Below are 87,794 nucleotides of genomic sequence, written 5' to 3' on the forward strand. Positions count from 1 at the left end.
CGCGCGGGACGCGGCCGGCGACGGATTCCGGATCGGGTCGCAGCTTTGAGTATTCGCCCCTGGTGTACGATCTGAAATCGTATCCGAAATAGCTGACTGGAGAAGTAGGATGCGCCTGCGGCAGCCCCTCGCCGTCACCACCTACCCGAGCGCCGAGCGCTCCGAGCAGCCTCCGGTGCTGCTCGTGCACGGGTTCTGCTCCAGCGCGCGCCGCGCGTGGCTGGAGACGGGCATGGTCCGGGCCCTGCTCGATGCCGGCCGCACCGTACTCGCGCCGGACCTGCGCGGCCACGGCGCCAGCCCCGCACCGACGAGCGCCGAGGAGGTCGACGCGATCGCCTCGGCACAGGACCTGTTGGCCGTGGTCGACGCGTACGACGCGGACCGGTTCGACGTCGTCGCGTACTCGCTCGGCGCCCGCCTGGTCTGGGAACTGGCCGAACTGGCCCCGGAGCGGATCGGCCGGGTGCTGCTCGGCGGGCTGAGCCCGACCGAGCCGTTCGCCGCCGTGGACGTCGCGGAGCTGCGCCGGGCGGTGCACGACGAGGCCACCCCGTCCGCCGATCCGCTCATCGGGATGATCGCGGGCATGATCCGCGCCGAGGGTGCGCGCGCGGACGGTCTGGTGACCTGTGTCGAGGGCCTGCGCAGCACTCCGTTCGCGCCGAAGCCGTGGGCGGGCGGCACACCGCCGTGGTTCGTGGTCGGCGTCGACGACGCGATGACGCACGGCACCGGGGAACTGCTCCCGCTGGCCCCGGGATCCCAACGGGTCGCCATGGCCGGCGACCACCACGGCGTTCTGGTCCACCCGTTCTTCCGCGAATTGGCCGTTCGGGTCCTCGACCACTGACCCGCCGCGGCGCACCACGCCCACCGGACCACGCCGGACCCCGCCGGGCCGGGACACCTCGTCCCGGCCCGCGACCGTGTCCGGCCCAGACTGAGGAGACCGTAGTTGAGTCCCGCAAAGGCAACCACCGCCGCGAGCAAGGCCGCCAAGGCGTCCAAGTCGGAGATGTGTTACGAGCTGCTGCGCAGCCGCATTCTCGACGGCACCTACGGGCCCGGATACCGGCTGGTGTTCGACCAGCTCGCCCGCGAGGCGGGGGTCAGCACCATCCCGCTGCGCGAGGCGGTGCGCCGGCTCCAGTCCGACGGCCTGGTGGAGATCGTGCGCAACGTCGGCGCCCGGGTGGCGGTCTTCGACCGTTCGCAGGTCGAGCACTCGCTGAACGTGCTGGCCCGCCTGGAGGGTTACGCGACCGCGATCTCGGCCCCGCTGATGAGCGCCGCGAACATCGCCGAGGCCCGGGCGATCAACGACCGCATGGTGGAGGCGCTGGCGGACTTCGATCCCACCGCGTTCACCGCGCTCAACCGCAAGTTTCATTTCTCGCTCTACGCGCATTGCCCCGACAAGCACCTGAACGCGCTGCTCGAATCGGAGTGGGCGCGGCTGGACCACATGCGCCGGTCGACCTTCACCTACGTGCCCGGCCGGGCCCGCACCTCGGTGCGCGAGCACGAGAACCTGCTCGACCTGATCGGCGCGGGCGCCGACCCGCGGGTGATCGAACAGGCGGCGTGCGCGCACAAGATCGCCACCGCGGCCGCACTGCACCAGGCCAAGGCGGGGACGCCGTAGCGGCGCGGCGGTACCCGGGCATCGCGCGGGGCCACCCGAGGCCACTCGCCGCACGGGGAAGGGCGGGCTCTGTCGAGCCCGCCCTTCCCCGTGTCGTCCGGCCACTCCGGGGCCGTGCGTCGCCCACCCCCGCTGCGTCGGCGCCGGTCAGACCAGCAGCTGACCGCCGTCCACCGGCACGATGGTGCCGGTGATGTGCGCCGCGGCCGGCGAGGCCAGGAACACCGCGAGCGGCGCGACGTCCGCGGGCACCGCGATCCGACCGAGCGGGATCCGCGCCTCCCAGGCCTGCCGGGCCTGCGGGTCGGACATCAGCCCGGCGGTCATCGGGGTGTGCACCGGTCCGGGTGCGACGCCGTTGACCCGGATGCGGTGCGGGGCCAGTTCGATCGCGCCGGTGCGGGTGAGCGCGTCCACCGCCGCCTTGGTGGCCTCGTAGTGCCCCAGGCCCGCGGTGGGTTGGCGGGCCCCGATCGAGCTGATGTTGACGATGGCACCGCCGGCGCCCTCGACGATCATCCGTCGGGCGGCGGCGGCCGTGACGGTGAAGGTGCCGCGCAGGTTAACCGCGACCACGGTGTCGAAGACCTCGATCGGCAGTTCGACGAGCAGCCCGGCGCCGGCGACCAGCCCGGCGTTGTTGACCAGCACCGCGAGCGGGCCGACCTCGGCGACGACCCGGTCCAGGGCCGAGGCCACCGACGCGGGGTCGGTGATGTCCATGCCGATCGGGACGCCGTCGAGTTCGCGGGCGACCTGCTCGGCCGCCTCGGTGTCCCGGTCGGCGATCACGACCCGGTCGCCGTGCTCGGCGAAGGCGCGGGCGACGGCCGCACCGATGCCGCTCGCGCCACCGGTGACCACCACGACCCGGCTCGCGCTCATCGGGCCTCCGCCACGATCACCCGCGGGCTGCCCGGCAGTTCGAGCAGGTCCACCGGTTGCCAACCGGCCTCGACGAGCCAGTCCTCGACCTCGCCGCGCGGGTAGACGATGGTGCCGTCGATGACCAGGTACTCCCCCGCGTGCAGGGTGTCGATCAGCCGCGGGACGCCGTCCGGCTCCAGGAAGAAGTCGAGCAGCAGCAGCCGGGCCCCGGGCTCGGCCGCCTTGCGCGCCGCCGCCACGATCCGCCGGTTCTGCTCGGCGTCGAAGCGGTGCACGACATGCTCCAGGAGCACCAGGTCGAAGCCGGTGGGCACCTCGTCGGTCAGCGGGTCGGCGGTGACCACCTCGACCCGCTCCTCGACGCCGGCCGCGGCCAGGGTCTGCTCCGCGTGGCCGACCAGGTCGCCGCCGGACACGAAGGTCGCCCGCAACCGGGGATGCGCCCGCAGCGCCTCGGCCAGGAAGGATCCGGACAGGCCGGCCAGGTCCAGTACACGCCGGTGCGCGCCGAAGTCGTAGGCTCGCGCCAGCATCCGCGCGTGCAACGCGTTGTAGGTCATCACGCCGCCGAGGAAGACGCCGAGCCGGTCGCCGCCCAGGTCGAGCGGGGCCGGCCGCGCGGTGCGCGAGGTCTCGGCGAAGCCGAGCCAGTGCGGGTAGCTGACGGTGTCCAGGAAGCTCAGGAACGGGCGCAGGTCCACGTCCTGCCCGGACCCGCTGAGATGGCGCAGCGTGGCGGGCGAGTTGGCGTAGCCGTCCGCGTCGCGCTCCAGCAGCCCCAGGCCGACCATCGCGTCGGCCAGGATGAGCGCGGTCCGGGTCGGCAGTCCGGTGCGGGTCGCGAGTTCTTCCAGTGGCGCGCGGCCGTCGGCCAGGGCCGCGAACAGGCCCGCCTCGTTGGCCGCGAACAGCTGCTTGGCGGCCATGTATCCGATCGCGACATCGACGATGGAAGCGGGGCCGACCTCGGCCTGGACGTCCGAGGGAACTGACATCGGATCTCCTCGCGGGACAGGAAGTTGGTATCTGGAATGCTATATGATTACCGATGCCGTCAACAATGGCGATCGATGGCGATCCGCCGATTCGGGTCGATCGCCGCTTCCCAGGAGGATCAGTGCCGCACTCCCCCGCCGACAGTCCCGTGCCCCGTCGTCGACTCGGCGCGCACGGTCCCGAGGTGCCCGTGCTGGGCCTCGGCTCGTGGAACACCTGGGACAGGATGAGCATGTCGGACGCCGTCGCGCTGATCCGCGACGCACTCGCACACGGGGTCGAACTCTTCGACGTGGCGCACTACGACATGGGTCCGCACGCGGAGAACGCGCGCACCGACCTGATCTTCGGGCAGGCGATCCGCGAGGCGGGCGTGGCCCGCGAGGACTACCTGCTGTGCGGCAAGTTGTGGTTGTGGGAGTACCCGAAGAAGGGCTTCGCCGAGCAACTGGCCGTCTCACTCGACCGGATCGGCACCGACCGGGCCGACCTGGTCGTGGTCGGCGACTTCTTCGGCGAGCTGGACGTCCCGGCCGTGGTCGGCGACGTCGCCGAGGAGATCGCGGCCGGCCGGTTCACCGCGTGGGGCGTCAACAACTGGTCCGCCGGGGACGTGTGGCGGGCCCGGCGCTTCGCCGCCGAACAGGGCCTGACGCCACCGACCTTCGCCCAGCTCAAGTACAGCCCGGCCCGACGCACGGTGCCCGAGGGCGAGCCCTTCGCCGAACTGTTCGCCGACGGCCTGGCCATGCAGGCGTCCGACGTGCTGGAGGGCGGCATCCTGGCCGGCAACCTGCACCCGCAACGCAAGATCGGCGCCGACCCCGGCAACATCCGCGACCGCATCCGCGCCGCCCACCCGCTGGTCGCCCGCGTCGCCACCGAGTTCGACGCCACCCCCGCCCAGGTGTGCATCGCCTTCTGCCTGGCCAACCCCACGGTCGCCACGGTCCTCTTCGGTGCCAGCCGCCTCGGCCAATGGCACGACAACCTCGAGGCCCTGAACCTGCTCACCCGGCACGGTTCGGCCCTCCGCACCGCCCTGTCCGCCGCATGGTCCGACCACGACACGGCGAACCCGGCCGGCTCGGGAGCCTGAAAGCCGGCCCGACCGGCGCTCGCGGCCGACCCACCCCGGCCGGAGCTCGTATGCCGAGGGGGCGGCCACTCGACCGAGTGCCCGCCCCCACCCAACCGAATCCCGTCAAGGACCCGAAGGGTCCACCGAACCACCGTCCGCGAAGAACGGCACCAACCGCGCCCGCAACGCGCTGGCCCCGACCCGATCGAGCAGCCGCAACCCGCCGATGTTGTCCATCAGTTGCTCCCGCCGCGTCGCGCCGAACAACACACTCGCGGTGGCCGGATGCGACAGCGCGAACGCGATGCACACCTGCGCGGCACTCGCGTCGAGTTCGGCCGCCACCGCCGCGAGCCCGGGCGCCGACGCGATGATGCGCTCCCGCACCCCACCCGGGTCCCGCCCGATCTCCCGGGTCGGCGCGACCTTGCCGGCCAGGATGCCGCCCTCCAACACGTCCGACGCCTGCATCGACAACCCGGCCGAGAACAACTCGGCGAACGGGGCACCGTCCGCGATCGCCCGCCGACACGGGCTGTACTTCAGCTGGGCGACCTGCGGTCCGGGCGACCCCGCCACCAACGCATGCGCACGAATCGTGGTGATCGCCTGCGCCGACCAGTTGTTCACCCCCCAGTGCCCGATCAACCCACCCTTCTCCAACTCCGCGATGTCGCCCGCGAGTTGCTCCAGGTCCACATCCTCGCTCCGGATGTCGCCCAGGATCGCCAGATCCGCGTACTCGGTCCCGGCCCGGAACATCGCCCGCTCCACCTGCTCGCGCAACGACTGCGCCGGATAGCCCTCCAGCCACACCTTGGTCGACAACAGGTACTCCTCCCGCGCCAACCCCGCCGCCCGCACGATCGCCGAGAACAGCACGTCGGTGAACACCGGCTTCTGTCCCGGAATCCCGTACACCGCGACATCGAAGAGGTTGATCCCGGCCTCGACCGCGCACGTGACCAGGTCGACCGCGTCGTGGAAGTCCATGCGATCGTAGGTGTGCCACGAGCCCAGGGAGAGAGCGGACACGGACGGACCCTCGACCCCCAACCGGCGTCGCGGAACGGCGTTGCTGTCGATGTCACCCATCGAAGGTCCTCTCGGCATTGGCTACTTCGGCATCGGCTACTTCGGCGTTGCCTACCTCGACATCGCCTACCTCGGCATCGGCCACCGCACCCGACCCCGGCGCGGGCGAAACGATGTGCGAGCTCACGGAAGCCACGGGTGTACGACGGCCTTGACCTGCTCCTGTCGACCCATCGCCGCCAGCGCCTCGCTCGCCCCGGACAGCCCGACCGGCTCGGCGAACAGCCGGTCCCAGTCGAAGCGTTGCCGGAAGTCGCGGAGGAACTCGACGGCCCGGTGGTAGTCGCCCACATCGCCGTTGAGCGAGCCGACGACATTGAGTTCCTTACCCATCACGGTCCCCAGCGGCAACCGCTCCGGAGTGGGTCCGGTACTGCCGACGATCACGAACGTGCCGCCGAACGCCGCGAGTTCGACCGCCTCCGCGCCGACCGCGGGTGCCCCGGCCAGATCCAGGACCAGGTCCGCGCCGCGCCCGCGGGTGGCGGCCAGTACCTCCTCGCGCCGGCCGTCCGGGTCGCCGTCCAGGCCGATGACGACGTCCGCGCCGAACTCCCGGGCCAGTTCCAACCGGCCCGCCGGCCCGCCGATGGTGATCACCGTCCGCGCGCCGCTCGCCTTGGCCATCGCACCGGCCACCAGGCCCAGTGCCCCGGCACCCTGCACCACCACCTCGGCGCCGGGCCGTACCCCGCCCGCCCGGTCGAAGGCGTGCAGCACGGTCTTGACCGCACACCCCGCACACGCGGCCCACGTGTCGGGCACGTCGTCGGGCACGAGCACCTTCTCCGCGCGCGGCCCGACGTAGGCGAACTCGGCCAACCCGGCTGTGGCATAGGGCCATCGGTCCGAGCGTTGGCGGAAGCCGTAGCCCCGATCCACGCACCCCACCGGCCGCCGCAGCACCGTGCAGGCGTAACAGCTGCCGCACGTCGACTCGGACCAGCCGATGCGATCGCCGACTCGCAGCGTGCGGCCCAGCGCGTCGATGGCGCCCACACCCACCGCCTCGACCGTACCGGTCATCTCGTGGCCGAGCACCATCGGCAACATGCCGGGAAAACTCATCGCGCCGCGCCACAGGTGCACATCGGTGGCGCACAGCGTGGCGCAGCCGATCCGGACCAACACGGCGCCCGGCTCGCACCGTTCGGGCAGTGCGATGTCCTCCAGGGTGAGTGGCTGTTCGTGCGCGCGCAGCACGGCGGCGCGGGTGGAGCCGTCCGGGGCGGGGCGGGTTCCCATGATCATCTGCGAACTCCGGTTCGTTGTCATCGACTGTGCGCGGTGTCCCACACCTCGTGCCGGCTGCGCCACCACAGCAGCACCAGGATCACCAGGAACGGGACCACGCCGCGGTACTCGCGCACCGACTCCATCGCGGCGGACATGCCTTCGAGGCAGCCGAGCAGCAACCCGCCGGCCAGGGTCAGCGGCAGGTTGCGGAACCCGCCGACCATGGCCACGGCGAGCGCGGTGACGATCAGCTTGCCCAGGGTGGAGAAGTCGCCGCCCAGGCGCGGCGCGACCAGGATGATCACCAGCGCGGTGAGCGCGCCGATCGCCACCCACACCGCGGTGGCCAGGCGCGGCGCGGAGATGCCCACCACCTGTGCGGTGCCCGGTCGTTCCGACAGTGCCTGGAGCCGCAGTCCCACCAGGGTCTTGCGCAACATCAGTTCGACGCCGACGGTGATCACCACCGCGAAGGCGATGGAGACCAGCACGGCCTGCGAGACCACCACGTCGCCGATCCGGAACAGCGCCCCGTCGAAGGGCGCCGGGAAGCGGCGCGCGCCGGTCGAGGTCGCGCCGAACAGGCGCAGCCCCACCGCCATCACCGCGACGTAGACGGCCACCGTGACGGCGGCCTTGGTGCGTTCGTTGTGCTCCCCGAACCAGCGGATCAGCACCGCGCCCAGGATGCCGGACAGGGCCGCGCTGACCGCGACTCCGAGCAGCAGCGCGGGCCATACGTTCAGGCCGTCGTCGGTCAGGGACACCATGGTGAAGGCGCCCATCGCGCCGACCGCCGCCATCGCGAAGTTCACCACGGCCACCAGCCGGTAGGTCAACACCACGCACAGGCCCAGCAGCGCGTAGCCCCCACCGCTGCTCAGGCCCGCGATCACCGAGTTCAACATGCTTTTCGAGCACCTCCTGCTCCGGGGCGCCGGCCGCGCCGACCGCGTGGGCGGTCGGCGGCGGTCGGGCCGGGGTGGATCGGTCGCACCCTGCCGGGCTATTTCCTGCCGGGCACGATGAAGCCCTCGGGCAACACCTGCCACTTGCCGTCGACGGCCTTGACGAAGCGGCTGCCCTGGACCGGGTTGTGCTTGTCGTCGGGACCGAACACCCAGGGCGAGCCCACCATCGGGTAGTCGATCGGGGTCATCTTCTTGAACGCCTCGGTGACCGTCTTGCGGGTGATGTCGCCCTTGATGCCCTTGAGCACCTGGACGAACACGTCGGCGGACATCACCGCGCCCTGGCTGAACGCGGTGCGCTGGATGCCGTGCTTGTCCATCAGCTGCGCCCAGCGCTCGTTGCCGGGCAGCGTCACGTCGGTGTACGGCTGCCATTCGGTGCCGACGTACGCCTTCATGCCCGCGGGCACCAGCTTGGCGTTCGCGTCGGTGTAGCTGTTGGCGCCCATGATGAAGTCGACGTTCTGCATGCCCTGGGTCTGCGCCTGGGCGAACCACGGGCCGACCTGCGCGTTGTAGAGCACGGCCTGGCAGCCCGCCTGTTTGGCGGCGATCAGGTGTGGCGTGGGGTCGCCCTCGCCGACCGCGGTGTCCTTGGCGGCGAGTTGTTTGCCGGTGAGGTCGCTCCACTCCTTGATCGCGTCGCTGATCCCGCCGCCGCTGCCGGGCAGGGTGGTGTAGTAGAGGCAGACCTTGTCGTGGTGCAGCGTCTCCGAGGCGTAGTAGAGCATCGCGGTGAGCAGCTTGAACGGACCGGGGTTGACCGGCGCGATGTCGGGGCTGTTGAAGCACGCGGGGTCGACGCCGACGGCGGGGATGGAGACGATCTTCGCGGTCTTGTACGCGGCGCGGTTGACGCCGCAGTCGACCGCGCTGGAGGAGCCGACCAGGGCCACCACGCCCTTGGACTGCACCAGTTCCACCTCGTTCTCGGTGGAACGTTGCGGGTTCATCGCGTCGTCCTTGCTGATCAACTCGATCTTGCGGCCGTTGATCCCGCCGGCCGCGTTGACTTCGTCGAAGACGGCCTTGACCGCCTGCGGAACCTCCGGGGTCTGGAACAGTCCGGTGATTCCGTTGATCGAGCCGACCTTGATGGCGCCGCTGGTGGAGCCGCCGTCGCTGCCGTCGCCGGCACACGAGGTCGCGGCCAGGGCGAGCGCGGCCAGGGCGATGGCCGGCCGGCTCACGAGGGAACGCTTCATGGGGAACGTCCTTGTCATGGTGGATCGGTACGCAGTCGATCCGATCGAAGGCATGCCGGGGGAACCCGAGTCGGCGCGGAGGCACGCGCGACGCGGGGGCGGTGCGGATGGGTCGGGCCCGGTCGGGCGCTCAGCCGGTGGGGGTGACGATCGCGGTCGGGGGGACCGCGCCGTCGGGGGTGTCGGCGCCGCCGAGGTAGGCGGCGGACACCGCGGGGTCGCGCAGGACGTCCTCGGTGCGGCCGGAGGCGATCACCTTGCCGAAGTCCAGGACGGTGACCTCGCGGCAGGCCACGCGCACCAGTTCCATGTCGTGTTCGACCAACAGGACGGCCACTCCGTAGCGTTCGGGCACCTGGGCGAGTCGAGCCCCCAGGCGCAGCGATTCGGCGGCGGATTGGCCGGCGGCGGGTTCGTCGAGCAGGGCGACCGCCGGCCGGGCGGCGATCGCGGCGGCCACGTCGAGCAGTCGGCGGGTGCCGGCGTCGATGATCGAGATGGGCAGGTCCCCCACCGGGCAGCCGAAGAACTCCAGGAGTTCGTCGGCCTCGGCTCGCGCCAGGCGCCGGCCCGCACCGATGTCGAGGTACTCGTACTGGGTCAACTCGGGGGCGATCAGGGTGGTTTGGAAGGTGCGGCGCAGTCCCCTGGCCGCGCGGACCTGCGGGGCCAGGCGGTCGATGGGGGTGCCGTCCAGGCGGACCGAGCCGGGGGTGCGGCCGAGGAAGCCGCCGACGGCGGAGATGAAGGTGGACTTGCCCGCGCCGTTGGGGCCGATCAGGCCGACCACGGTGCCGGCGGGCACGGTCAGGTCGACCGCGTCCAGGGCGGTGACCGGGCCGTACCGTACGGTCAGTCCGGAGACGGCCAGGGCCGGTTCGGTGCCCGCGGGTCGGGCGGGGGCGCCGACGGTGCGCTCGGCCGGCGGGCCGGCGTCGGCGCGTTCGCGGTCGTCGCCGGCGGTGCCGTCGGCGACCTTGCGGGCCTTGGCCACGCGTTTGCGGTTGCGGGTGAAGTCGGTCTGGCTCATGCCGCTGCGCAGCGCGAAGATCGGCACGATGCCGAAGATGATCCCGCCCAGGTCCTGCGGCAGTTTCACCTTCTCCAGGAGGGTGGCCATGGCGGCCCCGAACACCCCGCTCATCAGCGCGCCTTCGGGGTGGTGCGGGCCGATCAGGATGGCGATCGCGAACAGGGTGACGGACTGGCCCATGGCGAAGTTGCCGGAGACCACCAGGCCGAGTTGGCCGGCCATCAGGCCACCGCCGATGCCGGCGATGAACGCGCTGATCGCGAAGGCGGCGAGTTTGCTGCGGGCCGGCGAGATGCCGTGCGAGGCGGCGAGCCGTTCGGAGTGCCGCAGTTCGAGCCAGGAGCGGCCGAGCCGGGTCCGGTCCAGTGCGGCCAGGCCGAGGGCGATCACGGTGAAGACGATGACGACCAGGACGAAGTAGTCGGCGTTGCTCGTGAACGCGGCCGGTCGGGCCACCGTCTTCAGTTCCTCGGTGCCGGGGAACTGTTTGGCGCCCAGCACGATGTCCGTGGACACCGCCGCGCCGAAGGTGATCACGGCCAGGTTGACGCCGCGAACGCGCAGTGCGGGCAGGCCGATCAGCATTCCCACGGGGGCGGCGGCCAGGCCGCCGAGGATCAGCCAGACGAGCAGGCCGCCGGGGGCGTCGGCGAGGTTGAGCCGCATCACCACCCAGGCGCCGATGGCGGCGAAGGAGAGCTGACACAGCGACATCACGCCGGCGCGGCCGACGATCACGCCGTAGCTCTGCATGATCACGGCGCCGATCACGCTGGTGATGGCGAGGTAGAGCCAGTAGGGCGAGAGGATGTTGGGGATCGCCACGCAGGCCACGATCGCGAAGGCGATCATGCCGGCCGCGGAGCGCTTGTCGATCAGGTCCATGACGGTGGATTTCCTGCCGGCGGGTGAGTCGGTGGCGGGCTTCATCGGCTGCCACCGCCGATCCGGGCGGGCTCGGCCGCGGAACCGGGCGGGTCGGTGGGGTGCGCTGTGCCGCCGAAGTAGTAGGAGTGCAGGAGTTCGGGTTTGCCGCGCAGTTCCGCGCAGGGTCCGTCGTGCACGATGCGGCCCTTGCGCAGCACGTAGGCGTGGGTGCCGACGCCGAGCGCGAGATTGGCGAACTGTTCGATGAGCAGGACGGCCAGTCCGTCGTCGGCGAGTTCGCGGACCACGCGCATCAGCCGGTGGACCACCATGGGGGCCAGGCCGAGCGACATCTCGTCGACGAGCACCACCTTGGGATCGGTGACCAGGGCGCGGCCGAGCACGAGCATCTGCTGTTCGCCGCCGGAGAGGTGGCCGGCCTGGAGCGTGCGGCGGCGGGCCAGTTCGGGGAACAGCCGGTAGACGGCGTCCGGGTCGCCGGCGCCGGCGCGGGCCACGAGCAGGTTCTGTTCGACGGTGAGGGTGCGGAAGATGGTGCGGGCCTGTTCGACGTAGCCGACGCCGGCCCGGGCACGCTTGTGGACGGGCAGCTTCCGAATCGGGCGGTCGCCGAGTTCGATGCTGCCGGCCGTGGTGCGCACCAGGCCCGCGATGCCGTCCATCAGGGTGGTCTTGCCCGCTCCGTTGGCGCCCAGGAGCACGGTGACCGCGCCGGCGGCCACATCCAGCGAGACGTCATGCACGACCGGGATCTCGTCCCGGGCGATGGCGACGCCGCGCAGCCGCAGCACGGCCGCGGCGCCCGCCTCGCGCACCGGGCCCGCCGGGCTCGCGGCGCTCGTGGCGCTCACCCCGCTCTCCCGGCGAATGCGTCCCGCAGGGCCTCCACGACCAGTTCGTGGGCGCGTGCGGCGTCGGTGAGGTCGGTGGCGAGCAGCCCGAAGAAGCCGTGGATGAGCCCGTCGAAGCGCACCGTCCGGGCCGGGGTGCCGGCCGCGTTCAACGCCTTCGCGTAATCCTCGCCTTCGTCGCGGAGCACGTCGTATTCGGCGCCCAGGACCAGCGCCGGCGCCAACCCGGACAGGTCGTCCGCGCGGCTGGGCAGCAGGTACGGGTCGGCCAGATCGGCGGCGTCGCGCGGGTATTGGGTGAAGAACCAGTCCATGCTCGCCTTGGACAGGAAGTAGCCGTCGGCGAAGTCCCGGTAGGAGGGGCGCCCGTCGTCGGGATGAGCGACCACGGGCGAGACGAGCACCTGGAGTGCGATCGGCGGGCCGCCCAGGTCGCGGCTCTTGAGCGCGACCACCGCGGCCAGGTTGCCGCCCGCGCTCTCCCCGCCGACCGCGATCCGCCCGCCGTCCACCGCCCACGTGTCGCCGTGTTCGTGCAGCCACCCGACCACCGCGTAGCAGTCGTCGGCGGCGGCCGGGTACGGGTTCTCCGGCGCGAGGCGATAGTCGACCGAGACCACCGCGGTCTCGGCGCCGGCACACACGACGCGGCAGGCGTACTCGTTCTCGTCGAGACAGCCGATGGTCCAGCCGCCGCCGTGGAACCAGACCAGGACCGGGAACGGCCCGGGCCCCTCGGGGGTGTACAGGCGGACCGGGATGTCGCCCGCGGGTCCGGGGATCGTGGTGTCGCGTACCGATCCCACGCCGGGCAGTCGGTCCGGCATCGACCAGGCGAGCGCGAAGCCGTCCCGCATGGCCTGGGCGTCCATCGCGAGGGGGGCGGGTTCACCGTCGCTCCCGACGGTGTCGGCGCCGATCCGAGTGCGCTCGATGATCTTTTGGGCTTCCGGATGCAGGGGCACCGTTGCCTCCCAATCGACTCGCAAATCGTATCTGATTGCGTGTACGGTATGGGCTCCCGGAGGGCCTGTCCAGATCCCAGGAGGAAATAAAGTGCGCGACCACGAATCGCCGAACCCCACCCGCCCGGCGGACCTGGTCCTCACCGGAGGCCGCATCCACACCTTCGACGCCCGGGGCCGGATCGCGCGCACGATCGCCGTCACCGACGGCCGGATCACCCACCTCGGCGACGACGCCGACCCGGCCCCGCCGATCGGCCCCGACACGCGGGTGATCCCCCTGCACGGCGGCGCGGTCCTGCCCGGGATCAACGATTCCCACCTGCACGGCGTCTGGCTCGGCGCGATGTGGCCGCACCTGCTGATGGACCAATTGAGCGGCGGCGGACAGGCGGGGCCGCCGGACACGCCCGCCGGGGCGCCCGCCCTGCGCACGACCGCCGACCGTCGCGCCGCGATCCTGCGCACCCACGACCTGTTGGCCTCGCTGGGCGTGACCAGCTACACCGAACCGGGCCTGGGCCCGGGCGAGGATGCCGGCGAGACCGGCTGCTTCGGCTCCGCCGCGCTCACCGACTACGCCGCGTTGGCCGCACAGGGTCGGCTCACCGCACGGGTGACCGCGCTCCTGCTCTTCGGCGAACTGGACGGCCCCGGCTCGGCGGACGCGTTCGCCGCCGGGCTGCGCGAGTTCGCCCCGCCGGCCGACGTGCCGGGCTGGTTCCGGGTCGCCGGGGTGAAGATCTTCGCGGACGGCATCCCGCCCATGCGCAGCGCCTGGGTGTGCGAGCCCTACCCGGACGGGTCACACGGTTCGCTGCTGATCGACGGCGACTCGGCCGGGCAACGCCGGGACCGGTTGGCCGGGATGATCCACGCCGCACACGCCGCCGGGCACCAGATCGGCGTGCACTCCACCGGCGACCGCACCTCGGCCGCGGTGGTCGCCGCACTGCGCGCCGCGCTCGACGGCGACCCGCGCCCGGCCGCCCGGCACTACCTCATCCACGGCGACCTGCTGCATCCGAACACGCTGACCGCGATGGCCGCGGCCGGCATCGGCCTGAACACCCAACCCGGCATCGCGGTGGCCACCCGACACATGCTCCACGACACGCTGAGCCCCGACGTCCTCGCCCGGATGTGTCCCACCCGCGAGGCCCTCGACGCCGGCATCGAGGTGTGCCTGAGCTCGGACTCCCCCGTCCTCACCCCCGATTGGCGCCGCGGCGTGGTCGCCGCCGTGACCCGCACGGGCCTCGACGGCACCGTGTGCGGTCCCGAGCAGCGGCTGGCCCTGCGCGAGGCCCTGCGCGCCTACACCACCACACCCGCCCGCCAGGACGGCGCCGAATCCTGGAAGGGCTCCCTCGAACCCGGCAAGGCAGCCGACCTGTGCGTACTGGCGGCCGACCCCTTCGACACCGAGGTCACCGCGCTCCCCGACATCCCGATCACGCACACCGTCGTCGACGGCCGGGTGGTGTACGAGAAGCCCTGACGCACCGGACCGCAAACGAGCGTACGCACCGGCGTCCCGTCGGCACCCCGGCCACCCCGGGCACGCTCGCGGCGGCTGCGCGCTCAGGGCAGCCGCGAGGACCGCGAGGCCGAACCCGCCTGCCAGGTCGCATCCGTGCGGCCTCGGCCCAGGCCGATCGCCACCACGGCCCCGATCAGGCCCAGCACGACCAGGACGATGCCGGCGAGCACGGCCAGCACCTTGGTGCTCGACACCGGGGCCGCGATCAGCACGATGCCGGCGACGATGTCCACGATTCCGAAGAACACCACCCAGCCCCGGCCGGGCAGCCCGCCGGTGGCCGCCGCGCCCGCCAGTTCGGCGATGCCGCGGACGAGCCAGCCGATACCGATCAGGACGGCCAGCACGGTGACCGAGCGCGAGCCGCCGCCCAGGCACAGGATGCCCAGCACGACCGACAGCAGACCACTGACGATCAGCACCGCCCGCATGCCACCCGAGAACAGCGCCCCCGCACTCAGCGCGAGTTGCATCAAGCCGCTGACCAGCAGGTACAACCCGAACAGCACGGCAACCACACGCACCGTCTGGGTCGGCCAGGCCAGCACCACCGCGCCGAGGACCACCGAGGCGAGCGCGAGCACGAGCAGTACGCGCGACGCCCCCGCTGATCCCGCCGACCGGTTCCCGAGGTCACGAGAGATCGGAGACATGGTTCCTCCCGGTGATCGACGCCCGCGCCCACCCGGATTCGGCGAGCCACCCGCATCCACTCCCGTCCACCGTCGCACGCGGGCCACGAGTACGCCTCCGCGTCGGGCCCGCTCCGGCGGTCCGCAGGCCGTGCCCATCGGGCGCGAGGATCGGCGAACCCGAGTGCACCCCGACCCTCGACTCGACCTTCACCGTCGGGGTCGAGCCCTGGATTCCGGGACCGGGCTCCCCGATCCTCCCGAACCCCGGGGCCCCGGGGCCCTGGCCTCCCGGGCCTCCCGGGCCTCGGAGTCGAGCCGGCGCCGACCCCCGTCCGCGGGTGCGGGCAGCGCGCCATCATGGCGCCGGCGGATGCGATAAATGGCAGGAGGCGCAGCTGTATTTGGGTGCCGCCTGGGGCAGCCGGCGCGCGGTCCGGGCCCATTCGCGCACCAGCGAATCGAACACCGGCGTCGCACCCACACCGACCGGCCACATCCGCCGCGGCGCCCCGGGGGCACACCCGTACGATCCCGCACCCGGTCCGCGCGGGCGCGGCACCGTCGAACTCGGCTCGTCGTTCATGCCTCCTTGATAGGGCCGGAACGCGGACCGTTCGGGCCGTCGGCGTGCGTTCCACCCGATCGGATGACACCCGCGCCCCGATCGGGTGGATCCGCCGACCCGGCCCCGCGAACACCGGCCGGGTCCCCCCTCCCACCGGTCTGCGCGCTCAACTCCAGGTCGCGCCCGCGGGCTCCCGAATCGTGGTGTTGATGCGGTTGAAGAAGTTCGTGACCGAGATCATCAGGATGATCGCGGCAAGCTGCCGCTCGTCGAAGTGGTCGGCCGCCTCGTCCCACAGGGCGTCCGACACCGCCTGACCGGAATGGTCCGCCAGCCGCGTCGACGCCTCGGTCAGCGCCAACGCGGCCCGCTCGGCGTCCGTGAAGAACGGCGCCTCCCGCCAGGCGGCCACCGCGTGCAGCCGCTCGTCGCTCTCGCCGGCCTTCTTCGCACTGGTCACACCGGCGAACACGCAGGCGCCGCAGCCGTTGATCTGGCTGGCACGCAGGTGCACCAGCTCCAGGATCCGCGGCTCGACGCCGCCCGCGTACATCGCCTTGTAGATGTTCTGGATCCCCTTCATCGCGTCGGGCAGCACCATCGCGGGGTTCTTCATCCGAGCGGTCATGACGTCTCCTCCAGTGCGTGGGCGAACCGGTCGGCGATGCCGTTCCGGCCCTGCGGCGTCCTACACAGCACTGACGGAGCAACCCGCGAACATGTGACGGGGAGCGGAAGGAAATTTCGACCGTGGTCGTCAGCCGAGGACTTTGACCGCCTGGTAGTACGTCCAGGCCGTGCCGTTGCACGTGGCGCGGGTCACCGCCCCGTACCGGGCACACACGCGCTTGAGGTCCTCGTACAGGGCGCTGTCCAGCCGCGACTTGTTGGCCGGGAACGCCCCTGCCGCCTTGTAGTTGCGGTATCCGAAGTCGTGCCGGGCGCAGGAGGTCTGGAACGGGAACCCGAACGGGTTGTCGGGCGAGCCTGAGCAGTAGTCGGTGGACCAGTCGAAGCCGTAGGCGGACCACGAACCCTGGTTCTGCCGCGCCGAATACCAGGCGTTGTAGCTGTCGGCGCTCGTCTGGGTCCAACCGGACAACACTTGGGGCTTGTTCGCGGGTGCGGCCTGGGCCGGCGCGGTCGCGCCGACTCCGGCGGCGACCGCCATCGCGGTGGTGGCAAGGATTGTGGTCAGCCGACGCATCGAATACCTCCAGGATGCCGGCGCTCCCTGTACGGGATGCCGGGAGCAGGGGTGAGCAGCCGAACTCCGCCCGTCGAACTCCCGTGCCGCGGACCGGTGAAGCGGGTCCGCGTCGCGGGACGACGAAAGGCGGAACCCATCCCACCGGATGCAACGGCCGCCCGTCCATGCCTCGCCGCCATCATGTACAGGAATTCAGCCGCCGAGCCCCTCCCGTTCGCCACGACCCCCATCGGCGACACGTCGGGGATACGCACGCGCCTTCGCAACGATCGGCGGCCCGGCATGCACGGGCGGCGGCCCGCACGACCTCGCGAGGCTCGGCGCATGTGCGGGCACACCCCACCGCCGCCTGCGAAGTCGCGGGCACGGGACTCGGTTTGGGGGTGACCACCGAGAGAGCGGAGCCTTGCGGTGTCGAACACGCGATTGCTCGCCCCGACGTGCGCGCCGAGCACGACGGGGGCGAGTCTCCCCCACACCGGCTTCGTTTGATAGGTTCCGTCGACACGCGATCATGCGTGCTCGCCACCGCGACCAGGGAGGTTGATGAATATGGCCCGCGCCGGGCTTCATCGCCATGCCCTTGTCCGGGTCGCGCGCACGTAGCACAACGTCGCAGCCGGCCCGGTCGTCTCGAACGACCTGGAGTCTTGCGTGTCTTCCTCTACCTTTCCCACCGCCACGGACCTGACCACCGAGCACCTCGTGCTGCGGCCGTGGTCCGCCGACGACATCGCCGCCGTACTCGCCGACGTGCGGTCGACGCACTGGGCGGCCGACTTCCCCGCCGAAGGCGATCGTGTCATCGCCGGTGTCATCGCCGAACAGTCCGACGAGCCGGCGGCGTCCGGACACCGTCTGATCATCGAGCGGGAGACCGGCCTCGTGATCGGCAGCATCGGCATGATGTGGCCGCCGAGCGAGGGTGCCCTGGAAATCGGCTACGGCGTCGTCGCCTCGCGGCGCGGCCGAGGCTACGCCACCGAGGCCACCCGCGCCTTGGTCGCACACGCCCTGACCCTCCCGGAGGTGCGGGTCGTCTACGCCGACGTGGAGTTGGCGAACCCGGCCTCGATCCGAGTCCTGGAGAAGGCCGGACTGCGACGCCGGAGCATCGACGCAACCACGGCGCGCTTCGACGCCGAGGCGGCGAACCCGAGCCCGCACCGGCCGTAACCCGGCAGGGCCGGCGGGGGCTTGCCCTCCGCCGGCCCATGCGGGCGGCTTCCCACCGGACACGGCCTAGCGCTGTTCCGCCAGCCACTGGTCGAAGGTGGTCGGGGCGAGGTGCGCGCCCTCGGCCGGCAGCATGACCTCGCCGGCCATGCTCGGGCCGAACAGGGACGACCACGTCGGTACCAGCTTCACCGCGTGGCCGCGCGCCTCGTTCGTGCGCCGGGCCATGTCCACCAGGTCCTGGGTCTCGGGGCCGGCAACGTCGACGTGCCGGCCCCGCGGCTCACCCGTCGCGATGTCGGCGAGCACGTCGGCCACGTCCGCGGGGGCGATCGGCTGGACCAGCAGCGGTGCGATCGGGGCGACGCCGTCCTGCTCGGTCCAACTCGCCACCATCGCGGCGAAGTCGTGGAACTGCGTCACCGGGACGATCGTCCACGGCACCGCGCCCTCGGCAACCAGGCGCTCCTGCTCGCGCTTGCCGGCGTAGTGCGCGTTGCCCTCGACCCGGTCGATCCCCACGATCGACAGCAGCACGTGGTGCCGGACCCCGGCGCGCTTCTCGGCGGCCAGCAGGTTCCGCGTGGTGGTGCCGAAGTACGCCACCGTCTCCTCCCGGCCGGTCGCCGGTCCGTTGGTCGCGTCCACCACGGCGTCGACGCCGGCCAGCGCTTCGTCGAGGCCGTCGCCGTCGACCAGGTCCACGCCGAGCGAACGGCTGATCCGCACCACGTCGTGGCCGGCCCGCTCCAGCGCCGCGGCGGTGAGCGCGCCGATGTTTCCGGTCGCGCCGGCGATTGCGATCCGCATGATGATCTCTCTCTTTCTCTCGCTGCACCGCAGACGCTATCATGGACTAAACAGGTCCACAATCTCTACGATAGACTGAGGCTCATGAAGCTGCCCGGGAGCACCGAATGGGTCTTGCACTGCGCCGCGTCCCTCGGCCAACTCGACCCCGGATCCAGTGCGTCGACGACCCAACTCGCCGAGTACTACGACCTTCCGGCGCCCTATCTGGCCAAGCAGTTGAAGACCCTGGTCCGGGCCGGCGTGCTCACGGCGACCACCGGTCCCAGGGGCGGATTCCGGCTCGCCCGACCCGCCGCCGAGATCACGCTTCTCCAGGTCGTCGAGGCCGTCGACGGCACGGCCTCGCCGTACGAGTGCCGCGAGATCCGGCAACAGGGACGCGGCGCACTGCCGGCCGAAGACTGCCGCGAGACGTGCATCCTGGCGGCGAAGATGGCCGAGGCGTACGAGGCGTGGCGCAGCAGCCTCGCGGGGGTCACGCTCGCCGACATCGTCGATTCGCTGCCGCCGACGGCACCGGCCCGCACCCGGGCCCGCCTGATCGGCACCGCCTGACCCGCGGGGCACGATCGACCCCGATCCGGCGGCGGGTTCCCGATTCCCGATCGGTCACCGCCTCGGAGCACGCGCGGTCGCGCCGGCCGCCTCGGCCCATCGGGATTCGGGACGACCGGGTGCGCGAGCGCGTCATGGCCGCCTCCGAGTCGCCCCCCGACCCGGGCCGGACCCGCTGCGCCCGGCCCGACCGCGGCCGGCACCGGACGGAGTGTCCCGCCCGGTGCCGGCCGCCCGTTCAGCCGCCGGTCCCCGTGCCCGCCCTCCGCTCGCCCGTGCTCGCGGACGGGATCGGCGTACCGGCGTCCCGAACCAGGGTGATCGTGTCGATCTGCGCGCCCGTCGCACTGAGCGTGCGGATCGTCATCGTGGTCTCCCGCCCGGCCGCGGCCGGGCGCACGTCGACGGCGACGAAGGCGTTGCCGCGGAACCGCACGCGCGACCACTCGACGGTCTCGTCCACCTTGCCGGCCCCGGAGTGGAAGCCGCCCTCGACCGCGTCGGTGACGTCGGCGGGCCCGCCCGCGTACGTCTCCGGCGCGGAGAACTCGTAGCCGCTCTTCCCGCCGCTGCCCACGGTCAGGTACGTGGTGCCGTCGGTCGCCGGCCGGATCCGGTCGCCGATGTCCGCCCGCCGGGTGCGCACGCCGCCGCGCATCGGATCGGCCCGCTCGTAGACGTGGTTGTGTCCGTTGATCACCAGATCGACCTGGTAGCGGTCGAACAGCGGGATCCACTCCTCCCGGATCGCGCCGTCCGAGACGTGGTCGGTCGCCGTGCAGTAGGCGCAGTGGTGGAAGAAGGCCACCACGAAGTCGATCCCGGGCGTGCGCCGCACCTGGGCCAGATGCCCGGCCAGCCAGGTCGTCTGGGCACCGGCGCTGTAGCCGCGGTTGTGCGGGATCTCGTGCGAGACGTCGTTGGCGTCCAGGCTGACCACCGCGACGTTGCCGTAGCGGAAGCCGTACGTGGCATGCGCGTTGCGCGGTCCGTTGCCGGGCAGGTGCCAGCGGGCGAGGTGGCCGCCGTACCCGTCCGGCGAATACAGCGCCTCCATGTCGTGGTTGCCCATCGCCACCATCCACGGCACCGACGCCGCGACGGGGTCGATCATCCGCAGGTACTCGTCCCACACCTCGGGCTGGAGCTTGTCCGCGCCCTCGGCGCTGTGATGGCTGGAGGGCAGTCCCGCGCCCGAGGCGGCGTAGGCGATGTCGCCCGCGAGCAGGTGGAACACCGGGTTCTGCCGGAGCATCAGGGTCTGGTTGGCGGCGGCGCCGAACTCCACGCCCTCGTCGCCGAACGCGGTGAACGTGAAGGGCTCCGGGACGCCGCTCGTCGCCGGTGCGGTGCGGAACGAACCGACGGTCGCGGCCACCGAGCCGGCGTCCAGGCCCTCGTGGCCGAGCGCGTAGTAGTAGCGCGTGCCCGGGTCGAGCCCGTCCAGGGCGGCGTGCAGGTGGTACTGGTCGTAGTCGAAGTAGGCCGACGCGGGGTTGTCGGCGTACTCGATCAGGTGCGAGTGCAGGTGCCGGATCTCGGCCGGCACCACCTGGTCCAGTTGCCCGGGCGAGGTGCCCAGGCGCAGGTACGGCCGGCGCACCGGCTGCGGTACCTGCCAGCTCATCGCGGCCTGGCTGCGCGGGTCCGCGCCCAGGGCGAGGTGCCGGCCGGAGGGCTTGAGCGCGTTCCCGTCGACGTAGTCCGTGCCGGAGAGCAGCGACGGCGCTCGGCGGACGCCGGCCGACGAGGACGTGCCGAACAGCGGAACGGCCGCGCCGCCGAGGCCGATTGCCGTGAGCACGCCGCGGCGCGAGACGGTACGGCGCCTGCTGCGCAGGTATTCGTGTTGTTCGGCGATGCTCATCGTCGCGGCGAGCCGGTCGGGTACGCCCGAGCGGGGCAGGTGCGGGTTCCGGTCGGGCGCGGGGCTCATCGGGTGCTCCTGGAACGTGCGGCGAACAGCAGGACGAGGCCGGCGCCGAGCGCGGCGGTGCCGAGGAGGACGGGCAGGACCACGTCGGCTCCGGTGCGCGAGAGGCTGCCGCCGCCACCGGTCGCGGTCTCCGGGACCGTGCCGGACCCGGAACCGGAGCCGGCCGTACCCGAGGTGCCGGAGCCGCCGCCGTCCGAACCCGACGTCGAGGTGGTGGTGGCGCCGGGGCCGGTCGGCGTGGAGGTGTGGGTCGGCCCGCCCGAGGGTTCACCGGTCGGCGGCAGCGTCGGCGGTCCGGTGGACGGCCGCGTGGTGGGCGGCGTCGAGGTCGGCGGCTCGCTGGTGGGCGGGGTCGTCGTCGGTGGCGTCGAGGTCGGCGGCGTGGTCGGCCGCTCGCCACCCAGCGCCCAACAGCCGCCGGCGGGCTGGAGCGCCGTCTGCTTCGCGCCGTCGCCGCCGTGGTGGTCGGCGCTCAGCGCGACCAGCGTCCACGCGTTCGGCACGATCGCCGCGGCCTGCGCGGGCCGGGTGCCGACCACATGCGCGGCGGGCCCCTGGGGCCACGGCTGCCCCCAGATCGGCCCGGCGGCGGTGGCCACCTCGTGTCGGGTGCCGGCCTCGTCGGCGAACGTGAACACCGCCGAGGTGATCGCCGGTGCGCGCACCCCGCCGTCGCCCAGCGCGGCCGTGAACACGGCGCGGTCGGCGGGCACTCGCCACTGGGCGGCGGTGACGCACGACTCGGGCAGGTCGCCCACCTTGACCGCCGGTCCCTGCCAGGAGGCGTGCCGTACCGGGCCCTGGTCGGTCGGGCTCGGCGGCACCCCGGTCGTGGGGATGGTGGGTCCGGAACTGCCGCCGCCGGGGGCGGGGAAGCTCCCGGCCCGGCCCTCGCCGTGGTCGCCGACCACGAGTACACCCTTGACGGGCGTCGCGCCCGACGGCACGGCGAAGGTGAGCGAGGCGCCGTCGGCGGCCACGTGCAACGCATCACCGGTGACCCGCTCGGGCGAGCCGTCGACGTACACGCCGAGCCCGCCCGCGTCGAGGCCGGTCCCGGTCACCGTGACCGTGGCGCCCGGGCCGGCACCGGGCGGGCCGAACCCGGTGACCGTGGTCGTGGGCAGCGCCGGGCGCCGGAACACCGCGGCCGGGTCGCCCGCGGTCACCTCGGCGATCCGCGTGTCCAGGTAGCGTTCGTTGCCGTCGATGCGCAGTCGCAGCGTGTCCCGGGCGTCGATGCCCACCCGCCACCGCATGTCGATGGTCACGCCCAGACCCGCCCGCGCGGAGTCGGAGGTGGTCGAGGCGAGGTCGGCGACCAGCACGGTCCAGGTCGCGTCCAGGAAGCCGGTGCCGTCGCCGAGCATGGCCCGGTACATCGCCGGATCGCCCTTGTACAGGCTCTTCATGACCAGGCCGTCGTCGTCGGTGCGAAAGTGCAGGGTGCGAGTGAGCAGCCCGCCCGGGATGCGCCCGTCGGGCAGCTCGACGCGCTCCTCGCGCGGCGAGCCGGGGAAGAAGGTCAGGCCGGTGACCGCGGTCGTGGCGCGCGGGACGTCGGCGGCGGCCTCCCCCGGGGTGCTCGGGGTGCTCGCCGTGGCCGGGGTGCTCGGGGCGCCCACCTCGGTGTGCACCCTGTCGATGTGCACCAGGGACGACACGCCGACCACCTGGTCGAGTTCGCGGAACTGGTTGAGGGGGTGGTCGAATCCGGCCACGTCGGACCGGGCGTTCAGGGTCTGCCCGGTGCGCGAGACGTTCATCGTCGCCGACGCGATGGTGGCGGTGCGCTTGCCCAGCGGCGTACCGGCAGGCACGGATCGATCGGCCGAGGCGGTGCCGTCCGCCCCGGCGGCGGGCACGGTCAGCCAGTCCGCCGCACGCGAGCGGGTGTCGCCGAAGCTTTCGTCGGGCCCGGAGGCCAGTTCGCTGTAGCTCCCGGATCGGGTGACCAATCCGGGGGTCATGGCGCGTTGTTCACCGGTGAGGTAATCGGCTCGCGCGGTGCGCGTGGGCGGCGATTCCGCCGCCGAGGAGATCATCGGAAACAGCAGGACCAGCAGTCCCAGCACGATCAGGCCGGCGGCGGCCCGTCGTAGCCGGAGGGTGCCGAGCAAAGGACGACTACGCGTTGTGCCCATGTGGAGGTGATGACCCGTCACTCATCCCGGAGCCGGCGGCTGCCCGTGGTGGAGACCGTCGGGAGCGTGCCTGGGATCGGGAAGCCGAAGGAACCGAAGTCGACGAATTCCGGCCGGCGATCGTCGACAACGATCGTGAGTATGCAAGACGGACGAGTCACGAATCCGGCCCGGCACAAACCTTCGACGGGAATTGAGCCGGCGTTCCCGCCACATCGCTCCGGGGTTCACCGACCTCCGGAGATACTCGCCTGCCGCCGCCCGGGCGATTACACGGCGTAGCGATCGGCGGATCGGGTCGGCATGAACCGCCCGAGCCCGGCCCCGACGGCCGGCCCCGCCCTGCCCTGCCTTGCCCCACCTCCAGGTGTGACCCACGTCATACAACGCGGGGAAATGGTCGCCGTGTCACAGGGTTGTGAAGCGAACTCCTGCCGGGACCGAGCTGTCGGTCGTGATACCCGTGTTCAACGAGTCGCGGCGGCTGCCGGCGACCCTGACCGCCGTACTCGACCACCTCCGCGGCGCCGGGATCGACTGGGAACTGATCGTCTCCGACGACGGGTCCACCGACGATACGTACGCCGTCGCCACGGCCGCGGCCGGGCACGACCCGCGGGTGCGCGTGGTGCGGCATCCGGTCAATCGGGGCAAGGGGCACGCCGTCCGCCTGGGTGTGGCCGGCTCGCGGGGCCGGCGCGTGCTGGTGTGCGACGCCGATCTGGCCACCCCCATCGCCGAGTTGGACCGGCTCCAGGCGGCCCTGGACGACGGCTTCGATGCCGCGATCGGCTCGCGCGGCGGGCCCTTCACGGTGGATCGGCCGCCCGTGCGGCGGATGTTGTCGGACGTGGGGGGCCGACTGATCCGGGCCGTCGCGCTGCCCGGCACGGTGGACACCCAGTGCGGGTTCAAGCTGTTCGACGGCGCCAAGGCACGCGCCGCGTTCGCGCGCGCGTGCGTGGACGGCTGGGCCTTCGACATCGAGGTGCTCCGGCTCTTCCTCGCCTCCGGCTGGAGCTTCGTCGAGGTACCGGTGGCCTGGACCCACCAGAGCGGCTCCAAGCTGCGCCCCGGCCACTGCCTGGAGGTGCTCACCGACCTGGCCCGGGTACGGCTGCGGCACGGTCGCCCGCAGCGACCCGGGACGAGGTCGGCGCGCCCGGACGGGGGTTCGGACACCTCCCGGGACCCTTTCGCGATCCCGCTGCCGCCGGGCCGGGCCGCGTGAGCGCCGTACGCGAGGTCGTCGCCGCGCCGCGCACGATGGTTCTCCCGCGCACCGCACGGGCCGCCGACGCACTGGCCTGCGCCGCCTACCTGGTGGCCGCGCTGCTGCTGTACCGCGGACTGTGGGCCGGCGGCCCGGCCGGGCGATACCTCGTGGACAGCGGTCAGGACCAGCGCCAGTGGGAGTGGTTCTTCGCGGTGACCGCGCGCGCGGTGTCGCACGGCGAGAATCCGCTGACCACGACGCTGCAGAACCATCCCGCCGGGGTGAACCTGATGGCGAACACCTCGATGCCGGGGTTGTCCATCCCGCTCGCGCCGATCACCTGGCTGTTCGGCCCGGCCGCGACCTGGGCGATCGTGCTCACCGGCGGGCTCGCCGCGACCGCCGCCGCCTGGTACTACCTGATCTCCCGGCACCTGGTCGCCTCACGGCCCGCCGCCGCCCTCGGCGGCGGCTTCTGCGCGTTCGCCCCGCCGATGGTCTCGCACGCCAACGCACACCCCAACCTGGCCGTGCTGTTCGTGCTGCCGCTGATCATCGACCGGCTGATCCGGCTCGCCGCCGGCCGCCGGCCGATCCGCGACGGCATCCTGCTCGGCCTGTTGACGACCTATCAGATCTTCCTCGGCGAGGAGGCGCTGCTGCTCGCCTCGACCGGCATCGCGCTGTTCGCCCTCACCTACGCGTGCGTCGCGCCAGCCGCGGCCCGCGCCGCACTGCGCCCGCTGGCCCGCGGCCTCCCGATCGGCGTGGCGCTGTGCGGTGTCCTGATCGCCTATCCGCTGTGGTGGCAGTTCACCGGACCGCAGAGCTACACCAACCTGCTGCACGGCCCGGCCGGCAACGACCTCGCGGCGCTGACCGCCTACGCCGACCGCTCGCTCGCCGGCGACATCGACGTCTCCGCGCGTCTGTCGATGAACCGCACCGAGGAGAACGCGTTCTTCGGCTGGCCGCTGCCGATCCTGGCCGTCGCGATCACCGCGGCGCTGTGGCGCTCGGCCCTGACCAGGGCCCTGGCCGGCGTGCTGGTCGGCGCCGCGCTGTTCTCCCTCGGCCCGGAGATCATCCTCGACGGCGAGCCCACCGGAATCTCCGGACCATGGCGGTGGTTCGGCCAACTCCCGCTGTACGAATCGGTGTTGGAGAGCCGCTTCACCATGGTGTGCGTGCCCGTGCTGGGCATCCTGCTCGCGCTGGGCGCCCAGGCGGTGCGCGACGCGGGCGATCGGCGGTTGTGGCTGCTGTGGTGCGTCGCGCTGCTCCAGGCGCTGGTGCCGCTGTTGCCGCAGCCGCTGGCCACCGCGCCGCGCGAGCCGACCCCCGCGTTCTTCGCCGACGGCACGTGGCGCCGCTTCACCGGGCCCGGCCGGGCCATCGTGACCGTGCCGCTGCCCGACCCCTCCGACGCCCGCGCGCTGGGCTGGCAGGTCGACGCGGGGCTGGGCTTCCCGCTCGCCGAGGGCTACTTCGTCGGCCCCTTCGGGCCGGACCGGCTCGGCGGCTACGGCGCGGTGACCCGACCCACCTCGCAACTCCTGCGCGAGGTGCGCGACAGCGGGACCGTGCCGGAGGTCACCGACACCGAACGCGCACAGGCCCGCGCCGACCTGGACTACTGGCGGGCGGACGCGGTGGTGCTGGGCCCGCACGACCGGCGGGAGGCACTGCGCGCGACACTCGACCGGTTGCTCGGCCCCGGTGTGCCGATCGGCGGGGTGTGGCTGTGGGAAGTACGGGCGGGGGGTGCGGCCCGTGCCGGCTGAGCAGGCGGCCCCGTACCGTACCGGGGAGTTCGCAACCGGTACGGACACGGGGCGGGAAGGCACTCCGGCCGGCGCCGGAGTACCCGGGGAGGGTGGTCGGGTGCGGCGCGGCGACGAGCACGCGTACACCGAGTACGTGAGCGCCCGCCTGCCCGCCCTGCGCCGGGTCGCCCGGCTGCTGTGCGGTGATCCGCACCACGCCGACGACATCGTGCAGAACACCATCACCCGGCTGTACGTGCACTGGCGGCGCGCGGCCGCGGCGAACGACCTCGACCGGTACGTACACCGGATGCTGGTGCGCGCCTTCCTCAACGAGCGCCGGCTCGCCTGGGCCCGGGTGCGGCTGATCGGCGCGCCGCAGGACACCCCGGTGCCGCCGGCGCCGCCCGGGCCCGACGTGGAGACTCGGGACGCGGTCCGGATCGCGTTGTCGCGGGTACCGCCCAGACAGCGGGTGGTTCTGGTCCTGCGCTTTTTGTGCGACCTGCCGGTCGCCGAGGTGGCCGAGATCCTCGGCTGCTCGCAGGGCACGGTCAAGAGCCAGACCGCGCAGGGACTCGCGCGACTGCGCACACTGCTGGACGGGCCGGTCGTGGCCCGCTGGGAAGGGGAGTAGACCGGCCATGGACACCGACGAGCACGAGGGCGCCCGACTACTGGCCGCGCTGCGCGAGACGCCGCGGATCGCGCCCGACGAACCCGGCGTCGACATGGCCCGCGCGATCCGGGAGGGCCGGCGCGCGGTCCGGGTCCGGCGCGCGCTCGCGGTGACGGGCGGCGCCCTGGCCGTGGCACTGGTGGTGCTGGTGACGGTGCTGATCGCCGCGCCGTTGCACAACGGTGCGACCGGTCCCGCGGCGGGCGGCACGTTCGACGTGCGGCAGCGCGCTTTCCAGGTGGGTTCGGCCGGCGGCTTCACACCGGTGCTCTACGAGACCGGGAAGTACCGCCAGCGGGTGATCCTGGGCCCGGAGAAGCGCAGCGGCGCGCCGGACGACGTGGCGGCCACGCGGGCGACGGTGACGATGTACGCGCCGGACCGGCTGCCCGGCGGGGAGGCCGGCCTGGGCGCGCCCGCTCCGCTCGTGAACGGGCATCCGGCCGCGTGGTTGACCGGGCCGGACCCGGTCGACGGTCGGATCCAGCTGGCCTGGCAGTGGACGTCCGGCGCCTGGGCGGTCGCCTCGTTGGCCGGCCCCGCCGCCGACTCCGCCCGGGTGCATCGGGTGGCCGAGAGCGTGGCCCCGGGCAGCCGCCGGCCGACCGGCGTGCCGGTCGGGCTGGATCGGGATCTGCTGGCCGCCGGCGAACACCTGACCTCGCTGGTGTCCTCGATCGGCAAGACGACCGACCCTCCGGTGTACGCACTGCGCTTCGGCACCGACGACCCGCCGAACCTGGACGGCACCGACCCGCCCTGGTTCGCGGTCGGCTTCGGCAAGCCGCCGCTCGGTTTCGACGACCGCCGGCCCGACCGGGTCTTCCGCACCGACGGCGCCTACGTCGAATCCGACCCTCCCCTGGACCGGAACCGGCGGTCCGCGATCCTGGCCGCCATCCGCATGGACGCGTACCCGTCGGTCGGCCCCACCGCGCCGACGGACCTGCCGAGTGCGGACGACTCGCAGTCGCCGCCGCCCGCCTCCGCCCCGGAGACCGGCGAGCCGTCCACGGAGCCGGCGACCACGAGCACGGACACCGGCCCGAACGGCACCCCGAGCACGAGCGGCAGCACGAGTGCGGCTTCGACGTCGCCGCCGACGTCGACGTCGAGTGCGACACCCGCCGGCGGTTGACGACGCGTCCGTGAGCGCGGACCGGCAGCCGGGAGGGCGCTCCGGACCCGTCACCCGGCGGCGGTCGGGGACTCCGGTTCCCGGAAGCCGCCTCTTCCCGGAAGCCTTGCGCGCCGACGACGAAGCCTGCCGGTACCGTTCGCCACCGCCCGCAGGACACCCTCCCGAACTGTCTCGGATGCACGCCATCACCATCAAGCGGGCGGGTGCCGGGGATGCGGAGCGCCTCACCGCGCTGGTCCGCTCGTCCGGCGCCTACACGGGCATGTACGCCTCGATCGTCTCCGACTACGTCGTGACCGTCGAGTACATCGCCCGACATCACGTGTTCGTGGCCGTCGATGCCACCGACCGGCTGCTGGGCTGCTACGCGCTGGTTTCGGAACCGCCGGAGCTGGACCTGGCGTTCGTGGCGGACGACGCGCAGGGCCTGGGCGTCGGGCGGCTGCTCGTCGAGCACATGCTCCATCGGGCCCGGGCCACCGGACTCGCCGAGGTGCGCGTGGTCTCGCATCCGCCCGCCGAGGAGTTCTACCGCCGCATGGGCGCGGAACGGATCGGCACGGTGGCCCCCACACCGCCGAAGGTCACCTGGCAACGTCCCGAACTGCGCTTCACCCTGGACCCGGCCGAGCACTGACCCGACCGGCCGGGTGCCGGTACGGGCCCGGGCCGGGTGCGGGGCGCGGCCCGTCGTGCGCCCGCGGTCGTGGCGTCGAGTGCCGATGCGGGTCACCCCGGCGCCGTCGCGGCGTCACCCCCGGACGAGGTCGGGCCGGGTGGTCACCGGCGTTCCCGGTCGCCGGGTTCGCCGTCGGCGGAGGTCGATGCGCCCAGGTCGTGGAAGTCCTCCTCCCAGCGGTTGCGCGCGTAGCGGTGACCGACCGGGGTCTCCCACCACAGCAGGTCCTTGGCCAGTCGCACGTGGTCGAGCGCGATGCGCCTCGCCCGGAGTTCGGGCATCAGGCCGCGCAGTCGAGCGGCGAGTTCCTCCATCGTGGCCGCGTCGACCGCGGCATCGAAGCGTGTGCGTTGTCGCCGCTGCACCAGGGTGCCCTCGGGCACGAGTCGCAGCGACAGGTCACGGCAGGCGGCGCCGATCGAGGTGCCGTCCGGGCGATGCAGCGACGCGGCGGTGCGTCCCTGGTGGATCACGTACAGCGTGACCACCTGCGCAACGGCCCGGGTCGCGCGCCGGCGGTCGAGCGTGTGCGGCAGGTGCGCGGTGATCGCCTCCAGGGCCGACGCACAGGGCCCCGCGTCGACGCCGGCCGGAAAGCGCGCCGCCAGGGTCCGATCGCCGTGCACGCGGACGAGGAACGTGTGCAACGCGTGCTCCCAGGGCGCCCAGTAGGCGGAGACGCGAGGGATCGACGGCGCCGTCATCGTGCGCACTCGGTCGGGAACGGCATGACGTGGTCCTTACTGCCGGCGTTCAACGGACGGATCCGTGTCGGCATCGCCCCGGGCCGGTTCCCCGCCGGCCCGGGCCGATGCCGCTACGTCATGCATATGACGACGGACGCCCGCCTTTTGTGACGACGGGCGCTTGCGTCGCCGTCGCTGCCCCGGCGGGTGATCCGCCGGGGGGCCGCGCCGCTCCCGACTCCGCGCAGCGCTTCGTGCCCGTTGTCGCCCCGCCTCGGCTCGGGGCACCACACCGCGCACGCCAGGGGCCACCCTGCACCGCAGTAGCCTGCAAACACATGGTTGGCAACCTAAAATGCAAAATATGACCGATTACGGGCGCCCGTTGGAGTTCGGTGTCTTTCCTACGCCCGAAAGCTCACGGGTCGACGAGATCCTCGCGCTGGCGGGCATGGCCGAGCGGGAGGGTCTGGATCTCATCGGGGTGCAGGACCATCCCTACCAGAGCCGCTTCCTGGACACCTGGGCGCTGATGGCGGTGATCCTGGCGAACACGCGGCGGGTGCGCGTCTTCCCGGATGTGGCGAACCTGCCGCTGCGTCCCCCGGCAATGCTGGCCAAGACGGCGGCCAGCCTGGACGTGCTCTCCGGCGGGCGATTCGAACTCGGCCTGGGAGCGGGTGCGTTCTGGGAGGCCATCGGGGCGATGGGCGGTCCGGCGCGTACCCCCGGCGAGGCGGCGGGCGCGCTGGAGGAGGCGGTCGACATCGTGCGCCTGATGTGGTCCGCGGAGCGCTCGGTGCGCTACACCGGCCGGCACTACCAACTCGCGGGCGTGCACCCCGGCCCCCGGCCCGTGCACCCGATGGGCATCTGGTTGGGCGTGCTGGGTCCGCGCATGCTGAACATGCTCGGCCGCAAGGCGGACGGTTGGTGCCCCTCGAACAGTTACGCGACACCCGAGAAGCTGCCCGACATGCAACGCCGCATCGACGACGGCGCGGCCGAGGCCGGACGCGATCCCGCCACCATCCGACGCGTCTACAACGTCTTCGGGGCCATCACGCACGGCCCCTCCAACGGCTACCTGGTCGGCCCGCCCCGCCAGTGGGTCGAGGAACTCACCGCGCTGGTGGTCCAGTTCGGCATGGACACCTTCATCTTCGGCGCCGAGTCCGACGACCCGACCCAACACCAGCGCTGGGCCACCGAAATCGCCCCCGCCGTCCGGGAGTCCGTCACCCGCCACCGCGGCCACCCCGGACGCACTCCCACCGGCTGACCGCAAACGACACGGAGACGCCTCACATGTGCGCCCGGACCGGGCGCACGGGACAGTCAAGGCCGCTCGACTCGTGGCGATGGGCGGGGTGGGCCGCGTCAGGTCGTCGGCGGGGAAGGAGGCGCGACGTGCGGGTCGCGGAGCCAGGTGGCGACGGTGGTGAAGTCGGCTTCGGTGAGACCTCGGCGGGGATCGACGTGGTGGAGCAGGGCGGAACCCCTGTGGTGTGCGGCGACCCAGGCTCGGTCGGTGTCGGTGAACTCGTCGTCGACCCAGACGAACGGGCGGCCGGCCGCCCGGACCACCAGGGTGCGGGTCTTCCAATGCAGCCCGGCCCGCTCGTCCCGATCGTCGACCTCGGTCTGTTCCGGCCAGATCACCACGGCGAGTTCCGGCAGACCGAGACGAGGGGCGATGTACGTGTTCGCCTCCTCCATCCAGGCCGTGGCCCAGACCAGATCGCACGGCAGCCGCAACAACCGGGGCCCGTACCCGGGATCGAGCCTGGCCAACAGCGGGTTCGCATCGACGTCGCACGCTTGGGGATCCGTGCCGTGGTTCGGATACTCGGCCGCCCCGAACGGGAGAAGCGGTCCGTCGACATCGAGGAAGAGCAGCGCGCGCTGCGGCGGACGGGTCACGCCCGCACGATAGCGGCCAGGCCGGACAGGGGATATGGGTACGGGTCGGCCGGGGCGACCGGCGCGACCGGGTCATGCTCGCGCGATCGCGTTCCCGCGCGGCCGCGTCCCGCGTGGCCGCGCCATCGCGCCGCGCTGCCTCCGCAGCCGGTGCCGGTGCCGGTGCCCGGTGGGGCGCGCCGTCGCATGGGAGTGCTGCCGCGCGATCGCGCCCTGTGCCGAACGTCCCGCGCCCCGGGACCCTGCGTACCTCGATCCTCGTTCCTCGTTCCCCACTCCCACTCTCGCTCCCCGCCTCAGCGGTCCAAATAGGCCAAGACCGCCAACACCCGCCGGTTGTCGTTGTCCGACGGTTGCAGGCCGAGCTTGGTGAAGATGCTGCCGATGTGCTTCGCCACCGCCTTCTCGGAGATGAACAGGCCCTCGGCGATACCCGCGTTGGAGCGCCCCTGGGCGAGCCATTCCAATACCTCGCGTTCGCGCGGGGTCAGGCTGCCCAGGTGGGTGTCGCGGTCCTTGCCGGTCAGCAGTTGCGAGACCACCTGCGGGTCCATCGCCGTTCCGCCCCGGGCCACCTGTCGAATGGTGTCGACGAACTGCCCGCCGTCGAAGACCCGGTCCTTGAGGACGTAGCCGACCGCGCCCGCTCCGTCGGCCAGCAACTCGCGGGCGTACAACGGCTCGACGTACTGGGACAGCAGCAGCACGGGCAGGCCCGGCACCCGACGCCGGGCCTCCAGGGCCGCACGCAGGCCGTCGTCGGTGAAGGTCGGCGGCAGGCGGATGTCCACGATCGCGACGTCGGGCCGCAGTTCGGTGAGCGCGGCGAGCAGGTCGGGCCCGCTCTCCACCGCGGCCACGACCTCGTTGCCGTACGCCTCCAGCAGTCGGATCACCCCGTCCCGGAGGAGGAAGTGGTCTTCGGCGAGGACAATGCGCACGGAATCTCCATCGTCACCCGGGTCGGGCCGTTCGGCGGGCTGGTCACGGCCAGGACACCGTCGAACGTGGCGAGCCGGCGCTCGATGCCGCGCAGGCCGCTCCCCCGGCGGGGATCCGCCCCGCCCAGGCCGTCGTCGGTGATCCCGATGCGCAGCCGCCCGAGAGCGTAGCCGATGTCGATCCGGACCCGGTCGGCGCCCGAGTGCTTGGCGGCGTTGGTGAGAACCTCCGAGACGGCGAAGTACGCGGCTGATTCCACCGGCGCGTCCGGACGCCCCGGCAGGTCGATGTCGACCTGCACGTCGAGGGGGCAGATCATGGCAAGCGAGCGTACGGCGTCGCCCAGGCCCCGGTCGGCCAGGATCGGCGGATGGATACCGCGGACCAAATCGCGCAGTTCCTCCAGCGCCATGGACGAGGATTCGCGGACCTGGACCAACAGCGCGCGCACGGCGGCGGGATCGCTGTCCAGGAGGTGCTCGGCCGCGCCGAGCGTCATGCCCATCGCGACCAGCCGTGCCTGCGCGCCGTCGTGCAGGTCGCGTTCGATCCGCCGGATCTCGGCCGACTGCGTGTCGGCCGCCTCGGCGCGGGTCGCGGTGAGCTGTTCGATCCGGTACGCCATCTGCGCCTTCTCGCTCGGCGCGAGCACGGCCCGGGTGTACCGGGCGTGCAGGCGTACCGCACGCGGCGCCAGCCACAACGCGAGGGGCAGCTGGAGCAGACCGAGCACGCCCGCGAGGGTCGCGGTGGTCTGATCCCGGACCGGGACGAACAGGTACCAGAGGCCGTCCCATTCGTGCGACAACGGGACTCCGTAGAACGCCAGCCCGATCGCCCAGAAACCACCGAGGAACAGCACACTCGGCCCGGCCGCGAGTGTGGCGCCGACGATCGGGTCGAGCACCAACCAGAGCCAGTCGCGCCAGGTCTGCGGATCCCGGGCGATCCACCGCAGCCGAGCAAAGAAGCCGCGCCCACCGGGAATCGGCTCGGGCGCGGGCAGGTAGCAGGCCGGGATCCGCACGTTCGACCACCGATCCGCCAGCGCACGCTGCCGATTGACAAGCCGCCGCACCGCGCATACGACCGGCGCCAACAAGAGCAGACCCAGACCGGTACCGAGCAACGACACGACCACCGAGACCGCCAACGACAACAGCGCCGCCCGGAACGACAGCCACCACAACACCAGCGATCGGCGCAGTGCGACGAACCCCTCCGAAAGGGAGAAACCCCTGCCCGCCCCAGGCAACCGCGCTTCGGCTCCCGAATCCGCATGAATCATCCGCCCTGCGCCCTTCTCCACGGCTTCGGTACATCGGCCGCATGGCCGCGTCGCCAGTATGCGGGGAGGCGGCGGGCATGTCGGTGGAGGTAAGTCCCCTCTTCACACACGAATCGAGCCAGGTCTTGACGGGCTGTCAGGGCGCGGCAATACCCGGCGTGATCGCCGGCCGAGGACCACGGTCGGTGGAAGGGGTGAACGGGTGAAGGTGAACGGGGAGCGGGTGAAGGTGAACGGGCCGCCGGGCGGGGCCGCCACTCGTTCCCGGACGCCCGTTACGCCGAAGACGCCTGTGTCGCCGCGTCGATGACGGCCTCGATCGCCTGCTCGTAGACGTACCCGTGTCCGTTCACGAACACCTCCGCCCGCGAACCCGGGCCCACCTCCCGGTCCGGGACGTGGAGCCGGACCACCCCGGCGGGCGTACACAGCTTGAACGCCTCGTAGCCGCCACCGCAGGCGTCCACGTCGACGTTCACCTCTTCGTCCCGCAATACCAGGCCGCGCCGCGCGAGTTCGGATCGGAACAGCGCGAGGTTCCGGGCGAAGGCGAGCACCCCGACCGCCTCGTCGGCGAGTTCCTCCACCAGGTCGGCCCACGCGTAGGAGTCGGTGTCGCATTCGATCGACCAGGGGCCGTTCGGCTCGGCGGCACGGACCACCGCGAGTTCCACGCCGGGCATGGCGATCCAGTGCTCCATGTCCGCATGCGGCCGAACGGCGAACAGGCGGTATTCGGCCCGCCCTTCGTCGTCCTCCTCGGCCGCGTCCGGATCGACCAGCCCCTCGGCCGCGCAGCCACGCGCAACGAGCTCGGCCGCGAACGCGACCATGTTCGCGCGCGCCAACGCGTCGATGCGGGCAGGCTCCGGCTCGGGGCTCGGCACGACCGAATCGCACTCCTCGGGCATCGACTCGCCCCTCCTCGCAACGTCGCCGTGGTCGTGGTCCGCGTCCTGCGCGTCGTGCGCATGCGCGTCGTCCTCGTACACGATGCCATCCTCGCCGGCCCCAAGCGCGAGTGGCGACGGGGACATCCATCACCATGAGCACGGGGCCCGGATGGTGCTTCGGGCGCACGATCACTTCGGCGGCTTCGCGCCGAGTTGCCGGCCAGTCCGACCCTCGACGCAGCGGCACCCGCCCCACACCCGGCCCGCTCGCCCGGGCCAGGTTGCCGGGCCGGGCTTCCGAGCTTCCGAGCCGGGCTTCCGGGCCGGGGTTCGGCAAATGCCCCGCATCACCGGGACTTCGACGGCACCCGGGCTCGAGGTTGGCGAGACGGGACATCGCGCACCGGGCGACGAGTTCGAGCCACAGGGCCTATTCTCGAACACATGTCCGAACGATTGCCCGACAGCCCGCCCGATCGCCCGTCCGACAGCCCGTCCGACAGCCCGGCCGGTCGCCTGCCCGCGCGTCTGCTGCCGTTGCTCGATGTCCAGCTCGGGTTCGAGCGTGCCCACCTTGCCTGCCTGCGGGCGGCCGAAGTCGGCGACGAGGACGCGCTGCACCGCGGTCGGGCCGCTCGCCTGTCCGCCATGCGGGCGTTGATCACCGCGCGTGCCGCCGCGGGCGCGGACAGTGCACCCGACCGGGACCTGCTCAGGCTGGCCGCGCTGGCCGCCCTCGAACAGGAGTCGGCCGACCCCGCCTGACGGCCCGCCACGCCGACGGCCCACCCCGTGGCAGCGCGTTCAGCCCGTCTTCCTGCCCGGCCGCGTGGTCGTGCTCTTCTTCGCCGAGGCGCGGCCGCTCGCGGTCTTCGCCGTCGTCCGGCCCTTCGTCGTCGCGCGTGTCTTGGTGTCCGTCTGCTTCGCCGGCTTGGGGTGGTCCTTCTCGGCGGCCTTGACGCTCGCCGTGAGCACGGACATCAGGTCGACCACATTGCTCTCACTCGCCTCCTTGACGACCGCCTCGTCGGGGTGCGTGCCGGTGGCCTTGGCCTCGACCAGGGCGTCCATGGCCCGCTGGTAGTCGTCGTGCACCTCGCCCAGGTCGAAGTCCTCGCTGAGGGTGTCCATCAACGAGGCGGCCATCTTCATCTCCTGCGGGCGGATGGTGACGTTCTCGGTGGGCGCGATGCCCTCGGGCGCGCGGAGTTCGTCGGGCCACAACATGGTCTGCAGGGTCAGGATCTCGCCCTGGGCGCGAACCAGCGCCAGGCTCTCGCGCGTGGAGAGGGTGATCTTCGTGACCGCCGCCCTGGACTGCCCGGCGAGCGCCTCGCGGATCAGCACGTACGGCTTGGCCGCCGCCGGCGTCGCGGGCCCCAGGTAGTAGGGCTTGGACAACATCAGCGGGTCGATCTCGGCCTCGTCCACGAAGGCGAGCACGTCGACGACCTTCTTGCTCGGCAGCGGCAGCTCGGACAGGTCCTCGTCGCTCAGGACGACCTGCCGACCGTCCGCGGCCTCGTACGCCTTGGCGATGTCCGCGTAGACGACCTCCTCGCCGTCCAGCTCGCACACCCGCTTGTAGCGGATCCGGCCGCCGTCCTCGCGATGCACCTGATGCCCCGGCGAGCGGTGCTCGGACGTCGCCGGATACAGCTGGACCGGGATGCTCACCAGTCCGAACGAGATTGCGCCCTTCCACGTCGCCCGCATACCAACCCCTGACCGATTTGATATGAAATGACCACCTTCAACGGTAGGTCACCACGGCACGGCCCGCCTCGGCCGCAGGGGGTCCGCGGCTTCGGTGCGGGCAACGGACGCGGCACGGAGGGGGCCAAGGGGCCGCGAACGACGGACCGGCTCATTCGACCTTCCTCCGCCGGCCGGACCGAAGGTCGGGGTTGGCGGCGGCAAGCTGCTCGGCGACCCGACCGGCCGCGCAGGCCGGCGCGACCCGCCGCGTGGGGGGCGAGCGGTGGGCGCGGTCGTGCTCCGGACGCGGGTCGACGCGCTCGGCCGAAGATCGGTCGGGTGTGCCGCGATGAGTTTCGGGGCGGCGGAGGGTCCAATCATGTGAACGCGGTCCCACACCTTCCGAGGAGAGCACGATGACGTCCAGCGCCCCCACCGTCGGATACGCCCCGGTGAACGGCATCGAGCTGTACTACGAGCTGCACGGCACCGACGGGCCGCCGCTGGTCCTGCTGCACGGCGGCGCGCTGACCATCGACCTGAGCTTCGCCGCGCTGCTGCCCGTACTCGCCGCGAACCACCGCGTGATCGCGGTCGAACTCCAGGGCCACGGCCACACCGCGGACAGCGACCGCACGATGTCGCTGGAGGTCTTCTCCGACGACATCGTCGCGCTGCTGGACCACCTGGGCATCGAACGCGCCGACTTCCTCGGCTTCAGCCTCGGCGGTCTGGTCGCACTGCGCACCGCGGTACGCCACCCGCAGCGAATCGACCACCTCGTCCTGCTCGCGACGCACTACCGGCACGACGGCTACCACGCGGAGATCACCGCGCCCGAGCAGACCTCCCCGCGCCTGCCGACCGTCGCCGACTTCGCCGCGATGGTCGACGCCTACGCCCGGGTCGCCCCCGACCCCGCCCACTTCGAGACCACCCTGACCAAGCTCCAGCCGCTGGCCCACGGCTTCGTCGAGTGGACGGAGGACGAACTGCGTTCGATCGCCGCCCCCACCCTCCTGGTCGTCGGCGACACCGACTTCATCCGGATCGAGCACGCCGCGCGCATGCACGACCTCATCCCCGACGCCCACCTGGCGATCCTCCCGAACACGACCCACATGCAGGTGCCGAGCCGCACGGACCTCCTCGTCCCGATGCTGGCTTCGTTCCTGCCCACGAAGGTGTGAGGAAGCACCGGGGGCCGGGCGGGTGGGGCGGAGGCCGCGCTCGCGGAGGTCACCGGCCCGCCCGAGCCCGGCGACGGCAGGCACCGAAGCCTGTTCGGCCCCATCCCGCAGTCGTGGGCGCCCGGGAACGAGCAGGCGGATCCGGCGACGGCGCAAGCGCGCACGGCCGTGCGTACCGGCCCCGCCTTCGCTCACACGCGGCAGGAGCGCCCCGCCCTCGCTCACATGCGGCGGGAACCGGGCGTCACGCCGGTGGCCGGGCGAGTTTGGCGGCCACGGCGTCGAGGACCCAGTCCAGGCCGGTCGCGAAGGACACCTCGGCGTCCACGTCCGTGCCGTCGTACACCGCCTTGGCCAGTGCCGGGAAGCGGCCCGTGGCCAGCATCCTCGTCAGATACGGGCCGGAGGCGCGCTGCCAGTCGCGCTTGGACAGACCTGTGGCGCGCTCGGCTCGCAGGTTCGCGATCTCGCGCCTGATCGCGCCGGTGAAGTAGGCGCCGACGGTCTCCACGGCGCGCATGACGGTGTCGACGTCGGCGAGGCCGTCGAGGGCGCCCAGCGTGGTCTCGGTCACGGCGAGGGCGTTCGGACCCAGGGCCGGGCGGCCGCCGAGCAGGTCGGCCAGCCATTCGTGACGGAGGGCGGCCAGTCTGGTGCGGTGGGCGAGAATGCGCAACGCCTCCCGCCAGTCGCCGGGCTGCCGCTCGGGGAGGATCTCGGCGTAGACCTCGTCCACCATGAGGTCGAGCAACTCCTCTTTGGTGGAGATGTATCCGTACAGCCGCATCGGGCCGGCGTCCAGTCGGGCGGCCACCTTGCGCAACGACACCGCCTCGAGCCCGCCCTCGTCGGCCAGCGCGATGGCGGCGGCGACGATCCGCTCCCGGTCGAGCGGCGCGGGGCGGGTCGGCGGCTCCGGTCGGTCCCACACAGTCATGGTCACACCGTACTGTTGCGATACAGCGTAGTGGCACAATACAGTGTATCGACATGAGACATCGTATCGCCGTGGTCGGGAGCGGCCCTGCCGGCCTTACCTTCGCCCGCGTCCTGCATCGCCACGATTACCCCGTCACCATCCTCGAACGCGATCCCACCCCCGACGCCCGCCCCCCGGGCGGCACGCTGGACCTGCACGAAGGTCTGGGCCAGCTCGCGCTGGACAAGGCGGGGCTGCTGGCGGAGTTCCAGGCGCTGTCTCGTCCCGAGGGGCAGGCCATGCGCATCCTGGACACGGACGGGACCGTCCTGCGCGACTGGCAACCGCACCCGGACGACCGGGCCAATCCCGAGATCGACCGCGGGCAACTCCGTGACCTGCTGCTCGGCCCTCTCGACGTCCGGTGGGGGCGGGGCGTGACGCAGGTGGTACCGGGTACCCGGGACGGCGTGGCGGTCCATTTCGCGGACGGGCACCAGGAGACGTTCGACCTCGTGGTCGGCGCCGACGGCGCCTGGTCCCGGGTCCGCCCGGCAGTCTCGTCGGTGACGCCGCACTACACCGGCATCACCGCGGTCGAGACGTCCCTGGACGACGTCGACACCCGCCACCCCGACCTCGCCCGGATGATCGGCGACGGTTCCTTGGCCGTGTACAGCGTGAACCGAGCTCTCGTCGCCCAGCGCAACAGCGGCGGCCACGTCAAGGTGTACGCCCAGTTCCGCGCCCCGCTGGACTGGCACACGGACCTGGATCCGGCCGACGTCGAGGCCCTGCGATCGAGCCTGTTGGCTCTGTTCGACGGCTGGGCCGCTCCCGTGCTCGACCTCCTCCGCCGGGGCACCACTTTCGCCCACCGCCCCCTCCACGTCCTGCCCGTCTCCCACACCTGGACGCACGTCCTCGGGGTGACGCTCCTGGGCGACGCCGCCCATCTGATGCCCCCCTTGGGCGTGGGCGCGAACCTCGCGATGCTGGAAGGCGCCGAACTCGCCGAGGCCCTCGCCGCCGGCCCCGCGGATCCGGACGAGGCCGTCCGCGCCTTCGAGGAACGGATGTGGGCACGGGCCGGCAGGTGGGCGGAGTTCACCATGGCCGGTCTGGAACGCCTCGTCAGCCCGGACCCCACCCAGGCCCTCGCCCTCTTCGACGGGCTCCAGCCGTCCTGACCGCCGGGACGAACCGTGCGATGTGGGCGAGCGGCCGGCAACCGGCGTGATTCGGGCCTGCGTTCGCCGGTGTGGCGTGAACGACAATGTGCGAGGCCGGAATCGGGGTAGCAGGCAATACTCGGGGCGACGGGTCGAGTTCGACCTTGCCCGGCTCGGATCGTGTCCGCCCGGGTCGGGTTGTGTCGGCCCGGGTCGGGTTGTGTCGGCCCGGGGCGACCCGGCCCGGGTCGGCCCGAGCCGTGACACGTCACGTCGCCTCGTGTCGACGTTCGGAAAGGATGGGTGCGGGTGTCACACGGACAGGTCGGAATCCGGAGTTCGCCGGATCCCGCTGTCTCGGGGGCGAGTGGACCCGCCGACGAAGCCCCTCGACGGGGCAGGTTGCGGGTCTATCTCGGTGCGGCGCCCGGGGTGGGCAAGACGTACGCGATGCTCGACGAGGCGCATCGCAGACTCGCGCGCGGGACCGATGTGGTGGTCGGGGTGGTGGAGTGCCACGGCCGGCCCCGCACCGAGGAGATGCTCGACGGGTTGGAGGTCGTGCCGAGGAGGCAACTGTGCCATCAGGGTGCTTCGTTCGCCGAGATGGACGTGGACGCGGTGATCACCCGTCGGCCCCGGGTGGCGCTGGTGGACGAGCTCGCGCACACCAATGTGCCGGGTTCGCGCAACGCGAAGCGGTGGCGTGACGTCGAGGAGATCCTCGACGCAGGTATCGACGTGATCTCGACGGTGAACGTGCAACACCTCGAATCGCTCGACGACATGATCGAGACGATCACCGGCGTGGCGCAGCACGAAACGGTGCCCGATGGCGTGGTACGGCGTGCCGACCAGGTCGAGTTCGTGGATCTGACGCCGGAGGCGTTACAGCGGCGACTCGCGCACGGGAACGTGTACCCGCCCGAGACCGTGGGCGCCGCACCGACGGACTACTTCCGGCCCGGAAACCTGACGGCGTTGCGGAAGTTGGCGCTGTTGTGGGTCGCGGACCGGGTGGGCGAGCAACTACACGATCACCGCAACGAGCACCTGGACGACCAGCTACACGATCCCCGGCCCGACCACCCCCGCGCCCCCGGAGCGGACCACCCCCACTCCCCCGGGCCCGACCACCGCCGCGGCCGCGGAATCGACCCCCGCCACGAGCACGGGACCGACGCGACGTGGCCGGCCCGGGAGCGGGTCGTGGTGGCGCTGACCGGCGGCCCCGAGGGCGACACGCTGATCCGCCGTGCGGCGCGGATCGCCCGGCGGGCGGCCCCGGTTGGGGAACTGCTCGCGATACACGTCGCCCGCAGCAACTCCCCGTCCGGGGGCTCGCCGGCCAACCTGGCCCGTCAGCGCCGATTGGTGGACTCGCTGGGCGGCACGTTCCACTCCGTGGTCGGCGACGATGTCCCCGGCGCCCTGCTCGACTTCGCCCGCGGGATGGACGCCACGCACATCGTCCTGGGCGGCAGCCGGCGCAAATCCTGGCAGTCCCTCCTTGGCCCAGGCATCGGCGCCACCGTCGCCGCCCACTCCGGCGACATCGACACCCACATCGTCGCCCACGAACACATCGGCCGCGGCCGGGACACCACGCCCAAACGCTCGACCACCGCCCCGTGGCGAGCCATCGCAAGCTGGGCGGTCGCCCTTCTCGGCCCACTGATACCGGCCGCCGTGCTCGTGCCGATGCGGGGCGGTGTGGCGCTGCCCGGAGACATGCTCCTGTTCCTGGCACTCACCGTCGGGGTCGCCCTGTTCGGCGGCCTGTGGCAGGCGGTGGTCACGGCCGTGGTCGGATCCCTGCTGCTGGACTACTACTTGACCGCGCCGACGCACACCCTGAAGATCGCCGCGCCGGGCAACATCCTGTCCCTCGTGATCTTCGTCGTCATCGCCCTGGCGGTGGCGTCGGTCGTCGACCTGGCCGCGCGGTGCGCCCAACAGGCCGCGCGCAGTCAGGCCGAGGCGGACACGCTCAGCTTCCTGGCCGGCAGCGTACTGCGCAGCGAAGGAGCACTGCCCGCACTGCTCGAACGGGTCCGGAAGACGTTCGACGTGGAGTCGGTCGCCGTGCTCCAACGCGACGGGCCCTGCGAATCCTGGGAAAGCGTCGGCTCGATCGGCCCCAATCCGCCGACCCGGCCCGAAAAGGCGGACGTCGAGGTCCCCGTGGACGAGTCGCTCGCGCTGGTGTTGTCCGGCAGCGCGTTGCCCGCCGACACGCGTCGTGTCCTGGGTGCGTTCGCCGCGCAGGCCGCACTGGTACTGGAACGACGAACGCTGGTCGCCGAGGCGGCGGAGGCGCGCCGACTCGGCGAGGGCCACAGCGTCGACACCGCCCTGTTCGCGATCGTCGCCCGCGACCTGCGCGCGCCGCTGGCCGCGATCAAGACCGGCGTATCCGGCCTGCGTTCGCGCGAGGTGCACTGGACACGCACCGAGCGGGCCGAGTTGCTCGCCACCATCGAGACGGGCGCCGATCGGCTCGACCAACTGATCGGCAACCTGCTCGACATGAGCCGACTGCGGATGGGCACGATCGAACCGCTGCCGAGCGACATCGCGTTGGACGAGGTGGTCCCGGGTGCGGTGGCCAGGGCCGCGCGGACGGCCGTACGGGTGTCGATACCCGACACCCTGCCGACCGTGCGCGCCGACGGCGAACTGTTGGACCGGGTGGTGGCGAACCTGGTCGAGAACGCCGTCCTGCACACCCCACCCGACACACCCGTGGTCGTCGCCGCGAAGGCGGTCCGCGACCGCATCGAACTGCGCGTGGTCGACCGCGGACCCGGCCTGCCCGACGACGCCAAGGACCGCGTCTTCGAAGCCTTCGCCCGCCACGGCGACGCCCCACGAAGCCGCGGCGTCGGCCTGGGACTTGCCGTGGCCCGCGGATTCGCCGAAGCCATGAACGGCTCCCTCACCGCCGAGGACACCCCCGGCGGCGGCCTCACCATGATCCTCACCCTCCCCGCCTCCACCACCCCACAACCGAACAACCCGCTGCCCGAACCGACCTCCTGACCAAGCCCTCCAAGCCCCCACCCCGACCGGCACCCCAAACCATCCCCGCGACCCCCGCGTCACGAACTCACCCCCGACACCGCCCGTCCGTCCTCGCCCGCCGCCACGCGATTTCCTCCCGCGCCGCGGGGCGACCTCCTTGAGACCCGGCCCCTGTCCTGGCACCGGGAAAACGGCCGCACGGTGCGGAACCGGGTGATCGGCTGCGCTCGCGACGCCATGTCACGCCACGCCACGCCGCCTCCGCGTCCGGCGGTTGTCGGTCGAGCGTGCTTTGGTGATGTGACGCGGGTGACAACGACGGGACCGCCGATGAGTTTTGTCGGCGCCGCTCGTCTACCCCTCGACACCACGAAAGCACGAGAGAACACCGGCCGCACAAACGTGCGTGGCACAGCCGGGTTCACCACCGAAGGAGCACAGCATGGGCATGATCAAGGTGCACGAGTTCACCACCGTCGACGGCATCATCGGCGCGCCGATGTGGACCATGGACTACGGGTTCACTCCGGCCCTCGGCGAGGCGATCGGCGGCTTCATGGCCTCGTGCACGGCGATCCTGCTCGGCCGCACCACGTACGAGGAGTTCGCCCCGGCCTGGTCCACGCGCACCGCCGAGGACGACCCGGGCGCGCCGTTCTTCAACGACACCCCCAAGTACGTCGTCTCCTCGACGCTGAAGCAGGCGGACTGGAACAACTCGACCGTGCTGGGTGCGTACGACGCGGAAGCCATCCGCCGGTTCAAGGAAAGCATCGACGGAGACATCTACGTCAGCGGCAGTGCCACCCTCGTCCGCGCACTCCTCGCCGACGGCCTGGTCGACGAACTGCACCTCCTGGTCTACCCGATCGCTCTCGGCACCGGCCCGCGGCTGTTCCCGGAGGGCGCCCCGCAGACCAAGCTCGAGCTCGCGGGCAGTCAGGCCATCGACAACGGCGTGCTGCACGTGACCTACACGCCGGCGACGACGGACTGAGCCGAGCCGGCAGGCTGGTACCGGCCTGCCGCCGACACCGGGGTGGGTGACCGGGATCGTTCCCCGTCCGGCAGCGCTCTCGGCGGTCATGCCGCTTTGGAGGGCGGACCCGAACCACCACCCACCACGGAGGAAGAAGCAGTGAAGCGCATCGGCATCATCGGAGTGGGCGAGATCGGCCGGGCCATCGTGGCGGGCCTGTGCGACGGGGTCGATCAGTCGCCGGACGTGTTCCTGTCTCCCCGGGGAGCCCGCGCCGCCGCGGAGTTGTCCTCGCGCTACGAGGGCGTACGGGTCTGCGCCGACAACCAGGAGGTGGTGGACCGCTCGGACGTGGTGATCGTCGCCGTACGCCGCCAGGACCGGCACGAAGCCCTCGCCGACGTGCGGGTGGACGACAACAAGATCGTGGTGAACGTGATGGCCGGCGTCGCCAACGACGACCTGCGCCGGACCCTGGCCACCGACGCGCCGATGGTACGGGCGATCCCCCTGCCCTCCATACGCGAACGTCGCTGCGTCACGGTGACGTACCCCTCGCACCCGGTGGTGGATCGTCTCTTCGAGCACCTGGGCGGGGCCCTCCCGGTCGCGGACGAGGCGGCCTTCGACGTCTTTTCCGCGCTCACCGGGACACTGACCACCCACTACGCGTATCTCGCCACGCTCACATCCTGGGCCGTCGGCCACGGCATCGCCTCCGCCGACGCCGACCGCTACGTCCGCGGACTCTTCCAGGGCGTCGGCCGCACCCTCGGCGACGAAACTCGCTCGCTACAGCGACTCGCCGCCGACCACGAGACCCCGAACGGAAGCAACGAACGCATCCGCACCACGTGGTTCGACCCGGCGAACTCCGCAGCACTCACCAAAGCCCTCGACGGCCTCCTCACCGATCTGCGGTAACCCCGGGCGTCTCCCAAACCAAGACCCTCCACCCGCAGCCGTCCCGTGAAACGAACTCGGCCTGCCGGCTACGACTTTGGGGACATCGGTGCGGTCGCCAACGCCCAGCCGATGATCTCGGGTGTCCGAAACAGTCGACCGACCCCGCCACGAGGACGAGATGAGCACGCACGCGCCCGGCGGAGGCCGTTCCGGCTCCGACCTTTCATAGCGGGAAGTCCACGATCGACTCGGGCGGGTTGGCGGCCTTGGTCGCCTCCTCCTCCCAGCCCGGGCAGTCCATGTCGAACACGACGACGGGCAGCGGGCGGCCGAAGATCCTCTCGATGGTACGGCTCGCGTGCAGGTGACGGGCGAGGTCGATGACGGCGTCGTGGAAGTGCAGTTGGAGGAGGTCGGACTTGGCGCCGAGTTCGTCGTCGTCCAGCATCCGATCGAGATCGAACTCGCCGTCGTACCAGATGCCGAGGCGCCTGGCCTCCCGCTCGTAGAGCGGGCCGCCGACCGGATCCTCGGGGACGTTACCGAGTTTGTCGAAGCCCTCCAGGATCCAGAAGGCGTAGTTCCAGCGCACCTCCCCGGGATCGGAGTTGCCCCGGCGTATCTCCTCCTCGTACCGGCTCTCCGTGTTGTAGCCGATGTCCACGTACGGGTGGCGGTCATCGGCATCGATGCGCCAGATGTTGAAGGCCAGGACGTATATCTCGCGCTTCAGCCGCTCGGGGACGCGCTCCAGGATGTCGGTGGCCGCCTGTCGCAGATGCGCCGGGAAAGTCTTCGGTTCCGTCACAGCGACACCCTCTCACCCCTCCACCCGAGGTCGGCCGGATCCGCGCCCGGTGGGTCGACCCGCTTCCGCAACACCGTCACGATGAGAAATTCACCTGGATCCGGTGGGCCGATCGGCCACGGTCACCTCGAAGTCGTCCGCCGCCGTCACCTGGTACGCCGTTCCACCGGCGCGAACCGCCGCGGACTTGTCGAGTGCGCATGTCCGTATGCAGGTCGGCTCATCATCACCAGGGCCTGTTAATCAGATTATCGTTCACCGAGCCGCACGTGGTCGTGCACATCGACGGGGCAAGGCGCGAACCTCCTCGAAAAGCCATCCGCGCCGCGTTTCCGTACGCGACAACAAACTCCGTACGCGACAACAAACCAGGAGCCGGCCGGCGCCTGTCCCGTCCGACACCCGGGAACCGCGACGGGCCCGAGCGGCTTCGAGCCGGTCGGCGGGCACGGCCACACGAGATCGTTGCCGTGGGCTTGGCTGCGGGGGTGGGGTGTTACGGGTTTCGGGTGGGGGGTTCCGGTGTGGTTCGGTCGTTTCGGTAGGGGGCCAGGAACTCGGTCAGCGCGGACAGCGTCGCCTCCGGGGCTTCCTCGGCGGGGTAGTGGCCGCATTCGGGGATGACCACGCTCTGCACGTCGTCGGCGGCGAGCCTCATCGTTGCGCCGACCGCTTCGCCCGCGTTCTCCGCTCCCCCGATCGCCAGGACGGGGATGTTCAGCCGTCGAGTCCTGCGCTCCTGGTTCTGTTCGATGGTCGTATCGAGCGCCCGGTAGAACTCGAAGCTGGCTCGCAGGGCTTCCGGGTCGGCGGCGAGGATGTCGACGTAGTGTCGGACGGCGTACTCGGGCAGCGCCTTCGCGGCTTTCGAGGCGAACTGGTGGCCGAAGTACAGGTGTTCCCGACCGCGGACCAACTGCTCGTTGACGTCGGCGAGTCGGTTGAAGCCGAAGTGCCAGAGACGGTTGTTGGCCTCCCGGCTGCCGAAGAGCGGGGGTGAGGGGGACAGTCCCGGGATCGCGGCCTCGGCGACGGCCAGGCGGTCCAGCCGGTCGGAGTGATCCGCGGCCAGGGCGTAGCCGGTCCACATCCCGATGTCGTGGCCGACAATGGCGAAGCGGCCGTGCCCGAGTGTGTCCATCAGCGCGACCAGGTCGCGGGCGAGCGTGCCGGTGTCGTACCCGTCGTCGGGCTTGTCGGACAGCCCGACGCCGCGCGGATCGACCGCGACGACGTGGAAATCCCGGGCCAGTGCGGGCATCAGGAGGCGCCATGCGTACCAGGTCTGGGGCCAGCCGGCGACCAGCAACAGTGCGGGGCCTTCGCCGCCGGTGACGGCGTGCAGGCGCAGTTCGCCGGTGTCCACGTACCGGCTGGTGAAGGTGTCGGTGAATCCGACCGGGAGGTCGGGGACTCGGGAGACGGAACCGAGGCCTTCCGGCATGGGCAGGCGGGTCCCTGTGTGGACGTCTGGCGCAAGGTCGTCGGTCATCGGGTGGCCTTTCGGATGAGCACGGGTGCGGGAACGGGTGAGAAAGCACCGGTCGTCGCCACGCTAGCCATCTTGGATCGATCGGTCAAAGATAATTTGACCGATCGATCCAAGATGGGGATAGGCTCGTCACAGGAATCCGAAACGGGAGGTGCACGCTGTCCGGCCGGAAGCAGTTCGATGTCGGCGCGGCCCTGGACCAGGCCATGCGCGTGTTCTGGCAGCGGGGATACGCGGATGCCTCGCTCGATGCCCTCACCTCCGCCACCGGCCTGGGCCGCGGCTCCCTGTACGGCACCTTCGGCAACAAGGACGCCCTGTTCGGCCGGTGCCTCGACCTCTACGCGTCGATCTACGGCACGCGGTACGAGCAGGCGCTTGCGGCTCACCCCGATGATCCGGTGCGCGCGGTCGGGGCGTTCTTCGACGTGGTCCTGAGCCGTATCGCCGACCCGTCGGTCCCCGCGGGGTGCCTCATCGTCCAGACCGCCGCTCAGTCACCGATGCTGAGTGAGGAGATCGGCATTCGGGTACGCGGCCTGCTCGACGTCCAGCGCCGGCGGGTACGCGCGGCCCTGGCGCGCTCGTCGGCGTCACCGGGCTCGTTGAACGGCTCGGATGCCTCGGACGCCTCGGATTCGTCGGACTCCTCGGATTCGTCCGGCTCCTCGGACTCGTCGGGGTCCCCGATCGACGGCCGAACGCTCGACGAACTCGCCATGTTCGTCGTCGCCGTCAACCAGTCGTTGGCCGTGCTGAGCCGTGCCGGGGCTTCCGACGCCGAGCTGCGCTCCGTGGCCCGACTCGCCTGCGCGACGGTGGCCGACACTCTCGCCGCGGATCGGCCGTCGAAGCCGGAGGACGGGTAGCCGTAGGGCGCGGCGGTGTGTCCCGCGAGGCTGCGGCGTCGAGGACGCCGGGGCTCACCGGCGCAGGTTGTTCGAGCAGCTCTCGGGGTCGGGGCTGCACAGCCAGCCGTTGACGGCGAAGCGGCTGTCCGCGTGCCGCCGGCTCGGGCAGTCGACCGGCCGTACCTCGTGCCAGGCGGTGGGGCGGAAGAACACGATGCTGTCGTGCTCGGGCTGCCAGTCCCGCCAACTGCGTTCCTGCCACTCGCCGGCCGTGTCGGTGTGCAGCGGCAGCACCGCGTCGAACACGCGCAGTTCGCCGCCGCCGAAGGGCCGGGGTGTGCGATGCAGGTAATACACGAACGTGAGCAGACGCCGGGGCTCGAACTCGGTGCTGCTGTCCTGGTGCGGCCGGTAGAAGTCGCCGTCGTTGTGCACGTTGAGGCTGTAGCTGGGGTCGGTGTGTCGGCAGGAGACTCCCAGGGTGTGCTCGACCGCCTCCAACACCTCATCGATGGCCGACATCAACTCCGGCGCGGCGAAGTCCTGGCACGAGCGGGACCGGCGAATGTCGGGAACCACCTCCCGATCTCCCACCATGGAGGGCCGCAACGTGTCGCCGACGGAGGCGATGGCGCGCTCCAGCAGGGCGCCGGCCGTACGCTCACCCAGAAATCGGGTGATGCGGCAGACCGTCACCGGAAGCCGCCAGATCGCGTCCGTACACACCGCCGACGGCCGATCCGTCCCCTCGGCCCGATCCGTCACCGTCCCCTCGGATGATCCCGTCACGGTGTCGTTTCCCGCCAAGGTGTCCTGCCCCGTCATGGTGTTCCGCCTTCGGATGCGTTCACGCTCGCGGCTTCGCGTAGCCGATCCACCTCGGCCGCGAGTTCTTCCACGCGGCGGTGCAGTGCCTGGACGCACACCAGGGCAACGCCGAGGCCGTCGACCACGGGGATCCTGGTGTCGTCCCGGTTGAAGCCGAAGGCGGCGTGCCAGTCCTGGGCCATCGGGCCGAGATGGCGCACGTCTTCGGCCTCCCACAGGTAGCGCCAGGTGCTGACGGGCAGCGCGGCCACGGTCGCCAGGACCTCGTAGCCGTTGACCGCGCCGACCGGAGCCACGGCGCCACTCTCCGGAACGCCCGCCGTACGAGGGGCTGGGAGACCGTGGTCGGCGGAACAAGGCGCCGGGGCACCGTCGTCGGCCGAACGAGAGGTCGACGACCCTGGGTCGGCTGCCGCCCGGGAGCGCCGGTGGAAGATCCGCATCCCTATCGACTCCAGTCGACCGGGACCACGTCCTGCTTGAGCGCACGATCGCTGCAGACGGCGCACGGGCCGCTCGGGAGACCGGGACCCTGATCGGTGCCGACGGTGATCGCTCCGTGCGCTCCGACCGGGGCGTGGATGCCGTCGCCGACCAGCGCCGCCTCGTACCCGCCCAGCAACTCCTGGAGGGTTCCGGGGCCCAGATTCTCCGGAGCGGAGATGGCGGCGATGCCCGAGTCGTCCGTGTAGGCCATCCCCAACGTACGGCCGCCCATGGTGGCGAACACGATCTTCGCCCCGCGGATGGGCTCCCCGGTCACCGCGTCGGTCGCCATCGCGTTGATGTTCTCCAGTTGCATCTGGGTGACATTGAGGCTGGCTTGACTCGCGGTGAGCCTGGTCGGCTTCAGACCGGGGCATTCCGCTCCGGTGCACGGGGTGCCCGACGGGGTGGTCGCGGACGCGCCGACACCGCTTCCCGCGCCCAGCGATGCCAAGGCCGCCGCCATCACCGCGACAGTCCTACGACCCGCAAAACTCATGTCCACTCCCCTGGGAACGCCGAGCATGGTTCGCGCCGGCACGTGACGCGGCCGGGGCGCCGCCCCCTTCGGACGACGCTACGGAGCGTATTCACACCCATCCGGCCCAATCCAGCCGACAAACGAGAGTTCCCACTATCTGATGAATCGCTGGTAGGAACAGCAACGGCGGGGAGTCGCGGCCACGGCCGCGACGTCGATCGCGGAAGCGGCAACTCGGAACGGCGATGACGTGGCCGGCTTCGGCCTGCTTGCCCCCAAGGCCCGTCTCTCGTCCCGCCGTTCACGGCCGCCCGCAGTGGCCGTGTCCCCGAAATGGCCCGCCCATTCCGGGGACACGGCCGTCACGGCATACGGCCGTCAGGACATCACGTCGCCGCGCCGGTACGACGGCCGAGCGGGCGCGGTTCGCGTGCCGCGATGAAGTCGGGTCGTGTCGCGCGGGCGGCGTAGGGGGTGGTCAGGGCGTTGTCGATGCTGTTGTAGACGATGAAGAGATTTGCCCGCGGAAACGGCGTGATGTTCTCCGCCGATCCGTGCATGCAGTTGCCGTCGAACAGGGTCGCCGATCCGGCGCCGCCGGTCACGACGGCGATGCCGTGTGCGTCGGCGAGTTCGGTCAGGCTCTCCGTGACGAACGCCGGGTTGTTGCCGCGGAAGGTGCCGTTGTGCTCGCCGGGCTCCCACACGTCCAGGTCGCGGCGGAACAGGGTGAGCGCCATCGGCAGGCCCTAGCCGCCGATCGACTTGGACGGGCACACGATGTCGGGGGTGATCCCGGCGGGTTCGAAGCTGAAGAACGGCCCGGTACGGCCGCAGCCCATCTGCACGTCGTCGACGATCAGCAGGATCTCGTGCCGGCGGCACAACTCGGCCAGCCCACGCAGCCATTCGTACCGTGCGACATTGACGCCGCCTTCGCCCTGCACGGTCTCCACGATGACCACGGTGGCCATGTCCAGGCTGTGGGTGACCCCGTCGCTCTCCAGGTAGTCGAGCAACGCGCGCTTGAGGACGGGGTGGTTGTGGCCGTAGTTCAACGCACCGGCTCCCGCGAAGAAGTCCAGGTAGCTGCGGCCCTGTTCGTGTTACATGCGGCTGCCGTGCGCGCGGGTGAAGACAGTCGGCCGGCTACGGGAGTAGCTGCGGACCTCGGACTCGAGGGTTTCGAAAACAGTCACGTTTCTCCAGAGGTTCGGTGGATGGTGAATGGAGCGGTTCGCGGGGTGGTTGATGGCCGCCGGCCCGCCCCCGCCTACCGGACGGGTCGAGCCTGCGGCGCGAACGGGCCGACGCGGTGGAGCACTTCGCCGGCGTGGCCGTCCGGGAACAGGCGCGAGGCGAACAGGTCCGTGCGCGCCGGGGTTGTTCCGTGCTCCCGCGCGAGGGCCGTGGATCGGTGATCGTGGCCGTCGGGAAACCGGCACACGCTCGCCTCCGTGGGTGCGAGCGCTCGGGCCGGTTCACCGATCGCGGGGCGTGGTCGCGTCGGCGGAGCGGAGGGCGGGATTGGGTCGCGGGTGGCGGGCGGCGGCCGGGGAGTCCGATGAGCCGTACCGGTGACTCGGATCGGCCTCGGCTCCGTGCTGCCGCGCCCGCCGTGCTCCGTGGCGGTGTTGCGTGGTGGTGTTGCGTGGTGGTGTTACGTGGCAGTGGTCCGTGGCAGTGGTCCGTGCGGGTGCTCAGGCGGCCTTTGCTCGGCCTCCGGAAACCTGGCGCAGGGCGTCGTCGAGGTCGGACTGGGCGCGTTGCAGCCAGGCCGAGGTGATGTCCACGGCGTCGCCGATTTCGCCGCTGCGTCGGTGCAGGTGCGGCTGCTCGCCCTCCTCGGCGGCGCGGGCGTGCTTGATCGCGTGGTGGATGCGTCCTGCGGCGGCGAGTTCGCCGCCTGCCACCTGGAGCCAGGCCCGCGTCGTCTCGTCGGCGACCTTGCCGGTGTTCGCGGAGTCGGTCAGTGCCCGCGCGATCGCCTCGATGCTCTTGCCCGCCAGCTTGCGCGTCACCAATGCCGGCGGCAGACCGGGAAGTTGGTCCAGCTCGGCCAGGACCACACTTTCCAGCAGGGCCAGGCTGTACGTCACTCGACCCAGTTTCAACAGATACTCGTCATCCGGAATCATCGAGCCATTGTGCGATATGGGTCGGACACGATCGTGACGCCACACGGCGTGTCGCACCCAATGCAGCCGGACGCGCCAAGTTCGGCGCGCGCGGCACGCGGCGCAGGTGCATCCCGCCCTACCGCGTCGGCGCATCCGGCCCGCCGGCGATCACCCTTCCCGGCCGCGAGCGCGCCCACGGCCACGATCCGTACGGCTCGACCACGGCGCGCTGCGGAGTGCGCGGTCCGGAGCGGCTCGGGCTTCGCGGCGGCGGCGGGTCCGCGCGGCGGGCGCGGGCGAGCAGGCGCAGGCACTCGGCCGGGTTGTCGCGGACCGGGCGGCGGGTGATGGCGGAGCCCATGGCGCAGACGTTGTCCAGCCGGTGGTGGGTGAGCGTGAGCACGCTGCGGACCAGCGGCCGGTACTCCGGCGGTACGTCGCCGACCAGGCGATCACCGGCGTCGAGCGCGGCGCGCGCGGTGGTCGCGGTCGCGGCCAGCAAAGCCCGGACGCCGGGCGTGTCCCGGCCCGATCCCAGATCGGCGCGCGTGACGCCGTACCGTTCCAGGTCGGATTGCGGCAGCCGCATCCGTCCCGCACCCAGGTCGTCCGCCAAGTCGCAGAGCAGATCGGTGCGTTGGAACCCGTCGGTGAACAGGCGCACCGAGGCGGCGAATTCCTCGTCCCGGACGAGATGCGGGGTGAGCCCGGTGCTGAGCATCGCGCCCGGCCAGGTCAGCGCGTCGACGTAGCGCTGGTAGGCGTCCTCGTCCGCGAACTCGGGAAAGTCCAGTTCGGCGCGGGTGCCCTCCAGGTAGGCGTCGGCCCACGTGCGGGGCAGGCCGTGCACCCGGGCGGCGTGCAGGTACGCCCGCAACAGCGGATGCGTCGCGGTGTCGGTGTCCAGCGCCGCCCGCACCCGGGTGGCCCACGCCTCGAATCGCCGCCGACGTCCGGCCTCGTCACCGCGGTCGCAGACGTCGTCCGTGAAGTACCCCATCGCGGCGCCGACGAGCGCGTGCGGCGCGAACTGCGGCGGCGCCAGCAGCCGCAACGCCGCCCATCCGGCCGTCTCCCGACGTCGCATGAACCGCTCGGCGGCCGTGTAGTCGGCGCGCAGTGTGCTGTCACGCACGCCCGCCGCATCCAGACAACGCCGCCACGAGCGCATGAAACCCCCGAAGGTTGGTCACCACAGGCTGATTTGCCGCACGGAGAGTATCAGCACGGACCGGGGCAAACCCACGTCCGCAGCGCGGTGGCGGTGGCGGTGGCGAACGGCGCCCGTCCCGAGGCGCAACCACGGGTCCCACACTCGATACCCCGCCACCCCGCCACCCCGTCACCCGGTCACCCGGTCACCCGATCGCCGGAGCACGAGCACCCGAGTCGTCGGGAAGGAGCCGCCCGACGATTGGGGGTGAGATCGCCGGGCGGCCCGGGCACCGACCACGGGGGTTGTCGGCGCATCCGCAACGATCCGCCGTACAACCGCCCCTGCGCAAGACCTGATGCGCCACCCGCACGACCTGCAAGCCTCCCGCAGGACCCCGGAAAGCCGGGTTCCGGCTCATCCGATTCCGGCGGAGGTGTGGCGCGCAAGGTCCGGTCCGGGAATCAGCTGAAGACCACCGAGCGGAGCTTCAGGCGCTCGGAGGCGGAACCGCCGTTGGGGCGAAGGGTGTAGTAGTCGCCATCGCAGTCGACGTCGGTGAAGACGGTGGCGGTGGCGTCGGTGTCGTTCCTCGGCGAATGGGCCGGATTCGACGCATCGGGGTCGGCGACTTCGGGCAACGTGATGCATTCCCGGCCGGGCGGGTCGCTCAATCGGGCTTCCTGCGCCTGGCCGTTGAGGCCGGTGTACTTGTAGGAGAACTCGCCGGTGGCGGCGCCGGCGGAGGTCGGCAGGGTCACGACGAGCACGAGCGCGCCGAGTGCGGCGACCATGGTGTTGCGGAGACGCATGGGGAGGGTTTCCTTTCCCAACGGGACGGTTCGGCACCACCCTTTCGCGGCCGACAGTCGGATCCGTCGCGTGGCACGCTGCATCACTCCCACGAGCAGGCTGAATCGATTCCCACCCGGCCGAGTGGGCGACCCCGCACGTGCATTCGGAGCAGTCGGCACCCCGCCGTGACCGCGAAGCCGACACACCTCGTCGGCCACCGGCCGGGCGGGGACCACACCGGGCAACCGGCCCCGCGTGGCCCCCGCCCCGACACCGGCGCAGACGCCGTGCCGCCCCCACTCCGTCCCCCGTCCCCGTCCTGTCACCCCCGTGCGGCCCCGCCCCCGCCCGTCCCCTGCGACTACTTCGGCGCAACCACCCAGGCGATGTCGGGAAGGTGGTTGGGAGCCGTCGTGAAACCGGTGAGCTTCTTGGCGTTGAAGGCGTAGATGCCATCCATGCGCATGACGGAGACGAACCAGCCCTGGTCGACCACGTAGCGGACGACCTCCCGGTACCTGGCGTCCTGTTGGTCGAGGGGTGCGCTCGCGGCGTCCGTCAGTCTGCGGGTGAGTTCCGGGTCCTGGGACGCGAACGGATTGAACGCGGTCGGGTGCGGGAGCAGCCAGTCCAGCGCCATCAGGTAGGTGGGCGCGGCTCCGTAGGCGAATCCGACCGCGGCGAACTTCCTCGAAGTAGCGTTGGCAAGCCACCGGCCGACGCTGGTGTCGGTGGTGACCTGGGCGGTCACGCCGATCCGTTTCCATTGCTCGACCACTGCCTGGGTGACCAGGTCGATGCCGAGCAGACCCTGTGTCTCCATGTCGAGCGCGAATCCGTTCGGGTATCCGGCTTCGGTCAGCAACTGCCTGGCCCTGGCCGGATCGTACGGGTAGCGCCGGTCGGTCTCGGCGGTGAAACCCTCGGCTTCGGGCAGACCGATCTGCGTGGTGGGTTGCCCGTACTGCTGCACCACGGCTTTGGTGATCGCGGCCCGGTCGACGGCGTAGTTGAGGGCTTGGCGAACCCGGACGTCCTTGAGTGGCGGGGCCCGCGTACCGGCGCGATCGACCAGGTTGACCCCGAGCGTCACGATCGGCGTGTGGGCGACCGTCAGGCCGCCCGATCTCGCGGCGTCGACCTGCCCGGCGGTGATGGTGAGGGCGTCGGCCTGACCGGTTTTGACGGTCTGTAGCGCGGAGTTCGGGTTGGGGATGACCTTGACGACCACCTTCTTCCAGTGGATCTTCGTCTTGTCCCAGTACCGTGCGTTCGGCGTGTAGGTGTCGTGGTCGCCGGACACCGTCTGCCAGGGGTCGAGGACGTACGGTCCGGCGCCGAAGGACCTGGTGCCCATTTTCGCCGGGTCGGCCAGACCCGCCGGGCTGATCACCGAGCCCACCAACGAGACGTTGTCGAGCAGGCGCGGCAGCACCGGGTTGGGCGTCGTGCAGTGGATCCGCACGGTCAGCGGCCCGGTGGCGGTGACCGACTCGATGGAGGACAGCCAGGAGATGTTGAGGCCGTTCTTTCGGGCGTAGTTCAGCGATGCGGCGACGCTTTCGGCGGTCAGCGGCGATCCGTCCGAGAAGGTGATGCCCTCGCGGAGTCCGAACTCGAAGTCGGTGTTGCCGGTGCCGATGTAGCCCCATTCGGTGGCCAGACCGGGTTGGGTCGTGCCCTTCTCGTCCAGGCGGGAGCGTGTCGTAGGACAGGTTCACGAACCAGTTGTCCGAACCGACGTTCGCCTTGGCCGGATCCAGACTCGCCGGCGGGCTGAGCGAGACGACGGTGAGGGTGTCCCCCTTGCCGCCCTTCCCGCCACTCTTGTCGCCGGACGAGCCGCCACCACAACCTGCGGCGAGCAGTACGACGGTGGCAACCGCCGCCGCTGCCCCGGCCATTCGTGTTCTTCGCACAACGATTCCCTCGCTTACTCGATGCCCGACGACGACGCGTCGGGAGTGGTCGGGTCCGAGCCGTTCCGCCGCGAATGCCGACGCGGACGCAGCTACGGCTACCGACGCGGCTGCGGCTGCCGGTGCGGATGTGGGTTCAGTTCGGCCGCACGGTGACAGGCCACCGAACGGTCGACCCGAAGGGCCGATGAACCCGGCCGAAGGGCCGAAGAACCGGCCGCCGAACGAGCAGGCGAACGAGCAGGCGATTCGGCAGGCGATTCGGCAGGCGAATGGGCAGGCGAGCCCGCAGGCGACTCCGCGAACGATCGAACCGCCGACCCGGCCGCCGCAGGCCCTGCCGATGCGCCCGAGCCGGGACCGGCGTCCGTGCCGACGGGCCGGCCCGCACCGGAGACCGCGAGCGTGAGCGGCACCGGACGTTCCACGTGGCAGATCTCCACGGCGTACGGGCAGCGGTGGGCGAAGACGCACCCGCTGAGCCCCGGTGGCCGCACCGCGACCGTGTCCGTTCGGCTCTGTCGACGGGCCCGCTGGGCCCGGGGGTCGGGTTCGGGCACGGCGGCGAGCAGCGCCCGGGTGTAGGGGTGCGCCGGTTCCGAGTAGATCTCCTCGGCGTCGCCGGACTCCATCACCCGGCCCCGGTACAACACGACGATGCGGTGCGACAGATGCCGCACCACCGGCAGGTCGTGTGCGATGAAAAGGTAGCCGAGCCCGAACTCGCGTTGCAGGTCGGCGAGCAGGTTCATCACCTGGGCCCGGATGGACAGATCGAGCGCGCTGACCGGTTCGTCGCAGATCACCGGCCGAGGGGAGATCATCAACGCCCGGGCGATCGCGATTCGTTGTCGCTGTCCGCCGGAGAACTGTCCCGAGTAGCGGCGCGCGGTGTCGGCGGGCATGCCGACCCGCTCCAGCATCTCCGCGACCCGTTCCTCGGTCGGTACCCGCTGCGACCATCCGTGGACCAGGAGCGGTTCGGCCAGGGTCTGCCCGATCGTGCGGGCGGGGTTCAGCGACGAGTACGGGTCCTGGAAGACGACCTGGAGGCGGTCCGCGAGCCCGCGACGGGTGTTGCGCGTGGCGTGCGTGATATCCACGCCCTCGAACCGGATACGGCCCGCGTGCACCGGGTTCAAGCCGAGCACGGCCCGACCGATGGTGGACTTCCCCGAGCCGGACTCCCCCACCAGGCCCACCGTTTCGCCCGCTCCGATACCCAGCGAGACACCGACGCGCTCGACTCCGGTGGTGGAAGTGGGCGTGTTCATGCGGCACGCATCCTCGGGTCGAGTCGGCCGTACGCCAGGTCGACCAGGAGGTTGACCAGGACCACGAACAGGGTGATGTACAGGACGGTGCCCTGGATGACCGGGATGTCGTGCTGGATCGTCGCCTGTTGGATCAGACCGCCCAGGCCGGGCATCGCGAACACCGTTTCCACGAACACCGTGCCGGCGAGCAGATTGACCAGTACGACGCCCAGCACCGTCACCACCGGCATGGCGGCGTTGCGCAGGATGTGCCGGTACAGGATCGACCGGCGGGAGAACCCGTTGGCCTCCATGACGCGGATGAAGTCCTTGGTGGAGACGTCCAGGATCGAGTCGCGGGTCTACTTGGAAATGACCGCCACCGCGCCGAGCGAGAGCGAGAGCACGGGCAGGGCCAGCGAACGGCCCCACTCCACGGGGTCGTCGGCCGGGAACACATATCCGGTGACCGGGAACCACCCGAACTCGACGGCCGGGACGGCGATCAGGACGAGGGCCAGCCGGAACGCCGGCACGGCGAGGCCGAGCAGCGAGAGCACGTCGACCGCTTTGACCAGCGGTCCGCCGCGGCGTGCGCTGAGGATGCCGAGGGTCACGCCGGCGACGCCGGAGACGGCCGTACCGGTCAGGATCAGCGACAACGAGACGGGAATACGGCTGTCCGGCATCGCGGTGACCGACTCGCCGCTGAACAGCGAGGATCCCAGGTCGCCGTGCGCGACGCCCGCGAGCCAGTCCCGATACTGCTCCGGCAACGAATCGTTCAGGCCGAGCTGGTCGCGGACCGCGTGGTAGTGCTCCTCGGTCGCGTGCTGACCGACGATGGTACGGGCGGGGGCGGGCGGGTGCACGCCACCGATCGCCTCCGGACCCACCGAACGCGACTGATCGATAGGGCCCGTACGCCACGTCGTCGACGACGCCCCGTGCGCCGACCGTACGTGGCCGCGTACACCGCGAAGTCGTCGCCCGTGATTGGCGAATGCCCAATGTGGAGCAAGTCTCCGGCGAGTCGCGCGACGAACGTCCGCAGTGGGCGGTACGGCGTTCGCGGGCTCCGGACCGGCGGTGTTGCCGGCCGGAGTGGGCCGGCGGGCGCGGCGTGCCGGCAGGGGTGCGGCCGGGGAGGTTCCTTGGATAGAGTGCCGCGGCTGATCGGCCACGCGTACCACGGAGGCGACTTGACCAACCATCCGGGATATCCAGGCTCGCAGAGCCCCCCTCCTCCTCCGCATCATGGCCAACCCAAGTGGGCGTGGTGGGTGGTGGGCATCGCCATTCCGCTGATCGGCATCATCGTCACCATTACCGTCAGTCGGTCCGATTCGGATTCGGATTCGAAGACGCCGTCGGCGAATTCGGCTCCCGTGCCCGGCGTGCAGAGCCCGCAGGCTCCGCAGGTCTCGCAGAAACCGCCGACCACCACCGGCGGCGGCGGGCAGTCGACCTCGAACGCACCGGCACCCGGCGGTCAGCCGGCCCGGGTCCTGTTCGGGCCGGGTCCGGTCACCGTCGATCCGAACAAGCAGTACGTCGAGTTCGACACCAGCCCGCCGCTGGTCTCCCAGTCGAACAAGGCGGTGGACCTGTTCTTCGCGTACACGCTGGGCGACCCCGACCTCATGACGGTGGGCTCCACCAATACCCTGGCCGCACTTCCCCAGGGCAGCCCCGAGCCGACGGCGGAGGTGTGTGCCGACGCGGTCGCCAAGCGCGGCACCTATGTGGGCGGCAAACTCGCCCAAGGCGCCCGCTACTGCATGATCACCAACGAGGGACGCACCGGGTACATCAAGGTGACCGGACCGGCCGCCGCCGGCGTTCCGCTACGTCTGGAAGCGACCGTCTGGGATCTTCCCGGCTGAGGCCGGGCATTCGCCGCCGGCCATCCCGTATTCGGGCACGGCCGTACGTCGTTCCCGGGTTCGCGCGCGAGACGAGCAGCCGCGTCGGGCGCCCGCGCCCGGCGCGTGTGCGCGGCGCGTAGCGCGACCCGCGCGCCGCCGCGCTCGCACGCACCGTCGCTTTTGCCGAACTGGCAAAGAAGCTTGCCGAAACCTCAGCCCGGTCGCATGGTCGTCGTGGAGGTGGTCACGATGACCGATCGGCCGATGAATGACGACTACGACGTGGTGATCGTCGGCGGTGGAGCCGCGGGACTGAGCGGGGCGTTGACGTTGGCGCGCGCTCGGCGCTCGGTGCTGGTGATCGACGTCGGTGCCCCGCGCAACACCCCGGCCGAGGGCGTACACGGGCTGCCGGCACTGGACGGAATCGCGCCGACGGAGTACCTGGCACGGGTCCGGGCCGAAGTCCGCGGCTACGGCGCGCACGTGGTCGACGGCGAGGTGGAGACGGTCGGCCGTATGGGGGACGGGTTCGCGGTGACGTCGACCGACGGCCGTATCGTCCGCGCCCGTCGGCTGCTGGTGACCACCGGGCTGGTCGACGAGTTGCCGAACGTGCCGGGGCTGCGCGACCGGTGGGGCCGGGACGTGCTGCACTGCCCGTACTGCCACGGTTGGGAGATCCGCGACCGCGCCGTCGGGGTGTTGGGCTGTGGGCCGCTGTCGGTGCACCAGGCGCTGCTGCTGCGCCAGTGGAGCGCGGATGTCACGTTCTTCGCGCACACCGTGCCGCCGACCGACGAGGAGGCGGAGCAACTGGCCGCCCGCGGCATCCGCGTGGTCGCGGGCACGGTGGCCTCCCTGGAGGTCGCCGGGGACCGCCTCGTGGGAGTTCGGTCGGCCGACGGCACCGTGGTCGAGCGTGCGGCGTTGGTGGTGGCACCGCGTACGGTGGCCCGCGCCGGATTCCTGACCGGGCTCGGATTGTGGCCGGTGGAGCATCCGTCGGGGGCCGGCGAGCACATCCCGTGCGATCCGGGCGGCGCCACCGACGTGGCCGGCGTGTGGGTCGCGGGCAACGTCGCCGATCCCTCCGCCCAGGTCGGCGCCGCGGCGGCGGCGGGTGCCGCCGCCGCGATCCGGATCAACGCCGACCTGGTCGCCGAGGAGACCCGACGCGCGGTCGCCGCCCGCCGGGACCCGTTCTCGGCCGAACACGAGGCGCGCGTATGTGCAAGCGTGCTGGGCGACCGCCGGCACGGTCTGTGAACCGGGCGCCGGCGCGGCCGGTGGTCGCTTCCGCCGGCCGGCGGCGGGCGAATCAACTCGCCGAGGTCACCGCGACGGCCGCCCGGTCGCGACGCCACGCGTAGCCGCCGAGCAGGATGGCGACGACGGTGGTGGGCGGCGAACAGGTAGATCGAGCGCAGCCCGGGACCGTCGTTGACGACCCGGCCGCCGAGCCAGGCGCCCAGGGCGGCGGCGAGTTGGTACGCGGACGCGTTCACCGCCATGCCAGGGTGGGCGCCTCGGCGGCGGTGGTCAGCACCCGGGCCTGCATCCCGGGAATGACCGAGAAGCCCAGCGCGCCCACCACGAACACCATGATCGCGGTGAGCGCCCGGTTGCCGCCGACCGTCCGGATCAGCACCAGGGCCGCCGCGAGGGCGGCGAGCAGGCCCGGTTGGGCCGCCATCGGCGCGCGGTCGGACAGTCGGCCGCCGATCACGTTCCCGACCGCCGCGCCGACGCCGTAGATCAGCAACAACAGGGGGATGGCGCCGTCCGCGAAGCCGGTCACGTCTGTCGACAGGGGCGCCAGGAAGGTGAACACGGCAACAGGCCCGCGTTGCCGACCGCGGTGAGTGCGATCGCCAGTTCGTCGGTCACCTTCGCGAGCACCCGCAGGCCGTAGTACGCGCTCCGGAACGCCCTCGCCACCTGGAGCGGCGGCCTACCGGCGGTGAGTTCGCCGGTGGCCCGGCCCACCGCCACCAGTCGGCACAACGCCTGTTCCAGATCCACGAACTGGCGGTGTACCAGCGCCGCGACGGCCTCGTTGCGCCCGCCGGGTTCGGTGGCGGCGTTCAAGGCCAGGCAGCCGCGCCGCCCGGGGTCGGCCATGTCGACCTCGATCACGCCGAGCATCAGATCCCGCAACCGCTCCCGCACCGACCAGGATTCGGACGCGGAATCGGATTCGGATTCGGATTCGGCCGGCAGGTCGAGCTGCGCCCGGGCGGGCACCTCGGCGTAGCACCGGAATGCCTCCTCGTACAGGCGGTGCTTGCTGCCGAAGGCGTTGTACAGGCTCCCGCGACCCAGCCCGGGGCGCTCGCACAGGTCCTGGGTGCTGGTGCCCTCGTAGCCCTTCTCCCGGAACACCGCCGGCGCGGCGTCCACCACGGCCTGGTCGTCGAACTCGCGGGGACGGCTCATGATCCGAACGCCAACCAGTTCTGTACACATCAGTCAAGTACCTGATCGAGCCGTCGCCCTCACCCCGGGCCGAAGGACACGCCGGGCCGTCGTCGCACGGTCGGGTGCATCCGGCGGGGTCGCTCCGGGGTGAATCCGTACGCGCGACGGGCGCGCGGCGTGCGGCCGGCCGGGGGGCGAGTCACGGCGACGCGGCGGCGTGGGCGCTCCGCCATAGACTCCGAGCGTGGCCGGACAAACGAGTACGACGCCGCTGTCGGATGTGCGCTTCGTGGGGTTGCGTTTTCGGCTGGAGACGCGGGGGTTACAGCGCCCGGTCCCGGTCGAGGTCGCCGCACTCACCCATCACGGTCCGGGCGATCACGTCGCCTGGCGCGCGTATGCCCCGATCGAACCTCCCGCGCCCGGAAGCCCACCACCCGCGCCGATCACCGTCCCGGTACCGCCCGCCGCACCCGGTTCCCTCGCCGCGGCGCTCGCGGACATCGAACGCCACGTGGTCCGCGACCTCCCGCACGCGGTGATCGGGCTGCCGCCGTTCGCCGAGAAGACGCTCGTTCGGGAACAGCGCGCCTATTGCCCGCTGCTCGCCTCGTGCGTCGTCCTGGACGTGATGACCCTGGCCGCGGTCGTCGGTCCGACCGCCACACCACAGTCCTTCGACTCCAGGCTCCGGCACATCGGCCTGCGCCCTCCCCACGAACGCGCGGTCACCTGGGACGCGTACGCGCTGGCCCACCTGTTCCACACCACCGTCGCCCAAGGCATCGCCGCGGGCCGCTGGTCCACCCTGGAGGACCTCATCCGGGTCGCCGGGTCCTCCGTACCCGCCGTCGAACCCGAATTCATGCCCGCACTCGACGTGCAGGAGTCCCTCTTCGACTGACCCCGCCCCGTGCGACCACGGGACCGCGCTGCCGTTCGCCGAAGCGGGTCAGCGGGGTGGGGCCGAGAGCGGGCCGCTGCCCGCCGTGCGCAGGAGGGGTTTGGTCATCGCCCGGGTGATCGTCGGGTCGCGGCCGTCTACGTAGGGGTCGCGCAAGGTGTAGCCGGCTCCCGCGAACAGCGCCAGGGCCCGCATGTTGCGGCTGCCGGTCTCCACCACCAGTCGCCGGGCGCCGGCCTGGGCGGCGGTGTGCTCCAGTGTGCCGAGCAGACGGCGGCCGTGGCCGTGGCCGCGCTGCTCGGGGCTGACGTACAGGCGTTTGATCTCCGCCGCCCGACCGGGCATCGTGCGCCATCCGCCGCAGCCGACCGGGGCGTGTCCGCTGTAGGCGAGTACGAACAGGCCCTCGGGGGGCTCCAGATCGCGAGGCTCGGTGGTGTCGGGATGATCGGCGAAGCCGTACAGGCCGACCTGCTCCGAATACAGGGCGTACAGGAGGATCTGCGTGTCCGGATGGGTGTAGGGACGCGGCACGAGACGAACGTCGGCAAGGGCGTTGGGGCCATCGGCGCCGAACGGCCCGTGGTGGCCCGGCGCCGCGCCCAGCACGGCCCCGCCCTTGGCGCGGTGCGCGAAACGGATCAACGACCTGCTCCCTTCCCGCCGACCCCGCACATCGGGGCTCCACCACGATTCTCCGTGAAGCCCCCACACCCCGAACAGTGGCCCCGGCCAACAGACCCCAAACAAGTCCCGCCAAGTCCCCACCCCCATCCGGCCGCTCACCCCCCTCGGCCCCGCTCCCGCCCCCCGGGCCGACCGTCGACCTCGGGGCAAGGACTCGCCCGGCGCACCGGGCCCATGGACGGGTTGCCCGGGTCGGCGGGGCGGAGCAGGATGCGGGGATGCGTTTCTCTGTCAACATCCCGAACTTCGGTGACTTCGCCGATCCCAGGACGGTGGCCGCGGTCGCGGTCGCAGCCGAACAGGCCGGCTGGGACGGCCTGTTCGTCTGGGATCACGTGGTGCACGACAAACAGGCGCGGCGGGGTCAACCCTTCGGGGATCCGTGGATGTTGCTGACCGCGGCGGCGTTGGCCACCTCGCGGATCCGACTGGGCACCCTGGTCACCCCGGTCCCGCGCCGGCGTCCGCAGCAACTGGCCCGTCAGGTGGCGACGTTGGATGCGCTCAGCGGTGGGCGGGTGATCTTCGGGGCCGGACTGGGCGGACCGGTCGAGGACGAGTACGGCGACTTCGGCGAGCCGACCGACCCGGTCGTCCTCGCCGAGCGCCTGGACGAGGGCCTGGGCCTGTTGGACCGCTACTGGTCGGGCGAACCGGTGGACCACGACGGACCGCACTACCGGGTTCGGGACGTGACGCTGCTGCCCGCCTCGACGCAGCGTCCGCGACCGCCGGTGTGGATCGGCGGGTTCTGGCCCAATCGGCCGCCGATGCGCCGCGCCGCGCGCTGGGACGGCGCGGTCCCGTTGTTCGCCTCGGCCCGGCACGGTCACGCCCCGCCGGTCGAGCAGGTCCGCGACCTGGTCGCGTACGTGCGCAAGCACCGCGACGACCGATCCGAGGCCCCCTTCGAGTTCGTCCTCGGCGGCGTCAGTCCCACCGATCCGGCCCGGGCCCACGATCTGCTCGGGCCGCTGATCGACGCCGGCGCCACGTGGTGGGACGAACGCCAACGCATGGACAACGCCGACCTGTACCTGTCGGCCCCGATCCTGCGCCGGATCGAAGCGGGGCCACCCGTCTTCTAGTGCCGCGCCGCCCGTCGCGGGCGCGACCGTGCTCGCCGCGCTCTCGCGCACTCCGCTGCGGCGCCGACGGTCGATGACAGCGGCACATCCCGACCGTAACCCGATCGGAGCACCACTCGATGAACGACACCTCTCTCACGAACGCCCTGCACCTGCCGGACGGCACCGCGATCCGCGGGCGCGGTTTGCGCCGGCCGTTGCCGGACGGGCCGGTCCCCGAATTCGGCCTCTACCTCGGCTCCGACCGACTGCGCCGCCGGCACGAGGAGGGGCTGTCGTGGCCGCACACGTGGATCGACTGGCCCGACTTCCTCCTGCCGCGCGATCGGGACGCGGCCGTACGCGAGATCCGCGCCCTGTACGAGCGGGCCCGTACCGGCGCCTCGGTCGAAGTCGCCTGCGCCGGCGGCGTCGGCCGCACCGGTACGGTCATCGCCTGCCTCGCCGTCCTGACCGGGCTCGACCCCACCGACGCCGTCGCCTGGACCCGACGACACCACCACCCCCGCGCCGTCGAAACCCCATGGCAGCGCCGCTGGGTGACCCGCTTCCCGGCCGGGTGACCCCGCGCCTTCGACGCACAGGACGGCGCCCACCCGATCGCGCACACCGGCCATCGTCCCCGCCGGAGCCGATGGGCCGCGCCGGCGCCTACGCGCCCAGGTCGGCCAGGCACTTCAGGGTTGCGTCGATGGACGGGCGCCGGGCGGGCAGCAGGGGCAGTCGTACGTCCGGGGTCGGAATCCGGCCCTGCGCGTGCAGGACGCCCTTGATCACGGTCGGGTTGGGTTCGCCGAACGCCGCGGCCGACATCCTCGCCAGCGCGTGGCCCAGGTCCCGGGCCCGGGCCGGGTCGCCGTCCCGCCAGGCGTCGGCCAGTTCCACGAACCGGCCGGTGGCCAGGTGCGCCGAGGCCAGGATGCCGCCCGCCGCCCCCAGGGCCAGCAGCGGTGACAGGAACAGGTCGTCGCCGGCCAGCACCGTGAAGTCCGGCGGGAGATCGCCGAGCAGGTCCACCGCCTCCTGATCGATGCCGCCCGTCGCGAGCTTGACCCCCACGACACCGGGGATCCGGGCGAGTTCGCGCAGTCCGGCCGCGTCGAGCGCCTGCCCGGTGCGGTACGGGATGTGGTAGACGATCAGCGGCAGCGGGCTTGCGCTCGCCAGCCGGGCGAAGTGTGCCCGAACGCCTGCCTGCCCGGGACGCGTGAAGTACGGGACGGGCACCAGCGCGGCGGCGGCCGTCGGCCACCGCGCGGCGAGGTCCGCGAGGACACGCGCACCGGCCCGGGTGTCGTTGCCACCGGCGCCGATCGTCAGGGCCGCGCCGCGGGCCGCGCACACCCGCGCGCACACGTCCACCACCGCGCGCTTCTCGTCGGCGTCCAGCGTGGCGGCCTCACCGGTCGTCCCCAGCGCGACGATCCCCGCGGCGCCCGCGTCCAGGACGCCGTGGGCGAGGCCCTCCAGCGCCTCCTCGGCGACGTCTCCGTCGGCGGCGAACGGCGTGACGAGCGGTACGTGAACCCCGTGCAGGGGTGGGCATCGGTTCATACCCACCAGGGTGGCCCGCGCATTTCGTTCAGGTCCAGTTCACATTTGTGAATCCGAGCGTAAGCTGAGCTGATGCTCGATGTGCGCCGCCTGCGCCTGCTGCGCGAACTCTCGCTGCGCGGCACGATCGCCGCGGTCGCCGAGGCGCTCGCCTTCACCCCGTCCGCGGTCTCCCAGCAACTCGCCACCCTCGAACGCGAGGCGGGCGTCCCCCTGCTGGAGCGCACCGGCCGGCGGGTCGCGCTCACCCCTGCCGGCCGGAACCTGGTCCGGCACGCGGAGGCCGTCCTGGACCACCTGGAACAGGCCGCGGCGGAACTGGCCGACACGCGCCGAGGCCTGGCGGGCCCGCTGCGGATCGGCACCTTCCCCACCGCGACCCGAACGATCGTCCCGGCCGCCCTGGCCCGTCTCGGCGACCGGCACCCGGGGCTGGAGCCGATGGTGCTGGAGATCGACCCGGCCGGCGTCGCGGGCGCGTTGCGCGCGGGTGATCTGGACGTGGCGCTGATCCACGAGTACGACTTCGTCCCGCCGACGGACGAACCGGGCCTGGCCGACCGGCCGTTGTGCACCGAGGCGATGTACCTGGCGGCGCCGACCTCCGCGCCGGCCGCCGAGGCCGCCTCCTCGGTGCTCGCGCACTGGCGCAACTCGCCCTGGATCACCGCGACTTCGGGCACGATGTGCCACGCGATGACGATCCGGGCCTGTCAGGCCGCCGGGTTCACCCCGCATGTGCGCCACCAGGTGGACGACTTCGCCACCGTACTGGCACTGGTCGCGGCCGGTCAGGGCGTCGCCGTCGTACCGCGGCTCGGCATCGCGGATCCGCCGCCCGCGGTACACCTGACCCGGCTGGCGATCCATCGCCGCACCAGGATCGCCTTCCGCAGCGGCGCCGCCGCGCACCCCGCGGTGGCCGCGGCCGTCGAAGCCCTGCGCGCAGCCGTACCGAGCGGGCTGACCGAGACGCCGCCGCCGTCACCACCGGCCGCCCCGCACACCCCACGGCGAGGCCGACGACCGCGCCCCTGACCCCACTCACCCGGCCGCACGAGCCTGCCGGCACCCGCCACGGGCACACCTCGGTCGGCGTCGCGGTACAGGACGCGGTGGTGGTGGCACTGGTGGTCGCCGCCGCAGGGAGCGATCGATCGGCACGGAGATCGCGTTGGCGTAGCGGCCGGGCGATGGCGGGTCCGCAGAACCGATCGGCCGGGTCGACCCGCGAGCCCCGCCGGGTGGCTCCGGTGTGCGGGGTCCGGCAGGGCGTATGGCACGCTCCATCCGAGCACGTCGCGCCGTTCGCCGAACCCTCGGTGGTCGCGCGGGATCGAGACCGAGTCGTGGAGCACGCCGATGAACGACGGTACGCGGACCATCCGATGGGGGATCCTGGCCACCGGCGGCATCGCCGCCGAGTTCACCGGGGCACTGCAGAGCCTGCCGAACACGGAGGTCGTCGCGGTCGGCTCGCGCAGCGCGGAGGCCGCGAAGGCGTTCGCCGAACGGTTCGGCATCCCCCGCGCCCACGGCAGCTGGGCCGAACTGGCCGCGGACGACGACGTCGACGTCGTCTACGTGGCCACGCCGCACTCGGCGCACCGGCTCGCGGCCGGGCTGTGCCTGGAGGCGGGTCGGGCCGTGTTGTGCGAGAAGGCGTTCACCCTCGACGCGCGGGAGGCCCGCGAACTCGTGGAACTGGCGCGCGCTCGCGGGCTGTTCCTGATGGAGGCGATGTGGACGTACTGCCACCCGCTGATCCGCCGACTGCGCGAGGTGATCGCCGCCGGTGAGATCGGCGAGATACGCAGCGTCTCGGCGGCGTTCGGCTTCGCCGGAGAGTTCCCGCCCGGGCACCGGCTGCGCGATCCCGCGCAGGGCGGCGGCGCGCTGCTCGATCTCGGCGTGTACCCGGTGTCGTTCGCTCAGTTGTTGCTCGGTGAACCCGACGCGATCCGCGCCTGGGCGCACCTGACCCCCGAGGGTGTGGACGACAACACCGGAATCGTGCTGGGCTGGAACAACGGCGCCGTGGCCACCCTCGGCTGCACGTTCACCGCGGACACCGACGCGCCCGCGACGATCACCGGCACCAAGGGGCGGATCGAATTCGCCGAGGGCTTCTTCTACCCGGACCGCTTCGTGATCCACCGGTCGGGCCGGCAACCGCAGACCGTCCTGCTCGCCGAGGCCACCGCCGACCCCGAACGCGGCACGATGCGTCACGAGGCCGCCGAGGTGAACCGCTGCCTGCGCGCCGGCGAGACCGAATCGCCCCTGGTGCCACTGGCGGGCACCCTCGCGGTGATGCGCACCCTGGACACCGTCCGCAAGCAGATCGGCGTCACCTACCCGGGAGTGGACTGACCCGTCCCTGATGCCCCAGTCGACCGGCTCGTCCCGCCAACCGGCGTGTCCTGCACGGGGTTTCCGCACCACAGGTCACCGAAGTCGCCTCGGCCGGCTCCGGAACGCAGCCGGCCCCGCGCCCTTCCCACGCCGTTTGCGGCAAGTTCAGGCATCCGTCGCCGATATGCCGGAACCTTTTCGACAGGAGGGTGTGCGCTGCCCGACCCCCTGAGACAAAAGGACTGGTCACCTTGCTTACGCATTGGCGTGGAAGAGTCCGACTCGTCGCCGTCGCCCTGTCCGTCACGGCCCTCGGGTTGTCCGGCTCACCGGCGTCCGCACTGACCCCGCCCCGAACGCAGGCCCAGGCAGCAGCCGGAGCCCAGGCCCAATCCGCGGTGCGGATCAACGAGGTCGAGTCGAACGGCGGTTCACCCGGCGACTGGGTCGAGTTGGTCAACACCGGCTCCACGGCCGCCGACGTGTCCGGCTGGGTCGTCAAGGACAACGACAACTCGCACTCGTACACCATCGCCGCCGGCACCTCCCTGCCTGCGGGCGGGCATCGGGCGCTGGACGTCGACTCCTCGTTCGGGCTGGGCGGTTCCGACTCGGCACGCCTGTTCCGACCCGGCGGCTCCACCCTGGTGGACTCCTACTCCTGGACCGCGCACGCCGGCACCACCTACGGCCGCTGCGCCGACGGCACCGGGGCGTTCACCACGACCACCGCACCCACCAAGGGCGCGGCGAACGCGTGCGGGCAGCCCTCCGGGACCGCCTGGCCGGGCGGCGCGAGCGTCACCGTGGCCGACGCCTCGAACGTGTTCGGCACGAACCTCAGCGGTCTCTCGTTCCAGAGCGCCGGCGTGTTGTGGGCGGTGCGCAACGGCCCGAGCAGGCTCTACCGGCTGGTGCCCGACGGTGCGAAGTGGCGTCCGGATCCGTCCGGCGGCTGGGCGTCCGGCAAGCCGCTGAACTACGCCGACGGCGGCGGCGATCCGGACGCGGAGGGCGTGAGCGTCACTCCCGACGGGATGTTCGTCGCCACCGAACGCGACAACGACGACGACGGCGTCAGCATGCCGAAGATCCTTCGCTACGACGTCTCCGGCACGGCCGGCGCGCTGAACGCGACCGCCGAATGGAACCTCACCGCCGATCTGCCCGCGGTGGCCGCCAACAGCGGTCTCGAGGGCATCTCGTGGATCCCGGACACGTTCCTCACCGCCCACGGTTTCCGCGACGAACACACCGGCGCGACCTACGATCCGGCCGCCTACCCGGGCCACGGCAGCGGCCTGGTCTTCGCCGGCCTGGAGGCCAACGGCACGGTGTACGCCTACGCGTTGAACCAGAGCGGCGGCGGATACACCCGGATCGCCACGATCGCGAGCGGATTCCCCGCGCTGATGGACCTCGAATTCGAGCCCGCGACCGGCCACCTGTGGGCCGCCTGCGACGACACCTGCCAGGGCCGGGCCGCCGTGCTCGACATCGACACGCAGGGTCGGTTCACCGCAACCGCCCGGTACGACCGCCCGACCGGGCTGCCGAACCACAACAACGAGGGCTTCGCCATCGCACCGCAGGCCGCCTGCGTCGCGGGCGTCAAGCCGGTGGTGTGGGCGGACGACGGCAACGACGACGGCCACGCCCTCCGCTCCGGCACCCTCACCTGCACCCCGTAGGCAACCGCACAACCGAACGATCCACACGGGACGGGCGACCGCATCACGCCATCGCCCGTCCCGCCGCGCAAGCACCGACCCGTCGCCCACGGGCGCCCGGGACCCGCCCACGCCCGGTCACCCACGCACTACGGCCACCTGTCCGGGTACAGCAGAGCCGTACCCGGGACGGCGGCCGTCTCGCCGGCCGGCCTCGACACCGCGGGCCCGCACCCCCGTGGCGGGCCCGCCACGCCCCGGTCCGTCGGCGACACCCCGCGTGCACGGGTACGCCGCGGACCCCTACTCGGCGTTGTCCTCGGCGAGGGTGTGTGCCACGAGGGCGTTCGCGTGGCCGTGACCGAGGCCGTGCTCGGTCTTGAGCCAGGTGACCAGTTCCATGTGCCTGGTCAGCGGCGAGGACCGGATCAGGCCCTGCCATTCCGAGATGGACCGGCCGTACTTCTTCTCGATCGAAGGAAAGTACGCGGCAGGGCCCTTCACGACGTCGCTCATCTCTCGTCTCCTCTCGCCGGATGGTGATCTCGTGATCGTGAGGTCGGATTGTGACAGAGCGCCCGCTGCCGGTGAAGCACCCGAGTCGCTCGGCCCCTGCCGTCCTTCTTGCGGATATGACCGCCCTCGCCCACCCGACTCATCGGCGTCGGAAAGAGATCCAGGTCACATTTCCCGCCCGCCTCGCGACAGCCGGCCCGGCGCCGGGCGGTCGCCGAGATCGCCCGGATCGGCCGCAACACCCGTCCCACCACCAACCAGCCCGGCACGGCGGCCGATACGGTCACCACCGTGAGCGCGATCGCGGCCTGGGTCGGCACCACGGACGACATCGTCGAACGCGCCCGATCCGCGAGGTCGGCCGGCGTCGGCAGGCCCTCGGGACCGGCGGACGACTCGGGGCCGATGTCGATCGAGATCCGGTGCCGCATGCTCCGCCGCACCAACAGGCAGGTCGGCGCGGTCGGCACCACGCCCGCGGCCGGGACCAGCCGCGCGGCCCCGGCTCAGCCCGAGTCGGGCGTGAGTACATGCGTGGCCGCAGCCGCGATCGCCGCCGTCAGGCCCGGCTGGTCCGGTGCGGGCAGCAGTGCGTTCCGGGGCGTGCCCTCGATCAACGCACGTACGGCGGCGACGCGCGCGAGCGCGGTGATCGGCCGCCGGGTCACGGTGGCCGCCGTGAGCAGTCCGGGCAGCGCGTGCAGCGGGCGCGGGCCGGTGGTGGCCGCCGCGAAGGGCGGCGGCGCCTCGGGCCGGGCGCGCAGGATCGGTACGCCCTCCGGCGGCGTGGCCAGGCCGGTCAGGTCGACGATCAGGTCGGCCTCGGCGGCGACCTTGTGCAGCGTGCCACCGCCCGGGCCGAAGGGGTCGAACAGGGTCAGGTCGGCGATCCCGGCGGCGATCAGCAACCCGGTCAAGTCCCCGCCTCGCGCCGGATCCACCAGCACCACGCGCCCATCCAACGGATTCACGCCGCGGTTGACCAGCGCATTGACCGTCGCGGCGGCGATCGCGACGGCGAGGCCGTCGTTGAGGGTGTCGAGCAGGAGTATCGGCGGCGTGGGCCCGAGGATCGTTCGGGTGGTCGACACGTGTTCGGGGCGGGTGTGCACGAGCACGGCCGCGGCGAAACCGGGGGCGAGCAACCGCACCGCCTGGGCGATGTCCTCGACGTGCGGCGTGGCGATGGGCAGCGGGAAGACGTCCAGCCCGGTGGCCCGGCGCAGGTGTACGGCCTGGGATTCGAGGGCCGGCAGCGCGGCGTCGGCGGGCAGCGCCTCGAAGTCCAGCACGGCGCTGGCGTCGCTGATCAACGCGACGCGGTGCCGTCGTCCGGTGTAGTGGTCGGTCTGATCGGGGTGTGCGGCCAGGTGCGAGACGACGCGACGGTCGGCGTCGGCGTCGAGCAGGGCGATGTCGTGACCGGTCGTGGTCGCCGCGCAAACCCGCAGGGTCAGCTTGCCGGTGGACGCTGCGGCGAACACCGGGTCCTGGGTGTGCAGCAGGTCCGCGCCCAGGCGCCGGGTCAGCGTCCGGGTGAGCCAGGTGAGCGTGCCGGCACCGTCGGCGTCCAGCGTGATGCGACACGTGCCCATGGCGTCCGGTGCGTCCACGCGGCTGGTCACGGTGCCGGGTGCTTCGGTGAGGATGGCCGCGACCAGGCCGGCGGCGCCGGGTGGTACGTGGATGCGGATGCTGTAGGCCGGGTTGGTCGCGGAGGGTCCCGGCAGGTCGCGGTTCACCACGGCAGCACCCGGGGCGGCACGTGCCCGGTGGTCTCGGATGCTTCCCGCCGGTCGTCCATGGCGCGGGTCCCTCGTTCCTCGAAGATCGACATTCTGTCGATGAAGCCTGACGTCCCGTCGATGTCCACGCGTTGCGCGCGGGCACCTCGGTGTCCGTACGTGCCGACCCCGGGCCCCTGCGTGTTCGCGCGTGGGGCTCGCGGCGACCCGGCCCAGCCTGTCGCGGACCCCGACGGCGACCCGGGGTGCGGCGGCCCGCAGGTCTTCGAGCAGACCCATCCGATCGGTGAGCGGGCGGCCGGTCGGGATCCGCCGCGCGTCCGTATTCGGGTCACGGGATCGATCCGTGCCCCGCCTCCCGACCGTGCCCGGTCGAGGGCGGAGGTCCATGGCGCCGCATCCGGCCGGTCACGGATCGGGCAGTTGCAGACTTTAGCAAGTCGCACCCCGACGCACCGAAACCGTGCGGCGCGCCCCACGACTCACGCACCCAACGCCCCGACCCGGTGCAGCGCCCCACGACTCACACTCCGACGCGCCGACACCGGGCGCCCCCAACTCACACGCCCAACCCGCCGAGACCGGACAGCCCCCACGACTCACGCGCCCCGGCGTACGGCGGCCGGACCGCGCGCCCGCGCCCGTGTGCGTTGCGGGCTCGGAGGGGGCGGGTCGACACTGGCCGGGAGGGCTCGCTCGTGCCCGGGGCCCTTCCCTGCGGCTCGTGGGAGGCGCACATGTCACCGTCGAGCGAGGACCCCGCCCCGCGCGACCTGGTCGTGGGCTTCGAAACGTACGCGCGCAGCGGGGCGGCCCTGGTCTTCGCCGCGGACCTCGCCGGGCGCCTGCGGGTTCGGCTGCGGGTCGTGCACGTGCAGGATTCCGCGGACCATCCCAGCGATCCCGATCTCGCCGGATCCGACCTGGAGGCCCGGTACGTGCGCGATACCCTCGCCGGGCACCGCGCGGACGTGGCCGGACTCCTGGCCGATTTTGCGGGCGAGTGGTCCTATGCCGACGAATCGGGCGATGCGCTGCGCCGGATCACCGCGATCGCGCACGACTGCGACGCGCTCATGATCGTCGTCGGCGGGCCGGGCACGGGTCCCGGAACGCTGCTGCATCGCTGGTCGGAACGATCCGTCGCCAAGGAGTTGGCCGGGCATGCCGAGCGGCCGGTGCTCGTCGTCCCCGGCCGGCCTCCGCCCGGGCACGGCGACGCGCACTGATCACGGATCGGGCCTGCGCGGGCGGACACCCGCTCAGTCGCCGGTGCGGTGCGGGAGCGTGCCGGCGAAGACCGCCGCCTGGACGCGGCGTTCGAAGCCCAGCTTGTGCAGCATGGTCGACACGTAGTTCTTGACGGTCTTCTCCGCGAGGTGCATGCGCTCGGCGATCTGCCGGTTGGTCAGGCCTTCGGCGACCAGTTCGAAGATCCGGCGCTCCTGGTCGGAGAGCGAGGCCACCCGGGGGTCCTCGCCCGATCCGGTACGCACGCGTTCGAGCACCTTGGCGGTGACCGCCGGATCCAGCAGCGAGCGGCCGGCCGCGATCTCCCGCACGGCGCGCACCAGATCGCTGCCCCGGATCTGTTTGAGGACGTAGCCTGCCGCGCCCGCCATGATCGCGGAGAACAGCGCGTCCTCGTCGTCGTAGGAGGTCAGGATCAACGCGTTGATCTCCGGGAAGGACGAGCGCACCGCGCGGCAGACGTCGACCCCGCTGCCGTCGGGCAGTCGCCCGTCCAGGACGGCCACGTGCGGGCGCAGCGCCGGTATGCGCCGGATCGCCTCCTGTGCGGACGCCGACTCGCCGACCACCTCGATGTCGGGTTCGCTGCCGAGCAGGTCGGCCAGGCCGCGCCGGACGATCTCGTGGTCGTCCAGCAGGAACACCCGGATGGTGGCGTCCGGTTGCCCGGTCACCGGCCCCGGGACGGGAATGCTCGCGGTGCCCGTGGCCCGCGGAAGCCGTGCTCCGGCGACGCCTTCGGTGCTGAGGCCGGCTTCCATGCTGTGCTCCCCGAGAGTTGCGAACGCGCACCCGGTCGGGTCGGCGCGCACTCAGTCTCGACGGCCGGAGGCCGGTGCGACAGGGTCGGAAGTCCCGGATGATCGGGGCCGGTCGGCCCGCACGTCCGCCGACCGCCGTCCGCCTTCGGAGCCGCCCGCTCCGGCCTCGGAGTCCCCGCCCCGCGCCCGCACCGCCCGGGCCGGTGGATTCGACACCCACGCACGCGGGGTACCCGCACCGGGGCGGGCGATCCGCCCCGCCGCCGAACGGGTCGATCGACGCCGAACCGGCCGATCGGGTCGACCGGACCGAACGGGCCGACCGGCTCGTCCGGAGCGGGACCTCCGGCCCTGGGCCCGGGCCGCGCGACGGCGAAGACTGATCACAGGTCGGCCCACCGGGGCCGCCGAGCACACCGAAGGGATCCGCCGTGAACCAGGCAGCCGACTCCACCGGTTCGACCTCCCAGCCGACTCCCCCGCGCGGGCACGTCGTCGTCGGTTTCGACGGTTCGCCCGGCGCGGACCGGGCCGTGGATCTGGCCGCGGACGAGGCGCTGCGCCGGCACACCACCCTGGAGGTGCTGCACGCCCTCGAATGGGTCGAACTCGGCCACGCCGACGACCACTTCGGGCAACAGCTGCGCGACGAGGCCCGCACCATCGTCGACCGGGGCGCCGAACGCGCCCGGCTGCGCCATCCCGAGCTGTCGATCAGCACCACCATCGAATTCGCCAACGCCATCGACGCGTTGGAGGCCGCGAGCGACCGCGCCGCCCTGCTCGTGGTCGGCAGCCGGGGCCTGGGCGGCTTCGCCGGCCTGCTGCTGGGCTCGGTCAGCCTGCCCGTCTCCGCCGCGACCCGCTGCCCGCTCCTGGTGGTCCACCCGGATCACGACACGAGCGGCGAGGGCGACGCGAAGCCGGTCGTGGTCGGCGTATCCGACGACGAATGCACCCCCGCGCTGGAGGCCGCCTTCGCCTGGGCCCAGTCCCAGGGCCTGCCGCTGCGCGCCCTGCACGTGTGGCGCTACCCGGCCATGATGGCGGGCAGCGCCGGTTACGCCCCGGCCATGTACGACTGGCGCGAGGCGGCCCGGACCACCCTGACCGCCGCCCTCGCGCCGCTGCGCGAGAAGTATCCGGACGTGACCGTCGTCGAGGACATCGCCCTCGACACCCCCGCCCACGCCCTGGTCTCCGCGAGCCCCCACGCCACGGTGGTCGTACTGGCCGCCCACCGCAAATCCGGCCGCTTCGGCCCCAACCTCGGCCGCGTCACCCACGCCGTCCTCCACCACGCCGAGGCCCCCGTCCTGCTCGTCCCGATCACCGGCTGACCGGGTAGCGGATCGGGGGGCGCATCGATCCACCCACCATCGGGATCCGTCGTGCCGGGCCGGGATCGCTCAACCGAGCGGTCCCGGCCCGGCGTCGATGCGGCAGCGGTCGCCGAGGCCGGCCGGCGGCGTCGGTCGTCGAGGCCCGGACGGCGGCGGTCGTCGGGCCCAGGCGACGAGACACCATCCCGCTTCTCGCCGTACCGCGACGGGGCCGGGCTCCCGCCCCCACTCGCCCGCAGCCCGGCCGGTCGCGGCCTCGGCTTTCCGTTCCGGTTGCCGAGGGGGGTACCCGAGATGCGATGATTCGAACATATGAACGACACCGCCGATGCCACGCCGTCCTGGGAGCTGCCCAGCCGGTTCGACGTCGCGCGCCAAAAGGCCCGGCACGGCGCCCAGCCCCCGGGCGGACCCGAGCCCGCGCCCGAGCCGACCGGTTTGGATTCGCGCACGGCGGAGGCGCTGTACGAGGTCTGCCCACCCGGTTACCGCAACCACGAGGTGCTGCGCCGTCACCCGGCGCTGCTGGTACGCCTGGCCCGGCACCATCTCCTGGCCGAGCTGGCCGAGCTCCGCCAGGGCTATTCCGACCTGCGCAGGGAGCTCAAGGACCGGGTTCCCGAGTACGTCATCCCGCAGGCTCTCGCGACGTACCGGCGGGAGGCCGCGGAAATCCACCGCGCGCTCGAACGCGTCGCCGCCATCGAACGGAGCCTGCCACCGCCACCGCCACCCACCCGGCCACGACCCGGGGGGACCCGCGCACCCTGACCGACGGCGACCCCATCCGCACACCGCGGGGAACCCGGCCGCCGGGCGGGCATCGAACGGAGCGCAGGGGTGACGCGGAGCAGGCATCGACCGAGGCGACCACACACCGACCGACGGCCGGGCGGATGCCGGGTGGGCATCGACCGAGGGCCGGCCGAGGCGGAAAATTGGCCTAGACCTTTCCACTCATTGGCATAGACCTATCCGATCCTGCCCGGCTAGCATTCGAGCGACATCGCACCATCTCCGAAGGCATCTCACGACCAGTCAAATGCCTTCCGAAGCAAAGGAGTTGGCACGTGAAGAAACGCATCGGGCTGCTCGTCGCGAGTGCCGCCGCCGTCCTGCTCCCCCTTGCCACCGCGACGAGCGCGAGCGCCGCCGGCGAGTTCCACGTGCGCGGCGTGTATTACACGCAGGCCCAGTGTTACGCGGCGGGCGTGGCGGGCTACGAACTGTGGGGTCCGAGCTTCTTCTGTGCCGACGGCCCCCAGGGGCTGGTCTACCTCTACACGCACTGATCCGGCCGCTTCACCCGCACGGACCGCGCCCCGCCCCGCGACAGCCGTCGGAGGGCGGGGCGCGGTCCGTCCCGACCGGGCCGACGTCCCCCGATCGACCACGCCCCGCCCCCACCGCCGCGGCGGTACGCCAGGGGTCGGGTCCACATCGTGGTGGTCGTCGGCTGGTCCGGAGGCACGACGTGCTCGCTCAACCCTTGGAATCGGCGCCGTGTGAGTCGGCGTGGTGGAAGGCCCGCGCCGCGAAGCCGATCCATTCGGGGTTGTCCCAGGTCGCCCACCGAACCCGGGCGTCCCGGTCGATCGCCGCCGCGGTGTCGTCGGCCGAGGCACCACCCGCGCGCAGCCGCCGGGTCTCGGCCCGCACGTGGTCGAGATAGCCCCGGACCTCGCCGATCAGCCCGGCCTCGGCAACCTCGCCGTGGCCCGGCACGACGATCTCGGGCTCGTCCGCGAGGAGTCGGTCGAGCAGGGCGATCCAGCCGCTTCCGTCGACGTCGGTGTCGAACGGCGGGAAGTACGGCAGGATCGGGAACATCCGGGTCTCCACCAGATCACCCGTGAACAACACCCGGCCGTCGATCAGCACCGTCTGATCGGATGCGGTGTGCGCCGGGCCCCGGCTGCCCAGCACGGCGGTGTGGCCGCCGAGATCGATCTCGGCGTGGTCGGCGTAGACCACGTCCGGATCGACGAATTCGACGCCTTCCAGGGCCGCCGCGATCTGCGCGGACATGCCGGCGAACATGCCCGCGTAGGCGGCGCCCTTGCGGCGCAACTCGTCGCGCTGGGACCGGTTGTAGACGATCGTCGCGGCACCCTTGAAGGCTTGCGCGCCGAAGCCGTGCTCGGGGTGGAAGTGTGTGGTGGTCAGGTACAGCGGCCGGTCTCCGGCCAATCGCCTGGCGTGGTCGAGCACATGAGCACCGTTGCCCGGGCCGAGACCGGTGTCGACCACCAGCGCGGCCCGCTCGCCGACGACGATGCCGATGTTGGGTACCAGCGGCACCCGGTTGTCGGGAATGACGAAGACCCCGGGGCGGATCTCCACCGGCTCGCCGCGCACCACCGGCGGCGGGGCGTCCCGCAGGTCCGGCGGCGCGGATCGGCCGGCCGATTCGGCATCCGCCCTCGGGCCGTTCGTCGCATCGTTCGTCGGGTCGTTCGTCGGGTCGACGCTCGCCGGGTCGTTCGAGGAAGGTTCCACAACACACATTCCAGGACCGTCCTATCTGATCAGCGTTCAGATGACCTTCGGACCATAGCATCGATCCACGCCGGAGCATCTGAGCACTGTTAAGATGTACGGGTGAGCAAAGAGCGCTACCACCACGGGGAACTGCGCGCCGCGCTGCTCGACGCCGCCGAGGCACTCGTGCGCGAACGAGGGGTCGACGGCTGGTCGTTGCGCGAGGCATCGGCTCGGGTCGGAGTCAGTCCGAGCGCCGCCTACCATCACTTCGACGCGCGCGACGCACTCGTGCGCAGCCTGTCCGACCGGGTGATCGCCCGTCTGGGCGAGCGGCTGCGACGGGCCGCCCACCGGGCGTCCGGGGAGCACCCGCACCGGCGCCTGATCGCGTACGGCCGCAGCTACGTGCGCTGGGCGCTGGAGGACCCGGCGGTCGCCCGGTTGGCCTTCGCCGCGGGCCGCGCCGACCTGCGAACACCGATCGCCCCGCACCCCCACGACGTGCTCGCCGCAGAGCTGGACCGGCTCGTCGACACCGGCGAACTGCCCTCCGCGGCCCGCCCGGGCGCCGAGTTCGTGGTCTGGGCGGCCGTGCACGGGCTGGCCACGCTGCTCATCGACGGCCTGGTGCAGTTGCACGGCCCGCGTGCCGTCGACCGGGAGGCGGAGCGGCTGCTCGACGCCGTACTGACCGGCCTGGCCCGGGAACAACCACCCGCGCGGCCGTGGCCGACTCCGCGCTCCGCCCACTCACAGCGCCTCGCCGCCCCCGCCGAGACCCCCGCCGGCGGCAATACCGCTTCCGACGCGGGGCATTCGCCACCGTCACCGTGACAACGGCGCGGCCACGAAGCGGCGTAGCCGGCGTCGGTCGGCATATCCCGGATTTCGCATACCTCGGCGATGATCGGGCGCGGCGGTCGTCCCCTTTTCCACGGAAAAGGGGACGGAAAAACCAGGCGTCGGCCCGGGCGCGATAATGCCGGCCGACGGTATTACCCTATATCTCCAGAATTCCCTCGATGCGCTTGAGCGCATGCCGGGCCAGGGCCAGATTGCTCCGCGAACGGTCGAGCGCGAGGTAGAGGAAAAGCGATCCGTGCGTGCGCGTCAGCGGGCGCAGCAGGTGGTATTGGGTGCCGAGAGTGATCAGGATGTCCTCGACCGTGTCGTCGATCCCCAGCGAGGCCAGCGTCCGCGCCTTCGCCTTGACCACCTCGGTGTTCCCGGCGGCGGCGACCTCCAGGTCGAAGTCCCTGCCGCCGCCCAGCGTGCCGAGCGTCATCCCGCTCTCGTGGTCGACGAGCGCGACGCCGATGGCACCGTCGACGGTCATCGCTTCCTTGAGCGCGGCCTCAATGTTCATCGCGTTTCCTTTTCCTGACTTTCCTCGGGGATTCCTACGCACGGAACCAAGGCGATCACTAAACGTCAGCCTTCGCCTATTGTTGAAGATCTGCCATAAAGTACTCTGCATGTTGTCACAAAGTGAAGGGGGGCAGCCGCTCCCCCTGGAGGCATCGCTCTCCGGAGTTCTCGAATCTCCCGGAGTAATCGGCGCAGCCCTGATCGACGCAGTCACCGGTCTCGTCTACGCCGAGGTCGGCGATTGTCGCGCCCTGGGCAACGGCACCGAACTCGCCGACCTGACGAACCTGGTCACCGACCGGCTGACCGAGGCGGGCGCCGCCGGAGAGGTGGAGAGCGTGATCGTGACCAGCCGGCGATACCACCAGATCACCCAGGTACTGCCGCGCCGGGGCGACGACTTCCTGCTCGCGACCGTGGTGGATCGGACCGAGACCAATCTGGCCTTGGCGGTTCGGGCGACCGCCGAGCACGCGAGAGACGTCCTGGTATGAATGGCCCCGCCGTCGCGCAGAGTCCGCGCAACGTCCCGGCCCTGCTGATGACACTGCACCGGGAACGCTTCACCGGGGCCGTCGTGGTGTCGGGCACCCCCGGCGGCACCCTCCACCTGCGGGACGGACTGGTGGTCGCGGCCCGCACTCCGGCCTCTCCCGCGCCCGACACGCTGCTGCTGCGTTCGCGGCGGATCGCCGAGCCGGACTGGGTCGCGGCCGGTGAGGCGAGCCGCACCGACGGCCCACTCGCCGACACTCTGGTGGCGCTCGGCCTCGTCCGCGCCCCGGAGCTGAGCGCGCTGTGCCTGGCCGCGGTCTTCGACGGCGCCTTCGGCATGTCCTTGGGTACGTCGGCCGGTTGGCAGGTGGACGACTCCGTGCCGGCGCCCGACCTGATCGCCGATCCCGGCGTGGAGCCGCGGCGGCTCACCGACGAGACCGCGCGCCGAATGCTGATGTTGTCCCAACTCTGGGGCCCGCTGTCGGAGTTCGCCGCAACCCGGATCAAACCCGCGGCGCAGCCGGCCGTCGGCACGCTGCCGGTGCGCTATCGGGACATCCTGCTCGGCGCCAACGGCCGCCGGGCCCCGCGCGATCTGGCGTTCGCACTCGGCCGAGGCCTGTATCCGGTGATGCTCGACCTCGCCCGGATGAGCGCTCGGCGACTCGTACACCGCGACGTGCCGGCCGGCGCGGTACCGACGCCCATCGTCGCCCCACGCGACTTCGCGACAGGCGCGAGCGCCCCGGCCCCGCTCCCGGGCGCCGGACTGCCCCGCCGCAACCCCGGTACGCATCTGCCCGATTCGGCGCCCGATGCCGCGCCGGGCGAGGCGCCCGGAGGCAGCCCGGTCCCGACGCCGCCGGCGAACAACGCCCCCGGCGACCGCTCGAGCGACGCCCCGCCGCACGTCGAGCACGACCCTCGAAACCACCCGCACCAAGGAGAAGTCGCACCATGAACAACCAGGTAGCCATCGACGCCGTGGTCCTCGAACTCAAGGCGCTTCGCGAGCGCGTCATGGGCATCACCGAGAGTGTGGTCTCCACCGGCGACGGCCTGCTCGTCGCCGGCGACACCGTCTCGGTACACGGCGAATCGTTGTCCGCCCTCGCCGCCGCCGCGCTCGCGCTGGGCAGCCGTACCGCCGGGGAGGCGGGTCTGGGTGGCCTGCGCGACGTGGTGGCGCGCTGCAACGGCGGACACGTGGTCATCCTGGCGATCGGCAACCACGCGCTGCTGGCGATCGTCGGCGACGAGGGCCTTGACATCGCCGGGCTGCACCGCGAATCGCCTGCCTCGATCGCCCGCCTGGACCGCATCCTGACCGGGGCCGCGTAGTCGGCGCGGGGATCACCGAGCCCTCCACCCCCGCGCCGCAACGAGCGCGCCGAGGCGGCCTCGGCGGTGGCCGTCGAGCGGCCCAGGCGATACGGCAACGTGGACATCACGAACTCCCGGACGGTGCGCTGCGGGGGGCGAGGGCGGTCGGCCCGAAGCACGCCGGCAGCCGCCCCGGCCCGAGGCCGGCGAGAGCGGCGCCTGCCGGCGGTATTCACACGCAACTCCCATGGAACGGCTTTCCGTTGGTGCGCGACCCTGGACGGGTGCAGACACCTGGCCCGAAACAAGCCGCGCGCCCGCCGCACCCGGGCACGAGACGGCCGGACGCGGGCCGGCACCGTAATGGCACGCCGACCACGCACCGACCACCGATCGACGGTCCTCCCGGCAGCAGGCGCCCCGCCACGGCCGCCCTCGACCACCGACCGTGTCCACCACGCGCGCCGCATTGCCACCGCTGCCCCACCCGGCGGCACGCGTCGCGAGAAAGGCCCCGATGAGCCACCCGGACCCGCAGGCCGGCCAGACCGCACCCCACGATCGCGGCCGGCTCCTGGTCGTCGACGACGAACCGGCGATCGTGGACACCGTCGCCCGGTTCCTGCGCTTCGTCGGCTACGACGTGCGCACCGCCGGCACCGGCCGCCAAGCCCTCACCGTCGCCCGGGACTTCCTGCCGGAGCTGATCCTGCTCGACGTCATGCTCCCGGACGACGACGGCTTCGAGGTGCTGCGCCGGTTGCGCTCCGACGGGCTCCCGGTGGCCGTGGTCTTCCTCACCGCGCGCGACACCCGCCAGGACGTCGTCCGCGGCCTGACCGCCGGCGGCGACGACTACATCACCAAACCCTTCGGCCTGGACGAGGTCACCGCGCGCGTCGAGGCGGTGCTCCGCCGCACCCGCCGCACCGATCCCGGCGGCGACGTCCTGCGCGTCGGGGACCTCGAACTCGACGCCACCGCACACCAGGTGCGCCGCGGCGGCCGGGCCGTCGACCTGTCGCCCACCGAATTCCGGTTGCTGCGCTACCTGATGCTGCACCCCGACCACGTGCTGACCCGGGCCCGCCTGCTGGAACACGTGTGGTCCTACGACTTCAACGGCGACGACACCGTGGTGGCCACCTACATCAGCTACCTGCGCCGCAAGATCGACGACGGCCAGGGCACTCCCCTGATCCACACCCGCCGCGGGGTGGGCTACTGCCTGCGCACCCCGCCGTGCTGAGCCTGCGGCCCAGGACCCGCCGGCAACCGCTGAGTCGTCGCCTGGTGATCGTGCTCGTCCTGGTGTGCACCGCGGTCCTCAACACCTGCGCGGCGGTGACCGTGGGCGTGCTGCGGGACTCGCTCTTCGACCGCCTCGACAATGAACTCGACACCACCGTGGCCGCGTTGCGCGCCCTGGACCAGCGCGAACGCAACAACCAGCCGTTGGGCCTGACCCCGGGCATCTGGCTGAAGTTTCCCGGCGGCCTGCGCGTCGCCCTGGCCGCCCCGGGTCGCCGTCCGCCGCACGGCCTCGGACCGAAACTGACCGGCGCGCTGCCGGTTGCCGGTCGCACGGTCACCGCTCGCTCCGGCGAGCCGGGTTCGCACGAGAAGTTCCGGGTCCGGGTCGAGGACCTGCCCGACGGGCGCACCGCCCTGGTCGCGTTGAGCACGAACGACGCCGAACGGGCAGCCGACCACGCGCTGTACGTCGTGCTGATCACCGTCGGCATCGCCCTGCCGACCCTGGGCCTGCTCGGCGCGCTGTTCGTGCGCCGCGAACTGCGGCCGTTGGAACAGGCCGCCCGGGTCGCCGACTCGATCGCCGCGGGCGACTACGCCCGGCGCGTGCACAATCCGCTGATCGGCCCACGCACCGAGGTCGGCCGGTTGGCCACCGCCCTGGATCGCATGCTGGACCGGATCCAGGCCGCGTTCATCGCCCGGGACACCTCGGAGGAGCGCCTGCGTCGGTTCGTCGCGGACGCCTCCCACGAGTTGCGCACGCCCCTGCAATCGATCGGCGGATACGCCGAGTTGTACCAGCGCGGCGCACTCCCGGACCGCGGCTCGGTCGACGACGCGATAGCCCGGATGCGGGCCGAGGTGCGGCGGATGAACGGCCTCGTCGAGGCGCTGCTGCTGCTCGCGCGCCTGGACGAGGAGCAGGACACCGAGCTGGAACCGGTGGACCTGGCCCGGGTGGTGGCCGACTCGTGCCGCGACGCCGCCGCCGTCGAACCCGACCGACCGCTCGACTACACCGCGCCCGCCGGGCCCGCGGCGGTACTGGTGCTCGGCGACGAGGACCGGCTGCGGCAGTTGCTGGCCAACCTGCTCGGCAACATCCGCATGCACACCCCGCCGGATGCCCCGGCCGTGGTCGAACTGCGGCGCGAGGCCGACCTGGTGCTGCTGACGGTGCGCGACAGCGGCCCGGGTATACCGGCCGACGACCTGCCGCACGTCTTCGACCGCTTCCACCGCGCGGACAAGAGTCGCAGCCGCGCCCAGGGCGGCAGCGGCCTCGGCTTGTCCATCGTCGCCGCGATCGTCGACATGCACCACGGCACCATCCGGATCGACCCCGCCCCCGAGCGCGGCACGGTGGTCGGCGTTCGTCTGCCCGCCCTCCCCGACGCCCGCACGACCTCGCCGCCGACCTGACCCACCCGGGTAGGCGCGCGACGCAGAGCCCGCTCGGCCGGTCCCGGCGCGCCCCCGGGCCGCGCGTCGCGCGCGTACCCCGGCGGCGGCATCCGGATGTCCCGACCGACATCGCAGGCGGCGGTGTGCCTCACACCTCCACGGTGTCGAGGAGGACGCGGGCCAACTCGCGCGGCCGGGAGAACATCGGCCAGTGTCCGGTGTCCATCTCGACCAGGCGCCACCGCGCGCCGGTCAGCAGTTCGGCCACGTCCTCGCTCGGCTCGGCGCCGTCGAGCAGGCATTTGATGTAGGTGGCCGGGAGTTCGCCCAACGGCCGGGCCGGCATCGCCGGTTCGGTCAAGGTGGCGGCCGGATGCGGCGTCGCGCCCTCGACCAGCCGGGCGATCTGCTCGTCGGTCAGGTCCTGGCCCGCGAAGTCCGCCGCCGCCGGCGGCATCCAGAAACCGCCCTCGAGCCCGGCCGTGAACTTCTCCTCGCCCAGCCACGAGCCGGACGCGAACGACTCGCCCTCGGTGGGCACATTGGAGTCGACGAAGACCACCCGGGTCAGCCGATCGCCGATCAGCCCGGCGGCCTGACCCACCGGGATGCCCGAATAGCTGTGCCCGACCAGGACCACATCACGCAGGTCGGCACGCTCGATCACGTCCACGATGTCCTGCACGTGCGTCTGCTGCCCGGCGGGCTCACCCTGCCGGTCGGCGAGACCGGACAGCGTCACCGGGTGCGCCCCGTGCCCCGCCGCCCGCAGCTCCGGCGCCACCTCGTCCCACGCCCATGACCCCAACCACGCACCCGCGACCAATACGAATTCCGCCATCGCGGCACGGTAACCGATCCCGCCGACACGGCTCGGGAACCGGCCGCGCGGACTGCGGGCCGACCGTCGTCCCGGTCGTCGAACCGGCGGCGTCCTGGGCATGCCATCGGGGCGGGCCGGGTCGGGTCGCCGGCTTTGCCGGCTTCGATGCAGGTGACGGGTACGGCGGCGCGCGCCGCCGTACCCGTACACCTCGGTGCGCCGTCGGTTCCGCACGAACGACTCCGAGACGGTGCGCCACCCGGCATCCCGGCCTCGAAAACGTCGCGGGACAATCCTCGACACCTGCCCGCGACCTCGACGAGCCCCCTCCCGTCGAGGATCGCCCGCAACGCCGTCGCACGGATCGTCGAGCGCGCCTCCCCCCTTCCGACCATCGACCCCGGCGTGACGCGGGAATCACGGTCGCCCCCCGGGATGGCGACGATCCATCACGTTTCCGTGATCCCTTCGTCACCACCCGTGAACACGACTCTAGGGCCCGGTCCCGGCAAGGAACAGGCAACAAATCAGCCGGCCTCCGCACTCGCGCCAACCGGTACAAACCGTCGGTTGCCCGGCTGTCGAGGTTCGTCCCGATCCGCACGGCGGGACCACCCTGCCCACCGGCCAGGGGAACGCACCCTGCGGGACGCGCCGGCCTCGGCCGCGGCCGCGGTTGGCCGAATACAGGTGCGGCGCCGCTCCGTTCGTGGATGGGCCGCCCGCCGCGTCGAAGCTCTGCCGCTCCGGGCGTGAAGGATCCGGCCCGGGTGCGGCACCATGCCCACCCCGATCCCGGCGCGAGGACCTCGACGCCGGGGGCGCCCGGTCGGCCCGTACCATCCTGTCGTCGGCGACCCGGTATCGGGCGGGGGCGGGCCGGGAACGAGGCGGGGGCGCGGCATGGCGGATACGGCGTTCATGCATCTGCTGGGCCGCGCGAGCGCCGCCGACGTGGCGGCGGTCGCCGAACGCATGGGCGCCGCGGCCCGAAGTCGGCTGGTGGCAAACGCCTTCGGCGCGCCGGACGCGCTCCTGCACCGAATGCTCGCCCACGGCGAGCACAGCGACCGGGCCTGCCTGGCCGCGGACCGGGAGTTCCGCGCCAAGCCCGGCTACCTACGCCGCTACGACAGCCCCCTGTGGGCCCTGTACACGCTCGGCGACCCCGAACTCCGCCCGGCCCTCTACCGGACCGACTCGCCGCTGATGTGCCGGCTGATCCTGGCCGGCGGCCCGCCCGGGTGCCTCCCGCCCGACCGGCGGGTACAGGCCGGCCTGATCCCGATCGGACCGATGCCCACGCATCCCACACTGCGCAGCGCCCTGCTCGGCAGCACCGACTACCGGCTGCTCGCCCCGGCCGTCGTCGCGGCAGATCCAGACCTGGTCCGGCACGCGTTGCGCACCCTGGGCACCGACGGCCGACTCACCCGCGCCGAACGGGCCCTGGCCCTGCTGCGCCTGTGGGACGCGGAGGGTCCCGACGCCGTCCGGGAGTGGACCCGCGAACAGCAGAGCCGCTACCGCGGGCTGCACCGGCAACTGCACGAAGCCCTCGACAACCCGAAGGTCCGCGCCGACGTGGAGACCACCATCCTCGACGCGGCCGGCCCCGAGGGCTTCGTTCGCCGGCTGTGCGCGATCGAGTCGCCGACCCGCTCGCGCCTGAACCCCGCCGCGGCCGTCGTGGCGACGGCACCCCACACGTTCGAGTGGCCCGCCGTCGTCCGCGCCCACCACCGCAGTCCCTTCCTCGCCGACGACGTGGGCCAACTCGTGCAACGCCACGGCCTGGACCACGACGTCCTGCGTGCGATGGTCGGCACCGATGCGCACGGACACCCATACCTGTCGAACTGGCGCGCCTCGGAAGGCGTGGACGACGGCGACCTGACCACGTGCCTCCTGGACGCGTGCGAACCGGTCCGTACCGCCGACGCGCCGAGCGTGGCCGATCTGGTCGCCGACGCGGCCCCCGGATGGGTGTTCCTGGAGAACTACGCCGAGGCCGCCGCGCAGACCGCGACCTCGCGACGGCTCCGGGAGCGCTTCGCGCTCGTCGACGCCGAACTGGCCCGACTCGTCCGCGCCCGGCTCGGCGACGACGTCGAGCGTTGGGTCCGCCTGGCCCGGATCGGCCCCGCCTGGCCGGGCACCCTGCCGGACCTCCTGGACGCCACGGCGGACCCCGATGCGGCCGACGAGCACGCCGCCGAGGGGCCGATCTGGGCGGACCGCGACTACCTGCGGCACGGTCCCCTCGGCCGAGCGCCCGGCCGGCAACGCCACGCGGCCATGCGCCGATTGTTGCGCGAGACCGCTCCCGAGACCGTCGCCCGGATCGCCGCACGGCTGCCGGCCGCGTTCACCGCCGACCTGTACGGCCGCCCGGGCGGCGCCCGCCTCGACGCCGCGCTGTGCACACTCGGCGCGCCGGCCGTCGACGTCGGCATCCACACCTGCCCGCGAACACCCCCACAGGTACGCGAGTTCCTGCTCCGGACGCGGACCCCCGCGCTGTATGCGAGTCTGATCGGCGCCGCCGAGGACGACTTCGGGGCCCGGTTGTCCAGGCTGCGCGAGCATGGTCGGGCCACGGTGTACGAAACCCTGCTCGCCTGCCGCGCGGCGATCGGCTCCGGGCAGGCGACCGTCGTCGAGCGCCTCGCGTACGGCGTGCTGCGGCCGGGGTTCGACGGCGTCTACGAACGCGAGAGCCTCGGCATCGACGTGGCCGGCATCGTCCGCCGCGCCCGCGCCGCACCGCCCGCCGAGGCGGACGTCCTGCTGCGCGAGGCGGCGCAGGACTGGGTGCAGCGTGCCCGGGCGGGCGGGGTGGTCGAGTTGCTCGCCACCGGCGGCGCGCGCGGCTACCTGGAGACCACGCACGATCCCGGCTGGGCGGCCATCCTCGCCGCGCACCGCGCCGACCCGCTGCCCGTCCCGGCACTGGAGGCTCTCGCCGAGGCCCGCCCGGATCTGCCCGCGGAACTCACCCGCGCCCTGGCCGAACACGTCGGCGCCTACTGCGACTCGGCGCACATCGCCGAGCACTCGTGGACACTGGCCCGCTCGCTGTTGCGCGGCGTGCACCCGTTCGGCGGCAGAGCGAGGCCGGCCGCCGAATGGCCGGACCTGATCACCCGGGCGCTGGACGCGGGCACGCTCGACCCCGGCCTCTGGGCGGCACACGGCCGGCCCGCCGCCACCGTGCTGCGCACGCTGTCCGAGGCCGCCCACGAAACCGTGCCCGACGCCGTCGGCCGGGCCTTGGCCGAAGCGGTCGAGCGGCACCTGGCCGGGCGGCCCGATGCGTGGGTGACCGCGTACGCGATGTTGCCCGACTTCACCGGCACGGTGGCCGAACTGCTCGCCACGGCGGAGGCCGCCGCCGGGCCGGGCGGCCGGCGCCCACCGCCGACCGGGCCGCCCGGGTAGCCCCACCCTCGGCGCGGCGCCGCGAAGCACGGAAGCCCTCACCCCCCGACGACCGGTCGGGGAATGAGGGCTTCGTGCTGGGGCCGTCGCGGATTGCGGCTACTTGACCGGTTCCGGCTCCGTCGCGTCCTCGGTCTCGTCCTGCTTCGCCGGTGGTTCGGGGAGTTGCACGGATTGCAGGAGCAGTTGTGCCACGTCGACGACGCGGAGGTCCTCCGAGGCCTCGCCGGCCTGCTTCTTGGCGTTGATCGAGTCGGTGAACATCACCAGGCAGAACGGGCAGGCGGTGGAGACGATGTCCGGCTTCAG

The 87,794-nt window shown here is 72.1% G+C and carries 85 protein-coding genes and 2 pseudogenes (1 of these 87 running past the window's edge); 39 read left to right on the forward strand and 48 right to left on the reverse strand.

Annotated features, from left to right (window positions below):
* The 3 genes from hpaD to ACFZBU_RS13425 all read left to right on the forward strand — a co-directional run.
* Nucleotides 1-49 carry the 3' end of a 3,4-dihydroxyphenylacetate 2,3-dioxygenase gene (hpaD, locus tag ACFZBU_RS13415; RefSeq protein WP_391583646.1) on the forward strand. The gene continues 1,073 nt to the left of window position 1, outside the view, so 49 of the gene's 1,122 nt are visible here — the last part of the coding sequence; its start codon lies off the left edge, out of view; its stop codon occupies nt 47-49.
* Between the two features lie 60 nt (nt 50-109).
* On the forward strand, nt 110-853 hold the full coding sequence (locus ACFZBU_RS13420; protein WP_391583647.1) for an alpha/beta fold hydrolase: 744 nt from the start codon (nt 110-112) through the stop codon (nt 851-853).
* Between the two features lie 105 nt (nt 854-958).
* Complete coding sequence (locus ACFZBU_RS13425) at nt 959-1,648, forward strand: GntR family transcriptional regulator (RefSeq protein WP_391583648.1); 690 nt, start codon at nt 959-961, stop codon at nt 1,646-1,648.
* 147 nt (nt 1,649-1,795) lie between these two features.
* On the opposite strand, the gene ACFZBU_RS13430 is transcribed toward ACFZBU_RS13425, so the two are convergent.
* The gene (locus tag ACFZBU_RS13430) at nt 1,796-2,533 is read right to left on the reverse strand and encodes an SDR family NAD(P)-dependent oxidoreductase (protein WP_391583649.1); all 738 of its coding nucleotides are present in this window, start codon (nt 2,531-2,533) and stop codon (nt 1,796-1,798) included.
* Nucleotides 2,530-3,531, reverse strand: a complete 1,002-nt coding sequence (locus tag ACFZBU_RS13435; RefSeq protein ID WP_391583650.1) for a methyltransferase — start codon at nt 3,529-3,531, stop codon at nt 2,530-2,532. The genes ACFZBU_RS13430 and ACFZBU_RS13435 overlap by 4 nt, the downstream gene beginning before the upstream one ends.
* A gap of 122 nt (nt 3,532-3,653) precedes the next feature.
* Between ACFZBU_RS13435 and ACFZBU_RS13440 the strand changes: the two genes are divergently transcribed.
* Nucleotides 3,654-4,631, forward strand: coding sequence for an aldo/keto reductase (locus ACFZBU_RS13440; protein ID WP_391583651.1), 978 nt, complete (start codon nt 3,654-3,656; stop codon nt 4,629-4,631).
* Between the two features lie 105 nt (nt 4,632-4,736).
* Here the strand turns inward: ACFZBU_RS13440 and ACFZBU_RS13445 are convergent, their stop codons facing one another.
* The 7 genes from ACFZBU_RS13445 to ACFZBU_RS13475 form a co-directional block, all read right to left on the reverse strand.
* Entirely contained in the window at nt 4,737-5,708 is a 972-nt protein-coding gene (locus ACFZBU_RS13445) for an aldo/keto reductase (RefSeq protein WP_391583652.1), read from the reverse strand.
* Between the two features lie 123 nt (nt 5,709-5,831).
* Entirely contained in the window at nt 5,832-6,959 is a 1,128-nt protein-coding gene (locus ACFZBU_RS13450) for a zinc-binding dehydrogenase (RefSeq protein ID WP_391583653.1), read from the reverse strand.
* Nucleotides 6,960-6,979: 20 nt separating this feature from the next.
* Nucleotides 6,980-7,852 (reverse strand): branched-chain amino acid ABC transporter permease, encoded by an 873-nt coding sequence (locus tag ACFZBU_RS13455; RefSeq protein WP_391583654.1) that lies wholly within the window; start codon nt 7,850-7,852, stop codon nt 6,980-6,982.
* Nucleotides 7,853-7,950: 98 nt separating this feature from the next.
* Nucleotides 7,951-9,120 carry an ABC transporter substrate-binding protein gene (locus tag ACFZBU_RS13460; protein ID WP_391583655.1) on the reverse strand — a complete coding sequence of 390 codons (1,170 nt, stop codon included), beginning with the start codon at nt 9,118-9,120 and terminating at the stop codon, nt 7,951-7,953.
* A 130-nt stretch (nt 9,121-9,250) separates the two neighbouring features.
* Complete coding sequence (locus ACFZBU_RS13465) at nt 9,251-11,083, reverse strand: ATP-binding cassette domain-containing protein (RefSeq protein ID WP_391583656.1); 1,833 nt, start codon at nt 11,081-11,083, stop codon at nt 9,251-9,253.
* On the reverse strand, nt 11,080-11,892 hold the full coding sequence (locus tag ACFZBU_RS13470; RefSeq protein ID WP_391583657.1) for an ABC transporter ATP-binding protein: 813 nt from the start codon (nt 11,890-11,892) through the stop codon (nt 11,080-11,082). Before ACFZBU_RS13470 ends, ACFZBU_RS13465 begins: the two co-directional genes overlap by 4 nt.
* Entirely contained in the window at nt 11,889-12,857 is a 969-nt protein-coding gene (locus ACFZBU_RS13475; protein WP_391583658.1) for an alpha/beta hydrolase, read from the reverse strand. Before ACFZBU_RS13475 ends, ACFZBU_RS13470 begins: the two co-directional genes overlap by 4 nt.
* Nucleotides 12,858-12,948: 91 nt before the next feature.
* Between ACFZBU_RS13475 and ACFZBU_RS13480 the strand changes: the two genes are divergently transcribed.
* Entirely contained in the window at nt 12,949-14,358 is a 1,410-nt protein-coding gene (locus ACFZBU_RS13480; protein ID WP_391583659.1) for an amidohydrolase, read from the forward strand.
* 83 nt (nt 14,359-14,441) lie between these two features.
* On the opposite strand, the gene ACFZBU_RS13485 is transcribed toward ACFZBU_RS13480, so the two are convergent.
* The 3 genes from ACFZBU_RS13485 to ACFZBU_RS13495 form a co-directional block, all read right to left on the reverse strand.
* A complete protein-coding gene (locus ACFZBU_RS13485) occupies nt 14,442-15,053 on the reverse strand; it encodes an HdeD family acid-resistance protein (RefSeq protein WP_391583660.1) in 612 nt (203 codons plus the stop codon).
* 713 nt (nt 15,054-15,766) lie between these two features.
* Nucleotides 15,767-16,228, reverse strand: a complete 462-nt coding sequence (locus tag ACFZBU_RS13490) for a carboxymuconolactone decarboxylase family protein (RefSeq protein WP_391583661.1) — start codon at nt 16,226-16,228, stop codon at nt 15,767-15,769.
* A gap of 129 nt (nt 16,229-16,357) precedes the next feature.
* Nucleotides 16,358-16,807 carry a phospholipase gene (locus tag ACFZBU_RS13495; RefSeq protein WP_391583662.1) on the reverse strand — a complete coding sequence of 150 codons (450 nt, stop codon included), beginning with the start codon at nt 16,805-16,807 and terminating at the stop codon, nt 16,358-16,360.
* 657 nt (nt 16,808-17,464) lie between these two features.
* Between ACFZBU_RS13495 and ACFZBU_RS13500 the strand changes: the two genes are divergently transcribed.
* Complete coding sequence (locus tag ACFZBU_RS13500) at nt 17,465-17,986, forward strand: GNAT family N-acetyltransferase (RefSeq protein ID WP_391583663.1); 522 nt, start codon at nt 17,465-17,467, stop codon at nt 17,984-17,986.
* 66 nt (nt 17,987-18,052) lie between these two features.
* Here the strand turns inward: ACFZBU_RS13500 and ACFZBU_RS13505 are convergent, their stop codons facing one another.
* Nucleotides 18,053-18,796: an SDR family oxidoreductase gene (locus tag ACFZBU_RS13505; RefSeq protein ID WP_391583664.1), complete on the reverse strand. Its 744-nt coding sequence runs from the start codon at nt 18,794-18,796 to the stop codon at nt 18,053-18,055.
* Between the two features lie 84 nt (nt 18,797-18,880).
* On the opposite strand from ACFZBU_RS13505, the gene ACFZBU_RS13510 reads away from it, so the two are divergent.
* On the forward strand, nt 18,881-19,354 hold the full coding sequence (locus tag ACFZBU_RS13510) for an RrF2 family transcriptional regulator (RefSeq protein WP_391583665.1): 474 nt from the start codon (nt 18,881-18,883) through the stop codon (nt 19,352-19,354).
* A gap of 238 nt (nt 19,355-19,592) precedes the next feature.
* Here ACFZBU_RS13510 and ACFZBU_RS13515 read toward each other — a convergent pair whose 3' ends face one another.
* Both ACFZBU_RS13515 and ACFZBU_RS13520 read right to left on the reverse strand, forming a co-directional pair.
* Entirely contained in the window at nt 19,593-21,290 is a 1,698-nt protein-coding gene (locus tag ACFZBU_RS13515; protein WP_391583666.1) for a purple acid phosphatase family protein, read from the reverse strand.
* Nucleotides 21,287-23,434 carry a hypothetical protein gene (locus tag ACFZBU_RS13520; protein ID WP_391583667.1) on the reverse strand — a complete coding sequence of 716 codons (2,148 nt, stop codon included), beginning with the start codon at nt 23,432-23,434 and terminating at the stop codon, nt 21,287-21,289. The genes ACFZBU_RS13515 and ACFZBU_RS13520 overlap by 4 nt, the downstream gene beginning before the upstream one ends.
* 418 nt (nt 23,435-23,852) lie before the next feature.
* On the opposite strand from ACFZBU_RS13520, the gene ACFZBU_RS13525 reads away from it, so the two are divergent.
* The 5 genes from ACFZBU_RS13525 to ACFZBU_RS13545 all read left to right on the forward strand — a co-directional run bounded on the left by ACFZBU_RS13525 (nt 23,853) and on the right by ACFZBU_RS13545 (nt 28,873).
* Nucleotides 23,853-24,665 (forward strand): dolichyl-phosphate beta-glucosyltransferase, encoded by an 813-nt coding sequence (locus ACFZBU_RS13525; protein ID WP_391583668.1) that lies wholly within the window; start codon nt 23,853-23,855, stop codon nt 24,663-24,665.
* Entirely contained in the window at nt 24,662-26,434 is a 1,773-nt protein-coding gene (locus tag ACFZBU_RS13530) for a glycosyl transferase (protein WP_391583669.1), read from the forward strand. The genes ACFZBU_RS13525 and ACFZBU_RS13530 overlap by 4 nt, the downstream gene beginning before the upstream one ends.
* A 100-nt stretch (nt 26,435-26,534) precedes the next feature.
* The gene (locus tag ACFZBU_RS13535) at nt 26,535-27,053 is read left to right on the forward strand and encodes a SigE family RNA polymerase sigma factor (RefSeq protein ID WP_391583670.1); all 519 of its coding nucleotides are present in this window, start codon (nt 26,535-26,537) and stop codon (nt 27,051-27,053) included.
* Nucleotides 27,054-27,060: 7 nt separating this feature from the next.
* Entirely contained in the window at nt 27,061-28,233 is a 1,173-nt protein-coding gene (locus tag ACFZBU_RS13540) for a hypothetical protein (RefSeq protein ID WP_391583671.1), read from the forward strand.
* A gap of 178 nt (nt 28,234-28,411) precedes the next feature.
* Nucleotides 28,412-28,873: a GNAT family N-acetyltransferase gene (locus ACFZBU_RS13545; RefSeq protein ID WP_391583672.1), complete on the forward strand. Its 462-nt coding sequence runs from the start codon at nt 28,412-28,414 to the stop codon at nt 28,871-28,873.
* A 143-nt stretch (nt 28,874-29,016) separates the two neighbouring features.
* On the opposite strand, the gene casB is transcribed toward ACFZBU_RS13545, so the two are convergent.
* Nucleotides 29,017-29,619 carry a type I-E CRISPR-associated protein Cse2/CasB gene (gene casB, locus ACFZBU_RS13550; protein ID WP_391583673.1) on the reverse strand — a complete coding sequence of 201 codons (603 nt, stop codon included), beginning with the start codon at nt 29,617-29,619 and terminating at the stop codon, nt 29,017-29,019.
* A gap of 346 nt (nt 29,620-29,965) precedes the next feature.
* Between casB and ACFZBU_RS13555 the strand changes: the two genes are divergently transcribed.
* On the forward strand, nt 29,966-30,883 hold the full coding sequence (locus ACFZBU_RS13555; RefSeq protein WP_391583674.1) for an LLM class flavin-dependent oxidoreductase: 918 nt from the start codon (nt 29,966-29,968) through the stop codon (nt 30,881-30,883).
* A gap of 98 nt (nt 30,884-30,981) precedes the next feature.
* Here the strand turns inward: ACFZBU_RS13555 and ACFZBU_RS13560 are convergent, their stop codons facing one another.
* The 4 genes from ACFZBU_RS13560 to ACFZBU_RS13575 all read right to left on the reverse strand — a co-directional run bounded on the left by ACFZBU_RS13560 (nt 30,982) and on the right by ACFZBU_RS13575 (nt 34,746).
* Nucleotides 30,982-31,524, reverse strand: a complete 543-nt coding sequence (locus ACFZBU_RS13560) for an HAD domain-containing protein (RefSeq protein ID WP_391583675.1) — start codon at nt 31,522-31,524, stop codon at nt 30,982-30,984.
* Nucleotides 31,525-31,820: 296 nt separating this feature from the next.
* Nucleotides 31,821-32,465, reverse strand: a complete 645-nt coding sequence (locus ACFZBU_RS13565; protein WP_391583676.1) for a LuxR C-terminal-related transcriptional regulator — start codon at nt 32,463-32,465, stop codon at nt 31,821-31,823.
* Nucleotides 32,417-33,754 carry a sensor domain-containing protein gene (locus tag ACFZBU_RS13570; protein WP_391583677.1) on the reverse strand — a complete coding sequence of 446 codons (1,338 nt, stop codon included), beginning with the start codon at nt 33,752-33,754 and terminating at the stop codon, nt 32,417-32,419. Before ACFZBU_RS13570 ends, ACFZBU_RS13565 begins: the two co-directional genes overlap by 49 nt.
* A gap of 275 nt (nt 33,755-34,029) precedes the next feature.
* Nucleotides 34,030-34,746 carry a hypothetical protein gene (locus tag ACFZBU_RS13575; RefSeq protein WP_391583678.1) on the reverse strand — a complete coding sequence of 239 codons (717 nt, stop codon included), beginning with the start codon at nt 34,744-34,746 and terminating at the stop codon, nt 34,030-34,032.
* Nucleotides 34,747-35,091: 345 nt separating this feature from the next.
* Between ACFZBU_RS13575 and ACFZBU_RS13580 the strand changes: the two genes are divergently transcribed.
* Nucleotides 35,092-35,412 carry a hypothetical protein gene (locus ACFZBU_RS13580; RefSeq protein ID WP_391583679.1) on the forward strand — a complete coding sequence of 107 codons (321 nt, stop codon included), beginning with the start codon at nt 35,092-35,094 and terminating at the stop codon, nt 35,410-35,412.
* A gap of 39 nt (nt 35,413-35,451) precedes the next feature.
* Here ACFZBU_RS13580 and ACFZBU_RS13585 read toward each other — a convergent pair whose 3' ends face one another.
* Nucleotides 35,452-36,363 (reverse strand): Ku protein, encoded by a 912-nt coding sequence (locus ACFZBU_RS13585; protein ID WP_391583680.1) that lies wholly within the window; start codon nt 36,361-36,363, stop codon nt 35,452-35,454.
* Between the two features lie 398 nt (nt 36,364-36,761).
* On the opposite strand from ACFZBU_RS13585, the gene ACFZBU_RS13590 reads away from it, so the two are divergent.
* Nucleotides 36,762-37,535, forward strand: a complete 774-nt coding sequence (locus tag ACFZBU_RS13590) for an alpha/beta fold hydrolase (RefSeq protein WP_391583681.1) — start codon at nt 36,762-36,764, stop codon at nt 37,533-37,535.
* A 244-nt stretch (nt 37,536-37,779) separates the two neighbouring features.
* Here the strand turns inward: ACFZBU_RS13590 and ACFZBU_RS13595 are convergent, their stop codons facing one another.
* Nucleotides 37,780-38,472, reverse strand: a complete 693-nt coding sequence (locus ACFZBU_RS13595) for a TetR/AcrR family transcriptional regulator (RefSeq protein ID WP_391583682.1) — start codon at nt 38,470-38,472, stop codon at nt 37,780-37,782.
* 53 nt (nt 38,473-38,525) lie between these two features.
* Between ACFZBU_RS13595 and ACFZBU_RS13600 the strand changes: the two genes are divergently transcribed.
* The 4 genes from ACFZBU_RS13600 to ACFZBU_RS13615 all read left to right on the forward strand — a co-directional run bounded on the left by ACFZBU_RS13600 (nt 38,526) and on the right by ACFZBU_RS13615 (nt 44,553).
* Nucleotides 38,526-39,644 carry an FAD-dependent oxidoreductase gene (locus tag ACFZBU_RS13600; RefSeq protein ID WP_391583683.1) on the forward strand — a complete coding sequence of 373 codons (1,119 nt, stop codon included), beginning with the start codon at nt 38,526-38,528 and terminating at the stop codon, nt 39,642-39,644.
* Nucleotides 39,645-40,076: 432 nt separating this feature from the next.
* The gene (locus ACFZBU_RS13605; protein ID WP_391583753.1) at nt 40,077-42,668 is read left to right on the forward strand and encodes an ATP-binding protein; all 2,592 of its coding nucleotides are present in this window, start codon (nt 40,077-40,079) and stop codon (nt 42,666-42,668) included.
* Nucleotides 42,669-43,092: 424 nt separating this feature from the next.
* Complete coding sequence (locus tag ACFZBU_RS13610) at nt 43,093-43,647, forward strand: dihydrofolate reductase family protein (protein ID WP_391583684.1); 555 nt, start codon at nt 43,093-43,095, stop codon at nt 43,645-43,647.
* Between the two features lie 141 nt (nt 43,648-43,788).
* Complete coding sequence (locus ACFZBU_RS13615) at nt 43,789-44,553, forward strand: NAD(P)-binding domain-containing protein (protein WP_391583685.1); 765 nt, start codon at nt 43,789-43,791, stop codon at nt 44,551-44,553.
* 205 nt (nt 44,554-44,758) lie between these two features.
* Here ACFZBU_RS13615 and ACFZBU_RS13620 read toward each other — a convergent pair whose 3' ends face one another.
* Both ACFZBU_RS13620 and ACFZBU_RS13625 read right to left on the reverse strand, forming a co-directional pair.
* Complete coding sequence (locus ACFZBU_RS13620; RefSeq protein ID WP_391583686.1) at nt 44,759-45,343, reverse strand: hypothetical protein; 585 nt, start codon at nt 45,341-45,343, stop codon at nt 44,759-44,761.
* A 496-nt stretch (nt 45,344-45,839) separates the two neighbouring features.
* A complete protein-coding gene (locus ACFZBU_RS13625; protein WP_391583687.1) occupies nt 45,840-46,787 on the reverse strand; it encodes an alpha/beta fold hydrolase in 948 nt (315 codons plus the stop codon).
* 206 nt (nt 46,788-46,993) lie between these two features.
* Here ACFZBU_RS13625 and ACFZBU_RS13630 point away from each other — a divergent pair, with 206 nt between their 5' ends.
* Nucleotides 46,994-47,704, forward strand: a complete 711-nt coding sequence (locus ACFZBU_RS13630; protein ID WP_391583754.1) for a TetR/AcrR family transcriptional regulator — start codon at nt 46,994-46,996, stop codon at nt 47,702-47,704.
* 54 nt (nt 47,705-47,758) lie between these two features.
* Here the strand turns inward: ACFZBU_RS13630 and ACFZBU_RS13635 are convergent, their stop codons facing one another.
* The 12 genes and pseudogenes from ACFZBU_RS13635 to ACFZBU_RS13690 form a co-directional block, all read right to left on the reverse strand.
* Nucleotides 47,759-48,511 carry a 2OG-Fe(II) oxygenase gene (locus ACFZBU_RS13635; protein WP_391583688.1) on the reverse strand — a complete coding sequence of 251 codons (753 nt, stop codon included), beginning with the start codon at nt 48,509-48,511 and terminating at the stop codon, nt 47,759-47,761.
* A complete protein-coding gene (locus ACFZBU_RS13640; protein ID WP_391583689.1) occupies nt 48,508-48,810 on the reverse strand; it encodes a tail fiber domain-containing protein in 303 nt (100 codons plus the stop codon). The genes ACFZBU_RS13635 and ACFZBU_RS13640 overlap by 4 nt, the downstream gene beginning before the upstream one ends.
* A 149-nt stretch (nt 48,811-48,959) precedes the next feature.
* Nucleotides 48,960-49,499 carry a hypothetical protein gene (locus ACFZBU_RS13645; protein ID WP_391583690.1) on the reverse strand — a complete coding sequence of 180 codons (540 nt, stop codon included), beginning with the start codon at nt 49,497-49,499 and terminating at the stop codon, nt 48,960-48,962.
* 368 nt (nt 49,500-49,867) lie between these two features.
* Nucleotides 49,868-50,128 (reverse strand): annotated as a pseudogene (locus ACFZBU_RS13650) (phytanoyl-CoA dioxygenase family protein); the annotation flags it as partial.
* A pseudogene (locus tag ACFZBU_RS13655) lies at nt 50,129-50,710 on the reverse strand (aminotransferase class III-fold pyridoxal phosphate-dependent enzyme); the annotation flags it as partial.
* Nucleotides 50,711-51,181: 471 nt separating this feature from the next.
* On the reverse strand, nt 51,182-51,619 hold the full coding sequence (locus tag ACFZBU_RS13660; RefSeq protein WP_391583691.1) for a hypothetical protein: 438 nt from the start codon (nt 51,617-51,619) through the stop codon (nt 51,182-51,184).
* A 118-nt stretch (nt 51,620-51,737) separates the two neighbouring features.
* The gene (locus tag ACFZBU_RS13665; RefSeq protein WP_391583692.1) at nt 51,738-52,736 is read right to left on the reverse strand and encodes a squalene/phytoene synthase family protein; all 999 of its coding nucleotides are present in this window, start codon (nt 52,734-52,736) and stop codon (nt 51,738-51,740) included.
* Between the two features lie 482 nt (nt 52,737-53,218).
* Complete coding sequence (locus ACFZBU_RS13670; protein WP_391583693.1) at nt 53,219-53,566, reverse strand: hypothetical protein; 348 nt, start codon at nt 53,564-53,566, stop codon at nt 53,219-53,221.
* Between the two features lie 344 nt (nt 53,567-53,910).
* On the reverse strand, nt 53,911-55,242 hold the full coding sequence (locus ACFZBU_RS13675) for an ABC transporter substrate-binding protein (RefSeq protein WP_391583755.1): 1,332 nt from the start codon (nt 55,240-55,242) through the stop codon (nt 53,911-53,913).
* A 324-nt stretch (nt 55,243-55,566) separates the two neighbouring features.
* The gene (locus tag ACFZBU_RS13680) at nt 55,567-56,742 is read right to left on the reverse strand and encodes an oligopeptide/dipeptide ABC transporter ATP-binding protein (RefSeq protein WP_391583694.1); all 1,176 of its coding nucleotides are present in this window, start codon (nt 56,740-56,742) and stop codon (nt 55,567-55,569) included.
* Nucleotides 56,739-57,038 (reverse strand): ABC transporter permease subunit, encoded by a 300-nt coding sequence (locus ACFZBU_RS13685; protein WP_391583695.1) that lies wholly within the window; start codon nt 57,036-57,038, stop codon nt 56,739-56,741. The genes ACFZBU_RS13680 and ACFZBU_RS13685 overlap by 4 nt, the downstream gene beginning before the upstream one ends.
* 48 nt (nt 57,039-57,086) lie before the next feature.
* Nucleotides 57,087-57,596, reverse strand: a complete 510-nt coding sequence (locus tag ACFZBU_RS13690) for an ABC transporter permease (RefSeq protein ID WP_391583696.1) — start codon at nt 57,594-57,596, stop codon at nt 57,087-57,089.
* A 525-nt stretch (nt 57,597-58,121) separates the two neighbouring features.
* Here ACFZBU_RS13690 and ACFZBU_RS13695 point away from each other — a divergent pair.
* Together ACFZBU_RS13695 and ACFZBU_RS13700 are read left to right on the forward strand one after the other, a co-directional pair.
* Entirely contained in the window at nt 58,122-58,610 is a 489-nt protein-coding gene (locus ACFZBU_RS13695; RefSeq protein ID WP_391583697.1) for a hypothetical protein, read from the forward strand.
* Nucleotides 58,611-58,841: 231 nt separating this feature from the next.
* Entirely contained in the window at nt 58,842-59,861 is a 1,020-nt protein-coding gene (locus ACFZBU_RS13700) for an NAD(P)/FAD-dependent oxidoreductase (RefSeq protein ID WP_391583698.1), read from the forward strand.
* A 235-nt stretch (nt 59,862-60,096) separates the two neighbouring features.
* On the opposite strand, the gene ACFZBU_RS13705 is transcribed toward ACFZBU_RS13700, so the two are convergent.
* Both ACFZBU_RS13705 and ACFZBU_RS13710 read right to left on the reverse strand, forming a co-directional pair.
* Entirely contained in the window at nt 60,097-60,393 is a 297-nt protein-coding gene (locus ACFZBU_RS13705; RefSeq protein ID WP_391583699.1) for a hypothetical protein, read from the reverse strand.
* Nucleotides 60,390-61,031 carry a TetR/AcrR family transcriptional regulator gene (locus ACFZBU_RS13710; RefSeq protein WP_391583700.1) on the reverse strand — a complete coding sequence of 214 codons (642 nt, stop codon included), beginning with the start codon at nt 61,029-61,031 and terminating at the stop codon, nt 60,390-60,392. The genes ACFZBU_RS13705 and ACFZBU_RS13710 overlap by 4 nt, the downstream gene beginning before the upstream one ends.
* Before the next feature lie 226 nt (nt 61,032-61,257).
* Between ACFZBU_RS13710 and ACFZBU_RS13715 the strand changes: the two genes are divergently transcribed.
* Nucleotides 61,258-61,917 carry a hypothetical protein gene (locus ACFZBU_RS13715; RefSeq protein WP_391583701.1) on the forward strand — a complete coding sequence of 220 codons (660 nt, stop codon included), beginning with the start codon at nt 61,258-61,260 and terminating at the stop codon, nt 61,915-61,917.
* Between the two features lie 48 nt (nt 61,918-61,965).
* Here the strand turns inward: ACFZBU_RS13715 and ACFZBU_RS13720 are convergent, their stop codons facing one another.
* Nucleotides 61,966-62,562, reverse strand: coding sequence for a GNAT family N-acetyltransferase (locus ACFZBU_RS13720; RefSeq protein WP_391583702.1), 597 nt, complete (start codon nt 62,560-62,562; stop codon nt 61,966-61,968).
* Between the two features lie 260 nt (nt 62,563-62,822).
* On the opposite strand from ACFZBU_RS13720, the gene ACFZBU_RS13725 reads away from it, so the two are divergent.
* Entirely contained in the window at nt 62,823-63,692 is an 870-nt protein-coding gene (locus ACFZBU_RS13725; protein ID WP_391583703.1) for an LLM class flavin-dependent oxidoreductase, read from the forward strand.
* Nucleotides 63,693-63,811: 119 nt separating this feature from the next.
* Nucleotides 63,812-64,255 carry a protein-tyrosine phosphatase family protein gene (locus ACFZBU_RS13730; RefSeq protein WP_391583704.1) on the forward strand — a complete coding sequence of 148 codons (444 nt, stop codon included), beginning with the start codon at nt 63,812-63,814 and terminating at the stop codon, nt 64,253-64,255.
* Between the two features lie 88 nt (nt 64,256-64,343).
* Here ACFZBU_RS13730 and ACFZBU_RS13735 read toward each other — a convergent pair whose 3' ends face one another.
* Nucleotides 64,344-65,246 carry a dihydrodipicolinate synthase family protein gene (locus ACFZBU_RS13735; protein ID WP_391583705.1) on the reverse strand — a complete coding sequence of 301 codons (903 nt, stop codon included), beginning with the start codon at nt 65,244-65,246 and terminating at the stop codon, nt 64,344-64,346.
* 72 nt (nt 65,247-65,318) lie between these two features.
* Between ACFZBU_RS13735 and ACFZBU_RS13740 the strand changes: the two genes are divergently transcribed.
* From ACFZBU_RS13740 to ACFZBU_RS13750, 3 genes are all read left to right on the forward strand, one after another.
* Entirely contained in the window at nt 65,319-66,284 is a 966-nt protein-coding gene (locus ACFZBU_RS13740; protein WP_391583706.1) for a LysR family transcriptional regulator, read from the forward strand.
* A gap of 324 nt (nt 66,285-66,608) precedes the next feature.
* Nucleotides 66,609-67,619, forward strand: coding sequence for a Gfo/Idh/MocA family protein (locus ACFZBU_RS13745; RefSeq protein WP_391583707.1), 1,011 nt, complete (start codon nt 66,609-66,611; stop codon nt 67,617-67,619).
* Nucleotides 67,620-67,852: 233 nt separating this feature from the next.
* Nucleotides 67,853-69,292 carry a lamin tail domain-containing protein gene (locus ACFZBU_RS13750; RefSeq protein WP_391583708.1) on the forward strand — a complete coding sequence of 480 codons (1,440 nt, stop codon included), beginning with the start codon at nt 67,853-67,855 and terminating at the stop codon, nt 69,290-69,292.
* Between the two features lie 282 nt (nt 69,293-69,574).
* Here the strand turns inward: ACFZBU_RS13750 and ACFZBU_RS13755 are convergent, their stop codons facing one another.
* From ACFZBU_RS13755 to ACFZBU_RS13765, 3 genes are all read right to left on the reverse strand, one after another.
* Nucleotides 69,575-69,787 (reverse strand): DUF4287 domain-containing protein, encoded by a 213-nt coding sequence (locus ACFZBU_RS13755; RefSeq protein ID WP_391583709.1) that lies wholly within the window; start codon nt 69,785-69,787, stop codon nt 69,575-69,577.
* A 506-nt stretch (nt 69,788-70,293) separates the two neighbouring features.
* Nucleotides 70,294-71,532, reverse strand: a complete 1,239-nt coding sequence (locus ACFZBU_RS13760) for a malic enzyme-like protein (protein WP_391583710.1) — start codon at nt 71,530-71,532, stop codon at nt 70,294-70,296.
* Nucleotides 71,526-71,660 carry a hypothetical protein gene (locus ACFZBU_RS13765; RefSeq protein WP_391583711.1) on the reverse strand — a complete coding sequence of 45 codons (135 nt, stop codon included), beginning with the start codon at nt 71,658-71,660 and terminating at the stop codon, nt 71,526-71,528. The genes ACFZBU_RS13760 and ACFZBU_RS13765 overlap by 7 nt, the downstream gene beginning before the upstream one ends.
* Nucleotides 71,661-72,269: 609 nt before the next feature.
* Between ACFZBU_RS13765 and ACFZBU_RS13770 the strand changes: the two genes are divergently transcribed.
* Nucleotides 72,270-72,761 (forward strand): universal stress protein, encoded by a 492-nt coding sequence (locus ACFZBU_RS13770; RefSeq protein ID WP_391583712.1) that lies wholly within the window; start codon nt 72,270-72,272, stop codon nt 72,759-72,761.
* Between the two features lie 33 nt (nt 72,762-72,794).
* Here ACFZBU_RS13770 and ACFZBU_RS13775 read toward each other — a convergent pair whose 3' ends face one another.
* A complete protein-coding gene (locus tag ACFZBU_RS13775) occupies nt 72,795-73,544 on the reverse strand; it encodes a response regulator (RefSeq protein WP_391583713.1) in 750 nt (249 codons plus the stop codon).
* 431 nt (nt 73,545-73,975) lie between these two features.
* Here ACFZBU_RS13775 and ACFZBU_RS13780 point away from each other — a divergent pair, with 431 nt between their 5' ends.
* The 3 genes from ACFZBU_RS13780 to ACFZBU_RS13790 all read left to right on the forward strand — a co-directional run bounded on the left by ACFZBU_RS13780 (nt 73,976) and on the right by ACFZBU_RS13790 (nt 76,179).
* A complete protein-coding gene (locus ACFZBU_RS13780) occupies nt 73,976-74,884 on the forward strand; it encodes a universal stress protein (protein WP_391583714.1) in 909 nt (302 codons plus the stop codon).
* Nucleotides 74,885-75,199: 315 nt separating this feature from the next.
* Entirely contained in the window at nt 75,200-75,658 is a 459-nt protein-coding gene (locus ACFZBU_RS13785; RefSeq protein ID WP_391583715.1) for a hypothetical protein, read from the forward strand.
* 299 nt (nt 75,659-75,957) lie between these two features.
* Nucleotides 75,958-76,179 (forward strand): hypothetical protein, encoded by a 222-nt coding sequence (locus tag ACFZBU_RS13790; protein WP_391583716.1) that lies wholly within the window; start codon nt 75,958-75,960, stop codon nt 76,177-76,179.
* A 190-nt stretch (nt 76,180-76,369) separates the two neighbouring features.
* Here ACFZBU_RS13790 and ACFZBU_RS13795 read toward each other — a convergent pair whose 3' ends face one another.
* Complete coding sequence (locus tag ACFZBU_RS13795) at nt 76,370-77,386, reverse strand: MBL fold metallo-hydrolase (protein ID WP_391583717.1); 1,017 nt, start codon at nt 77,384-77,386, stop codon at nt 76,370-76,372.
* A 102-nt stretch (nt 77,387-77,488) separates the two neighbouring features.
* Here ACFZBU_RS13795 and ACFZBU_RS13800 point away from each other — a divergent pair, with 102 nt between their 5' ends.
* Nucleotides 77,489-78,205: a TetR/AcrR family transcriptional regulator gene (locus tag ACFZBU_RS13800; protein WP_391583718.1), complete on the forward strand. Its 717-nt coding sequence runs from the start codon at nt 77,489-77,491 to the stop codon at nt 78,203-78,205.
* Between the two features lie 166 nt (nt 78,206-78,371).
* On the opposite strand, the gene ACFZBU_RS13805 is transcribed toward ACFZBU_RS13800, so the two are convergent.
* Nucleotides 78,372-78,737, reverse strand: a complete 366-nt coding sequence (locus tag ACFZBU_RS13805; RefSeq protein WP_391583719.1) for a hypothetical protein — start codon at nt 78,735-78,737, stop codon at nt 78,372-78,374.
* A 109-nt stretch (nt 78,738-78,846) separates the two neighbouring features.
* On the opposite strand from ACFZBU_RS13805, the gene ACFZBU_RS13810 reads away from it, so the two are divergent.
* The 5 genes from ACFZBU_RS13810 to ACFZBU_RS13830 all read left to right on the forward strand — a co-directional run bounded on the left by ACFZBU_RS13810 (nt 78,847) and on the right by ACFZBU_RS13830 (nt 83,239).
* Nucleotides 78,847-79,233 carry a hypothetical protein gene (locus tag ACFZBU_RS13810; protein ID WP_391583720.1) on the forward strand — a complete coding sequence of 129 codons (387 nt, stop codon included), beginning with the start codon at nt 78,847-78,849 and terminating at the stop codon, nt 79,231-79,233.
* Nucleotides 79,230-80,198: a hypothetical protein gene (locus ACFZBU_RS13815; RefSeq protein ID WP_391583721.1), complete on the forward strand. Its 969-nt coding sequence runs from the start codon at nt 79,230-79,232 to the stop codon at nt 80,196-80,198. The genes ACFZBU_RS13810 and ACFZBU_RS13815 overlap by 4 nt, the downstream gene beginning before the upstream one ends.
* Entirely contained in the window at nt 80,195-80,578 is a 384-nt protein-coding gene (locus ACFZBU_RS13820) for a roadblock/LC7 domain-containing protein (RefSeq protein WP_391583722.1), read from the forward strand. Before ACFZBU_RS13815 ends, ACFZBU_RS13820 begins: the two co-directional genes overlap by 4 nt.
* A 499-nt stretch (nt 80,579-81,077) precedes the next feature.
* Nucleotides 81,078-81,809, forward strand: a complete 732-nt coding sequence (locus ACFZBU_RS13825) for a response regulator transcription factor (RefSeq protein ID WP_391583723.1) — start codon at nt 81,078-81,080, stop codon at nt 81,807-81,809.
* Nucleotides 81,803-83,239 carry a sensor histidine kinase gene (locus tag ACFZBU_RS13830; RefSeq protein WP_391583724.1) on the forward strand — a complete coding sequence of 479 codons (1,437 nt, stop codon included), beginning with the start codon at nt 81,803-81,805 and terminating at the stop codon, nt 83,237-83,239. Before ACFZBU_RS13825 ends, ACFZBU_RS13830 begins: the two co-directional genes overlap by 7 nt.
* A gap of 130 nt (nt 83,240-83,369) precedes the next feature.
* On the opposite strand, the gene ACFZBU_RS13835 is transcribed toward ACFZBU_RS13830, so the two are convergent.
* Nucleotides 83,370-84,062 carry an alpha/beta fold hydrolase gene (locus tag ACFZBU_RS13835; RefSeq protein ID WP_391583725.1) on the reverse strand — a complete coding sequence of 231 codons (693 nt, stop codon included), beginning with the start codon at nt 84,060-84,062 and terminating at the stop codon, nt 83,370-83,372.
* A gap of 885 nt (nt 84,063-84,947) precedes the next feature.
* Between ACFZBU_RS13835 and ACFZBU_RS13840 the strand changes: the two genes are divergently transcribed.
* Nucleotides 84,948-87,485 carry a hypothetical protein gene (locus tag ACFZBU_RS13840; RefSeq protein WP_391583726.1) on the forward strand — a complete coding sequence of 846 codons (2,538 nt, stop codon included), beginning with the start codon at nt 84,948-84,950 and terminating at the stop codon, nt 87,483-87,485.
* A 99-nt stretch (nt 87,486-87,584) separates the two neighbouring features.
* On the opposite strand, the gene ACFZBU_RS13845 is transcribed toward ACFZBU_RS13840, so the two are convergent.
* The coding region (locus ACFZBU_RS13845) for a hypothetical protein (protein ID WP_391583727.1) at nt 87,585-87,794 on the reverse strand (210 nt) is incomplete at its 5' end.

Source organism: Embleya sp. NPDC008237, assembly GCF_042956465.1.
Lineage (GTDB): Bacteria > Actinomycetota > Actinomycetes > Streptomycetales > Streptomycetaceae > Embleya.

What these genes read in the sequence shown, in the direction of transcription:
- ACFZBU_RS13420 (WP_391583647.1), top strand. Translation starts at nt 110, where the DNA reads ATGCGCCTGCGGCAGCCCCTCGCCGTCACCACCTACCCGAGCGCCGAG.
- ACFZBU_RS13430 (WP_391583649.1), bottom strand. Translation starts at nt 2,533, where the DNA reads ATGAGCGCGAGCCGGGTCGTGGTGGTCACCGGTGGCGCGAGCGGCATC.
- ACFZBU_RS13435 (WP_391583650.1), bottom strand. Translation starts at nt 3,531, where the DNA reads ATGTCAGTTCCCTCGGACGTCCAGGCCGAGGTCGGCCCCGCTTCCATC.
- ACFZBU_RS13445 (WP_391583652.1), bottom strand. Translation starts at nt 5,708, where the DNA reads ATGGGTGACATCGACAGCAACGCCGTTCCGCGACGCCGGTTGGGGGTC.
- ACFZBU_RS13450 (WP_391583653.1), bottom strand. Translation starts at nt 6,959, where the DNA reads ATGATCATGGGAACCCGCCCCGCCCCGGACGGCTCCACCCGCGCCGCC.
- ACFZBU_RS13455 (WP_391583654.1), bottom strand. Translation starts at nt 7,852, where the DNA reads ATGTTGAACTCGGTGATCGCGGGCCTGAGCAGCGGTGGGGGCTACGCG.
- ACFZBU_RS13460 (WP_391583655.1), bottom strand. Translation starts at nt 9,120, where the DNA reads ATGAAGCGTTCCCTCGTGAGCCGGCCGGCCATCGCCCTGGCCGCGCTC.
- ACFZBU_RS13465 (WP_391583656.1), bottom strand. Translation starts at nt 11,083, where the DNA reads ATGAAGCCCGCCACCGACTCACCCGCCGGCAGGAAATCCACCGTCATG.
- ACFZBU_RS13485 (WP_391583660.1), bottom strand. Translation starts at nt 15,053, where the DNA reads ATGTCTCCGATCTCTCGTGACCTCGGGAACCGGTCGGCGGGATCAGCG.
- ACFZBU_RS13490 (WP_391583661.1), bottom strand. Translation starts at nt 16,228, where the DNA reads ATGACCGCTCGGATGAAGAACCCCGCGATGGTGCTGCCCGACGCGATG.
- ACFZBU_RS13495 (WP_391583662.1), bottom strand. Translation starts at nt 16,807, where the DNA reads ATGCGTCGGCTGACCACAATCCTTGCCACCACCGCGATGGCGGTCGCC.
- ACFZBU_RS13505 (WP_391583664.1), bottom strand. Translation starts at nt 18,796, where the DNA reads ATGCGGATCGCAATCGCCGGCGCGACCGGAAACATCGGCGCGCTCACC.
- ACFZBU_RS13510 (WP_391583665.1), top strand. Translation starts at nt 18,881, where the DNA reads ATGAAGCTGCCCGGGAGCACCGAATGGGTCTTGCACTGCGCCGCGTCC.
- ACFZBU_RS13515 (WP_391583666.1), bottom strand. Translation starts at nt 21,290, where the DNA reads ATGAGCCCCGCGCCCGACCGGAACCCGCACCTGCCCCGCTCGGGCGTA.
- ACFZBU_RS13520 (WP_391583667.1), bottom strand. Translation starts at nt 23,434, where the DNA reads ATGGGCACAACGCGTAGTCGTCCTTTGCTCGGCACCCTCCGGCTACGA.
- ACFZBU_RS13540 (WP_391583671.1), top strand. Translation starts at nt 27,061, where the DNA reads ATGGACACCGACGAGCACGAGGGCGCCCGACTACTGGCCGCGCTGCGC.
- ACFZBU_RS13545 (WP_391583672.1), top strand. Translation starts at nt 28,412, where the DNA reads ATGCACGCCATCACCATCAAGCGGGCGGGTGCCGGGGATGCGGAGCGC.
- casB (WP_391583673.1), bottom strand. Translation starts at nt 29,619, where the DNA reads ATGACGGCGCCGTCGATCCCTCGCGTCTCCGCCTACTGGGCGCCCTGG.
- ACFZBU_RS13555 (WP_391583674.1), top strand. Translation starts at nt 29,966, where the DNA reads ATGACCGATTACGGGCGCCCGTTGGAGTTCGGTGTCTTTCCTACGCCC.
- ACFZBU_RS13570 (WP_391583677.1), bottom strand. Translation starts at nt 33,754, where the DNA reads ATGATTCATGCGGATTCGGGAGCCGAAGCGCGGTTGCCTGGGGCGGGC.
- ACFZBU_RS13580 (WP_391583679.1), top strand. Translation starts at nt 35,092, where the DNA reads ATGTCCGAACGATTGCCCGACAGCCCGCCCGATCGCCCGTCCGACAGC.
- ACFZBU_RS13585 (WP_391583680.1), bottom strand. Translation starts at nt 36,363, where the DNA reads ATGCGGGCGACGTGGAAGGGCGCAATCTCGTTCGGACTGGTGAGCATC.
- ACFZBU_RS13590 (WP_391583681.1), top strand. Translation starts at nt 36,762, where the DNA reads ATGACGTCCAGCGCCCCCACCGTCGGATACGCCCCGGTGAACGGCATC.
- ACFZBU_RS13595 (WP_391583682.1), bottom strand. Translation starts at nt 38,472, where the DNA reads ATGACTGTGTGGGACCGACCGGAGCCGCCGACCCGCCCCGCGCCGCTC.
- ACFZBU_RS13600 (WP_391583683.1), top strand. Translation starts at nt 38,526, where the DNA reads ATGAGACATCGTATCGCCGTGGTCGGGAGCGGCCCTGCCGGCCTTACC.
- ACFZBU_RS13605 (WP_391583753.1), top strand. Translation starts at nt 40,077, where the DNA reads ATGCTCGACGAGGCGCATCGCAGACTCGCGCGCGGGACCGATGTGGTG.
- ACFZBU_RS13610 (WP_391583684.1), top strand. Translation starts at nt 43,093, where the DNA reads ATGGGCATGATCAAGGTGCACGAGTTCACCACCGTCGACGGCATCATC.
- ACFZBU_RS13625 (WP_391583687.1), bottom strand. Translation starts at nt 46,787, where the DNA reads ATGCCGGAAGGCCTCGGTTCCGTCTCCCGAGTCCCCGACCTCCCGGTC.
- ACFZBU_RS13635 (WP_391583688.1), bottom strand. Translation starts at nt 48,511, where the DNA reads ATGACGGGGCAGGACACCTTGGCGGGAAACGACACCGTGACGGGATCA.
- ACFZBU_RS13645 (WP_391583690.1), bottom strand. Translation starts at nt 49,499, where the DNA reads ATGAGTTTTGCGGGTCGTAGGACTGTCGCGGTGATGGCGGCGGCCTTG.
- ACFZBU_RS13660 (WP_391583691.1), bottom strand. Translation starts at nt 51,619, where the DNA reads ATGATTCCGGATGACGAGTATCTGTTGAAACTGGGTCGAGTGACGTAC.
- ACFZBU_RS13670 (WP_391583693.1), bottom strand. Translation starts at nt 53,566, where the DNA reads ATGCGTCTCCGCAACACCATGGTCGCCGCACTCGGCGCGCTCGTGCTC.
- ACFZBU_RS13680 (WP_391583694.1), bottom strand. Translation starts at nt 56,742, where the DNA reads ATGAACACGCCCACTTCCACCACCGGAGTCGAGCGCGTCGGTGTCTCG.
- ACFZBU_RS13685 (WP_391583695.1), bottom strand. Translation starts at nt 57,038, where the DNA reads ATGGAGGCCAACGGGTTCTCCCGCCGGTCGATCCTGTACCGGCACATC.
- ACFZBU_RS13700 (WP_391583698.1), top strand. Translation starts at nt 58,842, where the DNA reads ATGACCGATCGGCCGATGAATGACGACTACGACGTGGTGATCGTCGGC.
- ACFZBU_RS13710 (WP_391583700.1), bottom strand. Translation starts at nt 61,031, where the DNA reads ATGAGCCGTCCCCGCGAGTTCGACGACCAGGCCGTGGTGGACGCCGCG.
- ACFZBU_RS13725 (WP_391583703.1), top strand. Translation starts at nt 62,823, where the DNA reads ATGCGTTTCTCTGTCAACATCCCGAACTTCGGTGACTTCGCCGATCCC.
- ACFZBU_RS13730 (WP_391583704.1), top strand. Translation starts at nt 63,812, where the DNA reads ATGAACGACACCTCTCTCACGAACGCCCTGCACCTGCCGGACGGCACC.
- ACFZBU_RS13735 (WP_391583705.1), bottom strand. Translation starts at nt 65,246, where the DNA reads ATGAACCGATGCCCACCCCTGCACGGGGTTCACGTACCGCTCGTCACG.
- ACFZBU_RS13740 (WP_391583706.1), top strand. Translation starts at nt 65,319, where the DNA reads ATGCTCGATGTGCGCCGCCTGCGCCTGCTGCGCGAACTCTCGCTGCGC.
- ACFZBU_RS13745 (WP_391583707.1), top strand. Translation starts at nt 66,609, where the DNA reads ATGAACGACGGTACGCGGACCATCCGATGGGGGATCCTGGCCACCGGC.
- ACFZBU_RS13755 (WP_391583709.1), bottom strand. Translation starts at nt 69,787, where the DNA reads ATGAGCGACGTCGTGAAGGGCCCTGCCGCGTACTTTCCTTCGATCGAG.
- ACFZBU_RS13770 (WP_391583712.1), top strand. Translation starts at nt 72,270, where the DNA reads ATGTCACCGTCGAGCGAGGACCCCGCCCCGCGCGACCTGGTCGTGGGC.
- ACFZBU_RS13775 (WP_391583713.1), bottom strand. Translation starts at nt 73,544, where the DNA reads ATGGAAGCCGGCCTCAGCACCGAAGGCGTCGCCGGAGCACGGCTTCCG.
- ACFZBU_RS13785 (WP_391583715.1), top strand. Translation starts at nt 75,200, where the DNA reads ATGAACGACACCGCCGATGCCACGCCGTCCTGGGAGCTGCCCAGCCGG.
- ACFZBU_RS13805 (WP_391583719.1), bottom strand. Translation starts at nt 78,737, where the DNA reads ATGAACATTGAGGCCGCGCTCAAGGAAGCGATGACCGTCGACGGTGCC.
- ACFZBU_RS13810 (WP_391583720.1), top strand. Translation starts at nt 78,847, where the DNA reads ATGTTGTCACAAAGTGAAGGGGGGCAGCCGCTCCCCCTGGAGGCATCG.
- ACFZBU_RS13815 (WP_391583721.1), top strand. Translation starts at nt 79,230, where the DNA reads ATGAATGGCCCCGCCGTCGCGCAGAGTCCGCGCAACGTCCCGGCCCTG.
- ACFZBU_RS13820 (WP_391583722.1), top strand. Translation starts at nt 80,195, where the DNA reads ATGAACAACCAGGTAGCCATCGACGCCGTGGTCCTCGAACTCAAGGCG.
- ACFZBU_RS13825 (WP_391583723.1), top strand. Translation starts at nt 81,078, where the DNA reads ATGAGCCACCCGGACCCGCAGGCCGGCCAGACCGCACCCCACGATCGC.
- ACFZBU_RS13835 (WP_391583725.1), bottom strand. Translation starts at nt 84,062, where the DNA reads ATGGCGGAATTCGTATTGGTCGCGGGTGCGTGGTTGGGGTCATGGGCG.
- ACFZBU_RS13840 (WP_391583726.1), top strand. Translation starts at nt 84,948, where the DNA reads ATGGCGGATACGGCGTTCATGCATCTGCTGGGCCGCGCGAGCGCCGCC.